The sequence below is a fragment of the Chryseobacterium shigense genome, from assembly GCF_900156575.1.
Classification (GTDB): domain Bacteria; phylum Bacteroidota; class Bacteroidia; order Flavobacteriales; family Weeksellaceae; genus Chryseobacterium; species Chryseobacterium shigense.
Map to the genome: position 1 here is coordinate 403,700 of NZ_FTNY01000001.1, position 115,343 is coordinate 519,042.

Below are 115,343 nucleotides of genomic sequence, written 5' to 3' on the forward strand. Positions count from 1 at the left end.
GAATTATGAGCTGTATATGCAGTTTCTTATTCAGGAATTCATTCCCTATATCCAGAAGATGCACAAAACCCACCGTGTTGCAGTGGCCGGAGCCAGTTTCGGAGGTTACCATGCTGCCAACTTTGCCTTCAGGTTTCCGGATGTGGTTTCGCATTTATTCTGTCTTTCCGGAGCATTCAGCATCAGAAACTTTATGGACGGATATTCGGATGAACTGGTTTACTTTAATTGCCCGAAAGAGTTCGTAAAGAATGATGAAGCCTGGAAATATAAGCATATGCATATTGTCCTGAGTACTTCTGACCAGGATATCTGCAGAGATAAAAACATTGAAATGGCTGAGATCTTAAGCTCGAAAGGGATCGATTTCTGGTATGACGAGAGAAAATGGATCAATCACGACTGGCCCTTATGGAGAATGGTCTTTCCAACTTTTATAGGTGCATTCTTTTCCTGAAAAACAGTACATTTAAGAAGATAAAAAATAATTAATACATCAATATAAAAAACAGAAATTATGGCAAAAAAAGTGGGAATTCTATTTGGTATGGAAGATACATTTCCTTGGGCGTTTATCGACAAGGTGAATGAACTGGGTGGCGGAGAAATCATTGCTGAACCGGTAAACATCGACAAACTAGAACAAGGTGCTGATTACGGCTATGCAGTCATTATCGACAGAATTTCGCAGGATGTTCCTTTTTACAGAGCGTATTTGAAAAATGCAGCACTCAACGGAACTTATGTAATCAATAATCCTTTCTGGTGGAGTGCCGATGAAAAATTTTTCAATAATGCATTAATGTCAAAACTGGGAATTCCGCTTCCTAAAACGGTATTGCTTCCTTCACACGAAAGACCAACAGACACTTCAGAAACATCGTTCAGGAACCTGAAATTTCCTCACGACTGGGAATATATTTTCGATTATGTAGGTTTTCCTGCTTATATGAAACCTCATGACGGTGGCGGCTGGAAAAGCGTATACCGAGTTGAAAATCCGGATGACCTCTGGAATAAGCTAAGCGAAACAGAACAGCTGGTCATGATGGTTCAGGAGGAAATTGTTTTCGATGATTACTACAGGGTTTATTGTCTGGGTAAAAAATACGTTCATATTATGCCTTATGAACCCCGTAATGCCCATCATTTAAGATATGCCACCACGCATCAGACTCAGGGGACAGAGCTGGAAAAACTATTAAAAACGATTCATGATTACACCATCATTATGAATGAAGCCCTTGGTTATGATTTCAATACGGTAGAATTTGCAATCAGAGATGGAATTCCCTATGCTATCGATTTCTGCAATCCGGCTCCTGATGCAGACCGAAATTCTGTAGGCGAGGAAAATTTTGCCTGGATCGTTGAACATTCGGCTAAACTGGCTATTGAAAAAGCTAAAGAATATGTTCCGGGAAAACCTAATATTTCGTGGGGCACCTTCGTAAAAGATTCAGTAAAATAAATATTTAAATAAAAAAACACGAAAAGAAATGCATCAATTTACCATAGGAATCGAAGAAGAATATCAGATTATTGATGTTGAGAGCAGAGACTTAATATCTCATGTTTCGAAAATTATTGAAGGCGGAAAGGCGGTTTTAAGTGAAAATTTAAAACACGAAATGCACGAATCCATGATTGAAATGGAAACGGGCATCTGCCAGAACATTCAGGAAGCGAGAGCTGAACTTACGAATTTAAGAAGGCATTTGATCAATACCGCTCATGAGCAGGGACTCCGGGTTTCCGGAGGCGGAACGCATCCTTTTTCCAACTGGGAACACAATACCATCACCAATGGTGAGCGCTACAACAAGATTGTAGATGATATGGGAGATGTTGCCCGCGGAAATCTTATTTTTGGGCTGCATGTACATATCGGAATTCCCAACCGTGAAGAAGGGGTCAGAATTCAGAATGTCATGCGCTATTTCCTACCTCACGTGTACGCTCTTTCTACCAATTCCCCTTTTTGGATCGGAAGAAATACAGGTTTTAAATCGTACAGACAGGAGATTTTTGTTAAGTTTCCAAGAACAGGGATTCCAAGCTATTTCAATTCATTAGCTGAATTCGACAGCTATGTAGATCTTTTGGTAAAAACGGGAACCATAGATAATGCCAAGAAAATCTGGTGGGATCTGCGGGTACATCCATTCTATCCTACTATAGAGTTCAGAATTTGTGATATGCCTTTGAGAATAGAAGAAACGGTGTGTATGGCTGCCATTATGCAGTGCCTGGTTGCAAAAATTTATAAACTTCACCAGCAAAATCTGAGTTTCAGAAGCTACAGAAGACTGCTGTTAAATGAGAATAAATGGAGAGCTTCCAAAAGCGGCATCGAGGCCCATCTTATCGATTTCGGAAAAGAAGAATCTGTTCCTTATCCCCATCTGTTGAAGGAACTTCTGGAATTCATCGATGATGTTGTAGATGAGCTCGACTGCAGAAAAGAAGTGGAATATGCCTGGACCATTTTAGAAAACGGAACGGGTGCAGACCGTCAGCTTCAGGTATACAAAGAAACCGGAGATCTTACCAAAGTAGTAGATTATATGATCTCTGAAACGGAGTACGGTATCACCCACGGAGAAATGGCTTCATAATATTTTTGGTAACTTTACAAAAAATATGAAGTAGTTATGAAAGATATTCGAATCGCTCTGTTGGATATGAACAACAACCATATCAATCAAGGCTTTAGAAATATTAAAGAAATTTCCGAGGCATTCCAGCAAAGCTCTGAAGAAAATGTGATCATCGAAACATTTGATGTAAGGTTCAAGAATGAAATGCCGAACATTGCCGATTTTGATATTTTTATTTCTTCGGGCGGACCGGGAAATCCACACAGAGAAGGTCTGGAGTGGGAAGACAGGAATGCTGGTTTTCTTGATGCTGTTTTAGAGCACAACCAATATAATGAGGATAAAAAATATCTATTCCTGATTTGTCATTCATTTCAATTGGCAAGTATCCACTGGAAGCTTGGTAATATCTGTAAAAGAAGATCTTATTCTTTTGGGGTAATGCCCGTTCATAAAACAGAAGAGGGAGAACAGGAATTTTTATTCAAAAATCTTCAGGATCCTTTTTATGCCGTAGATTCAAGAGCTTATCAGTTTATTGAACCGGACATGGATCGTTTTGATGAATTAGGAATGAAAATTATGGCCATTGAGAAATCCAGACCGCATATCAATCTGGAGAGAGCCGTAATGGCTGTTCGTTTCTCTGATGAAATCTTCGGGACCCAGTTCCATCCGGAAGCTGATCCGCAAGGCATGATTGAAAACCTGAAAGACGAAAAAAACAAAATGGCAATGATCGAGAATTTCGGAATGGAGAAATATCTTGAAACGGTAGACAGAATCGATGATGAAAACAAGATCATTCTTACGAGATCCCAGATTCTGCCAAGGTTTCTTCAGTCAGCAAAAAAAAACATTTTGAAAGAAAGTGAAGCTTTAGCGTAAACTTTTTATACAATAAATAAGATATTGTATGAACCATAATAAAAACTAAAATCGGGCAATCACTGCTCGATTTTTTAAAATCAAACCACAAAGAAAAAAATATGATCCCAAAATACAGAAAGCAATTCAATCAGGAGTTTTCACAGGAGAAATACGAACAACTGAAAGAGCGTCTCGCTCAGAAAGGAGGTATTGCCCCGGCATTCCGAATTTCAGAAAGTCCCCTTTTTCTTACCCATGAATTTAAGAACAAACTTCTTGACGCCAGCAATAGTATTATTGACCAAATCAAAGGACTTCCTGCTGAAACTCTTTACAAAGCTGTTCCTGAAAACTGCAGGGTTCCCAATGATACCCTTCAGCCCCACTTTTTCACAATAGATTTTGGAATCTGCAGAAGCGAAAACGGAGCCATAGAACCGCAGCTGATCGAACTGCAGGCATTCCCTTCATTATATGCTTTTCAAAAGACTTTTGAAGAAACTTTTTGTGAAGTCTACCCTTTTCTCTCGGAAATCAGAAACACAATGCCTGATGATGAGTTTAAAGATCATTTAAAAAAACTGATCGTGGGCGACGAAAATCCAGAGAATGTCATTCTGCTAGAGATATTTCCGGAAAAACAGAAAACGGCCATAGATTTTGCATTAACAGAAAAATTACTTGGTATAAAAACAGTCTGCCTAACGAAAGTAAAGAAAGAGGGCCGAAAATTATTCTATGAAAAAGATGGACAACTTGTTGAAATCAAAAGAATCTACAATCGTGTGATCTTTGATGAACTGGACCGGATTCCTGATGTAAAAGCCGGATTTGATTTCCGTGAAGATATTGATGTAAAATGGATCACTCATCCTAACTGGTTCTTCAAAATTTCGAAGTTTCTTCTTCCGATGCTGAAACATGAGTTTGTTCCGAAAAGCTATTTCCTGCATGAATTTCCTGAACATGAAAATCTGGAAAACTTTGTATTAAAACCTTTGTTTTCATTTGCGGGCAGCGGAGTCAATTTAAATCCAACAAAAGAAATCACAGAAGCGATCACCGATAAGGAAAATTATATTTTGCAGAGAAAAGTAACTTACGAACCTATTTTTGAAGATAGTAACGGAGAGTTTTCAAAAGCAGAGATCCGCCTGCTGTATGTATGGCACGAAGACGAGGAGCGTCCTATTCTGCTGGAAAATCTTGGAAGAATGACAAAAGCAGCCATGGTGAATGTAGATTTTAACAAGAAAGATGCGATTTGGATCGGAAGTTCTAATGCATTTTTTGGAGATGAATAGATTTTAGAATCAACTCTCATGAAATAATCTTTAACCCCGCATTTCTACTAATTACAGAAAGAAAATAATGACTCTTAAAAATGTTGATGAAACCATTTTTCAGCCACTTGGACTGAAACTTTTAAATGCAGAGGAAGATCGTGAATCCAGAGAATATTCCGGCTGTAGCTTTACTATGAATGGTCTCAATATAAAATTCCGTACCTCGAAAATAACGCCTACCAAAACAGGACAGTTCGTTACAATCTGGAAAAGAAATGCCCAGGGAGAAACAGCTCCGTTTGATTCAGATGATCCTTATGATTTCTACCTGATCTCAGCGTCAAAAGATAAGGAGAAAGGTATTTTTATTTTCCCGAAAGAAATCCTCTTAAAAAAAGGAATCTTGTCTCATGAAAACAAGATGGGAAAAAGAGGAATCAGGGTCTATCCTGGTTGGGATCTTACAGAAAACAAACAGGCTAAAGTCACTCAAAAATGGCAGATGGAGTACTTTTTTGATTTTTCTGAAGGACCAGAATCACATCTCCGGAAAGCTAATCTATTGTTTGATTTGAAATAATCCGCAAGTCTGCATTTTTTTTCATTGAATGCTCCATAAGCAATGTCTATTTTGATTGTTACAATATACTTTTTCTAACATTTTACATTTAAACTAAGACCTACAAAAAAGAACAGCGGCTGAAAATTCAGCCGCTGTATTCATTATTTATCTTCTTATGAATTTTTATCTTCTTCCTGCATCTCTCTTGCCTGATACTCCTGAACAAGGTCTATAGCATTCGAAATAACGTCACTTAAAGCGGTGATAAAAGTCCCGTCTTCAGCCATTCCCATGGCATGTTTAAGGGCTTCTATTTCTTTAGGGATAATCTCATAGCTTACATCTCTTCCTGCTTCATTGATCCCGTCAATGATCAGTCCGTTGATCTCTTCTTCCGTTCTCCCTCTCAGGTGCTTTTCATTTCTGATGATGATGTAGTCAAACATTCTTCCAGCAATTTTCCCGCACTCGCGGATATCACTATCACGTCTGTCGCCCACTCCGGAAATAATGCCTATTTTCTTTGTTGATTCTACGTTTTTAAGATAATCTTCAATGGCCTCGTACCCTGAAGGGTTATGGGCAAAATCAATCAGCACCTTAAAGCTTTTGAATTTAAAAATATTCAGCCTTCCGGGGGTCAGTTGTGCACTTGGGATAAAAGTTCTCAGAGAATTGGAAATATCTTCAATGCCAAAACCATACAGGTAACTGGCTAAACTTGCCGCCAAAACATTTTCGATCATAAATCTCGCCTTGCCCTCCATCGTAATCGGGAAGTCTTTGGCTTTTCCTATTCTGATCTTCCAATCTCCTTTTTTAATGGTTACAAAACCTTCTTCATAGATACAGGTAATTCTTCCTTCTTTGGCAAACTTTACGATATGAGGATTGTTTTCATCCATACTGAAGATAGCGATATTGCTGTCAATATCATTCATGATCTTCATAGAATATTCATTATCAGCATTCAGCACACTCCATCCGCCTTTCTTCACGCTGTCCAGAACCACTCTCTTCACCTTGGTAAGGTCTTTCAGATTATGAATATCATTCATTCCCAAATGATCTTCCTCAATATTGGTCAGGACTCCGATATCACACTGTGAAAAGCCTAAACCTGAACGCAGAATACCTCCTCTGGCCGTTTCAAGAACAGCAAATTCTACCGTAGGATCTTTTAAAACAAATTCAGCAGAAAGCGGTCCTGTAGTATCTCCTTTTGTTAACATGGTATTTTGGATATAAATACCGTCAGAAGTTGTAAAACCTACTCTGTACCCGTTGCTTTTTACAATATGGGAGATCAGTCTCGTTGTTGTTGTTTTGCCATTCGTTCCTGTTACTGCAATAATAGGAATCGTATAGGGTTTTCCGGGAGGATAAAGCATATCCACAACGGGAGCCGCTACATTTCTTGGAAGACCTTCACTTGGTGCCAGGTGCATTCTGAATCCCGGTGCCGCATTTACTTCTATAATGGCAGCTCCACTCTCTTTTAACGGCTGTGTAAGGTTTTCAGCCATAATATCAATACCACAGACATCCAGACCTATAATTTTAGAGACTCTTTCAGCCATTGTGATATTTTCCGGATGCACCATATCTGTTACATCTATGGATGTTCCTCCCGTAGAAAGATTAGCCGTTGACTTCAGATATACTATTTCTCCCTTCTGAGGAACGGTTTCAAGAGTATAATGGAGCTTTTCAAGAAGTTCCATGGTGTCCTTATCCACTTCTATTTCAGTAAGGACATTTTCGTGACCGTATCCTCTTCTCGGATCGCTATTCTCTTTATCTATCAGTTGCTGAAGGCTCATTTCGCCGTCACCTACTACATGAGCAGGAACTCTTCTTGCGGCAGCCACCATTTTATTATTAATGACCAAAACCCTGAAATCATAACCGGTAATGTATTTTTCTACAATTACTTTTCTTGAATATTTCTGGGCATGTTCCAATCCTATTTTTGCAGCTTCCCAATCGTTGACGTTTATAGAAGAACCTTTTCCGTGGTTTCCGTCCAGTGGTTTGAGAACGATAGGATAGCCAATTTTATTGATAACTTCATTTAATCCTTCTTCATCTACGATGAGATCCCCGATAGGAACCGGAATAGCAGCATCGTGAAGCATTTTCTTTGTTAATTCTTTATTACATGCAATATCTACCGCAATTGAACTTGTCTTTCCGGTAATGGTAGCCTGAAAACGCTGTTGATTCACCCCATAACCAAGCTGCACCAGAGAGTTGGTTCCTAATCTTATCCATGGAATCCTTCTGGAAACGGCTTCTTCTACGATGCTTCCTGTAGAAGGGCCCAGACGGACACGTTCTCTGATCTCCTTCAATTTGTGTATACAGGCCTGAATATCATATTCTTTATCTTCAATAAGAGCTTCTGCGATCTTTACGGCTTCTTCAGCAGCATATATTCCGGCATTCTCTTCAATATAATTAAAGACCACATTATATATTCCTGGTGATTTTGTTTCCCTGGTCCTTCCGAAACCTACATCCATCCCTGCCAGCGTTTGTATTTCCAACGCGATGTGCTCGATGACATGTCCCATCCATGTTCCCGTTTCTATCCTATGAAAAAATCCGCCTTCTACTCCTTCCGAGCATCTGTGGCTAAACAGAGACGGAATAAGTTTTTGGATTCTTTCTCTGAAACCGTCGATCTTATTCGTAGGATAATTTTCCATTTCTTCCAGGTCCAATCTCATCTGTATCAGCTTCTTTCTTCTGATACTCCAGATATTTGGGCCGCGTAGTGCCTGTATCTTCTCAATTTTCATAATCTATTTGCATTTTTATCAGTTAACAATAACTCCTTCAAAAATCAAAGATAATGTAAAACCCTAAACGAAACTATACCACATTTAAACATTTCTCAAAAAAGAATTAAAATAAATTAACAATCCTAAAACATTAAAAACCATTTAAATGTGGTATGAATTTCGCTAAATGTCAAATATTTTTTAAATTTGCACACTATGATGAGACCCGTTGGAAAATTAATTATTATCGGAGGCGCTGTAAACAAAGGAAGTTTTGCAGAAACCGATTTCGATCAGAACATTGAAAAAAACCTTAATTTCTTTGAAAGAGGAATCTTGAGAAAGATTATCAATGAATCAAAACATAAGGAAAACTCTGTCATCGAAATTGTGACAACCGCTTCCCAAATCCCTCAAATTGTAGGTACTGAATACAAAAAAGCTTTTGAATTTTTAGGTGCCAAAAATGTAAATATCCTTGACATTCACAACCGTGAAGAGGCCAATTCTGATGCTATGGCAGCAAGAGCTAATGCAGCTGATGTGGTGATGTTCACCGGTGGAGATCAGCTTAGGCTGACTTCTATTCTGGGTGGAACACGATTTCATGATACTATTTTACTGAAATATCAGGAACAGGATTTTATCTATTCCGGAACTTCTGCCGGTGCTGCTGCAGCTTCTGAAAACATGATTTATCAGGGAAGCAGCTCAGAATCTCTTTTAAAAGGAGAAATCAAGACAACTCAGGGACTTGGCCTGATTGATAATGTCATCATTGATACCCATTTTGTGCAGCGAGGCAGAATCGGACGTCTTTTCCAGGCGGTGGTCAACAATCCAAGAACACTAGGCATTGGTTTAGGTGAAGACACCGGACTTTTCATCCACGATGATGTCATGACTGCTGTAGGTTCAGGACTTGTCATTCTGGTAGACGGCAGGTTCATTAAAGATACCAACCTAACGAATATCAATCTCGGAGAACCTATTTCAATTGACAATCTTACCGTACACGTAATGTCTATGAATGACCATTACGATCTTACCACAAAGAAATTAACCATCGAGAATTCTCAGTTTAATCCGATACCGCAGGATAAGTAGTTGTGGGTTTCGTGATGCCGGATTAAGAAATTCGGTTTTAAAACTACGATTTTTACAGGTTGTGATCTATTCCTCTGTCTTGGAGGGAAGCATTTGTCGTGGTCTTAACCGAAAACTTTTGAACAAATACAGAACAATTCATAACGAATAATGAGAGATGGATATCGGGAAAATTCTTATCTTGTCTCCTTATTTTGAAAACAGACACGAGTAATGCTAACGGTAACGAATTTAACAACTGAAGTTACTATGCAACTCAAACCCCAAACCCTTACATTCCTATGAAAATTATCATCCACGGCGGTTTTTTCTCCGAAAGCGATCAAAGCCATGAAGTAAAGACCGCAAAACAAAATTCTTTAAAACATATTACAGAAAAAGCGTTTGAATATCTTCAGACCCACTCTGCTTTTGATACGGTGGCTTATGCCGTTTCTCTTCTGGAAGACGATCCGTTGTATAACGCTGGTATTGGCTCACAGATCCAGAGCGATGGCGTGATTCGTATGAGTGCAGCTATTATGGATGGTACAACACAGAAGCTAAGCGGGGTGATCAACCTTCAGGATGTGAAAAATCCTGTTTTTGTAGCGAAGGAACTGATCAAAGAAGATGACAGGGTGCTTGGCGGAAACGGGGCTAAAATGTATGCATCTGAGCATGGATTTGAAAATTTTTCAACTGAAATCCCTCAAAGAAGAAGCGAATATGAAGCTAAACTTAAGACCGGAGGTAAAGGAACTGTAGGCTGTGTAGCCCTTGATAAGGATGGAAAACTGGCCGTGGCAACATCCACGGGAGGAAAAGGTTTTGAAATTCCGGGAAGAATTTCAGATTCCGCAACGGTAGCCGGAAATTATGCCAATTCTATTTGTGCGGTGAGCTGCACCGGGGTAGGAGAAGATATTGTAAGCAACGCTACTGCCGCAAAGATCGTCACCAGAACTACCGACGGAATGAGCCTTGAGCAGGCTTTTACTAAGACCTTTGAGGAACTTAAAACAATTGACGGCTTCGCAGGGGCTATTGCCATTGATAAAGATGGACATATTTACCATCAGGATTCTTATCCTACGATGGTCTTCGCAAGTTTCGACGGAGAAAATTTTGATATCTTTCAATAATTTTAACATTTATTTATCATATGATTGAATTTTTTGGCACGTATTTTACATATTGATTAGTAACAAATTTTAATACAACATTTAAAAATAGAAATCATGGGAAATAAGACAAAAGGATTATTAGCTTTATTAGGTATTGGTGCAATAGCATTTTGGAAATACAAAAACTCTACTCCTGAAGAGCAGCAGGCTGTAAAGGATAAGATCAATACCGCAAAGGATAATTTAAACAAATGGGGAAATGATGTAAAAAGCAAAGCTAATGATGTTGCTTCCCAGGTTCAGAACAAAGTAGACGAAGCTAAAACAAAAGCTGAAGATTCTTTAAGTTAAGAGCAGATTAGTTTTTTTAACATTCATATATAGAAAGTCATCATAGTCTTAGGATTATGATGACTTTTTTATGGGATCAATAAATGAGAACTTTACTTCTTCTGTCCTCTCAAGCTATAAACCATAGGGATTTTATTACCTAAATGGGCAATTCTCCATTTTCCTTTTTCAAATTCTTCTACATGATTAAAGCACGGATATGGCGACCAGTCAAATTCCTGGAAGATTTCAATTTCTATTGTATGTTTAATCAGATTTTGCAGGACCTCAGCTAAAGAATGGTTCCACATCACATACTCCTGAACAATATCCGCTGATTTATCTGCGTAGGTTCCTTCATAAGTTTCTACGATAGGCTTTTCATTAAAATAATTGTAGGCCACTTTTGTAAAATCATCATCGAACATCCAGACAGCAGGATGAAACTCCGCCATCACCAACTTCCCACCCGGTTTTAGAAAATGATTAATCAATCCCGCCCATTGGTCGAGATCAGGAAGCCAGCCTACTACGCCATAGCTGGTATAGACAATATCAAATTTCTGATTGAGAATATCCGGCAGACTATAGACATCTGAACAAATAAATTTTGTATCAGTCCCGCATTTCTGTGCAAGATCCCGTGCCGCTTCAATGGCTTTATCCGACAAATCTACGCCGGTTACTTCTGCTCCCATTCTAGAGAGCGAAATAGAGTCCTGTCCAAAATGACACTGCAAATGCAGAATACTTTTGCCTCTTATATCTCCCAAAAGGTCAAGTTCTATAGAGTTGAGTGAATTTCTACCCTGTAAAAATTCATCCACGAAATAAAAATCCGACTTCAAATGCGGATCTACTTTGGCATTCCAGGATTTTTTATTGATTTCTAAGTAGTTTTCCATGGTTATGATTGTTTAGGCTAATATAACTAATGTTTTAAATCTCCTGATAGGGATTTACAGAAATTATCCTGGCTCCCGGTAATGCTTTCTCTGGGAATTCGTTTACACCATCCAGAAATACTCCTTCCCTTTCTTTCGTGAGATCGTGGGGTTCAAAACGGTAGGTGTCGGATCGGGCATTGCACATCAATACAGTGGAAGTAAAAATGATGGTTATTTTTTTATTCATTAATTTTTTAAACCTTAGTAAATCATTGGAACTATGGTATGAAATCAAATACCGGGAATAACGATAGAAGTATAATTACTGTAAAGTTCCCATCCTATCGATTGATAGAGCGTTCTCCCCTGCTCTGTTGCTACCAGAAAATTGTTGGAGATATCTTTAGATAAAGCGATCTTTTCAAGTTCCCGCATGAGGAAAGTGGCGAGACCTTTTTTCCGGTGATTTTCTTCTGTTACAATTCGATCATAAACTGCAAGATCATCTACGAGTACAATACGTCCAATAGAAGCCTGTTCACCACTTTCTGTAATGATTTTGATTACTGTTGTAGAATTATATTCTTCGGATTCAATCCGGTATCCTTTACAAAGATCTGTTACAGCATTCTTCATCGGTCCGAAACAGCACATCATATATCCGGGAGGCTGCAATATCCATTTTTCTGAAACCACTTTTGTGACCTCATCCGGAGAAGCGCAGACTTTGAGATAAATCCAGGAATCATCAATCTGGTTGGAAAGCTCAAGAAAATCATTATTAACCTCAGAAAAAACATATCGCATTTTTTGCTTTTCCTCTCCTACTTCTACTTTAAAACCCGATTGATATCTTACGGGAAGTGGAAGTTTTCTGGATAACGACCAGGCCTTGAGCCATTTTTCTACCACCTCATGAGATCCTTTGGTTTTCATGCTTTTTCCGTTTTTTATTTACGAAAGCTGCTCCAGCAGTTTCTTTTTCTGTTCTGCAAATTCTTCTTCGGTCAAAATTCCGTTTTCTCTTAATTGACCTAGTTTTTCAAGCTGTTCAAAAATAAGAGCTGATGCTGCTTCTTTTGTTGGAGCTATTTGTTTCTCAACTTTAACCTGATTATAAATTTTGTTGATAAAACCGTAGAATCTTTCCGCATCCAGCCTGTCACAGAAACATTCGAATTCTACGACTCTGTTTTCGGTATGGATTTTTATCACCGGAGATAAGGGATTGCTTACAAAACTTACTTCGGTAATGGTTTCGTTGGGGTATGAATTTACCTTTACCGGGGCCAACATAGCCTTGGAGACCGAAGCCATTCTTTTTGGGGTTACCAGCAAGATTCCGGCATCTACTGTTTTTAAAAACTGAGCATCGGTAGCCGCAAGAATTACCTCATCTGCAGCAAGTATACGAGGTAGTTCCTTGATTTCTCCTTTTGTGAACATAGAAAGATTGGCACCCACCTGCTCCAGCTGATATTTTATTTCCTTCAGTCTTCTCTTATAAATATCATTGGGCATATTACCCGACTCATTAAATTGAACCAAACTTTCTATCTGAATTTCTTCTGTTTTTTCTTTGGTATTTTCTGTTTCGGGTTCTATTTTCCCTGTTTGAACCAGGCTTTTAATATCATTGATACTGAACGCATTGAGATTGTACAGAAGTTCCTGATGGGTACTGCTTACTTTATCCAGGCATTTATTGCACAGATTGCCACCGTCTGAAAGCTTGTTTTCGCCTAAAAGGGTGTCTATCGACGTTAGTTCAGCGTTGCATAATGCACAGGTATTGCTCATTTTTTTATATTTTAAAGTTTAGCCAGCAATTTTTTCTTTTGCTCTGCAAATTCGTCTTCGGTAAGAATCCCTAATTCCCGAAGTTTTCCCAATTTTTCAAGCTGATCAAAAATGATGGCAGGCGCTTCTTTCTGTTCAGAATTTGAATGAGCAGGCTGAGGTTGCTGTACTGCTTGTTGTTGTTGTTGTTGTTGGATCGTTGCTTGCATCTGCTGAAGCCTGATCTGATCCTCAGAACGGCCTATATAATCCTTTACGGCATCATAGAAGTTTTTTGCCGCACTCTTTATGTACAGCTTAAATTCGGCCGTAAAACCGGGTGTATATACTTTTAGTGTTGAGGACATCAGATGGGTATCGTGTTGTACCGAACTTACTTTGTGCAGCGGAAATTCATTTTCAAAAACACCGCCGAAAAACTTTTTATCAATGAAAATGATTCTTTTCTCTGTTGAAACCACGATTCCTTCCAGATTATTATAAAGATATTTCCCTTCTGCAATCGCAATAAGTTTTTCATTGTCATCCAGAACATTGACCAATTCCTCCACTTCGCTGTCTACAAAAAGGCTGAGTTTGGCACCCGTTGCTACAATTTGATCTTTAATTTCGTCAAGTCTTGAAGGTGCGTCCGGTGTATAGGTAAACTGAATACTTTGAGATGGCGTTTCTACAATCCGGGGTTGGGCGATTTGGATGGTTTGAAATTCTTCAGTTTCAATAGCCATTTCCTGTTCACCGCCTCCGTTCAGTACCATATTTCTGATCTGGACAATGTTATAATTTCCAAGGTCGGATACAAGGTCTTTATTGATATTCGTCGCTTTATTCAGACATTTATTGCAGAGAATCCCTCCATCTGAAAGCTTATTTTCGCCTAAAAGCGTATCCATCGATGTAAGCGGAGTTCCGCATAAAGAACATTCAGTGTTCATCTGGTTTTATGTTTAATAGTTTAATTGATTAATGCTAAACGGTATTAGCATCAACCCAAATTACAAATTTGTGTTGATAATGAAGATAATATTACAATCTTTCCAGTAATTTTTTCTTTTGTAATGAAAATTCTTCCTCTGTTAAGATTCCCCCTTCTCTCAATTTCCCAAGCTGTTCCAATAAAACGAAAACAGATTCTTCATGATCATTCTCTCCTTTTGTGTCATCCTGATTATGGCCAAATATAAAGATATTCACTCTTTTATTAAATTCTGATGCCATCATTTCACCAACTTTTCCAACGCCAAAAACTTTATCTTCCGTATAAACAGAGATCATCTCCTGAGGTTTCAGGTAATTGATTAAGGTAATTTTTTCATAAGGAATTACTTCTATAAAATCTGTTCCGATTCCTTTTAAAATTAACCGTCGATTGGTAGATAGAAAAAAAACGGCATTACCGTCATAAATTCCGTCGATCATATGAATCATATTTTCACTTTCCATCAGAAAATCAGAAAAGTCACTCATTTCTGAATGTGCCCATGAAAAAAGATCGGGATTTATTTTTCTAATCTGATATTCAATATTTTCCATCATTCTTTTTTAGAGCTTCTCCATGAGTTTTTTCTTCTGTGCAAAGAATTCTTCTTCCGTTAAAATTCCACTGTCCTTCAATCTTCCCAACTGTTCCAACTGATCTAATACGGTAGGTTCTGACTGACTTTTAAAGTATTCCTTGGCACCGGCCATCAATTCTCTTACTTTTTCACAAAATAATTCTGCATAATATTTCCCAACGTTATCGATTTCCAGAATATTCTCAGAGATATGAATATCTATAGAGGCCAGCATCAAAGACTTTTCATATTGTATAGAGCTTACTTTATCATAAGAAAAATCTTCTACTTTCAATCCATACATGAATTCTTTATCTACAAAAATCAATCTTCTTTCTGTAGCTACTAAGATAATATGGTGATTGGTCAGTTTATTTCTTCCCTCAATCAGATATACAATTTTTTCATTCTCTGAAAGCACGTCCGGCAGGGCATGAATTTCTTTTCTGGCAAAAATGGTGGGATTGATATCTAATATTTCCAGCTCATCTTTTATTTCGTCTAATCTTGATTTTTCACTCATTATTTGTTTTTATAAATGGTAGATATTACAAATTTAATTTTTTTCTAAAATACGGAAAGCTATAAACCACTATTTTAAAACAAATTATTTAACGCGATGATATCTTATCAAAAAGTAAACAATGTTTTGGATTCAATAAAAATAAAAAGCATTACCTGATCGATAATGCTTTTTGTTTATATTTTTTTTGGATATTATCCTAAAAATTCTTCCAGGGAAAGTGTGTTCTGCTCTCCGGCAGCAAGATCTTTAAAAGTAACCGTTCCGTTTTTAATCTCTTCTTCTCCTAAGAAAACAAGGTTTTTAATTCCTTTCTTTTCTGCATAGGTAAACTGTTTATTCAGTTTTGCATTTTCAGGATAAAGTTCAGCAGAAATTCCTTTTTCTCTTAACTTCATAATCAGTTTTAAAGCTTCTACCATTCCTTCTCCTCCGAAATTAGCAAACAGATATTCTACTTGAGTTGAAGCTTCTTCAGGGAAAAGACTAAGCTCTTCCATCACCAGGTAAACCCTATCCAAACCAAAGGAAACCCCAATTCCCGGAATATTTTTAACTCCGAAAACTTCTGTAAGGTTATCATATCTTCCACCACCTCCAATAGATCCCATGGCTACCTCATCTGCTTTTACTTCGAAAATAGCTCCGGTATAATAATCCAAACCTCTAGCAAGGGTAATATTGAATACAAGATTCTGCATGTCTACCCCAAGATTCATAGATTGAGTCAGAACAAACTCCAGCTCTTCTACTCCTTTCAGTCCTATTTCACTGTCTGCAAACTTCTCTTTTAGCTGCAAAAGATTTTCCAGAGCATCATCTGACTGATTAAATAAAAATTCTAATTTATCTATAGATTCCTGAGAAATTTCTCTTTCAAGCAACTCCTTTACGACTCCATCTTTCCCGATCTTATCGAGCTTGTCCAAAGCCACAGTAAATTCGATCAGTTTATCTGTAATCCCAGCATATTCTGCCAAACCGGAAAGAATCTTTCTGTTGTTCATATGAATGGTAACAGGAATTTTAAGATCTGAGAACGATTTCAGATACAGCTGAACCAAATCCACTTCCTGCAACAGGCTTTCACTTCCTACCACATCGGCATCACACTGGTAAAACTCTCTGAATCTTCCTTTCTGCGGACGGTCTGCTCTCCATACAGGCTGAATCTGATAACGCTTGTATGGAAAGGTAAGCTTTCCATGATTCATCGCTACGAATCTTGCAAAAGGTACGGTAAGGTCATAACGAAGGGCTTTATCAGAAATTTGTGAAATCAGTTTCTGATGGTTTTTATTGTCCCAGTCTTCCTGATTCACTTTTGAGGCGTATTCTCCTGAATTTAAAATTTTAAAGATCAGTCGGTCTCCTTCTTCTCCGTACTTTCCTGTCAAGGTTGAAAGATTTTCAAAGCTTGGTGTCTCCAAAGGTTGAAATCCGAATAATTCGAAATTCTTCTGTAAAATATTGATGATATATTTTCTTCTGGAAACTTCCTGTGCTGTAAAATCTCTCGTTCCTTTTGCTAAACTTGGCTTCATTTTATAATTGATAAATGATATTAATAATTAAACCTACTTAAACTAATCCGAAAATTCAAACCACAAAATACACAAAAGCAAACCACTTAAGTTTCATTGAAGCTGATCATAAAAATGGTTTATAAGAACACTTAAGTTTTTGAAAATCTTTTATTTCTCCCTGACATCATTTTAAATGAGTCAGGAATCAAACTTTAAACATACGTTCTCTAAAGCCTTTTTCTACAATAACTTTTACAGATTGAATAGATAAGCAGTGCAAAAATAAGGAATTGAAAGGACTTTTCCGAAACATAAAAAACTGGAGAAGAAATCGTCTCCAGTTCCCGATGTATTAATCATTATTGCATCTGAAAAATCATACGCTTTCCAGGATCTCCAGAATCTCTTCACCATAATTTTCAATCTTATGTTTTCCGAAACCTTTGATCTCAAGCAGCTCTTCTTTTTTCACAGGCTTGTACTTGGCTACAGACATGAGTTCTTTGTTGCTCGCGATAAAATAAGTGGGGAGATTCTGTTCTTTCGCCTTCTCTGATCTCCAGTATTTCAGGGCATCTAAAATTTTTTCTTCATCGGAGTTTAAAACGTCATTATCTGCAGAGTATTTTACTGCCTTTGGTTCTTTCACTATACTTTTAGCCGTTTTAGGCTCTTCAAAATACAGGACAACAGACCAATAAGATTCATCATTTACAAAAGCGGTTTCCACTTTTATAATTTCATTCACTTCCAGAAAGTGATCAAGTGTTTTTTGATCTTTGTAGAGAAATTCTTCGGGAAGCCTGATTTTAAAAACTCTTATTTTCATCATTTATGCTTTTAGAATTATTTGCCTCCCAAAAGAAGAATTTCATCTACTTTGATCTCTGTAATATATCGTTTCAAACCCTCTTTATCATCATATGACCTATAGGTAAGCTTTCCTTCAATAGCAATTTCTTTTCCTTTGGGTACGAATTTCTGAAGGATCTCAGCTGTTTTTCCAAAAGCAATCAGATTGTGCCATTGTGTTTCTTCTACTTTTTCGCCTTTGGCATTGGTGTAATGATCGCTGGTTGCCAGAGACACACTTGCTTTTACATTTCCGTTTTCGAAGTTTACCGTTTCAACTTCTTTTCCTGTGTAACCAATTAATGTTACTTTGTTTCTTAGTGACATAGCTTTAAAATTTTTAAGATTAATAATTCAGATCAGAGACGTTCACTGTGTTTCTCAAATCTCTGTTGCAAAGATTGTCACGCTGCAGCATCATAATCGGTTATAAACTATTTAAATTCGTTTGTAGTCGTTTGTGGTCGATTAAGATTCTTTTTTAAATTTTTAGACTCTTCGTTAAAGAGGGTAATTGAAATCAATTTCTTTTGATAAAATTCATTTATTTTTAATTGGAAAAAAATTGTGACTATTCTTTAATTCAGAGGTTAAAATTTATGATCAGTTTCCATCGGTTGAAATTTTAAAATGATATGATGATTTTCTTGGATTATTCTTATCACAATATCAGTCAAAAAACATTCAAGAAAAGATCTTCTGTAGAACTTTACCCGTTTTCAAACGGATAATTCCGTACCTTTGAGCAAATATCATCTATGAAAAGGGACATCAATATTTTTGAGTTTCCTCTCAATTTGGGATTAAAGAAAAAAGAGCACGAAATCGAGCCCGGTGTCAGAAAGCTTCCGGACGGGTTCAGAAAATTTGATTTTCACAAAGAAATCAATCCTCAAAATATTTTCAGACTGGATGCACCTGACTATTCGATGGAAATTGATCAGGAATCGGGGGTTTTAAATGCAGAGGGCATTATCGAATATGCCAAGGAACAGGCAGACTTTATTTCAGAAAACCATAAAGAAGACGCTTTCAACATTATACTTGGAGGTGATTGCAGTATCCTGATAGGAACTGCTCTGGCATTAAAAAAGCTTGGAAATTTCGGATTATTCTACCTTGATGGGCATACCGATTTTATTCCCGCTCATCTTTCAGAAACCGCTGCGGCTGCAGGAATGGATCTTGCCATTATTACCGGAACAGGACATGAAAAATTAACCGATATTCAAGGGCTCAAACCCTATTTTTTAGAAGAAAACATCTATTGTGCAGGAAATGCGGAAACTGATGATGATGAATATGTACAGCAGATCATTCATTCTGACATTCATTATTTTGATCTGTACGAGCTTCGAAAAAATGGCTTCGGAAAAACAGCCGGAGATTTTTTAAAAATGGTTTATAGCAAAGCATTGGACGGCTTTTTCATTCATCTTGATGTGGATGTTTTGAGTGATGAACTGATGCCCGCTGTAGACAGCAGAATGGATGACGGAATCGACTATACGAATCTAAGGGAAATCCTGAAACCGCTGGTCCACTCTCCCCTATGCTTCGGAATAGAAATCACGGTGCTAAATCCTGATGATGATAAAGCCGGATCTTATACCCAACCGTTTGTAAAGAATTTAATTCAAATAATAAAAAATAAAGAAGATTAATGAAGAAGACGATCAAAAGAACATTCAGAGTATCAAAATACGTGATCTATAAGGAAACGCTTGTTGACTATAAAGAACATTTCTGGTCATTTCTGGGAGCGTTTGTAGGAATTGGAATCATTGCTTTTATCCAGTCCCATTCTGTATCCGCTACAGAAAATATATTCCTGATCGGGTCTTTCGGAGCCTCCAGTGTTTTGATTTATGGTGCTATCCAGAGCCCTTTGGCACAACCCAGAAATCTTATAGGGGGACACGTTATTTCAGCTATTGTAGGGGTTACCGTGTATAAAATCGTTCCTGATATTATCTGGCTCTCTGCACCGCTGGCCGTAGCCCTTTCTATTGTGATGATGCAGTATACCAAAACACTTCACCCACCCGGAGGAGCCACCGCCCTTATCGCGGTGAGTTCTGCAGGAAAGATTCCAGAGCTGGGATATTGGTACGTTCTTTCTCCTGTATTGTCGGGTTGTATCATTCTTCTGCTTACCGCTTTATTGTTCAACAATTTGACAGCAAACAGGAGCTATCCCAACCACAGCAGATTCAAAAGGTTATTACGGAAAAAACATGAGCATACACACAAAATGAAAAAATAAAACCATGGAATGTCTTGAATGTGGCGAAAAAATTATCGGAAGATCTGATAAAAAGTTCTGCAATGATGCCTGCCGTAATGCCTATAACAATAAGCAGAACAAAGATTCCACCAATCTGATGCGGAATGTGAACAACAAACTCCGTAAAAACTACCGGATCCTGATGGAACTGAATACGGATGGTAAAGCCAAAATTGCAAAATCCCGAATGGATGGCTTGGGTTTTGATTTTGATTACTTCACCCAACTGAAAGTTTATAAAAACGGTTCTGAATATCGGTTTATTTATGATTACGGGTATAAACTTTTAGAAGAAGACTTTGTTCTGATTGTAAGAAATCAGGCTTAATTCTACATCATCCAAAATAAAGTATTATGAAAGAAATTGTTCTGATAACCGGCGGTGGTGGCATGATCGCCCGTACGTTGTCTAAAAAAATAGAAAAAGAATACACCGTAAGATTCCTTACCCGAAAGAAAAAACATGAAAATGATTTTGAATGGGACCTCAAAAAGGGAACAATGGACGAATCTGCGTTGGAGAATGTGTCTCACATCATTCATCTTGCAGGAGCTAATATCTCTGAAAAGCGCTGGACAGATGAGCGAAAAAAAGAGTTAATCTCCAGCCGGGTAGATTCTGCGGAACTTCTTTTGAAAACATTAAGAAAGAAGAATATTAAACTTAAATCATTCATTTCTGCCTCTGGAATCAATTATTATGGCACAGTAACTACCGATAAAATCTATACGGAACAAGATCCTCCCGGAAATGATTTTCTGAGTGAAGTAGTGGTGGTATGGGAAAAAGCAGCTGATGAATTTAAAGAGCAGAATCTTGCCGAAAGAGTGGTAAAAGTAAGGACAGCCGTGGTTCTGTCTAAAGAAGATGGTGCTCTGAAAAAAATGCTACCCACCATACAATACGGAATAGGATCTCCTTTAGGAAGCGGAAAACAATATATGCCATGGATTCACATTGAAGACATCTGCTCGATCTATGCTTCCGCTTTGAAAAACACTCATATGGACGGAGCTTACAATGCGGTCTCTCCACAACACACCACCAATGAAAACCTGACGAAAAAGATGGCCGAAGTTCTAAAGAAACCTTTGTTTATGCCTAATGTGCCATCGTTTGTTCTGAAATTGATTTTTGGAGAACTGGCAGATGCTTTGCTGGAAGGTTCCCGGGCTTCTGCGCAAAAAATTACGGATACCGGATTTCAGTTTCAGTTTCCTGATTTGAAAAAGGCATTGGAAAATTTATTAATTCATCATCAAACAAAATAAAAATCATTCAAAAGATTTTATCAATAAACTATGCAGAATCCTAACATTACTATTCTTACAACAGAAATTTTATCAGACAACTGGTACACCCTCAATAAAGTCACTTACAGCATTGAAAAGAAAGACGGAACCAAGGAAACCCAAAGCAGAGAAGCTTATGACCGCGGAAACGGAGCGGTAATACTGCTTTATAATAAAATGGCAGGAACGGTGATTCTTACCAGACAATTCAGACTCCCGACTTTCATCAATGGAAATACAACAGGAATGCTCATCGAAGCCTGCGCAGGTTTACTGGATAATGATCATCCTGAAGAATGCATCAAAAGAGAAACAGAAGAAGAAACGGGATACAAAATATCGACAGTGGAAAAAGTATTTGAAGCCTATATGTCACCCGGTTCTGTAACGGAGATTCTTCATTTTTTCACGGCTGAATATTCTGCTGAAATGAAAATTGCAGATGGCGGCGGACTGGAAGAAGAAGGTGAACATATTGAAGTTTTGGAACTTCCTTTTGAGCAGGCACTTTCTATGGTAGATACAGGAGAAATCATGGATGCTAAAACCATTATGCTGTTGCAGCATTTACGGATTAAAGGTATTCTATAAAAACAAGATGAGAAAGTTATTACCCACTTTGGCTTTGCTAAGTATGATCTGCTGTCAGGAAAAGCCTCAAAACGAAAAAAAAGTCACCGAAACGGAAACGCAGATTAAAGATGTTTTAAGCAGCTAAAACCAATGAACAGATCTCTTGGGATAAAGATCATCAGGGTACTTTCTATCCTTGCCATTTTGATTTTCAGTATACTGATGCTGAAAACCATCTCCCAATATACAGGTTTTGACAAAAATGTGGGTTTTCTGCTATTTAAACAGAAAGTGGTTCACAATCCATATTGGATGGCTTTTTTTTACATTCATATTTTTTCTGTCACGCTTTGTCTTCTGGCCGGACTGACTCAATTTTCGAATCGGTTTTTATCAGAAAACAGAAAATTGCATCACTGGATAGGGCGCATTTACGTTTACAATATTCTCTTCATTAATGTTCCAGCGTGTTTTGTTCTGGGATTGTTTTCCAATGGTGGACTGATAGGAATTACCGGATTTATTTTACAGGATATTCTTTGGGCCTGCTTCACTATTAAAGCTGTTCTTTTGATTAAAAAAGGAAATAGTACAGGACACAGGAAATACATGATCCTTAGCTATGCCATTACCATTACGGCCATCACTTTCAGAATGATCAAAAATGTGTTCTATCAGGAAAGTGTATATGATTATGAACTATTTTACGGACTGAACGTCTGGGTTTCAATGATGATCAATCTTTCTATAGCATTTTTTATTATACATCAAAAAACATTACCGCTCGAAACTGACAGTATTGATAAAAATAATAAATGAAATGACCAGAAGCAGAGCCAATGAGCCAATGAAGATCAGCGTATTCCATAATGTTTTATACTGAGATTTTAAAGTCCATCTATTAAAATACCTCATAACAAGATATGCTAATGAACCATAGATCAACAAAATAAAAAGATAAAAAAAGATAAGAGAACTCATAGATATTAATTTATATCAAAACTATTATTTTAAAATTAAAAAACAATAAGCAGATCTATAAATAAGGGTAATAAAAAAAGAAAATGGAAATAGAAAACCTAGACCACATCGTCCTCACCGTTGCCAGCATTGATAAAACCGTAGAATTTTACACCTCTATTCTGGGCTTTCAGGGAATCACTTTCGGGGAAGGAAGAAAAGCCCTGACATTCGGGAACCAAAAGATCAATCTGCATCAGAAAGGTCATGAATTTGAACCAAAAGCGGAAAACCCTACCTGCGGCTCCGCAGACCTTTGCTTTATTGCAAAAACGGATATTCAGGAGGTGCTGGAAGAGCTGAAACAGAAAAATATAGAAATTGTCGAGGGAATTGTCGAAAGAACCGGTGCTCTGGGGAAAATAAAATCTGTGTATTTCCGCGATCCGGATATGAACCTCATTGAAGTAAGTCAGTACTCATGATACTAAACCTATCTCAGTCCATTAAGATAAGATAGAAACTCTTTCTAATTCAAATCTAAAATATTAATTTTACAGCTGAATACTAAAAAATATTTTCAAAAAAACATCGCCTGTCCGGATCTATGAAAAAATTACTAATTACCCTTTCACTGGCTCTTTCTGTAACCGTCTGGGGACAGAAAAAAACAACGAAGACCAATACTCTGGTATTGTATACGTACCAAACCTTTAACTGTGAAAATAAAGGATATTTTGATCCCGGAAAATACAAAAAAGAGGAAATAGACGGAGTTAATAAACTTCTCTATCAGTTTAACAGCGGTTTGTTTGACAGCCATAGTGTCTTTAAGCTTTCTGATCTTGACGATGTCCGAAAAAATAAAAACATCTATCTGCAGCAACTGGAAAAGCAATACCAGGAAAAGAAAAAAGAGCTGTACGCTATACAGGTCATCAATCTTCCGGAATGGAAAAAACTTCACCAGGAAACCATTCAGACTTTTGAAAACGAATACCAGCTGAAAAAAGAAGATCTTATCGCCTATTCTGATCCAGCTTCATTGAAAAACAGCAAATATTACACTACCTGCAAAGAATATATCGACGCAGTTTCTTCTCCTGACAAACAAAAAATGTACACCGTCTGGAAAAACTTTGTGGAAGCCAAAAGCAAAGAGAATTCTAATCCGCAATTAGTCATTGATAAATTCAAGGCCCAATTCAACGATCCAAGGAAAGATGATTATGCCCTGATCCAACTGATTGGTTTCGGCTTCTACAACTGTGCCAATGGCAGTTTCAGGCCCGACCCGAATGATGAAGGTACGCTCTATGAAAAATTTGATAAGGTCTTTACAAAACTGAAGGCAGATTGTGATGAGCCGTGATTTTGATTGAAAAATTGAATGATTTAAAAATTTAAAAATTATAAGGGCAGTATTCTTTGGGATCCTGTTTTTTATTTTCTAAATACTCACCCCATGAATATTTTTCACTTCAGCCATCACAAAAGTGCTGTGTGCACTACCGATGGAATCTACTGAGCCCAGTTTATTGAATACAAAATCCTGGTAATGCTTCATATCCCTTACCTGAACTTTGAGCAGAAAATCAAAATCCCCGGAAATATTATAGCATTCGGCAACCTCGTCAATCTGTACAATTTCTTCAACAAATTGATTTCCCACGGAACGGTCATGGATCTTAAGTTTGATCTGGCAAAAAACCGTAAAACCGCGATTCAGTTTTTCTGCTTCCAGAACCGCTGCATAATGTTTGATGTATCCCTCCTGCTCCAGCCTTTTCACCCGCTCGAAAACAGGTGATGGTGAAAGATTAATCTCTTTGGCAAGCTCCTTTACGGTAAGTTTCGCATTCTTTTGGAGGATTCTTAGCAGCTGAAGATCCTTTTCGTCAAGTCTTTCCACAGAATAATATTCTTTTTAGGGTTATTTTTTTCAAATGTACAGAATATATGACTTTAAAATAAAATTAAAACAGGATTATATTCTTAATTTAAGGCATTAAACCAATCAATTCACTTTAATCAATACCTTTACTCCAGATTTTGTTCTTTAACATTCTTCATCAAACAGAAGAGGTTTTACTTAAGGTAGATTAATAGGGAATCGTGTGAGAATCACGAGCTGTCGCGCAACTGTAAGTAGCATACCAAAGGTTTTTGTCCAAGAATATCCACTGTGCAAGCGGGAAGGATGATAAAAACCGTTACAAGTCAGGAGACCTGCCTATTCTGAATGGACAATGCTTTCGCGGTTTGAAGCTTTATAAGTCATACAGATGATACTTTTTGAACGTATTGGATCGTTCACTTTTAACCCCATTAAAAAGATCCATCCTATTGTTAATGGGAAAACTACGTCCTCACGGTATCTGCTCTATTTCTAAAAACTACTTTATCCGGCGGCATTGCGAAGCATTCTAAAAGAACTTTACCATTATTATTTAATTAAAAAGTTGAAAAGAAAATGCAAACACACCTACTTGGCTATCCGCGTATTGGTAGCAACAGAGAACTGAAAAAAGCCTGCGAAAATTATTGGTCCGGCAAAATCGTTTTAGACGAATTGCTTGAAGTTGGTAAAACTATTGTACACAGCAACTGGACCCTGCAAAAGGAAGCTGGAATAGATCTTATTCCCTGTAACGATTTTTCGTACTACGACCAGGTTTTGGATATGACCTTAACGGTGGGAGCCATTCCCGAACGTTATCAGGAAATTGCTTTAAAAAAATCTGACCCTGATCTCTACTTTGCTATGGCAAGAGGCTTTCAGAAAGATGGTTTGGATATTACCGCGATGGAAATGACGAAGTGGTTTGACACCAATTATCACTATATAGTCCCTGAATTTCAGAAAAATCAGGAATTCAGATTATTTTCCAATAAAATCATTCAGGAATTCATCAGTGCCCAACAAGCCGGAATCAATGCAAAACCTGTCATTATCGGTTTGCTGACTTATTTATTATTAGGAAAAGAAAAAGAAGAAGGCTTCGATAAGCTGGATTTAGCTCAAAACTTACTTCCGGTGTATATTCAGATTTTAACAGAACTGGAAAATCACGGTGCGGAATATATTCAGTTTGATGAGCCTTTCCTGGCATTGGATTTAAATGAAAAAGCAAAGGAAACCTATCTGTTTATTTATACTGAAATCAGGAAACAATTTCCCAATTTAAAGTTCATTGTAGCCTCATATTTTGATGGATTAAAAGATAATCTTTCACTGGCAGCTTCACTTCCGGTGGATGTCTTACACATTGATCTGGTTCGAGCTCCCGGACAGCTGGATGAGGTTTTACAGGCTATCCCGCAAACAATGAGCGTTTCTTTAGGCATTGTAGACGGAAGAAACATCTGGAAAAACGATTTTGAAAGGTCATTACAATTTATAGAAAAAGCAATCCATACTATCGGTTCAGAGAGAGTTTTCATTGCTCCCTCATGTTCCCTTCTCCACTCTCCTTTCGATCTGGATTCAGAAAAAAATGAAGATATTCTATCACCTGAGATCAAACAGTGGCTGGCTTTTGCCAAACAAAAAGTCTATGAAATTGTTGTCTTAAAAAAACTGGCTTCAGGAAATGCAGATTATCAGGCTTTACAGCAATATGCCGAGAATAAAAAAGCCATCGATACCCGTAAGACATCAACACTGATCCACAATCAGAAGGTAAAAGACCGGGTAGAGTTAACCACTGAAGATGATGCGAAAAGAAACAGCCCGTTCAGTACACGGAAAGAAGAGCAGCAAAAAGTTCTGCAACTTCCTTTGTTTCCAACGACCACCATCGGGTCTTTTCCTCAAACTAAAGAGGTAAGAACCTGGAGATCAAAATTCAAAAAAGGAGAACTGACTGCCGCACAATACGATGATCTGCTAAAGAAGGAAACGGAAAGAACGATCCGCTGGCAGGAAGAAATAGGAATCGATGTATTGGTTCATGGAGAATTTGAACGAAATGATATGGTGGAATACTTTGGCGAGCAGCTTGACGGGTTTGCCTTTACTCAAAACGGTTGGGTCCAAAGCTACGGAAGCCGCTGCGTAAAACCTCCGGTCATCTATGGTGACGTACACAGACCTCATCCGATGACGGTTTACTGGTCTCAGTATGCGCAGTCTCTCACCCAAAAATGGGTAAAAGGAATGCTGACGGGACCTGTAACCATTTTGCAATGGTCTTTCGTCCGTGATGATCAACCCCGATCGGTCACCTGTAAACAAATTGCTCTTGCAATCCGCGATGAGGTCAACGATTTAGAAAAGGCAGGCATCAGAATTATTCAGATTGACGAACCAGCCATCAGGGAAGGACTTCCTCTCAGAAAATCCGAATGGCAGCAATACCTTGAATGGGCTGTAGAAGCGTTCAGAATTTCAGCTTCGGGTGTGGAAGATACGACACAGATTCATACGCATATGTGCTATTCTGAATTCAACGATATCATTCAGAATATTGCAGATATGGATGCTGATGTGATTACGATCGAATGTTCCAGAAGCCAGATGGAGTTGCTTCAGGCTTTTGCAGATTTCAAATATCCGAATGAGATCGGTCCGGGAGTGTATGATATTCACTCACCAAGAGTTCCTTCCAAAGAGGAAATGATTCACCTGTTGAAAAAGGCACAGGCCGTCATTCCGGCACAACAGCTTTGGGTCAATCCTGATTGTGGATTGAAAACCCGGCATTGGGATGAAACGGAAAAGGCTTTGATTGCCATGGTGGAAGCCTCGAAAGATGCTGCCTCCGCCTATGCCAGACAGGAAAATCTGAACAATCATTGATTATTTTTTCTAAGCAGGAGTTTTTACTTCTGCTTTTTTTATTTTAATCTAAGCCGGTTCATCGGTTCAATCTGTGTAAGTTTTTTAACGCAAAGGCTTAAAAGTAACTCTGTTGATTTTCAGGAAAGCAAAGAAAAGATCAATTTTTGAAATGGGATTGATAAAGCGGATAAGATTTCTATTCCAATTCCAGGGGATTTTCATATTTCAGGTTTTCTTCTCTTTCTTTTTCTCTTTGCCTTAGCATTTCCTGTCCTTTCAGGATGGTGGTTCCATAGCTTGCAAAGACGGCAGCTGCGTTTGCATCTGCATTTCGTAATGCCTGCTTAAGTTTAGGCTGTGTGGTTTCTATGGCTTCAGTATATCTGTTTTTCTTTATATTGATAAATTTTCCCTTCAATTTGGAATCAGAGACAGATTTCACAAGCTCAAAACTGTAATCACCCTGATCATCTTTTATTTCAATGATTAAACCAGGTAATCCGCTAAATTTATAAGGACCATAGGGCAAAGGAATTTCTGGGGCATACCAGGCAATCCAATGTCTTCCTTTAAAGGTAATTTCTGCCTTTTTACAATGAAATGTATTGATTACCTTGGTTTCATCTATAAGGTTCCAATTCTTTATGACCGGTTGTTTATAGGTAAGTAAAGCCATTCCTACTGATCTGAAGTACTGTATATTTTCATTTGATTGTATTATGGTAAAGGATAGATCTGTTTTGGGGATCACGACTCCTTCTTTATAACTGAGCGTTATACTTCCATTGGAATGATTAGTCGTTGTTCTTGAATTCTCCATTACAGAATCTCCTTTCAGCGATATTGTACTCGCAAAAAATGCACGATTATCAGCTATTTGTAATGAAAAAAGCTCTTCATGTCTATTATCCGTTCGTTGATCAAATTTAGCTTTTAATTGATAGGTGAAATCACCTCGTAAAGGATCTCCACTATGTGATTGAGCATAAAATAAAATACCAAAAAAGAATAGTAATAATTGAAGGATTTTTTTAGGATAATACATAGAACATTTAAAATTGAGCCATAAATACATCTAATTAATTCAAATGAAAGGGATTTTTTTATTATGTTAATTTATTTAATAACAGACACTTACACCAAAAACAAAAGCTCTATTTTTTTAAATTAAAAACTAATAAGCTTAGATTTTTTTACTGTAATTGGTGCTAAATAATGAATATTAAGAAATCAATTCAACATAAGTAATTTTTCAGCTATACTTAGCATCTTTATATATCTTTGATACAGAAACGGAAAGCGCACCAGAATTCTGATGCGCTTTTAAAATTTATTATCAACGGGAAATTATTTCCCCGGTTTATTCTGCTTCTCACTAAGCCTGCTGACTTCTTCTTTGAGCAAGGCAATATACTCCTGCAAATTCTTAATTAAAGAAATGCTGAGTTCATTATTAAAAGTATGAACATTTGATCCTGCACCAGGGCTGTCATTAAATGTAGAATTGTTATTATTAACAATCATCACCCCTTCTTCCTCTTCATAGATTTCCTCTAGCGGAACCTCCAGAAAAGCAGCAATTTTGTCCCATTCCCTTTGTACAATTTTCACATCACCACTTTCTTTTCTGCTATAGTTGGAGACATCTGTTGCAATGATATCAGCAATCTGTTGATGAGTATATCCTTTTTTCTTTCGTACTGTACGTAATTTTTCTTTTTGCATGATTTGCTTTTTTACAAATATAAAAAAAAATAAGAACGAATAAATCATCTGTTATTCGTATTTTAAGGATGCTGAGTTCAGAATCGCAACAAGAACTGAAGGACATTTTTATTGTTTTTTCACCTGAATAAATTCCCTTGAAGAGATGATTTCAGGAGGAAGCCTTGTCAAGGTTTAAAACCTTGACAAGGCTAACGGCTTATTCCTTTGGTAAAAAACCAAAAACACAGTGTATTTTATTTATTTCTTAAACTTGAAATAAATTAATACTGAATAACTTACAATTTTCAAATTAAAAAGCTTAATTTTGCACCCCGAAATAAGGATCATACATATGAAAAGAGTTGGTGAACACAGAAAGCTTCTTGGAGTTGATAAAACTGTCACTTTAAAGGAATTAAAAACAATTTACAGAAATACGATGAAAGATTCGCATCCTGATAAATTTGCCAATGACGAAGCCGGAAAGCTGGAAGCAGAAGAAAAAAGCAAGGCCGTGATTGAAGCCTACCATTTTTTGGTAAGCATCAACGAGGAAACGCAGGAAAAATATAAAGAAGAATACACGGAGACGATCACAAAATCTAATATTCAGGATTTCTATCTTGAGAAAGCAGTATTGAAGGTTCAGCATCTGAACGGAAATATGTATGAATATATTGGTGTTCCAAGAAATACCTATATCAAAATGGTGAATTCTGATTCTCCAAGCCGTTTTGCAAGAAGACACATTTACGGAAGTTTTATCTACAGAAAAGCTGGTGAAGCTATGGCAGACTAATTTTCTGTATACTCCATAATAAGCAAAGGCTTTCGGTTCATTCTGGAAGCTTTTTTTTATGACTGAACTTTAATTTTGCGGCTTCATTGTAACGCAAAGAGCTCAAAGTTTTTTCTAAAATGAATGGAATATATTTTTGCTCGCAAGGGCGTTTCACTCAGCAAAATCACAGTCAATTTATCAACCAGACCATTTTATCAAAACAGTTCTCGGATCAATTTGAAATGACAGATTGAACGGAAAATATTTTATTAAATGTAAAACCAAAAAGCGCATCAGAAATCTGATGCGCTTTGGGTTAATTAAAGGTTGTTATATTAGTCTACGTGTTTCGGAGTATATCCGTCTTCACTTAGTTCTTTATGTTCATATTCAGCTTTCATTTCAGCATCGTAGTCTACTTTTTCACCTTTGCCCATTCTTCTCAGAATAGAATCAAATAATGAATACACTACCGGTACAATGATCAACGTCAGGAATAATGATGAAGTCAAACCACCGATGATTACCCAAGCCAATCCGTTGTTCATTTCTGCTCCTGCTCCTTTTGCAATCGCAATCGGGATCATACCGAAGATCATGGCAATCGTGGTCATCAGGATCGGACGAAGACGTGCATGGTTGGCCTGAATCAAAGCATCATGCGTATTGGCACCGGCTTCTTTTCTCATATTCGCAAAGTCGACAATCATAATCGCGTTCTTCGCGACCAGACCAATCAACATGATCATCCCCAGCATCGTAAAGATGTTCAATGAATTTCCTGTGATGGCAAGAATGACCATTACTCCGATCAATGCCAGAGGAATGGAGAACAATACCACAAACGGATAGACAAATGAATCATACAGTGAAACCATTACGAGGTAAACCAATACAATAGCGGCCATCAATGCAATTCCTAAAGTACCGAAACCTTCGGTCTGGTTTTCCATATCACCACTCCAGATATAGCTTACACCCGCTGGTTTAGTCTTCGCGTTATCCATGAACTGAGCTGCCCATTCGTTGGCAACGTCTCCTACAGGACGACCTACTACTTTAGATTTTACCTTTACAGAAGGGGATTTGTCTCTACGTTCCAATAAACTTGGTCCGGAACCCATTTTCACCTCTGCAAACTGGCTTAGTCTGATCTGTTCTCCCTGAGGGTTTGTAAACATCAGGTTTCTTACATCATCAATCGACTGTCTGTTCGCATCTCCAAAACGGATGTTGATATCATATTCGTATTCTCCGGCTCTGAATTTTCCGTCTGTATTTCCACTGAATGCAGTCTGCATCGTTTGTCCTACACTGGAAAGATTCAAGCCTAAAGACGCCATTTTATCTCGGTCTATATTCACCTGAACTTCAGGGTTTCCAGAGTCTGTTGATAATTCAGCATCTACAGATCCGGGTACTTTTTTAAGCAGTTCAAGAATTCTGTTCGCTTCTTTATTGGCTGTTTCGTTATCCTGAGCTGTCACCACCATTTCAATCGGCGCATTATCTGCTCCCATTAATCCGATCGGTGCGGTTTTAAACTCAACACCTGTGAATTTTTCTTCTAAAGCTCTCTTGATTTTCGCAGATTTGATATCTGTACTTTCGTTACGCTCAGATTTATCAACCAAAATCACTTGAATCTCTGATTGGTACAATGTAGCCTGTGCCCCACCAAAACCTGATGACTGCTGACCCACCGTGGTGATCATATCCACTACATCTTTATCATTTCTAAGGTATTTTTCAACCGCTAAAGTCACCTGATTGGTTTTTTCTACCGAAGCATCTTTTGGTAATTCCATCTGAACAAGGAACTGTCCTCTGTCCATTTTAGGGAAGAATTCACCCCCGATAAATCCAAAAGCCACCAACATAAATGAAGAAATCAGGATAATGAATGTTACAATCACCGTCATCACTCTTCTTAACGTAGATTTCAATGCCCACTCCAGAATTCCTGTGATCCAGTGCGTGAATTTTTCCAACTGCTTTTCAAACCAAAGGATAAATTTCTCAAAAGGATTTTTACCAGTCAAATGAACCAGTTTACCATATCTTGAAGATAACCAAGGAATGATGGTAAATGAAGCTAATAACGAGAATAATGTCGCAATAACCACCGTGACACAGAACTGCGCCAGGATATCAGATACCAACCCCGAACTCATCGCAATCGGTAAGAATACCACCACGATTACCAGGGTAATTGCCGTTACGGTAAATCCAATCTCTGAAGCACCATCGTAAGCTGCACGAATTCTGCTTTTCCCCATCTCCATGTGACGGTAAACGTTCTCCAAAACCACAATCGCATCATCCACAAGGATACCCACTACCAATGAAAGTCCTAGTAAACTCATCAGGTTTAAGGTATAGCCCATCAGATACATTCCGATCACCGTTGCAATCAATGACATCGGAATAGATACCATTACAATAAATGCGTTTCTGATGTTGTGAAGGAACAATAACATGACTACTGCTACCAGGATAATTGCTAAGAATAAATCGAAGATCACGTGGTCTGCCGCTTCAAGCGTAAAGTCTGTGGTATCATCTACAATATTGATCTTAATTCCCTGAGTTTTATAGTTGTCCTGAACATTGGCAATTGTTTTCTGAATCGCTTCTGAAACCGAAACTGCATTGGCATCAGACTGTTTCTTAACCTGAAGTAAAATCGTTGAATTCTGGTTGTATCTCGCTACTTTTTCAACATCTTTTTGGGTATCGAAAACCGTTGCAATATCAGACAAACGAACCTGAGCTCCATTTTTATTGGAAACCACAAGGCTGTTCATTTCAGCTACACTTTTGTATTTTCCTGAAAGTCTGATCGTAGATCTTGACGTTCTTGTTTTCAAAGCTCCCGTCGGGAAATCTAAATTTGAAGAAAGAATGGCCTGCTGCACATCCGCGATGGCAATACCGTACCCCTGCATTTTCTTTTCATCCAGACTTACCTGAATTTCTCTCTCCTGCCCTCCTACAAGATCCACCTGAGCAACCCCGTTGACACGGGAAAAAATAGGTTCAATCTTTTTATCTAAAAGGTCATACAGGTCTTTATTATTCAATTTATCACTGGAAATACTCAACGTCATGATCGGAAGATCATCCAGTGAGAACTTCTGCAGTGAAGGCGGATCTGCGTCGTCCGGAAGATCTGCCAGAATAGCGTTTACCTTTCTCTGTGCATCATTCAAAGCATAGTTTACATCGGCACCGGTATTCAGCTGAACCATGATCACCGATAAACTTTCGTAAGAGGAAGATTCTACTTTTTTTACGTTTTCCAGTGAACCTACGGCATCTTCAATCTTTCGGGTGACCGAAGTTTCCACCTCTGCAGGCGAAGCTCCCGGATATACCGTAGAAATGGTTACCATATTGGTTTCAAACTTCGGAATCAACTCGTACCCCATCATGGAGTAACTTAATAAACCACCCAACGTCAGTATCGTAAACAATACGATAACCAGGGACGGCCTTTTAATGGATATTTCTGCTAACTTCATCTTATCTTACTTTACGATATTGATTTTCGAACCGTTATCAAGGTTGATCTGTCCGCTGGTAATTACCTGTTCGCCGCCATTCAGTCCGCTTAGGATCTGAACTTTATCTCCGTATACTTTCCCGGTTTGTACTTTGATCAGTTTAGCCGTTCCGTTGCTTACGATAAACAATTGTCCTGAACTTACTCCATTGACGAAAGCTTCCGCAGGAACGGTCAGCATATTTTGAGTTTCAGCACCGTGATTGGTTTTGAATAGAGCCGTTGCATACATCCCCGCTTTTAAGTTTCCTTTATTCTGAACTTCAATTTCAACAGGGAAATTTAGAGAGGCATCACTTTTAGGAGCAATAAATGTAATTCTACCGCTGAAAGAATCTTCCGGTAAAACATTAACGTTAATAGGAACTTCCTGACCCAATGCAATCCTTCCCACCTGGCTTTCGTCTACCAGTACAGACAATTTAAGGCTGTTGATATTAACGATTTCAAACATCGAAGTTCCGATGGAAACCACCGTTCCCGGCTCAACCATTTTTTTGTTGATGGTTCCACTGATTCCGGCACGGATACTTGCATCATTTACTCTTACTCCCTGTGCTCTCACCGCTGCCTGTGCATTTTTCAACTGCAATCTTGAATTGTCAACCTGCTGCTTGGTAACTCCTCCTGTTTTAAAGGCATTTTCGTAACGCTGATTGTCGATAATGGCATTCTGCAGGTTATTTTGAGCCTGCGCTACATCTACTTCAATAGCATCTTTTTTAATGGTGGCCAAAGTTTGTCCGGCAGAAACTCTTGATCCTTCTTTTACCAGAACATTCACAATACGTCCTGCGATTTCAGAAGACTGGTTCATTTCCTGCTTGGGAATAAAAGTTCCGTTCGCTGAGTAATCAGTATCGATATTTTCTCTTGAAACCGTTACCACATTCACGTTGATCTTATCAACCTGCTTGGCCACTTCTTTTACTTCTTTGGTTTGTTTCTCTTTATTATCTGCAATCTTGTAAGCCGCTAAACCGACTAAGACCGCTGCTACGATGATATATATTAAAGTTTTTTTCATTTTAGTTTATTATAAGTTTTGTAGTGTGTTCAGTTCTCCTTTAGCTTTTATCAATTTGATCTCGGCCTGTTTGTAATCCAGCAATGCGTTTGAATAGTTTTGTTTTGCCTGCGTTAAAGCATTTTCAGAATCCAGCACCTCAGTCAATGTTGCTAAACCGTATTGGTAATTGGACTGTGTATTTTTCTGAACTCTTTCCGCAAGATCAACGTTATCTTTCATGCTCTGGATATTGATAATGGCATTTTCCATATTGGCAATGGCATTTTTATGATCCAGATCCAAAGTCAGCTGTGTATTCTGGATATCCTGATCAAGGTCCTGAATATCAATTTCTGCCTGCTGAATTTTAGCTTTTGTAGCACCCCCGGTAAAAATAGGAACATTGATGTTCAAACCTACTGCAGAATAGTCGCTCCAAAGAACTCCGTTATTAAGGCCATTCGTTAAAGGAAATTTCTTCCCCATACCAGCCCATCCATAGTTTGCGGTAAGACTCACAGTGGGATAAAGATAGGCTTCCGTGGCTTTTTTGTTAAACTGAAGAAGCTCTCTGTTCTTATTCAAAACTTTGATTTCCGTACGGTTATCAAGATTTAAAGTGCTTGCAATCAACTCCGGCTTTGGCTCAATCGTTTTTTCTTCAAGCTCGATCTCGGTGCCGATAGGAACCCCCATGTAGAACTTCAGAGCATTTTTTGAAAGCTCAACAGAATTGATTAATTGTTGCTTGTTTGAACCGATATTGGTCAACTGAACGTTGGTACGGTCAAGGTCAATCGCTTTTGCCAGACCATTATCCACTAAGCTTTTAATAACGTTTCTTACTTTTTCGGTATTTGTATAGCTCGCTTCTACCGTTTTCAAATTTTCTACCTGTACAAATACCTGATAATAAGCGGTTGCTACATTTTCAATGATCTGTTCATTCGTCAGCTGAGCATTCAGAACATAGAATTCTCTTGTAGATTTTGCCGCTTTAAGACCTGTAAAAACTCTCTGGTCAAATAAAGCCTGCTGAAGCTGTACAGAAGCGGTAGAACTCCAGGGTTGTCCCAGCTGAGCTCTGATTCTTTCTCCGCCAAATTCAAGCAAAGATTCCTGAATCACCGGATTATAGGTTAAACCTGCCGTCGCACTGATCTGAGGTAAAGCTCCTGCTCTGGCCTCGTCAATTTTATATTCAGCTTTTTTGATCTGTAACGCCGCCTTTTTGGCTTCTGCTTTATTCTGCAGTGCCTGCTTGATGGCTTCCTGTAAAGAAACCTGCTGCTGGGCAGATACGGATGAAAAACCGAAAATCATAAATGCTGCAGCTATCCCAATTTTTAGCTTTGTAGCAGTTATACGTTTTCTTTTCATAATAGTATACTTCGTTTATTTTTTTAATGTAATTTTCTCGTCAATGTTTTTGTTTCTAAAGGACGTATCATTTCATAAAATACTTTAACATTTTTTAATTTTTAAAAAGCATATTGATAATGATCTCCTTTCTTTCTGAAATAATCTTGTCATATTCCTCATCACTGATCATGAGATTCTCCATAAACAACGGTCTGATGGCACTCGGGAATACGAGCAGAGAAACCATATTCAGGATAAACTGTACCGGAGCCATTTTTTCTATATTTCCGAGTTCCATCTCTTTTTCAATATCTTTATAAAGAGTTTCGAGGACATCTTCTTCGATTTCTCTCTGATGACAATTTCCTTTATTGATCTGTGAAACAATGTAGGTTTCCAGATAAGGATACTGAAGGCTGGTCGAAAGACTACCTTCTACAAATTTGCTGATCTTTACTTTGAAAGGAAGATCTGCATTCTGAATGATCTTGGATTTTTCCTGTTCCACCCTTTGAGCTTCATCGAAAATGATCTGAATCAGATTATCTCTCGAACGGAAATAATAGTTGATCAATGTTCTGTTCACTCCGGCTTCATCGGCAATCTCCTGGGTAGTAGCATCAAACTTCCCCTTCACAAAGAATAAATTCTTCGCTGTCTCCTTGATCAATTCCTGTGTTTGGTCTTTTTTCGCTTGATTTGACATTATTGTTAAACAATTTTGTGCAAATGTAAATCAAATTCTGTTTTTGACAAAATTGTTAAACAAAATAATTAAACATAATTGTTATGATTTGCATCATGTTTTTCGATGTTCAGTTTGAGATTATTACTATTTAATCTTTGACGGAAAGGGCATTTTTATATCTTTGCCGCAAAAAAAATTTAATAACTGATGCGAAAAATTTTATTTCTGTTCATGGTGCTTCACTGTGCGCTTTATTATTCTCAAAACAAACCTCAGAACACCTACTACTTCTACGAAAATAAAGGACAGATCACTGATCAGGAAGGAAAAAGCAATAAGGCTGTAAAATATTTGTACCATACCTCCGGACTAAATGTCCAGCTAAGAGCCAATGGTTTTTCTTATGATATTTATGAAACGAAGAAAACCCCCAACCTCAATTCTTCAAAATATCTTAAAAATGAAGTTCTTGATTCCAGACCTTATCCTCTGGATGAATTTAATGATGAAAAGCTTTTTCATAGAATTGACATAGAGCTGATCAATTCGAATAAAAACACCTCCATTGTAGCAGAGGGAAAATCTCCGGATTATGATAATTATTATAATCTCCGGGAAAAGCCTGAAGGCATCACCAATATTCACCGCTATCAAAAAATCATTTATAAGAATATATATCCCCATATTGATATGGTCTTTTTTAAACCGGGGGATACTTTAAAACCTATTGAATATAACTTCATCATTCATCCCGGCGGAAAAATATCCGATATAAAAATGAAATGTAACGGTGCTGCAACATCTATTAAAGATGGTAAGCTTGCCATGAATGTTCGTTTCGGGGATGTGCATGAAAACATTCCCAACAGCTGGATTCTCAGCGATAAAAAAGAAAATATTGAGGTGTCATTTAAAGATTTGGGAGATCAGACTTTTGGATTTAATTCACCTGTAGATTCTTCAAACAAAACGATTATAATTGATCCTGTTCCTACGAGAGTTTGGGGAAGTTATGCAGGTGGTTATGGAGAAGACTACGGAAAGATCAAAACCGATGTACAGAGTACAGCTTACCTGATTGGAACAACGTCAAGTACCACCAATTTTGCAACTTCCGGGACTTATCAGCAAAATATTGCTGGAAATTTTGATGCTTATATTATAAAGCTGACTAAAACCGGACAAAGACTCTGGGGAACGTATTACGGATCAGGAATGGCGGATATTTTTGAAGATGTAGATTTCGACGAAAATTTCAATGTTTTTGCAGGAGGTACAGTTCAGAGAGGGCAAAATAATAAAAATATTGTTCTGGTAAAATTCAGCAATACCGGAGGTTTACTTTTTCAAAAAGAATTTGTGTCAAGTAGAGAAGATAAACTTTATACTGTATCTTATAATCAAAATCATGTATATCTTGGGGGACATGCTTTTAGTTCAGACTTCCCTACTGTCAATGCCCTACAGCCAACAAAAGCTACTGCATCAGGCATGTCGGATGGAATTTTAGCATCTTTAAACTCAACCAATGGAAATGTAGATTGGGCCACTTATTTTGGAGGATCAGACTCTTCAACTTCTATTTTTCAAATATTTTCGTCAGTAAATGATCTGGAAATTGTTGGAGCTACACAATCTGTAAATATTCCAATGATCAATCCTTTTCAAGCCGTAAAAGCAGGAATTACTGATGGGATCTATTTACAACTTTCTAAATCTGGAAATACACTTATAAGGTCCAGCTATTATGGTGAAGTAGGACAAGATGTGATACGACAGGCCAGAATTATTAATAATACACTAATACTTGCCGGAGAATACACCATCCCTGCTGCATCAGGCGGTATCATAAACAAACCAGGAGTCTGGAGGGTAAATCTGACAAGTAATATTATAACGAAGAGTTATTTCGATTTCAATCCAGGTGGTCAGTTATTTGCTTATACTGATGTCTCAGGAAATGTTTTCTTCACGGGACTTCATTTACAAAATTTTGGACAAGCAGATATTTCAACTCCCGGAGCTTATATGGGAATTCCTGCCATGTATATTGCTACCTTTTTAATTAAATACAATCAAAATGATATAAAAGAATGGGGAACATATTATACAGGAAATGGAGCTACTCAGCTTGGCGAAATTACAAAAGATAATGAAGGTTCTATTTATTTAACAGGAATGTCAAGCGGGAATACGGCAGGTATTTCAACACCAGGAACATTTCAGCAGCAACCTGGAGGTGGAAATGATATTTTTATTGCAAAATTTCAGGACTGTACCTCTACAGCTATTGTTACCTCCAACTCTCCTGTCTGCACCAATTCAACAGTCCAATTAAGCGCAACAGGTGGCACAACCTACAACTGGTCCGGACCCAACGGGTTCACATCAAGTCTGCAAAACCCCACCATTCCCAATGCAACAACAATTCATTCGGGAATTTATACCTGCCAGGTTTCAGGTTCCGGAGCTTGTGATGGTAGTTTTACTGTAAATGTCGTAGTGGGAGATATCCTGGCTCCTGTTCCGGATATTGCAAGCTTACCCACTATCACAGGCGATTGTCATACCATGATTACCATTTTGCCAACTGCAACAGACAACTGTGCAGGACTAATAACAGCTACAACACCGGATCCGCTCTCTTATTCCATTCCTGGAACCTATACCATTCATTGGAATTATAATGACGGAAACGGAAATATCTCTACACAAAATCAAACAGTCACTGTAAATCCTGTTCAGACTCCTGTAGCAAATACTTCTCAAACCTTCTGTGAAACCGGCAATCCGAAGATTTCTGATCTTCAGGTAACAGGGCAGAATATCAAATGGTATGATGCTGCGGGAAATATTTTACCGGCCACTACTCCGCTTATTAACGGACAGATGTATCATGTATCTCAAACCATCAACGGATGTGAAAGTGGTAAAATAGCGGTTCAGGTCACCATTAAAAGCACCCCAAAACCTACTGCGAACACAACCCAGGATTTTTGTGCATCAGCAACTCCTACTCTAGCTAATCTGACTATTACAGGTACCTCTGTTATCTTTTATAATGCTTCAGGAAGTATTCTTCCCATAACTACAGCTCTTGTTAATGGACAGACGTATTATGCAACCCAAACGCTCAATGGATGTGAATCTGAAAAGCTGGCTATATCTGTAACTCTTTCAACCAATAATGTTCCGGCAAGCAATCAAACCATAGTCTTTTGTAACAGTACCACAGCCAATACAATGAGTGTTGATCTTCATTCTTACGAAAGCAGTATGATCAGCAATCCCGGAAACTATATTTTTACCTATACAGATACTACAGGAAATGCCATTACCAATCTCACCAACTATATTTTAAATACAGGAACAACAGTCATCATTGTGAAGGTGACTACTATTGACGGATGTTTTACTACGGTAAGACTAACCTTAACCCTTAATCCGAAACCTTTCATTGAGCTGCCGGAAAAAATAGATTTCTGTCAGGGGAAGACCGTTACACTTGATGCAGGACAGGGCTTTACGACCTATCTTTGGAGCACAGGAGCAACTGCCCGAACAATTACAGTTTCTTCTCCTGGCACCTACTCTGTAACCGTGAAGAATGTTTTTGGGTGTGAAAATACGAGGACTATTCAGGTAACGTACTCTGTTCTGGCCACAATTGTAGCAGTGAACATCAATAGTAATACCGCTACCGTTATTCTTTCTGAAGCAGGAAACTATGAATATTCTTTAGATCATTTTACATGGCAGGACTCCAATATATTTACGCATTTAAATACAGGAGAATATACGGTTTATGTAAGAACAAAATCAGGCTGTATTATAGGACAGAAGAAATTCTCAATATTTAACATTCAAAATGCAGTGACCCCCAATGGTGATGGAAACAATGATGCCTGGAAAATCGCCGGACTGGAAAATTATCCGGGAACTGAAATATACGTGTATGACAGAAAAGGATTTGTTATTTTAAAAGAAATCATAACCAACAAACCATTTGTATGGGACGGGAAATACCATCAGCAGCTTGTCGCTACAGGAAACTATTGGTATACGATCAAAGTTTCAGACGGAAGAACCTATAGCGGCTGGCTTCTGGTAAAGAACAGAGATTAAAAACAAAAACGAGCAGAAAATTCTGCTCGTTTTTTACTTTATACTAATTTTATTTTATCGTCCATAATTTCAACGATCTTATCTTTGTAAAGTCCGCCAAGGGCCTTTTTAAAATTCTTTTTGCTCATCTGAAGCTCATCTTTGATCTCCTCAGGGGTAGATTTGTCTGATAGAAAAAGAAGTCCGTAGTTCTCTTCCAGTTTGTCAAGAATTTTTTGCTTGAATTCATCTACATTTTCAAAACCTTCAGGCTGTAAAGAGATATCAATTTTACCGTCTTCACGGATTGCTTTAATATAACCACCTTCTTCGGACAGCGGATACAATTTTTTGAACACATCGGATGTATAGATAAGCCCGATGTATTTTTTATTGATGATCACATTCCAGCCCAATTCACTTTCATTCATGATAATCAGGTCTACTTTTTCTCCTTTTTCAAAAGGAAGGTCCTGATACTGCGGATTTCTTTTGAATTTTGTAGTTCCTGTAATCAGTCCCAGGGTTTCCTCTACATAAAGATAAACCAAATATCTTTTTCCTTCAAGAATTTTTGACTTCTGCTGTTTGTAGGGGATAAAAAGGTCTTTGATAATTCCCCAGTCCATAAATGCACCGCTCGGAAGACTCTGTACACAGCCCATCACCGCATACTCCCCTACTTCAGCCAATGGTATTTCAGTGGTTGCCTTTAATTTTCCGTCATCCTGATAGACAAAAACTTCAACATCATCGTCAATTTCTTTGTCATCGCTGGTGAAAACCTTAGGTAAAAAAGCTTTTTCACCTGATTCATCCACCAGGATCCATCCTGAATGATTTTTTTCTGAAATTTTTAAAGTCTGGGTTTTTCCGAGTTGCATTGAATATAAAATTAGCCACAAAGGTACGGAAAATTGAAGATTTTAAAACTACATATCCCATTTTACTCCAAATCATCCTATTGTTCTGTTTTAAAACCGCGGATAAAACCTTATCTATCATTAAAAAATTACTGAATCTAGGCATCAGCTTATCTTTTATCTTCTGTACACATCACTGTTATTGAGTAATACTGAAATGGGTCTGTATATCTTGTAATTTCAAATATATTTTTCCTAATAAATCCTCAGATAGATGATGAAGGTTAAAGTGATTTTTCAATGCAAGAGTTAATTGATCCTGATCTGTCATTTCAGAGCTTTCTTTTCTTCCGTCATTCCATCGGATCGTCAGTGTCCTGTTAAAAAGAGCATATCTCGCCTCTTCATCTACCCGTGTAATCATTAGAGATTGATTAAACACAGAATGCGGACCGGTCGCAACATACCAGTTGGCCATTTCCAGATCTGAGAATTCGACTTCTTCCAGAGAAAATTTGTAAATAGGCAGCCATTCGTCTTTTAAAACTTCCAGTCTGTAAAAACCTTCTGTATCTACGAGGCGAAATAAACCGTTGGGAGTTTCCTGTTCAATACCTGTTTTCAATACAATGGGGGAAGTAAGGGTCATAGATCCAAAACCCACATCTACCAGATACTTTATCCCTTCTATATCTGTACTGAGCATCATATGGGAACGGGCGGTTCCGGTTCCGTCTTTGCTGCCCCAGACTACCCTTGCAAGATGCATTTTAATCGTAAAACCAAGACTTTCCAAAACATTTTTAAACAATGAGTTCTGTTCATAGCAATATCCTCCACGCTGACGTGATACTAATTTATTGAAAATAGCATCCGGCTGTAATGACGGCGTTTGTCCCGTAAAAGGATCTATATTTTCAAATGGGATATGTTTAGGATGACCTTGATGAAGTGTTTTCAACAGTTTTAATGTTCCGCCATTCACATCTGTATTTTCAATTCCAATTCGTTTAAGGTATACTTTCAATTCCTGATTTTCCATAATGATGACCTTTTCAATGTATTCTTATTCAAATATCGGGATTATTCATATTTGAAAACAGTTTAAAAAAGAGAAAAATAAGAACGGATCACTCATTTCCTATGTTCATAAAAAAAGAGAAGCAAAATGCTTCTCTTTATTCTTTAAATATTTGAATTTTTAAATCTTTCAATCAAAAATTACATATGGATCGATCTCTTACCTGTTGCATCCAATGCAGCTTCTTTAATCGCTTCAGCATAGGTTGGGTGAGCGTGAGAACTCCTTGCAATATCTTCAGCACTTGCACGGAATTCCATAGCAATGACACCTTCTGCGATAAGGTCAGCAGCTCTGGCTCCGATGATATGCATTCCTAAAACTTCATCCGTTTTTTCGTCTGCAATGATCTTCACAAGACCATCGATATCACCACTTGCACGGCTTCTACCTAATGCTCTCATTGGGAAAGAACCTACTTTGTAAGCGACTCCTTCTTCTTTCAGCTGTTCTTCAGTTTTACCTACTCCAGCTACTTCAGGCCAGGTATATACCACACCAGGAATCAGATTGTAGTTGATATGAGGTTTTTGTCCTGCTAATTGCTCTGCAACCAAAACTCCTTCTTCTTCAGCTTTATGAGCAAGCATGGCTCCTTTGATAACATCACCGATCGCGTAGATGTTGGCCACATTAGTCTGTAAATGGTCGTTTGTTTTTACTCTTCCTCTTTCGTCAAGTTCTACTCCTGCTTTCTCAAGAGCAAGACCGTCTGTATAAGGTTTTCTTCCTACAGAAACTAAACAGTAATCTCCTTCTACCGTTACCTCTTCTCCTTTCTTATCTTTAGCTGTGATCTTTACAGTATCTCCATTTCTTTCAACCGCAGAAACCGCAGTAGAAAGCATAAACTTCATTCCCTGCTTTTTAAGAACTTTAGTCAATTCTTTACTTAAAGCTCCGTCCATTCCAGGGATAATTTTATCCATGAATTCAACAACCGTTACCTGAGCGCCTAATCTTAAGTATACGGAACCTAATTCAAGACCGATAACCCCTCCTCCGATTACCACCAGATGCTTAGGGATTTCTTTAAGGTTTAAGGCTTCTGTAGACGTGATCACTCTTTCTTTGTCAAGTGAGATGAAAGGAAGTGAAGATGGCTTAGAACCTGTTGCGATGATTGTATATTTTGATTCGATCGTTTCAGAAGAACCGTCATTTTTAGTTACTTTGATCTGAGTAGCAGATTCAAAACTTCCAAGACCTTCAAAAACAGTGATTTTATTTTTGTCCATCAAAAAATTGATCCCCTTGGTGGTCTGTTCTACGACTTCGTTTTTACGTTCAACCATTCTTGCGATATCAGCCTGTGGCTCATTGATGATAATTCCGTGACCTGCGAAATTGTGTTTCGCATTTTCGAAATGCTCAGAGCTGTCTAAAAGCGCTTTTGACGGAATACATCCAACGTTAAGACAAGTTCCGCCTAAAGTTGAATATTTTTCAATAATTGCTGTTTTGAAACCTAACTGAGCTGCACGGATCGCAGCTACATAACCTCCAGGACCAGAACCGATTACGGTAACATCGAATTGACTCATGTTATTATATGAATTTGTTTGTTATTATCTTACTTAATTATCACAAATTTACTGATTAATTGCCACACCCCCAAGTGAGTTTTGTCAAGTTTACGGATGAATTTGAGATTTAAAAAAAATCGTGATTATCTGTTGGCACCGATCCATATAATTACAGTAAGACAAAACAAAGGAATGGCAATGTTTATCAATCCTACAATTATAAATCCTATTGCCGCCACAAGTACAATCGTACCTATTATATATAGAATGATGCTAATGATAGAACGGTATTTATTTTTTTCTTTCAGCGTTTTTTGTTGATCAGCATAGATGTCTTTCATGACCTCATCTACATCTTCCTGACGATACCCCTCTTGAATGATGAGTCGGTAGATGTATTTTTCATTATAATTTGCGGCAAGATAACTTCTGTACTTATTGTATATTTCTTTTTTTAATTCGCTGGTCATGGTTTAAAAATTTCAATCATTTTTATTCATTTTTAATCTTAGTTTTTAATATAAAATTAATGCTGAAAATGATGAATAGGTCTTATCTCCTCCTCTCTATCTTTACTTCATAACAGAACTTATGCATCTACTTTCATTTTTCCGCTTCCCAATATTCCGGTACTTTCAAAAAATGAACCCCCATACACATACCATTCAAGGCTTTCCAGGTAGTCAACCGCATTTTCAGGGGTAATTTGTAAGCGGTCTTTTTTAGAAACGATTCCTTTGTACCACCTTCCCGATTTAGAATAATGTTCAAATTCAACAAAATAACGAATCCATATTCTTTGACAAAGTTTGCACTGTTCAATGGTTACTTCTGCATATCTTCCGTTAGTATGATCTATTCCTAATTCAGAACTTCTGTATTCAGTATAGTCCGAAGTCGGTTTTTCACAAGCACAGCCAATTTTGGGAATTTTATTCATTGATGAATATTGATTTTAAATAAATTAATGAGGGGTCAAATGTAAAAAAAATTACTGAAAAACCGATCAAGCCGTTTTCTGTTGTCCTTTAATCTGTAAATAAATTTTAATATTAAAAAATACCATCACAAACGTCATGAATAATGAGGGTAGTATTTGACTGTAGGGCTTATGATCCGGCAGAATGGTTCCGATAAAAGCAGAAAGCAATGCACCCAAAGCACTGATCATCTTGCTTGAATGCTCATACCTCCATAACCGGCCATATGCGGACTTAGGAATAGCATAACGGAAAATATCATAGGTGATGACGAGTAACAGATAGCCTACTCCGGAATAAATGACAACAGGATTCCAGTAAAAACCAATCGATTTGAGATAATACATAAAAACAAATGCCGTACTCAGAGCCAAAAACATAGCGATGAGATCTTGAGCATAAAAACGGTTTGATTTTTCTTTTAAAATTCTGAATCCGGAATAGGTATTATATCCTGCCAAAACAGTGATAAGAAGGAGAAACAGGTTTCTTTTAAATACAATAACGCCAAAGATGCCTGTAGTGACCACCACCATCATACACAATATGAAAAAAGATCCGAGTTTTCGATGAAGAGATGTTCCTTTAGCTTTTAAAAGAATTAATAAACCAATGATCAAGGCTAGACTCCCGCTGATAACGTGAACAGCAATATTGGCTGAATGAAGAAATGTATCCATATTTTTTTTGAGAGCAAAAATCACATCAATACAACTACGGATCGTCCTAAACTATCGGTTAGGACTCTTTTGTTGGTAATCCGGATTTCTTATATTCGGACGGTGTCATTCCGGTTTCCTCTTTAAAGATTTTATTAAAGGTAGATTTGGAGTTGAATCCTGATTCAAAAGCGATTCCAAGAATCGAAAATTTACTGAATTGAGGATCTTTCAGTTTTTTCTTCACTTCCTCTACCCTGTACGAATTGACCAACTGATAAAAATTCGTATTCAGATTCTGATTGATGACCTGCGATAGCTGGTGGGTAGACACTTCCAATTGCTGAGATAGTTTTAAAAGACTTAAATCTTCATCCAGATACGGTTGGTCCGTTATCATCAATTCCAGTAATTTCATGGAAATATCATGCGATACATTACCAGCATTCACGGGAGAGGCTTTTTCTTTATCATTTTGATCAGGAGCAACCCATACCCCATGGGGAGAAAAAATCAGTCGCTGTCTTAAACTGAAAAAGACGATACAGAATAAATAAATACTTTGTACTGCGGCCACTATTCTAAAAGTTCCGCTTAAAGATAAATTTTCGGCCCTTGAGCTGAATGTGATAATACAAAATACAACCAAAAACAGCACAATCAAAGAAACAAAAATGTATTTCAGCCAGTTAAGACTGATCTTTTCCAAAGCAGAATAATATTCCGGAAGCAGTCTCTGATATTTTTTTAATGCCGAAAAACATAAGATGATATACAGAACTGGCAGTGCAGCCATCGGATAAGTCAAAAAATTCATGACTTCCATCTGCTTTCCATTTATAAAATAAGGAATATTGTTTTTGAAACCAATCTTTTGATACAATGCAGAAGTCAAAATAAAAACAACATTATAAAAGATATAAAAAAGAGAATGTCTGATGAGATATTTTGAGCGCAGTTCCGTATTAAAGGTTATAGAAATAACATACAGATAAAGCATCGCCATGCTCAGCACAGGAATGGTGAAACCAAAGCTCTGAAGATATTCAGGAAGAACAGAAGGAAACAGATAATAGATAAGGCCTGAGCAACAAACCGTCATCCAGATCATTAAATAATACTCCGAATGTCGGTTTTCATTTTTAGATAAAAGAAGCAATGTACATAATAGGGCCGCAGCAATTCCGGAAAAAACAATACATTCAATGATCATAGACTGCCAAAAGATAAGTTGATGTCTACAGGAAGAGGTTATTTTCCGACCAGGTCGATCAGAACCTTTTCATATTTATCGAGAATGATATTCTTTGAGAATCTCGATCTGATCGAGTTTTTTATGGCATCCCGGTTATGATTTTCCTGAAGCACATTCATCACCCTTTGGGAAAAATTGTCATAATTTTCAATATCCGCAACTTCCCCGTTCACCTGATGCTGAATGATCTCATTGATTCCTCCGGGACAATTATTGGCCAGGGAATAGGTTCCGCAGGCTCCGGCTTCCAAAAGAACATTAGGAAAACCTTCATATCTTGAGGAAAGGATAAAAAGATCGGCAAATTTCAGAAACTGGTAAGGATTATCCTGCCTGCCATGAAAAATGACATTTTTCAATCCAAGAAAATCCTTCATCTGAAGCAGTACATCTTTGTCTTTACCGTCTCCCAGGATGTGAAGCAGAATATTTTCGTTTTTAAGCCTTGAAAAAACTTTCAGCAGGTTATCAAATCCTTTTCTGCCTGATAAATTTCCAATGGCGACTACATTTTTATAATTGTATTTAAAGCCTTCCGGTTTCACAGAACCTTCCAGTTTTTCGTTGATAAAATCAAAATCTACCGGATTGTTTATTTTAACGATTTTCTTTTTCTTAATATTAAAATGATCAACCAGATCATGCATCATATCATCGCTTTGGGCAATGATTTTCTGATAATTATTGTAAAAATTATAGAAGAATTTAATCTCTTTTCTGGTTACATGTTGGGATACTACATTGGTTTCGCGGGCGATAAACTTTGTTCGTGGAAAAAGTTTAATAAACATAGCCAGATAGGCATTAACCTCCCCAAAACCTGAAAATACAATATCCGGTTTTCTGCGGTAAATCTCCCCCAAAATAGGCTTCAGGGAATGCCTGATTCTTTCGGTATTGATATCTATGATTTCAACGTCTTTTTTAAGAAAATTAAGGTATCCTCCCTGTTTGCGGAGAAGCAGGATTTTCGGTTCAAAACGGTCTCTGGAAAGATGGTTGGCAATGGTGGTAACAATTCTTTCTGCACCACCGGTTTCCAGATCCGGCAGAATAAATATGACAGAAATTTTTTTCATCAGTGTAAAGTTAGTAAAAAGTTTTATTAACCTTTAATTTTAAGTTTTCAAACACGGGAATAATTTCGCTGATATTGTCAACGCTGATAAAAGCATACTCATCTTCATTGAAATTCATCCCCTTTGTCTTAAAAAAAGAAAAAGGCTCATCATTTTTACCAAAAATAGTCTCAGGTTCACCAAAAATAATATTTCCAAAAAATTGATTATTCATTTCAATATTGACCTGATCTATTTCTGCAAGTTTTTTTTCTTTAATAATTTCTTTGGTCAACTTTTCAGCAACAATAATTCTTTCATTAGTAATGAGATAATAATTATCTCTCAAATCAAAATACCTTAAAACCCATCTAAAAAAAGCAAAATACAGTCCTGCACCAAAAAATATGATGGCAAAAAAGAAAAAGAAGGAAGTCATATTAATAAGAAGAATGGAAGATACTCCCAGATAAAAAAAAGAAAATATAACTCTTATTTTTTCAGTCATATTAAAAAAGAAACTCTTCTTTGGAAGAATTTCTTTTAAAATTATTTCGTTATCATGTAATTCCATCCTTAATTGGCTACATCACTGATGAATTTTATTCTCAGCATTCTGACTTCTTCATCAGAAAGTTCATCTCCAAATTCATCGAGAAGCACTTTCATACTATCGCTTTCAGATTCGGTCATGAATTCCATAAAACCATCTACAATATCTTCATCAAAATTATCTTCAATATAATAATCAATGTTCAGCTTGGTACCCTGATAAACAATGCTTTCCATTTCTTTCAGAAGCTCAGTCATAGAAAGGTTTTTGGCTCTTGCAATATCTTCAAGGTCAATCTTTTTGTCCGTGCTCTGGATAATGAAAACCTTATGGCTGGATTTGTTGGCCACCTGTTTCAGCACCATATCCTGAGTACGTTCTATATTGTTTTCTTCAACGTAAGCTTTGATAAAGTCTGCGAATTCTTTACCATATTTTTTGGCTTTTCCTTCTCCTACTCCATAGATTTTAGCAATTTCATCCACCGAAACCGGGTATTGAACGGTCATGTCTTCCAAACTTGGATCCATGAATACTGTATAAGGAGGAATTCCATATTTTTTGGCTACTTTTTTTCTTAAGTCTTTGAGCTGGCTAAACAGATTCTGATCCAGACCACTGCTGGCCTGCATTTGTACCTGTTCACTTTCTGCTTTGGTCTGGCTGAGGTCAAATTCTCTGTCTTCAGCGATCAGGAAAGGTACTTTAGATTCCAAGTTCAAGAAATTCCTGGCCTTTTCAGACATTTTTAAAACGCCATAGGTCTCAATATCTTTTTGCAGAAAGCCCTGAACTGTAGCCTGTCTCAAGATCGTTTTCCAGTAATTGTCTTTTTCTGCTTTTCCAAAACCAAAATAGGAAGTCTGTTCCAGTTTATATGATTTTGTGACTGCATTTTCTTTCCCGACAATGACCGAGATCAGATCTTTAGACTTGAACTTTTCTCCTGTATCTCTAATCAATTCCAGGGTTCTTGTAAGATCTGCTGTCGCCTCTTTCAATTTTGGGGGATCAGAGGAATTATCGCACATATCGGCTCCATCTCCTTTCACCGGATCAAAATTTTCCCCGAAATAACAAAGAATGTACTGTCTTCTGCTCATGGAAGTTTCAGCATAGCCTACCACTTCATTCAGAAGCTGTAGTCCGATTTCTCTTTCCGAAACAGGTTTCTGGGCCAGGAATTTTTCCAGCTTTTCAATATCCTTAGGATCGTAAAATGCCAGACAATATCCTTCACCACCATCTCTTCCTGCTCTTCCCGTTTCCTGGTAATAGCTTTCAAGAGATTTGGGAAAATCATAATGAATCACAAAACGGACATCCGGCTTATCGATTCCCATTCCAAATGCAATGGTCGCTACAATGACATCCACTTCTTCCATCAGGAATTTATCCTGATTGGCTACCCTTACTTTCTGGTCGAGACCTGCGTGATAAGGAAGCGCATTGATTCCGTTGACCTGCAACAGCTGGGCAAACTCTTCCACTTTTCTCCTGCTCAGACAGTAGATAATCCCGGATTTCCCTTTGTGATGATTGATAAATCTCACAATTTCTTTGTCTACATTGACTTTTGGGCGTACTTCGTAATAGAGATTGGGGCGGTTGAAACTTTCTTTAAAAACCAGCGCATCGGTCATTCCCAAAGTTTTCTGGATATCATCCTGAACTTTGGGTGTTGCAGTAGCTGTCAAAGCAATCACCGGAACATCGGCAATCCTGTCAATAATAGACTTCAGATTCCGGTACTCCGGTCTGAAATCATGTCCCCATTCTGAAATACAGTGCGCTTCGTCAATAGCCACGAAAGAAATCTTCACTTCTCTCAGGAAATCCAGATAATCATCTTTAATCAATGATTCCGGAGCTACGTACAAAAGTTTGGTCTTGCCGCCTTTGATGTCGTCAAAGACCTGTTTTGTCTGTGTCTTGTTTAATGATGAATTTAAAACGTGTGCCACCCCGTCATCAGATGATAGGCCATTCACGGCATCTACCTGATTCTTCATTAACGCTATTAAGGGCGAAACTACTATTGCCGTACCTTCTGAAATAAGTGCCGGAAGTTGGTAGCATAATGACTTACCCCCTCCTGTTGGCATTAATACAAATATATCCTTCCCACTGAGTAGGTTTTCAATGATTTGTTCCTGCTGGCCTTTAAATGTAGAAAACCCGAAATACTTTTTCAATTCGCCTGATAAATTGGCTTTTTTTGCGCTCATCTAATTTTCTATTGCTAAATTTGCATCCAACCCAAAGTTATAAAAATTCTGCTTAAAATAAAAGCGAACGAATTTATAAAAAATAAAACTTATATTAAATATTCTTTTTTAAATATAACGTTTTTCAATGGATTTTTTGTATACCTTATACTAATTAAATGGAAAGAACCGACATTATTTCAATTGCCAAAAGCACTTTAGAAATAGAAATTGCAGAACTTGAAAAATTAAAGAACAGAATCGATGAGGATTTTGCCAAAGCAGTAGAGGTTATTCATTCGGCAAAAGGGAAGTTAATTGTTGTAGGAATCGGGAAATCTGCCCATGTAGGCAACAAAATAGTGGCTACTTTAAATTCCACTGGTACCCCGTCACAATTTCTTCATGCTTCGGAAGCCATTCACGGAGATCTTGGAGTCATTCAGAAGCAGGATGTCGTTTTATGCATCTCCAATTCCGGAAACTCTCCTGAAATTGCCAATCTGGTTCCTTATTTAAAGGACTACTCTTCGGCTCTTATAGGAATGACCGGTAACAAAACCAGCAAACTTGCCGAATTTTCCGAAGTGGTTCTGGATACGCACGTAGATGTGGAAGCCTGCCCGAACAAACTGGCTCCTACAAGTTCTACCACGATCCAAATGGCCCTTGGAGATGCCCTGGCTGTTGCTTTAATGGAGCTTAATGATTTCAGAGAGAATGATTTTGCCAAATTCCATCCCGGTGGAAGTTTGGGGAAGAATCTTGTTTCAAAAGTAGATCAGTTCTTGTCTCCGCAGAAACCTCAGGTGGATGAGCATGCTCCGGTAAGGGATGTAATTATTTCCATTAGCGCTTCAAGTCACGGAATTACAGTGGTTACGGATGAGGATAAGATCATCGGAGTGATTACAGACGGAGATTTGAGAAGAATGTTGATGAAAGGAGATGACATCACTAAGGTACAGGCTAAAGACATCATGTCTGCCAATCCTAAAACCATTGAAAGCCATACCCTGGCAAAAGAGGCTCTGAAAATTCTTAAAGAAAACAATATCGGTCAGCTGATTGTTACAGAAAACGGAAAATATTCCGGAATCATAGATCTTCATACGTTGTTAGACGAAGGAATCAATTAGATCTGTTCAACATTATTTTCACTGATCATCATCAATCAGCAGGCGGTATTCATCAAAATACCGCCTGTTTTTTTCTGGAAATCAAACATAAAGACATTTCCTTTATAAACTTGGTCAAAATCCTTTCCAATAATTCTGAATACTGATTATTATTTCATAATTTCGCAAACTTAAACAGCTTCACTCTGACGAGTTTACTATTTTAGATAGACTGTAGTATATGGACGAAAAAAAAGAAATGTCCTTTTTAGGACATATTGGAGAATTAAGAGGTCATCTTGTTCGCTCAATTATTGCAATTATAGTTGTTGCTTTTGCCGTAGGATTCAATATCAACTGGATCATGGACCATATCTTTTTTGGCCCTACACGAAATGATTTTCCCACTTTCCGAGTAGTGAATCATTTTTCAAGATTGCTTTTAGGAGAAGACAGCATTCATCTTCCCAAAGAGTTTCCGGTTCGTGTACAGAGGCTTTATCAGCAGTTTAATGTGATGATGGCTGTTTCTGTTTTCGGAGGTATTGTAGGCGCTTTTCCTTATATTGTGTGGGAATTGTGGCGATTTATTGGCCCAGCTCTTCATCCAAAGGAGAGAAAAAACTCTATCTTTATTATCAATGCGGTATGGATTCTTTTCATGACCGGAGTTTTATGCGGTTATTTCCTGATCCTTCCATTTGCCGTTAATTTCGGTGTAATTTTCAAAATTTCAGATATTATCATCCCGCTTTATGACCTAAGCGATTATACGACTCTATTTTTACAGGTTATTTTAGGCATGGGAATTATTTTCCTGTTCCCGATTCTTATATATTTTCTTACCAGTATAGGTATTCTGACGCCTATGTTTATGAAGACTTACCGTCGTCATGCAATTGTTTTGATTATGGTTGTGGCTGCTATCATTACGCCTGCCGATGTATTAAGTATGATCATGGCTGCTTTTCCACTGCTTATTCTGTATGAATTCAGCATCATCATGTGCTCTTTCACTTACAAAAAAGTACAGAGAAATGCTGCCAATCTTCCGGTAGTTCAGAAATAAGAGAACAAAAAGGGAAATAACTGACTAGGATTCATTAGCGTTTCCGGTTATTTCTCTATGTGAAAACCTCATAACCATTGCCTGACTTTTCTATCCTTTAGAAGATAAGGATTGACATGAGGTTAAAATAAAAACCTGTCTAGAAGTATGTCCCGATGAGCTATACTGATGGAGTTATTTTTGAACATGGTCCGGTTCATCTTTATAAAAACTCAAACATTCCAATAGTATAAAAACATCAGTTTCAGTGAATCACATCCATAATCAGACTTTCACTGACAAAAACACATACAATAAAAAATACTAAAAAATCAAACTAACACCCTAAAAAAATCTTCTTTTTCATTAAAAAATACAATATAATTTTCTATTTAACAACAAATTAAGGATTGTATTAAAGTTAATTTATTTTATATTTGCTTTCACGAAATAAATAATATTATGAAAAAGAGAATTATTCTTGCGTGTGCTTTGGCTTCAAGCTTTATAGGCCTGCATGCACAGAACTGGGAGCCTGTCTCTCAAAAAGTAGCTCCGATAAGGAAGGAAGTCAATGTATTGTATGCGTACAAGGTAGACTTAAACTCTTTGAGAGGTCTTTTAAAAAATGCTCCTGAAGCAGGACAAGGCGGCAGCCCGGTGGTTATTTCTTTACCTACAACCAATGGAAAAGTGGAAAGATTCTACGTATACAGCTCGCCTGTTGTGGAGAAATCCATGGCAGACCGTTATGAACTGGGAGCTTATTCAGGGGTTGGTATAGACAATCCTCATAAGCAAATCAGATTCAGTACAGCTCCAAATGATTTCCAGTCGATGATTTTTGATGCAGTGACCGGGAAATATGAATTTATTGAGCCTATCAATAAAGAAAAGGATGTCTATGGAGTATTTTTAAAATCCAATAAACCGCAAGGCGGAAATCCTTTTGAATGCAGCACATTCGAACCTGAGCAATCGAAAAAGGAAATGAGTAAGCTTCTTCAGTCTAAAAATGTTTTAAACTCAGGAAATACTCATAAAAGCACTGATCAGAAATACAGAACCTACCGATTAGCCATCTCTGTTAATGCAGAATATACGCAGTTAGCCGGAGGTGTTGCAGGGGCAGCAGTCCGCATTAATGCAACAATGGCGAGGGTAAATGGGGTATTCGAAAAAGATTTCGGTATCCACATGAATGTTCTGGATCTTCCTCAGCTTATCTTTACAGACCCTGCTACCGATCCTTATTCTAATGTCATTCAAAATACAAATGGGAGCTACAGTGCTCCGGGAGCATGGAATCTTCAGGTACAGCAGACGATTACTGCTGCTATAGGAAATGCGGGTTATGATATCGGCCATTTCTTCGGACACAGAGGCGGTGGTGGAAGCGCAGGCCGTGTAGGAAATGTTTGTATCAACCCTGCAAGTAATAATGATGCGACTTCAAAAGGAGCAGGAATTACCTCTCCTCTTATCGTAGATCAGCCGTTTGGAGATACTTATGATATCGATTTCGTAGCCCATGAAATAGGTCATCAGTTTGGAGGTGCCCACACGATGTCTCTTGCTTTACATGGAGCCCATATGGAACCTGGATCAGGATCCACGATTATGGGATATGCGGGTATTACCAATGCCAATGTTCAGATGAATTCTGACGCTTATTTCCATACCAAAAATATTGAGGAAGTACAGGCGTATGTGAATTCTAAAGAATGTGGAACCATCACGACCATTACCAATAATACCCCTCCTACTATTCAGCCGCTTGCCAACAAAGCAGTACCCAAAGGAACTGCATTTGCCTTAACCGCTTCTGCTGCTGACGCACAAAATGATCCGATGACGTATACATGGGAACAATACGATCTTGCGACCACAACTTTCGGACCCGTAAGTGCAACCCGTAAAAACGGAGCCAACTTCAGATCTCTGATGCCTACAGTATCTCCGACTAGATATTTCCCTCTTCTGACAACAGTTCTGAACGGTTCTGTTTCAAATATTACAGGTTGGGAAACGGTTTCTACTGTGCCAAGAGGGATGAGATTTAAAGTAACGGTAAGAGATAACAATCCTGACATTACAAAACAACAGACTCAAAGCGAAAGAATAAATCTGGAAATAGGAAATGACGGACCATTCAAAGTTACTTCAACGACTGTTTATAATAATACAGCCGGAGCTATTACCTGGGATGTTGTAAATACCAATAACAGTACTTATAATGTACAAAATGTAAAAATTGATTATACGACAGATAACGGAGCAACATGGACTGTAGTGACGCCTTCTACTCCGAATGACGGAGCTGAGCCATTTACATTCTCCTCTCTTGCCACCGGTTCTGCCGTGAAGATCAGAGTAAGCGCTATCGATAATGTATTTTATGCTATCGGAAATGCTACGGTAAGTGCCAGTGCCGGAGCTTGCTCTATTGCTGAACCTACAGGAATAGCGGTTTCAGGAATCACAATGTCTTCCGCAAACATTAACTGGGCTGCGCTTCAGGGAGGACAGTATACTCTAAGATACAGAAAGGCAGGTGCTACTGCATGGACTTCTGCAACAATGAATGCCAACTCATCTTTTGTATCAGGACTTGAAAACAGTACCCAATATGAATATCAGATCGCTAATATTTGCGGATCTGCAACAGGAACCTTCTCTCCGGTAAGTAATTTTACGACATTAGGCTATACCCTATGTACCAACAATACCGCCAGTCCAGCAGATGAATTTATATCAAATGTTACGGTAACTCCTTCAGGAGGAACTGCAATGTCCAATACAAGTGTAGGTTCAGCATATACAAGTTATGCTGCAGATCCTGCAAAATTAATCACCCTTACCCAGGGCGCTTCCGGTAATACATTAAGCATTACTAAAGGATGGACAGCTGGTACGTATAACGAAGGGGTTACGGCATGGATTGATTTTAACAGAGACGGAAACTTCTCTGATTCTGAGATAGTGTATACCAGCGCACCAAGTGCTATCACGCCTGTTTCAGGAACATTCTCTGTACCAGCAAATGCTTATTCAGGGACTTCCAATACAACCATGAGAGTGGTATTAACCTATGAAGACCAGCCAACCAGCGGATGTTCTAATTTCCAATATGGAGAAATTGAAGATTATGCAGTAAAAATTCTTCCTCAGGCTTTAGGCACCAGCGATGTGGTTAAAGACAATGACGGAGTACAGATTTACCCTAATCCGGCGTATGATGTTCTGAATGTGACTCATATTTCTTCTAAGGCACAGTTCAGCATTTTCAACATGGCAGGACAGGCTGTAATGAACGGTACTGTGGTGAATCAGAAAATCCCTGTATCAAAACTGACTCCGGGAGTATTTGTCATTACGATTGAAGATAAAGGAATCGTTTCAAAACTGAAATTCATTAAGAAATAAACCTTTTATTTTATACGATCACAGCCCGGTTTCAACCGGGCTTTTTTTGTGCGATAGTCTGATCGTGAATGATCTTTTAGTCTTCCTTCGTGTATTTTATATTTTTTTTAGTGAACGCTGCATTGTGCGATTAATTTTTCTATTTTTGAAAGAATTTAATTTAATTTTAAATGAAAAAGCTGACCTATACACTTTTATTTGCTTCGGGCCTGGTCTTCGGACAGTTCTTTGAAAAAGACAAGGTTTTTACAAAACAGGATACTTTGAAAGGTTCTGACACTCCATTCAGAAATTTTTGGGATGTCAAAAAATATGATCTTTCGGTAGAACCTGATTTTAAACAGAAAAGTATTAAGGGCTATAACAAGATCAGCTTTGAAATTACGAAAGACATTACAGATCCTGTTTTTCAGATTGATCTGCAAAAGCCGATGAAGGCTGATAAAATAGAAGCTGATTTTCCGGTTGCCCATTACAAGCAGGAGGATGACTTCATCTGGGTGACGGCAAAAAAGAAATTCAAAAAAGGAGAAAAATATACGATTAATGTCACCTATTCCGGAACACCTTTAATCGCAAAAAATGCACCCTGGGACGGAGGCTGGGTCTTCACTAAAGATGAAAAAGGAAATCCGTGGATGAGTGTTGCCGATGAAGGAATCGGAGCGTCCATCTGGCTGCCCACAAAAGATATATGGAGCGATGAACCTGAAAACGGGATCGTGATGAAGATCATTACTCCGAACGACCTTGTAGGCGTAGGAAACGGAAGACTGACCGATAAAAAAACGGAAGGCGGAAAAACAACGTATACATGGGAAGTAAAAAATGCGATTAACGCCTACTCCATCATTCCTAATATTGGTAAGTATGTGAATTTTAAAGATACTTTTGATGGGGAAAAGGGAAAACTTGACCTTGATTACTGGGTCCTGGACTATAACCTTAAAAAAGCAAAAAAACAGTTTCAACAGGTAAAACCCATGCTTTCTGCATTTGAGTACTGGTTCGGACCGTATCCTTTCTATGAAGATTCTTACAAACTGGTGGATTCTCCGTATCTGGGAATGGAACACCAGAGTAACGTGGCGTACGGAAATGGCTACACGAATGGTTACCGTGGTTCAGATCTTTCGGGAACGGGGGTAGGTCTTCATTGGGATTATATCATTATTCACGAAAGCGGACACGAATGGTTTGCCAATAATATTACCGCAAAAGATCAGGCTGATATGTGGATTCATGAAAGTTTCACCATGTATTCCGAAGTGCTTTTCACAGAAAAATATATGGATAAAAAGTCTGCTGACCTGTATGCCATGGGAATCCGCGGAAATATTCAGAACGACGTTCATATCATTGGAAAATACGGGGTAAGAAACGAAGGCAGCGGTGATATGTATCCCAAAGGCGCCAGCATGCTTCACACAATAAGACAGGTGATCAACAATGATGAAAAATTCAGACAGATTTTAAGAGGGCTGAATAAAGATTTCTATCATCAGACGGTAACAACCCGACAGATTGAAGAGTATATGTCCTCAAAATCAGGAATTGATTTATCTAGTATTTTTAATCAGTATTTAAGAACGGTAAAAATTCCTACCCTGGAATATTCTCAAAACGGAGATTCTTTAAAATTCCGATACACTGATGGTATTAAAGATCTTAAACTACCCATCATTATAAACGGCGATCAGACCATTCATCCTACGGAAAGCTGGCAGACTGTAAAACTTAAGAAAAATACTCCCGTAGCATTTAATACAAACTATTATATCAATTATAAAAAGGTTCAGTAAAGCTAAAAGGCAAATTCGTTATCCACGGATTTGCCTTTTTTATTTCGCTTCAGGAGCTGACAAGAATCGCTCTTCATACAGGAAAATCATTAAATCAATAATTTTATCTTATCAATTTTAAGAAAAGTTTAATAGTCCCTTCCGTAACAAATTGTTCAAAAAAACTACTATTTAACTATAATATTTAAACCTAATGAGAAAAACAGCAGTCACCCTGGGTCTTTTCGCCGCTTTTCTGGCCAATGCCCAATCTATAAAAACGACGATAGATCTTGTGAATGTAAAAGACGACAAGGTAGCCGTTACGATGGAGTTTCCAAAAATGAAATCCGGAGACATTAAATTTCATTTTCCTAAAACGGTTCCGGGCACTTATTCTGTAGATGACTACGGAAGATTTGTGGAAGGAATCAAGTTTTTCGACAATAAAGGAAGAGAACTCAAATACACCAAAGTTAATGACAATACGTATTCATTAAAAAACGCTAAAGATTTAACCAGGATCACGTATCTGGTGAATGACAGTTTTGATGATGAAATGGATAATTCAAAGCATAAAGCGGTGTTTTCTCCTTCTGGAACTGATATTGAGGAAGGGAAAGTTTATATGGTCAATACCCACGGTTTCGTTGGATATATTGACAATATGCAGGATGTTCCTTATCAGCTGATCATTCAGAAACCTGCTGGATTCTATGGCACAACAGCTTTGGTAGATCAGGATCAATCTGATGCTACCGATACTTTTACCCTGGCTAATTATGCTAAAGTAACCGATTCTCCGCTGATGTACACGAAACCTGATTATATCACCTTCAATGCAGGAGGAATGGATCTGGTATTAGGTGTTTATTCTCCAACCGGAAAGTACAAAGCAGCCGATTTTAAAGACAATCTTGAAAAAATGGTATTGGCCCAGAAGAAATTTCTTGGCGACATGAATACCAATAAAAAATATGCGATCATGCTGTATCTTTCGGGAGGTGACGGACCGCAAATTAAAGGTTTCGGAGCTTTGGAACACCATGAGTCAACCAGTGTGGTGCTTCCTGAAATGATGCCTAAAGAAGCGATTGACAAAACCATTACAGATGTGGTTTCTCACGAATTCTTCCATACAGTGAATCCTTTGAAAACGCATTCGGAAGAGATCCATTATTTTGATTATGCAGATCCTAAAATGTCTCAGCATCTTTGGATGTATGAAGGCGGAACGGAATATTTTGCCAATCTATTCCAGATTCAGGAAGGCCTGATCAATAAGGATGAATTCCTTCAAAGAATCAATGAGAAGATCACGAATTCGAAGAATTACGATGATACCATGCCGTTTACGGTGATGAGTAAAAATATCCTGAAAGACGAGTACAAAGATCAGTACAGAAACGTTTACGAAAAAGGAACATTGCTGGCGATGTGTCTGGATATTGAGCTGAGAAAGCTTTCTAATGGTGAAATGGGATACCGTGATATGATCAGAAAGCTGTCCCAGAGATTCGGAGAAAATAAACCATTCAAGGATGATAAACTGATCGATGAACTGGTAACGGTAACCGGCTATCCTCAGATAAAAGATTTTTATAACAAATATATTGCAGGAAACCAGCCAACCCCTTATGCGGAATATCTGAATATTGTAGGTGTAGAAGCAAAAAAGAAAGATACACCTCCCCTTTTCTGGTTCATCAAAGATCCCAACCAAACGGGTTATAACGATAAGAATAATACTTTTATCTTTGATGAAAGCTCTGCCTTGTCTCCTTTTTCAAAAAGCATAGGATTTAAAATCACAGACGAAATTGTGGCTCTGGATGGTAAAACTATCAATGTTCAGAATATGCAGGATTTTATCAATTATGCTAAATCAGTTAAAGAAGGCCAGAATGTTACAGTTACCGTTTTAAGAAAAAATGGGGACAAAACGGACAAAATAGATCTTAAAGGAAAAGCTGTTCTGGATAAAATGACGATAGAAAGCTTACAGTACAAAGCTAATCCGACCCCGGCAGAACAAAAACTGCAGGATCAGTGGCTGACTGGGAAGAAATAGTGAATAGTAATACATCATACGAAAGCGGAGAAATTCTCCGCTTTTTTTGATTTTATAATGAATTAGAATTCCATACAGTACAAGTTGTAGATCGTGAGATTGCTTCGCTGTGTTTGTAATGAATAACGAATTTTTTTATGCTTTTTTAATGGTTATTCTGAATGTCGTTCCCTTTCCTACTTCGGTCTGGGAGATTTTAATATCACCGTTATGATACTCGTGAACGACTCTTCTTGCCAGGGAAAGTCCTAATCCCCATCCTCTTTTTTTGGTGGAATACCCTGGTTTAAAGGCATTTCTGGCTTGTTGCTTGGTCATTCCGCTGCCGGTATCTTTCACTTCGATCAGAATATTCTTATTTCTCTCGAAAACAGACATTTGAAGTGATCCTTCTCCCTTCATGGCATCTACTGCATTCTTAACCAGATTTTCTATTACCCAGCTCATCAGAATCTTATTGTGCGGCACTAAGACGGTATAGGTTGGAAGATGCAGGCTGAAATCTATTTTCTTTGAGATCCTCGTTTTCAAATAATCATAATTCTGTACAATAGTTTCGTTGAAATTCAGATCATTGAGCTCAGGAACAGATCCTATTTTTGAAAAACGTTCGGAAATCGTCCTCAGTCTTTCGATGTCTTTTTCAATTTCGTAGACGCCTTCAGATTCCGGGGTTTCCAGCTTCATGATCTCCATCCATCCAATCATGGAAGATAAGGGAGTACCGATCTGATGGGCCGTTTCTTTAGCCAATCCGGCCCACAGATAACCTTCATCTGTTTTCTTGATGGTTCTTAGAAACCAAAATATAAAGAGGAGATAAGAAAGGATAAAAAGTCCCAAAAAATAAGGGTAATAGCGTAAATTATTCAGCAGTTTTGAATTGTCATAAAAAACAAGCTGTTTAGCCCCTTTGGAGATCTCTATTTCAAATGGATCATAATTATTTTCCATTTTTGAAATAAGCTTTTTGAGTTCTTCAGGATTATCCAGTATTTCTTTGGGAATATTTCGGGAGCTTCCGTCAAAAATAAACGGATTTCTGTTTTCATCCGTTAAGATAGAAGGAATCTGGTCATTTTCGGTAAGAATGGCAAAAAGAAGTTCCTGAGTTTCGGAGCTTTTCTGCTGGTTATCCTGTAAAATCTTTAGTGCGGTAGCAAATACTTTAATTCTTTCCGCCTCTTTTTCCCTTAAACTTTTAATCAGAATATTGGATGACACAATGAGTGCTATCACAATGACGGTAAGCAGGGTAAAAACAAACCAGTTATTTATTCTCGACAGAAAAGGGCGGTTCTTCATTCAGTTTTTATTTTAAGACATTCAGAATTTTCTGCAGTTCTGTACTTCCGCTTCCCTGATAGTTGTTAATAATGATTGAAAATACATATTTTTTTCCATCTTTCGCGGTATGGTATCCTGCAAAAGATTTGGTATCTCTCATGGTTCCGCTTTTCATCTTCATGCCGTTATCCTGAACAGGAAAACCGTCATAATAAGCATCAAACCAACCTTGTTTTTTCGCATACAGAAGGGCCTGAACTTCGGCTTTGGCAGCCACATAATTTTGAGGAGAAAGTCCGCTTCCATCAGCAAAATTGATCATATTCGAGTTGATTCCTTTTGATTTCCAGAAATCTTTCAAATAAGAAACACCACTTTTAAAACTGGAATTTCCTTTCTTTTCATTTCCTAAAGTTTTGATCAGAGTTTCTCCGTAAAGATTAACACTTTTCCTCAGAAACCAGTACACAATTTTATCCAGAGTTGGTGACTGGTACGTAAGAATTACATTTTTCGGAGCTGCCGGCACCTGCTTTCCTTCTAATTCAAGCTGTGAGCTGGTGACTGTTTTTCCTGAGATTTCAATCCCGGATTCTTTCAGCCATTGCTGAGCTTCAGTACCCAACTGCAGCGGTGGATTGGGCAAAGCACCGGAAACCGTTACTGTTTTTCCCGCCGGAAGCGTTCCGTTGATCAAGGCTACTTCAGAATGCGGAGCCGTAAAAATAAGGCTCTGATCAGAATTGCCTCCTGTTTTAAGGTCGTTCAGCCATTTGAGATTTTCAATGGGATAAGAAAAGCCTTTAAATTCTGTTCCGTTCATATTGATATCAAACTGGTTTTCTCTCCAATTGATTCCCCACACTCCTGCTCCATAATAATTCCCAAGATCATCCCATGGCCATCCTCCCGGAATGGTCTGATGGTCAAAATAAGAATCGTCAATTACCAGATTCCCTGAAATCTTTTTAATTCCGGAGTTTTTGAGAGCTTCCATCAGCTTCTTCCTGAAACTTTCGGGTTTATAGGCATCATAACGCCAGCTTCCCAATGTGGGATCTCCGTTTGAAGTGATGATCAGATCTCCGTTCAGCACTCCTGAAGACAAATTCCCGGAATAGCCGGCTGTTGTTTTAAAGGTATAATCTTTCCCTAAGGTTTCCAGGGCAGCTCCTGCAGTAAAAATTTTCTGGGTTGAAGCTGTAGAAAGACCTTTGCTTCCCTGATATTCGTAAATAAATGCTCCGTTTTCATCGGTAACATAAAAGGATAAACCGGATGAAACAGCCCCTGAAGAATCCATAAGATCTTTGGTCGCTTTATCCAGTTTCTGCGCCATATTCTGGGCAGAGAATATCTGAACCGACAGTATAAAAACTGTAAGTGTTTTTTTCATTGACATGTTTTTTATAGATCCAGACTTGACCAATAGACTTCGACTTCGTTTAGCAGAGCCTCCTGACTATTGAATGATCTACAGTTCCCATCCTAAGAGCACTGCATCAGGTCACGATTCAATTTCTGATCAAATATAATAAAAATAAGAGCTTATTTTAGTGATTTATAAGGTGCTTCCCGCTTCTACTTCATAAGGTTCTCTATCTTTTTCAAAGATTCTTGTGAGCTCACTACCTTCTACGGTAATCGTATCTCCGATTCTTCTGATCCAGTTTCCTTCACGGAGACCAATTACTTTCATGTCGTTCTGCGTCAGAAATTCTCTGATTCTGGTTTCTCTGGTTTCCCCATTGTGTTTCAAATCCGGATTGGGATCAAGATAATGCGGATTAAGATTGAAAGGAACAAGTCCCATGCATTCGAAACTTGGCGGATACATGATAGGCATATCATTCGTCGTCTTCATATTCTGCCCCCCGATATTGCTTCCTGCGCTGCATCCTAAATAGGCTTTTCCGGCTTCAACGTTTTCTTTGAGTACAGACATCAGCCCTTCTTCATGTAATGTTTTAACCAATAAAAATGTATTTCCACCTCCTGTAAAGTATCCTTTGGCATTATTCAACGCTTCGCCTTTATCTTCAAATTCATGAAGACCCTTTACTTTAATATTGATGGTTTCAAAAAAGGAACGGGCTTTTGCGGTATACTCGTCATGAGAAATTCCGCCGGGTCTGGCAAAAGGAATGAAAATGATTTCATCAATTCCATTATATAGTTGTATTAATTCTTCTCTTAAGTATTCCAGATATTCCCCGCCGAAAAGCGTGGAAGTAGATGCTAATATGATATTCATACAGGAAAATTATATTGATTTAAAAAAAACTGAATGACAAAGATAAAGTCAAACAGTAACGAATCAAAAATTAAGCTAAAAAAAAACGGATATCCGTTAATATTTTCTAAAAAAACTTAAAGCTTCTAAAATTTGAGTCTTTATGGAATTATAATTGAACTTTAGACTATAGAATTTTAAAAATGTAAGATTATGAAAATGACTAAAATTAATATCAAAAATCTTTTTGTAGGATTAATACTTGTAGGAAGTGCAGGTTTTGTTAACGCACAGACTACTCAGACAGATAGCGCAAACACAACAGTTACAACCGCTCAGGCAGGAAGTAACCCAACCATAGATGGCCTTAAAAAACAAATAGAGGCCAATCCAAAGGATACGGAAGCATTAGCAAAACTTGCAGCAGCCTATCAGGATGCTTCAGACTGGACGAATGCAGTGGATACCTGGAAAAAAATATCTGTTTTATTACCGGACTGGGCTCCGTCTTATTACAGCCAGGCGTATGCTTACCAATCGGCCAAGGATGATGCCAATGCAAAACTTGCTTATGAAAAGTATATTGCAACTGTAAAACCGGAGGAGGTAGAACAGAATAAGAAGAATTTGGCTTACGCTTACTTCTATGTTGCCTTCGCAGAACAGCAAAGTGATCCGAATAAAGCCAAAGAACATATCGCCAAATCTATACAGTATGATCCGACCAATCAGGACGCTGTAAAATTGAGTAAAGCTCTAAATTCATAATAAAGAAGACAAAATCCGGAAATTTTCCGGATTTTTTTTATGTGATTCAGTGTAGGCTGATTTCTAATCGATTCTCTTCCCAAAAAAATCTGTTTCTCCGTGAAGGTGCTTCATAATTTTTTCCACATTTCTTTCGATACCGGCCTCTGTTTTCAGATTATTGATGTACCGGATGAGTTCATGTTTTCTTGATGGAGTCAGGTTTTCAAAATTCTTCAATGCGACGGGACTGGCTTTAATCGCTTGATCCAGTTTCGGATGAATGGAAATACTTCGATCTGAATCATCATATTCTATAGAAACCTCAATGATCTCTCCTATTCTTTTGGGTGAATTTTTCAGCATCAACAAATTGACATACAGTCTCCATTCCCCTAAATACTTCATCAGGTTCTGCTTAAATTCCTGTCCATTGACGGTTCCTTTTACAGATACAGGACTTTTGTCTTTGCCTGCAGCCTTGAAAATATCGTTCAGGATTTCATCAGGAACGAAAACAAAAGGATTAATGCCTATCAATTCCAGTACGGCTGTAAAACTGTTGTTTTTCATGGGTAACAAATATAATATTTTATAGTGAACAATGAAGCTGGGGTGTATATGGGTAATTTTCTTGTAAAAAGTCACTAAGTAATCAACCGGCACATTTTCACACGACACCCTCTATCCTCTATCCTCTATCCTCTATCCTCTATCCTCTATCCTCTATCCTCTATCCTCTATCCAAAATTAAAATTTTCCACTCACAAAGGGAATCGTTATCTTTGCATTAATAAATCTATCAAACAAATGAAATTTTTTATTGACACAGCTAATTTAGAGCAAATTAAAGAAGCAAAAGACCTTGGAATTTTAGATGGTGTAACGACCAACCCTTCATTAATGGCAAAAGAAGGAATTCAGGGGAGTGAGGCGATCAAGAACCATTATAAAACAATTTGTGAGCTTGTAGACGGAGATATTTCTGCTGAAGTACTTTCTACGACTTACGAAGAAATGATCAAAGAAGGTGAAGAATTAGCAGCGATCCATCCGAATATCGTGGTTAAGATTCCCATGATTAAAGACGGAATCAAAGCATTAAAATATTTCTCTGATAAAGGAATCAGAACGAACTGTACATTGATTTTCTCTGTGGGACAGGCTCTTTTAGCCGCTAAAGCAGGGGCTACGTACGTGTCTCCTTTCCTGGGAAGATTAGATGATATTTCTACAGACGGACTTCACCTGATCGAGGAGATCAGATTGGTTTTCGACAATTATATGTATGATACTGAGATCCTGGCTGCCTCTATCCGTCATTCTATGCACATCATCGACTGTGCTAAAATCGGAGCAGATGTCATTACGTCTCCACTTCCTCCGATCTTGAGTTTATTAAAGCATCCTTTAACAGACAGCGGATTGGCTCAGTTTATTTCAGATTCTCAGAAATTAGCTTAATTATCAACAGCTATTTTAGATATAAAATCCCGAAACTTTCGTTTCGGGATTTCTTTTAGTTTAAAAGATCCTGTTCTACAGGATTGTTTTTTCTTTTGATCTTATCCATCTGGCAGAAAAAAATATTTTCTTCATTGTTATCAATGATCTATTAATTTCTAATCAATATTTTTAATAACCTTACAGGGATTCCCCACCGCAACGCTATTCTCAGGAACATCTTTGGTCACCACACTTCCAGCTCCTATCACGGCATTGTTTCCAATGGAAACTCCGGGCAAAACCACTACATTTCCTCCCAGCCATACGCTATCTCCAACGGTGATCGGACGGGCATATTCCAAACCTTCGTTTCTCTGTTTCGCATCCAGCGGGTGTCCGGCGGTGTAAAAACTGCAATTGGGGCCGATAAAAACGTTATCTCCGAACTTCACTTTTGCACAGTCTAGAATAGTCAGATTATGATTGGCATAAAAATTTTCACCCGTCTCAATATTATAGCCGTAATCACACCAAAAGGAAGGTTCAATACAGATATGGTCTTTTGCCTTTCCAATAATTTTTTTAATCAACGCATTTCTGTTTTCACTATCAGAATTTTTAAGTTGATTGTACTCCAGGCAGAGATCTTTGCAGGCTATACGTTCATTGATCAGCTCTTTGTCATAGTTGGCATCGTATAAGAGCCCGGCGGCGCATTTTTCTTTTTCTGTCATCCTATTTAAAATTAAAGCTTTAAAATTATGACAATAAAAGGAAAAACAGGATAGTCATTAATAACCATCCTGTTCTCTATTAAAAATTATGTCAACTACTTCGTCATATCCGGTTCGATCGGGTTGTTGTTTTTCTGAAGAGTTTCTTTCGTTCTTTTCTCCATTTCTTTGAACACCTGATTAGGGTCTGAAAGCTCCTTCCCGTCTGCTGTTTTCATTTTAAATGCGAACTTTGTATTGGAATCGCCTCCGTTTCTCATCATCATTTCTCTCATATTTTTGGTAGGGTCGTTCACGTAGGATTTCCATACTTTCTTGTATTGGTCTTTAGTGATTTCAAGCTCTTTTCCACCGATTCCTAATATTCTGACATTGTCCGGCAGCTGGGTTTCATTTTCTGGTGAAGGACTTTCTAAGGTCTTATTTCCTATTAAAGTCATGATATGTGAGCCTGTTGCGTCCTCCATCTTTACAATTAATCCCGGAAGACCATAGAATTTATACGGTCCGTCCTGAAAAGGAATCTCTGATGTAAACCATGCAGTCCATTCCCTTCCGCCATAGCTTGTTATTGCTTTTTGGGTATTGTACTCCCCAATCTTCTGTTTGTCCGGAAGAATTTTCCATTCCGGCTTCTGATCTTCTTTTATTTTATACTGATCTGTGCTGACACTTGTAAAAAGATAGGTCTTAAAATCAGGATAATCTTTAGTTACTTTGTAAGAAACCTGGCCCGGTTTATCTCTTCTGTTCACACTGATGCTTCCGCTGCCAGACTTAATTTGCTTTTCCAGCTCGGCCCTGGAAGTGGAATCGGCAACAAATTTGTCGCGGCTATAGTAAGCAGATCCTTTTTTATTAATATCCAGAAGCATCATTTCCTTTTTCACCTCTTCCTTGTTATTGGAATCCGGAATAAACTTGTATTCATAAAAAAATCTGTTGGTCTGGGCTCCGGCTGCTATTCCCAGAAGTAAAAAGAATAAAATTTTAATTTTCATAATCTGATTTTTAATAATAAAAAAAGCTTTGCCAATCTATAACTGACAAAGCTTAATGGTACTTATTTCTTTGTCTGAATTCTCATTTCACTTCGTTTAGCATTCAGTCCGTCTTCTTTATTAATGGTAATGCTTGAAATGTTTTCAGGCTTAAATGCTTCAAATTCACTTTTGCTTACCTCTTTTCCATCTATAAAAACCTGGGTATCATCCCAGCCATTCATTTTAAGCTTCTTCACTCCATTTAACGAAAGGGTCCCGTTAGCATCTTTTTTGATATAATCCGCTTCCAGCTCCATCATTCTTGGCTTTCCTACGGATCTATCTGAATTGGTATTTTTATACATATATATCCTGGATCCACCATTCAGAGAAAGCTTTCTCGTGGCTTCCAATCTGATTTTTTCACCTGCTATTCTTGCTTTTTCACCTTCAAGTCTGGCTCTTTCGCCTACTATTCTGGCTTGCTCACCGGCCACTCTTGCCATTTCACCTTGCAGTCTTCCTATCTCACCTGCTTTCATGGCTTCTATTCTGGCTTTTTCTCCGGCTATCCTTGCTTTTTCGCCTAATTTTATAGCTTCAGCTCTGGCTTTTTCAGCTTGTTTTCTGGCGGCCTTTCCAGCTTTCATTGCTTTTCTGGTCTCTTTTTCAGTTTCGGGAGTCCAGTTTTGATACCCGCCATCATTGAAACGTAATACCCTTACTCCATTGGCGTTTGGTGGTGTAGATGGCAGGCCTTGCGGAAAATCCATATTCAGACTGGACAGATCCGGAATTTCCATCCCGAGGGTTTCCAAAACTTTGGTTTTGTTCTTCCATTCATCAGATTTGAAAAAGTCATTCATCTTTTTGGCTTCTGATCCTGAAAAAGCCAGAGCCATTTTGAAATCATCCGAATGGGCTACTCTTCCCAATTCTCCGGAAAGTTCACCAATCTCCTCAAGATTCCTCTGAAATTCTTTACTTTCAGGTTTTAGGGTTTTTAAAACTTTGCTTTTTTCTTCAATCTTTTTTCCAAGTTCCGTCATTTTCTTGTCATTGGAAGATTCTTTGAAAAATCCAGGCTTCAGTGTTTCTGCTTTTTCTGTTTTTTGAGGTCTTAGGGTATCTTTTTTGATTTGAGAAACGGCTTCCTCAATCGCTATATTCGTTTCTTTAATTTCTTTGTTCTTCGCATTGACCATATAGGCAAAAGCTACTGAAAATAAAACCGGTAAGGCAAAAATTCTTCGCGCATATCCGAATTTGGTTTGTGGTTTTTGTAACATTTTGAGTCGTTTTTTTAGATTTGAACTTAAAAACGGACTGGTGGCAGGCAACTGTGTTCCGGAAAAGTAGCTTGCTAAAAGCATCTGCGCAAATGCTTTGGTGTCCGATTGTTTGACGGCTTTTTTATCCGCCAGGTATTCGTGGATCAGACTGATCTCTTTTTTAATGATGTGAAAAAATGGATTGAACCAGAAAACAGAGGTAATGATCTCAATCAATATTTTATCGAAAGAATGCTTCTGCTGAATGTGAACCATTTCATGTTTCAAAATCTGTTCTCCTATCTCAGAATTCAAGGTGATGGTATTCTTCCAGAAAAGATTTCTAAAATATGAAAACGGGGCTTCGGTCAAGTCTGTACGGTAAAAATTGATCCCGTCAAAACTTTCTTTCTGAAACTGTTTTTTAAGCCGCTGGATCTTAAAGATCCCTATAATCAGCTTCCCTAAAAAATAGAGAGAAACCAGTCCCAGAGCTGAAAAAATAATTCTAAAATAAATGTGGCCATTGTTTATATTTTTTTCTGTATTAAAATTCTGTATCTTATCCAGAAGCCTATAGACATCACTATTGACTTCTATCGTAAAATCATCTACCCTGATCAGGGGCAGCAGCAGCGATATCATCATCGCACCCAGGAGATAAAACCTGTTATAGTGATGAAATGTCTTGTCTTTTAAAGACAACTTATAGTATAAAAACATTACACCGGAGCTTAATATTACTTTTCCAAAGTACAGAAGTAGAGTTTCCATGGTCTGTTAGTTTTTCTTTTTGAGTTCGTTCAAAAGCATTTCAAGGTCTTCTACGGTCATCTCATTCTTTTCCACAAGAAAGGAAACCGCACTTTTGTAGGACCCTTTAAAATAATTTTTCACCAGACTTTTCATTGTTTTCCCGGAATACTGTTCTTTGGTAACCAATGGGAAATATTCATGCTGTCTTCCGTATAGATGATAGTCTACAAATTCTTTATCCTTTAATACCTTTAGAATTGTAGAAACGGTATTGGTATGCGGTTTTGGTTCGGGAAAAAGATCCAGAACGTCTTTCAGAAATCCTTTTTCAAGTTTCCATAAATACTGCATCACCTGTTCTTCTGCTTTGGTCAAATTCTGAATTTTCATATCCTTTTCATTTATCATTATAGTGATATACTATTTGTCATCGATTTCTATATCACTAAGAAATTAGTTATACAAATGTAGAAATAAAATTAACTCAAACAACTAATTTTATAGTGATAAGCAAAAATTATCATTAACTATCTGAAAATCAATTTAATAAATTTCATTGAAATATATTAAATTTCTAATACCTCACCTAATTGTCTGTTTAATTGATAGAAAAAACTCGTATAGTATGATTAATTTGCACTAAAAAAAGGTAAAGTATATCTATTTTTCATTTTTGCAGTCAAAAACTGTATCTGTCTAAATAATGAAAACTGTATCTGCGTGCTTTGTTTGTGTTTGCTGAAATTTGTATATATTGAAGCTTAATGTGAGCACCAATGTTGGCTTTGTAAAGCGGAAACAGATCAACTGACTCAATCCATATAAATAAAAAACATAAGAATGAAAATCGCATTAGTAGGTTACAAGAAACAGGAAAAGTTTGCCCAAGGGGTTACCAACGACGAAGACGCTGACCTTTTAAATTATTTAACGGAAAAAGGATTGAATGTTGTTCCGGCCATCTGGAATGATGATCGTACAAACTGGAGTACTTTTAATGTGGCGATCATTAAATCTCCCTGGGACTATCACAATCATCTAGCGGAGTTTTTGGATTGGCTCAATAAACTGGAAAAATTAAAGGTCAGGGTGTTCAATCCTGCGGAAATCATCCAATGGAACAGTAATAAAAAATATCTGAGAGACCTTGCCCAAAATGGACTTCCCGTCATCGAGTCGGAATACCTTGATCAAGGTTCTTCCTTTGATGATCGGTTCTTTGACTTGTTCGGCACCGATCAACTGGTGGTGAAACCATGTGTCAGTGCAGGCGCTCAAAATACCTTAACGGTTAATAAAAACAACCTGAAAGAACGTACAGAAGAAATTGAACAACTCTTACAATCAGAAGATTATATTGTACAGCCTTTTGTAGAAGAAATAAAAAACGGAGAATGGTCATTTTTGTTCTTCAATGGTCAATACAGTCATTGTTCATTAAAAAAACCTAAAAAAGACGATTTCAGAGTACAGCACTATCACGGCGGCACGATCAGCTATCCGACTCCTGACCCTATTCACATAGAGCAGGCAGAAATTTACCTGAAGAGCCTGCCGCAAGCTACATTATATGCCCGGGTGGACGGAGTACTTGTCAACAATTCATTTCAATTGATGGAACTTGAACTGATAGAACCTTATTTATTTCTAAACGGTGACAAAAATTTATTGGAAAATTATTACCAGGCATTAATGGCTTTGATTTCATCGACAGATGGAGTTTGATGACAAAGAGCTGCAAGGCTAATCATCAATTTGGTTTCAATACAATAAGAGGAAGAAAATAGTGGTTTAATAAAAGACAATTATGAAATTTACAGATACAGTGACTACTTCATTCTGCAAGTAATTTAATTTAAAAATTGCATTAATAAAGACCTTCTCATCACCATTTATACAATAATGAACAAATTACATTGTTGATTTGTTAAAATTTATTAAATAAAATTAAAATGAAGTTGTTTAAAGTGGGAAAATATATTTATTTTAGTGCTTTAAAAATTTCTCATGAAAAGATATAATTTACTGATTGTACTATTACTGCTTATTTTTAACGTGACTACGGCTCAAAAGAAAAATTCTCCGGCTGCAGATCTCAGTATCTTAAAGGAAACCAAAACCAAGATTGAAAACACGGTTCCTCTTGTGATCAAGCATCTTCAGACTATCGCTGATAAGGAAGGTGACAATACCATCGTGACCAATGGAAAAGCTGGTTTAGGAAAAGAATATGGCATTCTGGAGTCTGAGTGGTTCCTGTACAGAAATAATATGAAGAACTGTATTCTGAACAATTCTTCCAAAAAAGCTAAAAAATGTATGGAATACCATACGCAATACCTGAGAAATACATTCATCAACTATGGTAACTATATCTCAAACCTGACAAGAAAGAACGGATATCTTGGCGTAGAAGGGGATACAAAATTCGATTTTAAACCGATTGACCTTACGACCAAACTAAGTGAAGCTTACTTCAATGCTAATGACGCCGCAGGAAGAATGAAAGGCGATCAGAAAAAAGACTTTTTAGGACAGACAATGTCTGATGACAACAAATTGACTCCTTTTAGTCAGCTAGCTCAATAATATTAACCTTACCATCTATACTTAATCCCGCTTTTTTAAAGTGGGATTTTTGTTTACAGAGCTTTTATTGTTAATTAAAAAAAGAGAACTACAACTGCAGTTCTCTTTATCGTCAGAATATTCACTTTTTCATCTTTATCCTGATGAAAAATTTATCAATAGATGAGTTGAAAAAACGATCTCCGCCGGGAAAGCTATTATCAATTTAATCATAAAAACATTCCGGAAAAAGTAGAAAATGAGGCGGAGATCATTAAACATAAATATGCTCTACAAAACAGTTTCCTGATTATAAAAGCACTACAAAAGTAAGCTTCAGACCTGTACTGCTAAAAAAAATCGTGTAGAATTTAGTTGCTCCCTTTGTAGAAGTAATACTACTTTTGAGACAATAGAATCATCAGACGATAAAATCTGCTGAAAAAAGGGAACTCTATTGGCAGACTACTCTGTAAAAACAGATAAAAAAACGCCATCCCTTCTATCTTTGTCTTCTGAAATTTTACTTCCACCAATGGTAATAATTGTGCAAATCATCATGCTCAAAACCACATCTCGGATAAAGGGTATTTCCAATATCATTGGTTTTCTCCGTTTCAAGCATCAGTCCACAGGCACCTGTTTCTTCACACCACTTTTTGCTTCGGTCTATCAGTCCAACAGACAATCCCTTTCCTCTGTAATCCGGATGAACAAACAGATCGCTCAAAAGCCACTGTTTCTGTAGTTTTGTGTAATGAAAAAGTTGATACAACTGGACAAAACCCACTGCTTTTCCGTCTGTAATGGCAAGAAATATGTCTGATTCATGGTTAAGGAATCTTTCTTTAAGGAACGCTTTTCCTTTTTCCAGATCAGATTCCTGACGGTAAAAAATACGGTATAAATTGAAAAGCTCTGCGGTTTCATTAAGGTCTTCAAGACCTGCCTTTTTAATGGTGTAATTCATTTCTGTAATTATTTTTTATTGACAGAGCAAAAGTATTTTTAAATAGGACTACTTTTGTACTCCAGATATTAAACATCTGATAGTCCAGTATGCTTCCATTTGAACATGTCATTATTATTAATAAAGAAAACAGTACAGCGATATACAGGCAGATTGCTGTTTCAATCATTAACGCGATAAGAGCAGGAACATTAAAACCCGGATCCATTCTTCCGGGAACACGTGAACTGTCTAAAACATTAGGAATACACCGCAAAACTGTAGTTGCAGCCTACGATGAATTATATGCACAAAACTGGATCGTTATCTTTCCAAGAAAATACACTGCCGTATCTGACCATCTTCCTCTTCTAAAACCTCAAAAGTGGAATACCACCAATGTCCTTCCTTCCTATAAAAACAGTTTCAGCCTTCCGTTCAGAAGCATTGATGTAAAGAAAGGCAAATCTGGAATATCTGTAGTACCTGAGCTTATCATTGATGACGGTCATCCTGACGTCAGAATTTCGCCTATCGATGAGCTCCTGAAAACCTATCGGTCTTATACTTCCAAAAGGCATACGATTAAAAATGCCAATATGGGAACAGAACAGGGTACCTTACGTTTAAGGGAAGAGCTTGCGCAATATCTTTCCGAAACCAGAGGCCTCAATATCGGCACAGAAAATCTTCTGATCACTCATGGTGCCCAGATGAGCATCTATCTTACCGCACAGCTTATTCTTGGTCCTCACTCAACGGTCATCGTAGGAACCCCCAATTATCCGGCGGCTAATGCAGCATTTGAACAGACCGGAGCAGCGGTTCTTGAAGTTCCTGTAGATAAAAACGGTATGAATACCAAAGCTATTGAAAGACTATGCAGAACAAAAAAGATTGATGCTGTTTATGTGATTCCCCATCATCATTATCCTACCACCGTCACACTCAGCGCGGGCAGGAGAATGGAGCTCCTGGAACTTTCCAAAACGTATTCTTTCGCGATCATCGAAGATGATTATGACTATGATTACCATTATACTTCTTCTCCATATCTACCTCTGGCAAGCAGCGGTCATAACGGAAATATAATTTATACCGGATCTTTCTCCAAAATTTTAGATCCTTCATTAAGGATTGGTTTTATGGTTGCCCCCGGTAATTTTATTGATCAATGTACTGCATTAAGAAAAATTATTGATGTAGGAGGCGACGGCTATATGCAGAATGCCTTAGCTTTTCTGATTAAAGAAGGTGAACTGAAACGACATCTCAAAAAAGCAAAAAAGATCTATCACCAGCGAAGAGACTTTCTGAACATTCTGCTAAAAGACAGATTAAGTCCTTATATTTCTTATGTTCTTCCTTCTGGAGGAATGGCAATGTGGATTACATTGGTACCCGAATATCCGGTTCGCCATTTGATCAACCTTCCTCAACTTCAAATTTTACGTGTTGATGAAGAGCTTAATGCGTTCAGGTTTGGCTTTGCTTCAATGGATGAAAAGGAACTGGAAACAACAGTCGATTTTCTGCAAAAAGCATTGAGTTCCTTCTAAAAAGATTTTCAATATCAGAAAATTGATCTGAAAAATACCGCCTGTTTCAGATTTTATAAATGAATGCAAATTGAGATCTTGATGCTATGGAAAAGCATATTGAAATAACTGATCATGTCTTAAAAAGTAAAATCAGGAAGAAGGAAATTAATCTCGGTGGGAATCAGAGATTGAAAATTTACGGATTACTTTCCTGTTCTTCCGGCAAAAGAATGAAAAAAGAAAACAGGATCTTCTTTATATCTGAAAACGAAGCATTGGAAAATAATTACCGTCCCTGTGCACATGGCATGAAGGCATACTTTTCACTGACTAGCCTGATCACAAATGTATCAACCCAAATTTGAAATAGGAACCTACTTGTGTCAAACTTCATTATCCTGGAATGGAATAATACGGCTCGCAGTCACTTTCTGTTGCTGCTTTATCCATAAACTCAATTCATTAGAATTATGGAATCCTGTAGTCATGGTACCGTTTTTTTTTACCATTGTACAATCAAAAGAATTGGTAGGGATGAAGTAAAGCATGTGTAGTCTTAATATGATGTTTCTCTATCAATATTTCACAAGATAAAATTTTGACTAGACATATCATGTAGCCTTCAGCTCCAAAAATAGACCATCGCAAAAAAGAGAAAGGGGGGATCTCTTGAAGAAGATAATACCTGGGGAACTCGAAGAATTAATTAAAATAAAAAGGTTGCTATTTTAACATAATAAAAAAGTTATAAGAACTTCTAATTCCCGTAATCGGGAATAAAAAACAAGTTATATATTTGTTTCAGATTGCAATCACAAAAATCACAAAAAATAACAATTGAATATTATGAAAAAAATTATTCTTGCATTAGCATTAATGACAATGCCAACAGTTACAGTTTTAGCGAATAACGTAAATCCTCAACCGTTTTTTAAAGCACCAGTTGTAAACTCTCACAGAAGTCTATCAAAAGTCCCTAATTACATATCATATGCTAATAGTATTTCTTCTGTTACAGATGCTGAAAATTTTAAGTTATCTTGCAGAAAATTTACTATTGAGGTTAGCATAGGTATTGTTTCTGTCTCTACAGACGTTACTGTATGCATTGAGCCCAATGGATATGGAGGTTGGCAAGGTACTATTTCGAAGGCAGGTAATGATTCAACAGATCTTACTGAGGTTATTAATAGACTTAAAGCAAAATGTAACGAAAAAGAGATTAATCAAGTACAAATTTTGAGTCCAAATGCGCAAACATTTGATGACGGACTAACATTGGTAATTGATAGTGGAACCTATAGTGTTCTAGAACAAGATGGAAGAAACTATGTTGCTCTAACATTATCAAAAAAATAAATAAAAATATTTTAAGAATCTCAAAAGCAAAGTTCTTTTGAGATTTTTTTAATGAATAAATGTAATTTTGTATAAAAAAGTAATAAATGAATAGAAAGATTATCATTTTTGGGCTAGCCTTTGTAAGCCTATTATTACTCTTATTCATACTGCTTAGAAATCCTGAAGTACTTAAAAATCTAAAAATCAGAACAACTGAACAAGTAAAGGAAGAAGAAAAGAAATATGCTTTCAAAAACAGTCCTTTTTACAAAGAATATTATACAAGTGATCAACTGATTGTTTTAAATTTATGGGCTACCTGGTGTGAACCTTGCTTAACCGAAATTCCAATACTAAATAAAGTTAAAAATCATTATTCAAATCAGAATAAAATTGTATTTTTATCACTATCATTAGATGATGATTCAGCTAAGTTAAAATCATTTCTTAAATCTAATAGATTTCAATTCCAGGATATTACATTAAAAAATTTCCAACACAGGAAATCACTTACAGATTATTTAAATGGAAATAAAACCTATGAAAATTCTTTCATCAAAATTAGGTCAAACGTATTGCCAACCACTTATATTTTAAGAGATCAAAAAATAATAAATGTTTATACAGCAATTGATAGCAATAAAATTTATAGAAATATAGACTCCATAATCACAGTTGCCAAACAATAATTATTTAAACTAGATAAAATGGCTTCCTGATTTAGGAAGTTATTTTTTTAGTCCCCAAATATAAATAACAAAAAAAAGAAGCAATAATTATATTGCTTCTTTCGTTCTAGTAGCGGGAACCGGACTCGAACCGATGACCTTCGGGTTATGAGCCCGACGAGCTACCTACTGCTCCATCCCGCGGTGTATCTTTAGAGTGCTTACCGAAAGCACTTAACTTAGTAGCGGGAACCGGACTCGAACCGATGACCTTCGGGTTATGAGCCCGACGAGCTACCTACTGCTCCATCCCGCGGTGTATTTTTAGAGTGCTTACCGAAAGCACTTACTTAGTAGCGGGAACCGGACTCGAACCGATGACCTTCGGGTTATGAGCCCGACGAGCTACCTACTGCTCCATCCCGCGGTGTATTTTTAGAGTGCTTACCGAAAGCACTTAACTTAGTAGCGGGAACCGGACTCGAACCGATGACCTTCGGGTTATGAGCCCGACGAGCTACCTACTGCTCCATCCCGCGATATTGGATTGCAAAGATACGTCTATTTTTTAAAAATCCTAATTTTTCTTTTAAATAAAGGACTTTTATGAAAACTATTTTATTATTTGTATCTTTGTTCTATGGCAAAAATACTGAAAATTTACCCTGACAACCCGCAGGAAAATCTTGTGAATGAGGTTATTAAAACCCTAAAAAACGGCGGACTGATTATCTATCCTTCAGACACCATCTATGCCTTAGGATGTAATATTTTTGACATAAAAGCCATGGAAAAGCTCGCCCAGATTAAAAAAGTAAAACTGGAAAAGTCTAAATTCTCGATTATTTGTAATGACCTGAGTCATCTTTCAGATTTTACAAGGCCTATTGATACTTCTGTTTTCAGATTTCTGAAAAGCCATCTTCCGGGGCCGTTCACCTTTATTCTTGATGCCAATAAAAGCCTTCCTTTAGCCTATAAAAATCATAAAACAATCGGTATCCGTGTTCCTGATCATCCTATCCCACAGCTTATCGTGGAAAAACTGGGTCACCCGATCGCTTCAACGTCTATTAAAGATGATGACGAAATCATTGAATATTCTACAGATCCGGAACTGATCGCAGAAAAATATGGCCATCTGGTAGATATTGTTATTGATTCGGGATACGGAGATAATGTAGCATCTACTATTGTGGATCTTACTTCCGGAGAACCGGAGATCATCCGTCAGGGAAAAGGAATTGTGTAATTACCTGTAAATTGTTGAAGGCCATTTTTGGATTATGAGTTTGAACGGAAAATATGCTTTGGGAATTTTTTTCACCTTTGTTCTTTTAGCCGCTGTGATGCTTTATGTTTTTCCGCTTATTTATATGATCACGGGAATAAAAACATTAACACCAGTCAATTTTTTCTACACCAGGATTGCGCTCTGGACTGTTCTTGGACTGATTTTTCTTTATAATCTTTTCATCGAAAAAAACAATTTTCTGATCTGGAAAGAGAAGAAATATCCTGTCCTTTTTTATATCAAAGCTATAGTTGCTCTGTATTTTATTTGTGCTTTCGGGGGTGCTTTCATCAATCTTATTGTTCAGCTTTTAACTCAGGAAGGAATGAGCAAAAAACTGGCTCAGATTTCTTCTGTTTTTAAGAATAACTATGCGTTGATTATCTTTATCTGCTTTACTGCAGGAGCCGTAGAAGAACTTCTGATGCGGGGATATATTCAGCCAAGAATTGAAAAAATATACAATAACCCTTCTGTTGGCATTATTGTTTCTGCTGCATTATTCGGGATTCTGCACAGCACTTACGGAACGATTGGGCAGGTTTTAGTACCTTTCTTTATTGGAGCTGTTTTTGCTTTATTTTATAAAAAATATTCTAATATTAAAATTCTGATCCTCTGTCATTTTACGTACGACTTTGTATCGATGATGATCATGAATTTTATTGACATTAAACATTTATCTGCATTCTAACATTATGAAAATTATAACTTCTCCAGCGAAACTGATGAACGTTGAGAATTCAACAGACCTACTGAGATCCAGCACTCCTAAATTCATCGAAGAAGCGGCATTGATACAATCTCATTTAAAACATAAATCGCCAAAATACCTTTCCGAGCTGATGGAGATATCACCCAAACTGGCTGACGAAAACTGGGAAAGAAACCAAAAATGGAAAGAGAAACCTACCGCAAAAGAATCAGCACCTGCCATGTTCGCTTTTACAGGGGAGGTATACAGAGGACTGGACGCTAAAACTCTGGATAAAAATGCTGTAGACTACTTACAGAAAAACTACAGAATACTTTCAGGATTGTATGGATTGCTGAAACCATCAGACAAAGTAATGCTCTACAGGATGGAAATGGGTCGTCCTTTTGAATTCGATCAATACAAGAATCTCTATGAATTCTGGAGAGAAAAGATCACAGAACAGCTGAACTTAGAAATGAAAAAAGGGGAAATTCTTCTTCATCTGGCCAGCAACGAGTACGGAAAGGTGATCGACAGAAAGAAATTAAACCACACGGTTATTGATTTTGATTTTTATGAATGGAAAGAAGGAAAACTAAAAACCATCGTGGTTTATACCAAGCATGCAAGAGGTCTTGTGGTAAGATTTTGTGCTGAAACCAACGCCAAAACCTTAGATGATGTAAAAGCATTCAACTATGACGGCTACGTGATCGATGAAGAAAAATCTACAGACACCAAACTGGTTTTTACAAGGTAAATGACAATATCAGAATTTAAAAAATATTTCAAAACAGAACTTTCCGCAGTCTACAATGATACGGAAAGCGCTTTTTTGGCTGCCGTTTTTACAGAAAAGATCGTCGGCATCGATTCATTTCATCAAAGAAGGTTATCCGGTCAGGAACTTCTTCTGGATGATGAGAAGCAGCTTTTACAGGTGATTTCCGATTTAAAAACCGGAAGACCTTATCAGCAGATCCTGGGAGAAACCGAGTTTTACGGAATGTCGTTTTTTGTTGACGAAAATGTCCTGATTCCCCGTCCTGAGACCGAGGAATTGCTTGAAATCGCCATTCATAAAATTCACGGTTTGGAAATAGATGTTGAGGGATTAAAGATTCTGGACATCGGTACCGGAAGTGGCGTGATTCCACTGGTTTTAAAAAAGCATTTTCCCGGCGCTGACATTTCATCCATTGACTTTTCTGAAAAAGCTTTGGAAACAGCTAAGCGAAACGCAGAACATCATCAGCTGGAGATCAGTTTCATTCATGGAGATTATCTTAATTTTGAGCTATCAGAAAGCTATGATGTTATTATTTCCAATCCACCTTATATAGGCATTGAAGAAGAAATTGAAATCGCTGATTCTGTTAAGGAATTTGAACCCAAAATGGCTCTTTTCTCCCCTGTTCAGGATGCGCTGATCTTCTACCGGAAGATTGCCGGGGATTCTAAAAAGTATTTGAAAGATAGCGGACTTTTATTTTTGGAAATTAATCAGAAACTCGGCCCCGAAACCCTTGACTTATACAGTGACTATTTTTCTGAAGTGCAACTCATCAGAGATTTATCTGAAAACGACCGCTTTATTGTTGGAAAGAAATAAGGAATTTAATGTTAATTGAAACATTACACAGATATCCCTATTCAAAATGGGTTATGCGTTAATTTTGGTAATGTGGTCAAAAATAGTTGGTGTTTTTTATAAAAATAATTCGTAATATTTTGCAGTTGATTGGAAGAGGAAATGAGCAATGCTGTATACAATAGTTTAGAAGGATGGTTTTTACCATCCTTTTTTTCATGTAGTATTGGAAGAGCATTATGGCTAAAAAAACCTTCATCTTTTTTGGTTTTTGTAAAAAAGATACCATTGTATAAACTTTTTTCTTCGGCTTTTAGTAAGTCCTCAATGGAATGTTAAGACTCCCTTTTAGATGTCCGAAAAAAAGACTCTATTCCATTCGTTGTTTTAGGGATTTATGATTTTGCAGGAAAGTAAACAGATTTGGTAAGGCCTTTCTGATAACAGAAAAACATCTTCTCACCATTTTGTGAGTGTACCAGTATCTTCCTTTTTCCAGGCTGTATTCATTGGAAAAATAAGCACCATCAATCAGCAGATCAACCTACTTACTCCGGCTGCAAGTTAGTTTTTAACGCTATGATAATCAAGCCTATATGACTTCAACAAATAAAAAATAGTAAGGGAATTTTATTTGTTGAAAGTAGTAAAACAGAGCAAATCAATTTGGGAGAACTATTGGAAGATGAATTGAATATTTTTTCAAAAGATCTCCCCTCAAGAGAGTTATTTTTGGATTTTTAATAGAAAAATAACTAACATATTAAAAAAAATATTAATAATTCATCAAACATATAAATATTTAAACTAAAATATGTTAATTAAATTAAAAGCAACGAATAAATTACAATTAATCATCTGAAAAATGAGTAATTAAAATATTTTATTTGTAAATTTGCAAAAAACACAAAGGAATATGAATCTTACTTATGTAGCTTACAAAGCGACTTAAATCAATTTTCTTTTTCGACTATTTCAGATAAGACATAAAATGCTCTTCTTATTAGGGGTATACATGTTATATCTGTTATTGGCTTAGGAACAAAGGTCTCCTTATACCATTGCTTGAATACAACAACTCATGATTTAAATGGATTGTTGATGGTACTTATTTCTTTACTAGAATTAGGGCGTCTTTGAATACCTTTTAATAAAAAACATAAAAACAAAAAATACACAAATAAAAAAATTATTAAGTACATTATGATCAAAAAATTATTTCTACCAATCGTTTTCGTAAGTTCCTTTTCATTTGCTCAGATTGGGATCAATACTTCCACACCTGACTCAAGCGCTGCGCTGGATATTTATAGTCAAAGCAGAGGTATGTTGATACCAAGGCTTACCACTGCAAAGAGAGATGCTATTTCCAATCCCGCCACCTCACTTCTTATTTATGATACTGATAAAAAATGTTTAAGCCAGAATATTGGTACCCCTACGAAACCTGACTGGCTATGTATCAGTGGTAGTGCTGTAAAAATGTTTTACATGCCTAGTGTTTCATTTGATACTTCCAGCAATGCCACTGGCCGAACTAAAGATTTGTATACATTGTATAAAACTCAGTTCGGATCTCCAAAAGCAAAGAGCACCAGTGCACCTGATGCGATTCCTTTTTTTCCATCAAGTAAAGATCTTTACTATTATGTGACTGATGCTGACTCTAATGTATTCAGCAATATTTCTATTTCTGATGATGGCGTAATGAAATACGATGTAAAAGCAGCAGCTACAGACTGTTCTTTTATTAATATTGTTTTTGTTGTTAAATAATTGAGTTATGATAAAAAGTACCTCAATTGTACAAAGCAAAAGATTTTTGCTTATTTTTTCATTGTTTATTTTCTTCCAAAATATTCAGGCGCAGAATGAACAGGGAACCGGCTATCCGTATTTTATCAACTTTACTCAGGGATTACAACCTCAGGAAGCCTACAAGGTATCTAACAGCGGTGTCCAGAATGATGCTACTTTTACCACCCAAGGATTACGAATGACCCGAAATGTTAATAGTATTTCAGGCGGGGTTATCCTTGCTGATAAAATATTCAAAAGTGATCAGGGAATTAAATTCGAATTTGAATTTGCAATTTATGGAGGAGATACTAACGGAGGAGATGGCATTTCTATCTTTTTAGTAGACGGATCTATTCCTAAAGAACAGCTCAATATCGGATACGCTGGAGGAGGATTAGGATATAGTTTTGTTCGTGGAAGTGAGTCTACGGAAGGACTGAGAGGAGCATATCTGGGAATAGGTCTAGATGAATTTGGAAATTTCAGAGCAACCTTTAACCAGGGTGAAAGGGTTAGAAATGGAATTTTTGGTGTAACATTACCTAATACGCGAAGCAATATTTCTTTAAGAGGTAAACGCGGAAATCAGTATCTGTCGGCATCTGAACCTGCGGGATACAATGGTTATCCACTACTTTATAGTACGGCTACCGATGTTTCCCCTTCCAGCAACAATAGATCCATTTATCTGGATACACAAACCGGAAAATTTATTGGCATTAAAAATCCGGATCTTCAGCAATTCAACATTGAGAGTGGCGGAACTACGATTCCCCTAAATGAAAATGACGTAAGATTCCGTAAAGCATTTGTCACATTAATACCCAATCCTTCCGGTGGTTATAATATAACCCTGGAAATACAGCACGGGAATGTGAAAGAAAAAGTTATTGATAATTATTATTATCCTACTTCTCTGAAATATACAGAGAATACAATATCCTCCAGTACGGTAAGAACTCTGGATACGTCACCCCCTTCTACTTTCAGAATTGGTTTTGCTGCTTCTACCGGAGCTGCTAAAAATATACATTTATTGAAAAACTTAGGAGTTACCAGACCTTATGCTGCTGAAGTTACAGATGATCTATTTGAAGGATGTCCAGGGATAAAATCTACGTATTTCCCTTTACTTAATGATGAAGCTTATTCTTCCGCAAGTGGTCAAAACCCACCAACCCTTTCATACAACAACCTTGATTTTAGTTCATTCCGTTTTTTAGATATCAATGGTAATGTGATTCCGAATATCACAGGTGGAGTTTATACCAGCAGTCAGGGTACCTGGACCTATTCATCCACTACAGCAGCGCTTTCTTTCAGGCCCGCGACTGGATTTACAGGAGTTGCCCAAATACAATATGATATTAAAGGTGGCGGAAGCAATGGTACTGAAGCTCCTTACAATAAGGAAGAATACAGATCAATGCCAGCGTTGATACAGGTTAATATTTCAAGCGCAAATAACTGCAGCAAAGCCTGCGTTATTTCCAACAAGAATGTTACTCAGAAAATATCAAAATAATTTGATAAAAACCAGCTTTAAAAGCTGGTTTTTTCATTTTAACGGAATAAAAATCAATGTTTATTTTTTTTTTAGTAAAATACTGAACAGCCACTTCAATCGCCTTATCAACAAGCAGATATCTTATTTCTAATTCTTTTATTGATTCCCGGTTTGAAGTAATAATGATTGATTTCAGAAATTACCTTTCCTGTTTACCTCTAAAAGACTGGATCATTTCATTAGAGAAAGCAAAACCAATGAACGCCAGATTAATACGACGATGAAACCGTTTAATTCTGATGTGCTCATTGGTTTTGATATTTATAATAGAATAGTTTTTATCCTATTCTCTTCCTGATAAAAATTTCGTAGCCCAGATAGATCAGCGGAAGCGACATTACTCCTAAATAGACCGCATTATGCATGGCGATATCAGGTGCGGTGGCTACGGCATAAATCAGCCCCAGAAAAGCCCCTCCAAGGTGGGCGGCATGTCCTATATTATCGTGTTGTTTCGGGTTCAGCATCATATAGACAGAGTATCCGAAATACAGCAGTCCGAAAAGATATCCCGGCACAGGAATCGGAATAAAAAAGATGTAAATTCCGATCTGAGGATTCATAGCGATTGACGCAAACAATATCCCTGAAACGCCTCCACTTGCTCCTACAGCAGAATACCAGGGTTGCTTCTGGTAAATGTACAGGGACAGGAAATTCCCCAGCAATATAGATCCGAGATAGACAATCGCAAAACCTAAGTTTCCGAATGCCTGAATCACTATAGGACCAAAGAAATACAGCGTCAACATATTAAACACCAGATGCATGATGTCAGCATGCAGAAACCCTGATGAAAGAAGACGGATGTACTCTTTCCTGTTCAGAATAGATCCTACACTGAATTTATATTTCTCAGTAATACCAGGATTGTTGAAGGCAACAAAACTGATAATAGCTGTAATGATAATACATAATATTAGAATATTCATAAGTTTAATTCTTAATTTTCAGGTTCATCGCTTTCAAAAAGATCTCCGATCACCGTACGGTCATCATCCACAATACCGTCTCCGGTTTCCGGCTCTTCATATACTTCAGGTTCCTCTTCCACCGGCTCAGGAATGCTGATATTGATGGTTTTTACTTTAAATTTTGTAAACTGATTTCCAATGGCTTTTATTCCTTTTACGGTAATAAATTCATCCAGATGTATGATTTCAGCATCACGGTCTTTTCCTTTATCTTTAGCAAAAATAATCTCTGCTGACGCTCCGTTTGCCACAATCACATTTTCAATGAATGATTTCGGATGTTCTGATGGCATAAAGGTCTGCAGATTCACCGTATTTTCCAAAAGGAACCTTTTGATAAAATACATATCTTTTTCACCGTCGTAGTAGATACAAGTTACAGGCTGCTGTGGTTTCCATTTTTCCAGAACCAGATATTCGTCATCAAAACGGTTCCCCAGATCGAAGGAAACCAGCTTTACTTCGCCGTTGGTATTAATGGTCAGAATTCTGTCATCTCCTTTAAAGCTTCCCAAGAGAGTTCCTCTGGCATCGGCATTCAGTCTTCTTACCGTATCATCGAACCAGATTTTTCTGGGAGCCAGGGTAGAAACGCCTTCTTCCTTCATGTCTACCTTTTTCACTGAATATTTGGTCACCAGATTTCCTTTAGAATCTCTTCCTTTGATCGCGAGATCAGAGAAATCGATCTCCATTTTGTTTTTTCTGATTCTAGGATTCGGTTTTAAAAGTACCGTAACGGTTTCTGCTTCTCCGTTGGGATTCGCCGAAAAATACAGTACTTCCGATCCTTTTTTGTCAGAAGCCAGCGGATAATCTGTGTTTCTGGTCACCGCTGTTACAGAAAAACGCTTCATATAATAAGGTCCTTCCCGGCCTTCGCGATAGATCATGTTATAGACTGTCCTTTTGTCGTTCTTCTTCCATATCGCAACGCTCAGCAGATCTTTTCCAACAAAGATTTTGGCATCTACTTTTACGACCTTCATGGTTCCGTCTTTTCTGAATATAATGATATCATCAATATCCGAGCAGTCAAACAGATACTGATCTTTTTTCAGGGATGTTCCGATAAAGCCTTCTTCAAAGTTGGCATAGAATTTCTCATTCGCCACTGCCACTTTGGTTGCATCGATGGTATCAAAAATTCTAAGCTCGGTCTTTCTTTCCTTATCTTTTCCGTATTTCTTCTGAATATTTAAATAATAATCAATTGCATACGCAATCAGATTCGCAAGGTTGTATTTTACCTGCTCTATTTTGCCTTCAAGGGCTGCTATATTTTCTTTAAATTTATCTAAATCGAATCTTGAAATTCTCTTGATTCTGATCTCGGTAAGTTTTAAGATATCTTCTTCCGTTACTGCTCTCAGAAGATGTTTCGTATGAGGCTTTAATCCTTTATCAATGGTTTTAATGACCTCATCCCAGGTTTTCACTTCTTCAATATCATGATAGATCCTGTTTTCTATAAAGATTCTTTCCAGTGAAGAAAAATGCCAGTTTTCCTGAAGCTCATGAAGTTCTATTTCCAACTCTTTTTTAAGAAGGGAAACCGTGTGTTCCGTATTCATTTTCAGAATATCGGAAACGTTCATAAACATCGGCTTGTCTCCCACGATCACACATGCATTCGGAGAAATGGTAACCTGACAGTCTGTAAAGGCATAGAGTGCGTCGATGGTTTTATCCGGTGACACATCATTGTGAAGATGGATCAGGATTTCTACCTTGTCAGAAGTATTATCTTCAATCTTTTTGATCTTGATCTTTCCTTTTTCGTTGGCCTTCAGGATAGAATCGATCAGGTCGCTTGTTGTTTTTGAGAAAGGAAGTTCAGAGATCACCAGCATATGTTTGTCGGTATGGGTAATTCTGGCTCTCGCCCTCACCTTACCTCCTCTGTGTCCGTCATTGTATTCTGAAACATCCAGATAACCTGCCGTTAAAAAATCAGGAAATAATTCAAATTTCTTTCCTTTCAGATGAGCAACGGAGGCATTGATCAGTTCATTGAAGTTATGCGGGAGAATTTTAGTAGAAAGTCCCACCCCAATTCCTTCTACTCCCTGAGCAAGAAGCAACGGAAATTTTACGGGAAGGTCTATCGGCTCATTATTTCTTCCGTCATAAGATTTTGCCCATTCTGTAGTTTTCGGATTAAATACTACTTCCAGTGCAAAAGGAGTCAGTCTGGCTTCAATATATCTTGCCGCTGCGGCAGAATCTCCTGTATAAATATTTCCCCAGTTTCCCTGAGTGTCTATCAAGAGTTCTTTCTGGCCGATCTGTACCATCGCATCAGTAATGGAAGCATCCCCGTGAGGGTGATACTTCATGGTATTTCCTACGATGTTGGCTACTTTGTTGTAACGGCCATCTTCCAGTTCCCGCATAGAGTGCATGATCCTTCTCTGAACAGGCTTGAGCCCATCATAGACGGAAGGAATCGCTCTATCCAGAATTACGTAGGAAGCATAGTCCAGAAACCAGTCTTTATAAAGTCCTGAGACTTTTTTCAAGCTCTCACCTTCGTGCGAGTTTTCTTCTGTCGTCATCTGTTGTTAATCGTTTTTTCTCTTCATTAGCTTTCACTACTTTATTCAGAGAGATTTTTAAATCGTTTACTTCTTTTTGGCTCAAATAGGAAATCTCGTATTTGAGTATGGTAGACCCACTATTTTTACTTGAGATGTTAATATATAACCTTTTGATAAAGAAAATCCTTACAATCTCGTACCGGATCAGTTTATACTTGGGAAATTCGTCGTGAAGAGGTTTATCCATGAAAGGGATGATGTTCCTGTTCTTAAAGTTCAATGCTTCGCCGTCACTGTCATACTCAAAGATCTGCCTGCCATTGAGGTGAAAAATCACCAGCAGCAAGATCGGAACAATAAGAAGTATATAACTTTCTTCTCCTACCGCATGAAATCTGTACTCGTTCAGTAAAAATGCAGCAATTCCAAATATGACCAGCATCAGCAGCAACGTGTGTGCAAAATTATAAACTGAAGCTTTATTGCGGTTGCTAAGTCTCATCTATGGTTTTTAAGTTTATTAGTTTAATATATTTAGTCAGCAGATTGATCCAGCACTTCTTTTTTATCAATATCCGTATCTTCCACTACGAGATTTTCAAGGATAAATAACTGCCTGTCCGGCGTATTTTTTCCCATATAAAATTCCAGCAACTGATCTATTGTCTGGTCTTTACCAATTACAACAGGTTCCAGACGGATGTCTTTTCCAATGAAATGTTTGAATTCATCCGGAGAAATCTCTCCCAGCCCTTTAAATCGGGTGATTTCAGGATTTTTACCCAGTTCATTCAGCGCTTTGATTCTTTCCATTTCTGAGTAGCAATATCTTGTTTCTTTTTTATTCCTTACCCTGAACAACGGGGTCTGAAGAATATAAAGGTGTCCATTCTTGATCAGATCAGGAAAGAACTGAAGGAAGAAGGTAATCATCAGCAAACGGATGTGCATCCCATCCACATCGGCATCGGTAGAGATAATGACCTGATTGTACCTTAAGTCCTCAAGACTTTCTTCGATATTTAAAGCGGCCTGCAGAAGGTTGAATTCTTCATTTTCGTAGACTACTTTTTTGGTCAGCCCATAGCAATTCAGTGGTTTTCCTTTCAGTGAAAACACAGCCTGTGTTTCTACATCTCTGGATTTTGTGATGGACCCTGATGCAGAATCTCCCTCGGTAATGAAGATCTGGGTCTCCCCTTTTCTTTCGTTTTTCTGATCGTTATAATGCTGTCTGCAGTCCCGTAGTTTTTTGTTGTGCAAAGAGACTTTCTTGGCTCTTTCCCTTGCCAGTTTCTGGATTCCTGAAAGCTCTTTTCTTTCTCTTTCGGAGATCAGGATCTTTCTTTGGATGGCTTCTGCAATTTCAGGATTTTTATGAAGAAAATTATCCAGTTTGCTTTTCAGAAAATCAATGATAAACGTTCTCACGGTAGGTCCGTTCGGTCCCATATCATTAGAACCCAGTTTTGTTTTGGTCTGGGACTCAAATACGGGCTCTTCCACATTGATAGAGATCGCTGCAATAATAGACTTTCGGATGTCTGAGGCATCAAAATTTTTATTGAAAAATTCACGGATTGTCTTTACATAGGCTTCACGGAAAGCATTAAGGTGCGTTCCTCCCTGCGTGGTATTCTGCCCGTTCACGAACGAGAAATACGTTTCTGTCTGCGATTTGTCTGAATGGGTGATCGCTAATTCTATATCGGTATCTTTCAGGTGGACGATAGAATAGAGAATTTCGTTTTCCATTTCTTCTTCCAGAAGATCTTTCAGACCATTTTCAGAATAATAGGTCTCCCCGTTGAACAAAATTTTCAATCCCGGATTCAGATAAGCGTAATTACGCAGCATCTTTTCTATATATTCTTTTCTGTATTTGAAATGCAGGAAAATCTCCCCATCAGGAATGAAGGAAATTTCAGTACCGTTCCGGTCAGAAGTATCTTTTTCATCATAGTTTTCTGTGATGATTCCTCTGGAGAACTCTGCCATCTTCATTTTTCCTTCCCGGAAGGATCTTACCCGGAAATATTCAGAAAGTGCATTAACGGCTTTGGTACCTACCCCATTCAATCCCACAGATTTCTTGAAGGCTTTACTGTCATATTTTCCCCCCGTATTCATTTTAGAAACGGCATCTACTACCTTTCCCAACGGGATTCCACGACCAAAGTCACGGATACTGACTTTACCGTCGTCCACTTTTATTTCAATTCTTTTCCCTGATCTCATCCTGAACTCATCGATTGAGTTGTCCAGAATTTCTTTCAGCAGAATGTAAATACCGTCGTCCGCAGAGGAGCCGTCTCCGAGCTTCCCGATGTACATTCCGGGGCGCAGACGGATGTGTTCCTGCCAGTCGAGGGTTCTGATATTATCTTCGGAGTAGATTGGATTTATTTCTTGTGACATATATGATTTCAGCAAACATACAAAAGTACGAAATTGTACAAAAATATCCGAATTTTTTCATTTCGATTTTTGCCAACATTTAATACTAACCATTGCATTATTATCAATCAAATTATATATTTACAGTATTATTCAATATGATGTGAAAAAAATAATCCTTTTCTATTCACTTACATTTATTTTGTCATCCTCATCATTAATTTTTGCGCAAATTCCCGGAATGGTCAATTATAATGAAGAGGATGGCCTGAATAATTCATATACCTACTCCCTGAACCAGGATCAAAATGGATTTCTCTGGATAGGAAGCGACAATGGAATGTTCCGGTTTGACGGAAAGGAATTTAAACATTTCAACAATAAACAAGGGCTGAAAAACATTGAAGCACTGGCAGGTATTCCTTTATCCAACGGAGAAATTTTCGTGGCTCCTTTCCTGAATGATTTTGCCTACCTGAAAAACGGAAGAATCATCAATTCATATTCTAACAGCGAACTGAAGAAAATGCAGTTCAGCTATAATCCTGATTTTTATATAGATGGCAGTTCTATTTATCTTTTTTCCGGCTATAACCCCACCCATATTTATAAGTACCAGAATGGAATGGTGAGCAGTATGCCTGTTTCTATCAATGCCAGTCCGAAAGATCCCTATTATGCTTTCGGTCTCAGCATGACTGATCAAATATTATATCTGTCCCGTCAGGAAAAGAAAGAAAACATTCAGGCTTATGATGTGGTGACCCGACAGAAGACAGCCTGCAATATTTCAGCAGATAAAAACACCTCCATTGTCAGAAAGGGGGATATTTTTATTTTCAGAAACAACAGGACTATTGATGTTTATAAGCTCTACAATAAATTTTACTTTAAAAAAATCAAGAGCTACACTGCAAAGGAAAACATCCACCGAATCGTCGTTGATCATACCTTTCGGTTGTGGCTGTGTCTCGAAGAAGGTGGTACGCTGTACTTTAAAGAGTCTCTACTGGATGACAGCAAACTTTCCGAACCTGCCAAAATGATGGAAAGCTATATCATCAATGATATTTTGGTGGATAAAGACAATAACACGTGGTTTTCTACCCGGAACAACGGGCTATTTTTCATTGCAGACCGTTATTTTAGAAACTACATTCACCTTCCGATCAAAAATAATTCATCCAATATCAAGGCCATTGCCAAAAATGACTGCGGCATTTTCCTGGGCTACAATGAAGCTAAGAGCGGAATCTACCGCAATGGAAAAGTAACCGATATCGTTTTTGAAAAAAACATTAAAATAGAGCATAAAGCCATATTTTCAGAAGGAAATACAGTCATATTTGGGCTCAGCAGAAGCCTCTTACAGTACAATCCCCAGATTAAAGAAAAACGTTTCTTGAGGGATTTTCTTTTGAAAAATATGGTTCCGTATACTCCCGGATCCATTCTTCTCTGTACTTCAGACGGCCTCATCGCTTACCATTATCAGACCGGTAAATATACTGAAGTGCTCAGCAAAGAGAGATTGTACACCGCTCTTCCGTACGCAGCAGACAGTCTGTTTGCGGGAGGTTTCAAGGATCTTTATAAAGTGAATACAGTCACACAAAAGAAAATCTTATTTCTGGAGGGTTTTTATTTTACAGACCTCAAAAAGCTGGCAAATAACTTATATGTTGGCGCTACCAATGTAAAGGGGATCGTTTTGTTCAATAACTCTAAAGTTATCAAAACAATCTCAGAAAGCAGCGGTTTGGTGAGCGACCAGATCAAAAAAATAGAAATTGAAAATAAAAATGTATTCTGGGCCTGTAGCAACTACGGATTAAGCAGAATAGAGCTTAAGGCTTCTGAGGTAAAGATTAATAATTTTACCCAAACAGACGGTTTGCCCTCCAACTCTGTAGCAGGATGTGTCCTGTCCGGTGATACCATTTTCGCAGCAACTTCAAAAGGTCTTGGGGTTCTTTCGATCAGGAATCTGATGAGTCAGAAAAAATTCATCAATAAAAAAGTGATCATCAATTCCATTATTATCGGAGGAAAGGAAATTTTTGATACCGACCTGCCATTAACTGCTCAAACGCCTGATAACAATATCACCTTCCATCTCAGTTTTCCGGATTTTACTTCCCAGGGGAAAATTGGCTACCGTTATAAAATTGAGGGGCTCAATGAAGAATGGCAAACCAGCAATTCACAGAAGATCAGCATCTACTCTGTTCCCCCAGGAAACTATACTTTTAAGGTTTTCGGGATTGGGTATAACGGAAAACGTTCTGATGCTTCTACAACGCTGCATTTTGAAATTCTTCCCAAATTCTGGCAGACCTGGTGGTTCAAAGTGATCATGCTGCTGCTGGGTGCTGCTCTGTTGTTTATTTTGATCACGCTGTATTTTCAGAAAAAAAGAAATAAAAAACTGGAAATGCTGTATTATGATAAGAAGATTGCCGAACTGGAACTGCAGGCGATTAAAGCACAGATCAATCCCCATTTCATCTATAACTGCCTTAATTCTATACAATTTTTGCTGTACAAAAAGGATTATCAGGAAACAGAAAATTATCTGGAAATATTTGCTCAGATGATCCGAAAAACGCTTTATTATTCTGAGAAAACGTTCATGCCGATCAAGGAAGAAAAAGAATATCTTTCCCTGTATCTTGACATGGAAAAACTGAGGTTAAAAAATCTTTTTAATTATTCTATCATCCTCTCTGAAGATGTCAATGAAAACTGGGTAATCCCTTCCCTGCTCATCCAGCCTTTTGTGGAAAATTCTATAAAGCACGGAATGACAGGCCTGAAAGAAAGAAAAGGAAATATTCTGGTGTCATTTGAGCATACGGGAACTTCTCTTTGTGTCACTATTGAGGACAATGGAATGGGAATAGGCTCCGGACCAAAGAAAAAAAAGGATTCTTTCGGAGTAAAATTATCTCAGAAAAGGATTGAAACATTCAGACAGCTTTTTGATACTCACATCATTCTTGAGATCCATGATCTTACTGAAAAAGAGCAAAGACCGGGAACCCGGATCAAACTTTATATACAACCTTATGAAAACCAAAACACAAGTATGCATCATTGACGATGAACAGGACGGAAGAGATTATATCGCTCTTCTGCTGACCAATGAATTTCCTGAGATCCAAATGGCATTTCAGGCATCGAGCGTGGAAGAAGCCTACCGGTATCTTTCTAAAAGTTCGCCGGACATTATTTTTCTGGATGTACAGCTGCAGGACGGTACTGCTTTTGATCTTCTGTCGAAGTTCAGAGAAATAGATTCCCGGATCATCTTTATTACAGCCTATGAAAATTTTGCCATCCAGGCGATCAAAAACAGTGCGGCAGATTACTTACTAAAGCCTATCCGGAAGATCGATTTTATTATGGCAGTCAATAAAGTACTGGAAAACATGAAAAAAAGTAAAAACACCTCCAGTATTTCCCTGAGCGAGAATAAGATCAGTCTTCCTACTCTTCAGGGATTCAGATTAACAAATATCAGCGACATCATTCGTTGTGAAGCAGATTCCAGCTACACCACTTTTTATCTTGCCGATAAAACGAAGATTATTGTTTCCAGAACACTGCATGATTTTGAAGAACACCTAACGAGATACAATTTTTTCAGAATCCATCACAAACACCTGATCAATCTTTTTCACCTTAAGGAATATATTAAGGGGAAAGGCGGACAGGTCGTGATGGCAGATCAGTCTGTTTTGGATGTTTCCGTACGCAAAAAGAATGATTTCTTACATAAAATTGAAAATTTAGAATAAAATCAAGTATTCAGAATTTTGTGTTTTCTTTTTATTTCTGTTCCAGTTGTACTATCATCTTTTTAAGCATCACCTGGACAATTAACTGATGGAAAGGACGTACGGGCAGGAAATATAATATTCCCATCCAATTATGGTATTTTACAGCAGTTGAAATCGTTAAATAGTTTTCTCCTGTATTTTGCTTTGCTTTATCATAAAGGATAGAGACTCTGAAATCGAGATGTTGATCATTCTCGCCCATAATCATTTCATTGTCGGTCTTATCAAATATTTTGAAAATTCCCACCTGTTGTCCCACTTCAAGTTTTAGATCTCCGGGATCCTGTATTTTGCTGCGATCTGTTCCGGTTTTCAGTCCAAACATTTTAACAATGCTGTTTCTGAGGGAGAACATTTTCTTTCCCCATTGAGGAGTGCTGGAGAAAAAAGCCTTGCCTATTTCTGTGGTAGTGATGTTTCGTTTTGTATTGCGTACAGGTCCCCTAAAACTATCTGTATAATCAAATATTACTTTTTCTCTGGACAGAGCCGATTCATGGGGAATTTCAGTTTTTTTAATCTTCATGGTACTGGTTTTAAGGTCATTTAGTCTTTGTTCTGACAAATGTAAGCGGCTTTGGGAATAAAAGAAGTGACCCATCTCAGCTTTCCGTTAAAATATATTGGAAATGGGGTGTCCATCAGATCGCGAAATGCTACACTTAACTTCAATTTAATAACACTTACTAGAAAATTGGCTACACTTAACAATTCACATTATCGGGAGTTTTAAAACCTCCTAAATTTATTCAAAAATTAAATATAGCGGATTATCAATGAAATACGATTTGAAATAAAATTCAAAAAATAAACCAACCATAAAACTATACCATATGAAACTTAAAAACATGGCTATCTTAGGTTTGTCTGCAGGTCTTTTCCTTTTATCAGGCTGTCGTGACAACAATGAACAACTTGAAGAATCAGCAGCAGCCCAAACTGCTTCTTTGAGCAAATTTGAACCCTCCAACCTCCCTCCGGCTCCACCCGAAATAAGGGAAGAATTTGCTCAGGACGGCATTGACATTGATAGGGTAAGAGTAGAATATTTCTCTGACGGACAGCCGGTAGATATGATTGATGATCTGGAAAATAAATTTCCGGTAGCATCTCTTGTGAAAAATCCAGCTGACCAGTCTGCACTGATCACGGTAAGAACTTTTTCGAACGAAGAAAAATATCTTCAGTATGGAGACCAAAATGGTCTGAAATTCCGTGAAACAAAGGCATTTAATGAATCTATACAGAAGTATGCCGAAATTAATGGTCTGGTTCAAATGGCCGAAGCCGGAGAACAACTGCCGGATACGTATTACGCTTTTGAAAATCAGCAGTATCAGACTTATTTTGGAGCTTTAAGTCCGGGATGGCTTCGGGTTTATGACGATATTATTCCTTATGGCTCCAACAAATATGTTATGTCTCCGGTCGTTCCCACGCTGGGATTCTGGTTCTTTGACAATTGGAATAATAAAATCGGATGCTACAAAAGACAGCATATCTATATGGTGGAGCATCTTTATGATAAAAAGTTTTTCAAAAAACATTTGGTTTCTCTCGCAGGATGGGGCAGTTCAACCGTTATGTTCTGGGGAATTCTTGGCTACGTGAACAACAAAGTAGAATCTATGATCCTCTTTTAAATAGAACACAAATAAATATAGGGTCGTTTCAAAAGAAACGGCCTTTTTTTATTGGAGCCTGTTTCAGGATTGCAAAAAATGGATTAAATTCGGTTACCTAAAACAGATCTTCATGATACAACTTCCTTTGTCTAAACTTTCTAATGTGGGAACTACCATTTTCAGCCAGATGACGCAGCTCGCCAATGAAAATGAAGCGATCAATCTTTCTCAGGGCTTTCCGGACTTCATGCCGGACTCAGAACTGCTGGATCATGTAGATTATTTCATCAAAAAAGGGTTTAATCAATATGCTCCATTGGGAGGCATGATGCCATTGAAGGAAGAGATCGCCAGAAAAATCGAGAACAGCCACCACGCCATCTATCATCCTGATTCCGAAATAACAGTGACGGCAGGAGGAACCCAAGCCATTTTCACCGCAATTGCGACCTTTGTGAAAAAAGATGATGAAGTCATTATTTTTGAACCTGCTTATGACTGTTATGAACCTACTGTAGAACTTTTCGGAGGTATTGTGAAGCGTTTTGAAATGAAAGCTCCGGACTACGAAATCGATTGGAATGCGGTAAAAGATCTGGTAAGTGATAGAACAAAAATGATTATTATCAACAATCCGAACAACCCTTCAGGAAAGATATTGAAGGAGAAAGATCTGCAGGAACTGGTGGAGATTGTAAAGAATACTTCCATTCTGATTTTAAGTGATGAAGTCTATGAAAATATTGTTTTTGACGGGAAAAAGCATGTAAGCATCTGTCAATATCCTGAACTTAAAGAAAGAAGCCTTCTTGTGGCCTCATTCGGGAAACTCTTCCATGTCACGGGCTGGAAAACAGGCTATTGTGCAGCGCCTAAAAATCTTACCGATGAATTCAGAAAAGTGCATCAGTTCAATGTTTTCTGTGTCAACACACCTATTCAGCTGGCGCTGGCGGAATACATGAAAAATGATGATCATTACAATCATTTGAATACTTTTTTTCAGGAAAAGAGAGACTTTCTGAGAAAAGGACTTGAGGGAACATCTTTCGGCCTTCTGGATTGTGAAGGAACCTATTTTCAGGCTCTGACTTATGATAAAATTTCTGATAAAAACGATTTTGATTTTGCTTCCGAGCTGACGATCAGTCATAAAGTGGCCAGTGTTCCTTTTTCATCGTTCTATAAAAATAAAAGGAATGATCATGTCATCAGACTGTGTTTTGCAAAAAAACAGGAAACTTTGGAAAGAGCAATAGACCATCTTTCCCAACTCTAAATTTTATATAAGGGGAGAAAGCAATCTGGCCAGATGTTCAAAGAAGACTTTGTGTTTTGGCCTTTTCCTCCATGAATCAAGGTGAACTTCCTCGCAGTCATTCATATCTTCATGAAACAGGTCCTGAAGCTTTCCGTTAATCTTTTGGTCGAAAACCAAAGCATTGACCTCAAAATTCAGTTCCTGACTTCTGACATCCATATTGGCAGTTCCTACAGAGGAAAAAATATCATCGATAAGCATTGTTTTGGCATGAATAAATCCTTTTTTGTAAAAGAAAACCCTCACTTTGTTCTCCAGAAGTTCCTCGTAATAAGAATAAGCAGCTGCATTCACCACAACTGAATCACCTGACTTGGGAACCATGAGCCTCACATCTACTCCGGAAAGTGCCGCCTGTTTAATGGCGTTTAATACCGTTTCCACCGGGATGAAGTAAGGAGTAACGATATAGATTCTTTTTTTGGCAGAAAGTATGGCAGATGTTGTACTCAGCATAATAGAAGGCTTGGTATCCGGTCCGCTGGCTGCCGTTTGGATAAGGGAACTTCCTCCCACATTGTTTTTGCTAAAATAAAGTTGGGAGATCTCAGGGATCTTTTCGGTTGCAAAGATCCAGTTGCTGAAAAATAAAAACTGAAAATAAAAGGCGGCTTCTCCTTTCATATACAGATGAACATCTCTCCAATACTGCTTGGGATTAGGATTAATATATTTATCCGAAACATTGATTCCGCCTGTAAAAACTTCAGCTCCGTCTATAATAATAATTTTTCGGTGATCCCTGTAATTGACTCTGTTGGCCAGAAGTCTGAAGGTAATTTTATTAACGGGAGATACTTCTATTCCGGCATCTTTAAGTCTTCGCAAGAGTTTCTTTCCAATTTTCCCACTACCCATGTCATCGTATAGAAAACGGACTTTCACGCCTTGTCCTGCCTTTTTAACAAGTAAATCGGCGAGCCTGTTCCCTATTGAATCATTATCATAAATATAATATTCAAGATGGATATGATGAACTGCTTTTTCAAGAACCTCAAAAACTTTTTCAAATTTCCTTTCTCCATTCACGAGTATTTCTGCATAATTCCCCTGAGATAAAGGGGAGTGACCAGCATGATAAAGAAAATTAACGGTGGTCAGAAATTGATCCATCTCCTCGTGATGATTTTCCAGTGTTTTATGATGGGTTTCGTGGATGTAGGTGCTTACAGCTTGATAGATCTGCTCGTTTCGCTCTATTTTAAAGGTGTAAAACTTATTTTTCCTGTAGTTGACCCCAAAAACAAAATAGATGATAATTCCCACCACCGGAAGAAAGATGATCAGCATAAGATACGCAAGTGTCTTACTTGTATTCCTGGTATCCATGATAATTTTACCTGCCAGAAAAATAATTCCGATCAGATAAAGGCCTTCAAGTCCCAGAAGAATGTACGGGAAATGATCGAAAAATTCTTTAAGCATATTTTGGAACTTTGTGGATATTAAAGGTAAGTAAAAAGAGAAAAAATATGGGTTTAAATGATAAAAAAAGACAACCAGTCCTATTTTAGAACCGGCTGTAAGTTTTAACTGTTTATTAAATAGAGATTGCTTTGCTGCTTTGCAACAACATGAGATTATTCTTTCTATAAAAACATTCCTCCGGAAGCTTCTATTCTCTGACCGTTGATCCAGCCTGCATCATCCGTACAAAGGAACGCAACCACCCCACCGATATCATCCGGAAGTCCGGCTCTTCCTAGGGCTGTCATACTGGAAATCATTGAATTTACATTTTGGTCGTCCCGGGTTCTTCCCCCTCCGAAATCGGTTTCTATAGCTCCCGGAGCGATCACATTGGCTTTGATCTTACGGGTTCCTAATTCTTTTGCCATGTATTTTGTCAGCATTTCCACACCCGCTTTCATAGAACCGTAGACCGATGATCCCGGAAGGGCAAATCTTGCAAGTCCTGATGAAATATTAATGATTCCGCCTCCATCATTGATGAAAGGAATCATTTTCTGAGTCAGAAAGAAAACTCCTTTGAGGTGTACATTCACCATATCATCAAACTGTTCTTCCGTAGTTTCTGTAATAGGAGAATATAGCGCTGTTCCTGCATTATTAACCAGAAAATCAATCGTTGAGCTTCCTGTTTCCGCTTCAAGATGATCGGTAATATTTTTTACAAATGCATCAAAGCTTTTTACCTCTCTGGTATCCAGCTGGAATGCTGCTGCTTTCTGACCAATAGCTTTTATTTCATTCACTACAGCATCAGCTTCTTCTCTGCTGTTTTTATAGGTGATTATAACATCTAGTCCTTTTTGAGCGATTTTAAGAGCTGCATTTTTCCCAAGTCCGCGGCTTCCACCGGTTACGAGTGCAATTTTTGTTTTTGTATTCATCTTTTTATATTGTTTATGATCAATAATTAATGGTACAAAGTTGGAAAATTTTACGGAAGACAGGGTTGCCTGAATCAATCTGAAATTTGCAAAATTCAAATCATGAGCGAAATTCCATTGGGGTAAATGATGTTTTTCTTTTAAAAAAGTTGGAAAAGTGAGCCAATTCTTCAAAGCCCAATGCATAGGAAATTTCTGACACATTCCATTTGGTTTGCCGGAGAAGGATCTTTGCTTCCTGAATCATCCGGTCCGCAATACATTCTGTCGTTGTTTTTCCGGTACTTTCCTTTATTTTTTTATTTAAATAATTCACGTGTACAGCGAGCCTGTCTGCGTAGTCTTTTGCTGTTTTCAACTGCAATCTCTGGTCTGAAGACTCTATTGGAAACTGTCTTTCCAGAAGCTCTATAAACAATGAAACAACCCTCAGCGAAGCATCGTTTGAGGCAGAAAGTTTGGCGGCAGGCTGAAGTTTCTGTCCGTAGTGAATCAGTTCCAGAACATAGTTCCGGATGAGATCATATTTGAAAACATAATCGGAAGCTATTTCCTTTTTTATTTTGGTGAAAAGAGCTTCTATCTCATCTGCCAGCTCATCTTCAATTTCAAACAACGGAACATTTCCGGGCTGAAACAGGGGTAATTCTTCCAAGGAGAACTGCGATTGTGCTTTTATGAAAAAGTCTTCCGTAAATACACAGAAACTTCCCGACTGATCCGGATCCTCGGGCACCCAGTGATAGGGAACTTTCGGAGTGGCAAATAATAACGCATTTTTCTTAATCGCGATAATCTTGTCTGCATATTCTGCCCTGTTTCGCCCTCTGATCAAACTGATCTTATAGTATTTTCTTCTGTTGTAGGGCATTTCCGAAGTGGCTTTTGCCCTTTCGATAGTTTGTCTGATATCGAATACATTAAAATGTCCGATCTCTTTATGGAGTCCTTCAGGAAAAATAGCTTCAAGGTCTTTTCCCAGCTTGGCAGTCATCTCTCTGTAAAAATCTTCCAGGGATGTATGTGCGATCTTTTCCATAACTGACGGTTTGTAAAATTCAAATATACAAAGTTGACGGGATATGAAATTTAAAAACATAAAAATTTTAAAATGAGATCATGTAGCTATTTTTTATACCTTAGTTCAAATCAACAATATGATATTATTATGAAAAATCAAACTTTAGAAAAAGGAAAAAAATTAAACAAGAGAGCACTGAGAAGTATTACCGGAGGATTAATGATGTGTCTAGATCCCAAAACCAATCAGTGCCGGGTTTTTTCGAAAGGCTGCGCAGACCCTCAATGTCGCCCTTCTTTACTGGATTAAATCCTGAAACAAAACACCATTCCTGACCGGAGTGGTTTTTTATGAATATCTTAATGTAATCATGATTAAGCTCCCATTAAATCACCATTCGGCTTACTTATTTAAATATTTATCATGATATTGTGATATAATATCAATTATTTTTTCTATTTTAGTTAAATCTAATACACTAAAAATCAAAACAATGAAAAATCAAGATTTACCAAAAGGAAAAAAACTGAACAAAAAGCAATTAAGAAGTATCACCGGAGGATTGATGGACTGTATTGATCCGATGACCGGAGGTTGCAGAAAAGTATCAATAGGGTGTGCTCAATTGCAGTGCAGACCCACAATAGATCCTTTATAAAAAAATATATAAGCTGTTCAGTTAATGAATGGCTTTTGTTTTTTAAGTCATCGAATATAATTTAATCTATTATTTCTTCATCAGATGATACGCTGATGTTTTCTTCATCTTCGTTTTCGACTAACTCATTAAAATCAAAACAATGAAAAATATACTTTTAGAAAGCGCTAAAAAGCTTAGCAAGAAAGAGCTCAAAAGGATTGCAGGCGGCAAACTCTACTGTCTGAGACCGAATCCTTGCATGGAACCCTGCGAACAGGCTCCTACCCCGACCTGTACCTTAATTTCTGTCAGCTGCGTAGAAATAGAATGCAGACCACAATAATTCATCATACTATAAAAAACTAATTAACAACAAGTAAAACTCAAAATCATGAACACAATAATATTACAAAGTGCAAAAAAACTTAGCAAAAAAGAGCTTAAAACGATTGCAGGCGGTAAACTTGACTGTCTGAGATCAAACCCTTGTATGGAACCTTGTGAACAGATTCCTCCCGGGACCTGCACGCGGATTTCCATCAACTGTGCCCAAAAAGAATGCAGACCACAGGTTATAGATCCATCCATCGATTAACTTTTACTACAGAAAACCGTAGAATTGAATTCAACAAACCAAAAATCAAACCTTATGAAAAATCAAAATTTAAACAACGGAAAAAAATTGAACAAAAGAGAATTAAGAACAATTGTTGGCGGAAAGGAAATGTGCATTGATCCAGCTACAGGAGAATGCAGAAAATACGGAAGAACATGCGCAGAACAGCAGTGCCAGCTGATTATTATAGATCCTATCGAAAGAATGTTCTAGAATAAGAAATATTTTAAAAGAAATATTCCATACGGAGTCGTTCTTTAAAGCAAAAAGCGCTCCCACAATGTATTGTGGATGCGCTTTTCTATTATATAACTAACTTTAATATCTTCTTATACATTGAATCTAAAGTGCATGATGTCACCATCCTGAACGATATATTCTTTACCTTCTACCGAAAGCTTTCCGGCTTCTTTGATTTTCACTTCAGAACCATACGTTACATAATCATCAAATTTGATTACTTCTGCACGGATGAACCCTTTTTCGAAATCTGTATGGATTACTCCTGCTGCCTGAGGCGCGGTCCATCCCTGTCCGATAGTCCAGGCTCTCACTTCTTTCACACCAGCAGTAAAGTAAGTCTGAAGCTTTAATAAGTCGTATGCTTTTCTGATCAAACGGTTTACTCCAGGTTCTTCAAGGCCAAGCTCGTCAAGGAAGATCTCTCTTTCTTCAAACGTTTCAAGCTCATTGATATCTGCCTCGATTTGTGCTGCCAATACCACTACTTCTGCTCCTTCATTTTTAGCCATCGTTTCGATCTTTTCTATCCATTCGTTTCCGTTTTTGATAGAGTTTTCGTCTACGTTGCATACATATAAAACCGGCTTTTTGGTTAAAAGCTGGATATCATCAATGATCGACTGTGTCATATCATTCACAGGAAATTCTCTTGCATTTTTTCCATCTTCAATAAACTTCTCCAGGTTTTGAAGAGTCTCATAAACAAGGATATCGTCTTTCTTTCCGGATTTGATGAATTTTTTAGCTTTTTCAATGGCTTTTCCTACGGTTTCAAGGTCTTTCAACTGTAGCTCGATATCGATGATTTCTTTATCTCTCATCGGATCTACTGAACCTTCAACGTGGATGATATTCCCATTGTCAAAACATCTTAAAACGTGGATAATAGCCTCACATTCGCGGATATTGGCCAGGAACTGATTTCCCAGTCCTTCTCCTTTGCTCGCGCCCTTTACAAGACCTGCAATGTCAACGATTTCAACAACAGCCGGCAATACTCTTTCAGGATTAACTAATTTCTCCAGCTCAAATAATCTCTGATCCGGTACTGATACCGTTCCTAAGTTCGGTTCTATGGTACAGAAAGGATAGTTGGCAGATTGTGCTTTAGCATTGCTTAAGCAGTTAAAAAGAGTTGATTTACCTACATTCGGAAGGCCTACAATTCCACATTTCATATTGTAAAATTCAAAGTTTAATGTTCAATGATATTGTTTCTGGGTTCAAGGTCTTGTCTTTAAAGTTTGTCTTTTAATAACTGGAGACCATTGAACTTTCAGCCTGCAAAGGTAGTGATTTTAAAGGGAGATTCATAATAAAAAAATCTGCCGGAATTCTGACAGATTTTTAATCAATTTTTGTTCACCAATCGGTTTTATGGATTTTCTCCGGTAGCTTCCTGAGCCAGCGGAACATCATTGGGTGTATTTTGTAATGTTTTATCTAAAGTAAATAAAGATTCATCGGTTGCTCTGTCACCTCCTGCAATTTTCAATTTATCGATCAGGCTGGCCGCCAGCGTTTCTTCTTCGATCTGTTCCTGAACAAACCACTGCATAAAATTCCAGGTTGCCCAGTCCTTTTCTTCGAGTGAAAGGTCTACAATTTTGTAAATCGCTGTGGTATTATCTACTTCATGTTTAAAAACTCCATCAAAACACTCGGTTAGTGATTGAGGATCGGCAGGTGGAGCAGGAATGGCATCAACCTTTGGTTTTCCACCTCTGTTCAATACGTATTCCATGAATTTGATGGAATGATTTCTTTCTTCCTGCGAATGTCTGTAAAGGAAATTGGCAATTCCCTGATATCCTTTGTCATCTGCCCATATTCCATACGATAGAAAAATATGTGATGCGTGAATCTCTTTGTTCATCTGATCACTTAATGCTTTTTCAATAGTCGCGGAAAGTCTGTTGGTATTCATAATGCTATATTTTTGTGATTATGGGAATAATGATGCAAAAATGGTTCCGAGAAGAATATTAATTTTAATTAAAACATTAAAACACCTTTACAATTCACTGAAATACATTGATTTAAACTTATAATTTATAGTTATTCTAAAATAAAAACAAGGCAAATGATGACAATTATTCATACTTTAGAATAGCATTAACCATCAAAACTATAACCATGAAAAATTTCAAAAAGTTAAACCGCGTCGAGCTAAAAACTATTTCAGGAGGTGGATTACTTGATCCTGTGTGCAAACTTATTTGTACCCTGGCAGATTCTGGACTTCTCAATCTTACGGATGTTCAGGTACTTTTATGCCCTGATCTGGATTGTTTAAATTTGTAAAGACTGATTCTCTTTTAACGATCTTAAAGAAAAACAAAAATAAAACCAGCTCTTTTGAACTGGTTTTGTTATTTTCCTTATTACAAAAAGGATTAAATATTATAATGAAAAAAAATACCATTATGATGATAGATTCTTCATTCGTCTTTCATTTTATTTTACTTTCCTGGCTGTATAATCACTTTCATTTCCCAGTCGGTCAATGGCTTTTATGGCAACAGCGTTTAATTTTCTACCGTCTTTATTTTTTGGAATTTCTTTTGAAAGAGTATCTAATGTAAGGATTTCGGTTTCCCACACTCCGTTGTATTGGGTAAAAAGCACCCACTGGAAAACATCTCCTATATTTTTAGTGCTCCAGCTGGTTTTTACAGCGTTCCCATTATCAGCAACAAATATGGTAGGCGTCTGTAATGGAACTGATTTAATCCAAGGTGTTTTCGGAACCAGTGCCTTATCTTTATAGGGTCCGTTTTTCAAAACAGGAAGCATATTAGGATTTTTCGTCAGTCCGGCAATACTCCAATGAATTTCTCCGGCATCATTCTTTAAGATCTGCCTTGAAATGTCAATCTGATTTTTAATTTCGATCGGACGGTCGGATACTTTGATCTCAACGGTGTTAAGCCCCGGCCACAAATGACGGTTCATGGTATTTTCAGATTTCCACCAATTCAATAACGCTTCAAAGCCCTGCCCTTTTGAATCGATAGGCCAATAAAGCTGTGGCGAGAAATAATCTACCCAACCTTTATTTAGCCATAATTTAGCATCAGCATACAGTTCATCATATTGAGATGATCCCACGATTCCAGCAGGATATCCTGGTTTCCAGATCCCAAACGGACTGATCCCGAATTTTACATAATTTTTCTCTGCGTGAATCTCTTTATAAATTCTTTCAACAAATCTGTTGACGTTATCTCTTCTCCAGTCGGCTCTCGTTAATGTTCCACCATTTCTTAAATATTCATTCCAGCTTGCATTATCAGGAAAATCGGCTCCCCTGTTATAAGTAGCATAAGGATAGAAATAGTCGTCAAAATGCACGGCATCTATATCATATCTTTTCACAATATCTTTAACGACATTGGAAACATGGCCCTGGGTTTTTGGGTTGGCCGGATCGAACCAATACATTCCATTCTTTAGTTTAATCACAATGTCGGAAAGCTTGCTGGCCATAGACAGGCTGTTTACAGCTCCACCGTTCGAGTGATGAGCGCGGTAAGGATTTAACCATACATGAAGCTCTAAACCTCTCTTATGGGCTTCCTCAATCCAAAACTGAAGAGGATCATAATTCGGATAAGGTGCCGCTCCCGTTTGTCCGGTCAGAAAGTATGACCATGGCTCTATATTGCTTGTGTAGAGCGCATCTGCAGACGGTCTGATCTGGAAGATGGCGGCGTTGAAGTTATTGTCTTTCAGCATATCGAGCATGCTGATGGCTTCTGCTTTTTGCTGGTCAACCGTTAAATTATTTCTTGATGGCCAGTTGATATTGGCTACACTGGCAATCCAGGCTGCACGGAATTCTCTTTTAACTTCCGGGAGTGTAGTTCTAAAGTTTTCCTCAACAGTACTACTTGGAATTAATACAACAGAATCTGTAGATTTAGAAATATCTTTAACAGATTTAGCCGGATTTTTAACAACATTGGAGGTGTTTTTCTGTGTGGAACATGAGCTACTAAATAATGTAGCAATTCCCAAAAGACAGATCAGTTTTATGTTGATTATTTTCATAGTTACAAAAATAGCCTAAATTTTTAAAAACCATCCCTAGAAATTCCATATAACAACTAAAAGGTTTTTCCTCATTATTCTTTCTTATTTTTTAATATAAAATAAATTTCCCACTAAAAATAAGTGGGAAATATTTACAATGTTTGTTAAAAAAGAGTTTTTTAATAATTCTTACTTATACTTAATAGCCTTATCTAATTCAATAGGATTATAATTAGTCCTTATCAGATCTTGATAATCTTTTTTAATACTTTTTAATCCTTCTACACTACTTATTTGTTTATCAAAAATAGTTAATCCCCAAGTCCCTTCTTTCATCGTATAAAATTCACTATACGGATTATTATAATTATTTATTAATAAATTCTGATACTGTTTTAAAGTAATTATTATTGGATTTACCCCGAGATTTGATTCAACAATATTGGCAGTATCATATCCTGATACAACTTTATCAATAGAAATTAATTTGTAACTAAAATTATATTTAAAATCTGTGACTTCAAATATTAATCCTGGTAATCCCCTGAATTTATATGGTCCTTCAGGAATTGGTATTTCTGAAGAGAACCAAGCTTCCCATTTCCTTCCACCCCATTTGGCCTCAGCTTTTTGTAATTTGTAATGATTTGAGAATTTAGTTTGAGATAATATTTTCCACTTGATATCATCAGCAGAAGGGTAATTATAATATTTGTCTTCTAAACTCACGAAGTTTTCATTATTAAAAGAACCTATTTTTCTTTTTATTACTTGCTGTATGGGAAAAGCATAAGAAATTATAGCTCCTCCTTTCACCAAAGAATCCAGTTTAATTAATTTCTTGTAATAAAACCTTGAATAATCCTTCTGCAAATCAAGAACCATTTCGATACTATCACTACCTTCTTTCAGTGAGTCTGTTTTATAACTGAAATTATAAATCACCCTATACTCTTGAGAATAAGAATATTGAATTAAAAAAAGAAAAAAAATAAAGTATTTAAACATTAGTAGATTACTATTCTAACATAATGCACGTGCCATGCTCAACGCTTTTGGACAATCCCCATTTGGATCTGTATAACAAGATTGGCTTCCTTGTCTGTTAGAACAAGATACACACTGCTTACAGCCACTACCTCCGCCATCACTACCTTCACAGCAAGCTTCATCAAGATCTCCTCCTGTACCAGTAATGTTTTTTAATTGAATTCTCGAAATTTTTTTTAAATTTTTCATATTTGTAACAAATTTTAGGATTAGATTACAAATATATAAACTATTTTAACTTAAGCAAACAATTTAACAACTAAATTAACTAATAGCTAGCATAAGCATTTATTTTAAAAAATATAAATTACCTATGATTAAGGTGTTAAATAAAAAAAAATCACCATATTATCATTAAAAATAAAAATCATTCTTAGAAATCAATTAAATCATGCACAATATAAATTTTATTTTTTTTAAGATAAAAAAAGCCCCGAAAAATTCGAGGCTTTTCTATGATATAAGAATTTCTTAAGCTTTCGCTGATCTTTCTACTCTTTTTCTTTCTTCTTCAGAAAGGATTTTCTTTCTCATACGGATAAAGTTTGGAGTTACCTCGATCGCTTCATCACCCTGAATATATTCCATACATTCTTCAAGAGAGAATAAGATTTTTGGAGCAACACCGGTATCTTTATCTTTACCTGAAGCACGCATGTTGTTCAATTGTTTTGCTTCAACGATGTTGATGACCAAGTCACCAGGCTTGTTTTGCTCACCGATGATCATACCTCCGTAAATTTCCTCACCCGGATCTACATAGAACTTACCTCTATCCTGTAGTTTAGCGATAGAATATTCTGTAGCCGGCCCTTGAGTTTTGCTCACCAATACTCCATTACTTCTTCCAGGAATAGTCCCTTTGAAAGGCTTATATTCTGTGAAACGGTGTGCCATAATAGCCTCACCAGCAGTGGCAGTCAACATTTGAGAACGCAATCCGATCAAACCTCTTGAAGGAATTTCGAATTCCATGTGCTGCATCTCTCCTTTAGTTTCCATTACGTGAAGATCACCTTTTCTCTGAGTAGCTAAGTCGATCACTCTAGAAGCATATTCGTCCGGAACATCTACTACCAAAGATTCATAAGGCTCACATTTTTCACCATTAATTTCTCTTAGGATCACCTGTGGCTGACCAATTGTCATTTCATATCCTTCTCTTCTCATTGTTTCAATCAAAACAGACAGGTGAAGAATACCTCTACCGAATACTAAGAAAGTGTTGGCATCATCAGTTTGTTCAACTCTTAGTGCAAGGTTTTTCTCTAATTCTTTAGTTAATCTTTCTTTCAGGTGGTTTGAAGTTACATATTTACCATCTTTACCAAAGAAAGGTGAATTGTTGATAGAGAACGTCATGTTCAACGTAGGCTCATCAATTGCAGTTCTTGGCAATGGTTCAGGAGTTTCAAGATCTACGAATGAATCACCGATCTGGAACGCGTCGAAACCAACAACAGCACAGATATCTCCTGCTTTTACTTCTGACACTTTTTTCTTCCCTAATCCTTCAAAGACGTACAATTCTTTTACTTTTCCTTTCAGGATTTTACCGTCTGCCTGAGCTAACCCGATCCACTGAGCTTCTTTGATCTCTCCTCTGATTACTTTTCCGATGGCAATTCTTCCTAAGAAAGAAGAGAAGTCAAGAGAAACAATCTGCATCTGTAAGCTTCCTTCTGCCACTTTCGGTTCAGGAACATACTGTAAGATACCATCTAATAATGGGAAAATATCTTCTGTTTGCTCTAATGAAGTGTTGAACCAACCTTGCTTAGAAGAACCGTAGAATGTTGGGAAATCCAACTGCTCTTCAGTCGCTTCAAGGGCAAAGAACAAATCAAATACTTTGTCATGAACTTCTTCAGGACGACAGTTTGGTTTATCTACTTTGTTGATTACTACCAATGGTCTAAGTCCTAATTCAAGAGCTTTCTGAAGTACAAATCTTGTTTGAGGCATTGGCCCTTCAAAGGCATCTACCAACAAAATTACTCCGTCCGCCATTTTTAAAACTCTCTCTACTTCCCCACCAAAATCGGCGTGACCAGGAGTATCGATTACGTTAATTTTAACGTCTTTATAAGTAACAGAAATATTTTTAGATAGAATGGTAATACCTCTTTCTCTTTCAAGATCGTTATTATCCATTATTAATTCTCCACTTTCCTGATTTTCTCTGAAAATGTTTGTAGCATGAATAATCTTGTCAACCAAAGTCGTCTTCCCGTGGTCAACGTGTGCGATAATCGCAATATTTCTAATGTTTTGCATGAATGATTTTTACGGGTGCAAAAATAGTGATTTCCAATGAATAATAAGCAAGAATATATATTAATTAACAAATTCATAATGAGAAATTTAAGTAAAGTCATCAAAAAAACCAGATAAAATAACATACGTCAAGTTCTGTCGTTACCCGCATTTATCTTTGCTTCAGTAGTTTTCCTGCAGGAAACAAAATTTATTAACATCAAAAAACAAAAAAATGACAACAATCGAATTAAATGATCAGTATACCGGAGAATGGACTGTTTTTCAAGAAGAGGTATATAAGTATGATGATATCAATCCTTTTACTTCACCAGTACCGATCACAGCGAGTGATTGTGATGATATTATTTATAAGCAGGTAAACAATAAATTTTATCGTAGAGTATTGATTGATGATACGGTAAACGTTAAGTGGTTTGGTGCAACAGGAGAAGGATTAGCCAGTGTTGATGACAGTATGGCGGTACAAAAAGCATGTGGAGTAAAAAAGAACATCTATTTTCCTGCCGGCATTTACCGTATTAATATTAATGTAGAACATAAAGCTAAAATTTTTGGTGCGGGCAGTGGGGCTACTTTTTTGAGACCTTATAATGAAGACAAACCCATTATGATCTTAAGCAAAAACCTGGATCCATTCTGGCAATATGCAACAATAGTTGAAGAATTAACATTTTTAGGAGAAGATCAAAAAGGATGCGGAGTCAGTATGGCAAAAGCTAAGACGTCAGAATATGAGGCCAACGATGAAAATAATAGTAACATTACTTTCAGAAATGTAGATTTTAAAAAATTGAATAAAGGCCTGCAGTGCCTGTTCGGCAATATTGGGATTGATTTTTATTCTGTAGGAATACATGATAACAAATATGGAATGTACTTTCTTGATAATAAATTTGGTAATGATTCCCAAACTATGCATGCAGGAAATAAATATTTCTATAGCGGTGAAATTTCTAAAAATGAAGTGGGCATTTATATTCATAATACAACTCAGGGATTTGGTGCGGTTACGTTTAACAATGTGATATTTGAGTTTAATTACATCAATACGTATGTTTACAATGACAATAACTCTATCATTCCAATTGTTATTGATTCGTGCTGGAATGAAGCGTCTGGAAGTTCAACCTATTCTAATCCCGTGACTATTGATACCTGGTCCGGTACAACAAAAGGCGAAAAGATGATTCCTCCCCATACTCATATATTTGAAGGAAAAAGCTTTACCTGCAACGTTTACAATTCATGGATTTCTGATTATTATATCAACGGGGATAATATAATTGTGAAAGCAACCAACTGCTATACGGAATGTAGCCAAGGTGTAGGGGCTGCGCAGTCAAGTGCTGTTGGCAATAACAGCTATCTGATACTTTATCGTCCCATCACCATATTTGGTCTTCCTACAGGAAATAATGTCATTATGGCAGATAGTTATGATTACAACAGACAACTATATATCAACAGTGACACCAACGCTTCTCTTATAAGACCTGCTATCAGTACAGCAAGATTTAACAAAGTTACAGACATCAAAAACAAGATAAAATCTGTAACAATGGAAACTGAAGAAACTCTAACGGGATCTTTCCCACCCATACAAGGAACTCTTGTAAATGATGCATTAATTTTTGGGTCTTCCAACAAGTTTAACATCCCTTTCCCTACTCTTCCTTCGGGTGGAGATCCAAACTATGAAATAAAATATATGGGATTACAAAACAGTGTAGTGAGTACAAATAACAGTGCTGGTGGTTGGTATGTGATCACCTTTGATGTAAAAGTAAATTCAGGAGATCCTATATTGTTCTTATGGGACAGAAATCAATATCAGGTCATGCAGTATCAACCTACCGTCAAAAATAAATGGCAGACAGTAGTGTGTTATGCGGTTGCAGATCCCAATAATCCAAACTTAGAATTCTTTCTGGATGTTTCTGCTTTCGCCCCGGTTGAATTACAGTTATCAGCCTATCAGGTAGTAAAATTTGACCACTCTATTGAAGCAAAGGCCTTCCTTGAAAGCAAAGTATATGCTTTATAAGCATTATTAAACTCCCTTTCGGGAGTTTTTTATCTTAAATATATGAAACATTAAAATAACAATAGATCAGAAACACTTGAACCAAAACCACTCCAACATATTTCAGCAAAAAAGATTTTTTAGCAACTTTATGCCTGAAAATAAGCATTCCTAAAAGCGCACCTCCGGTTCCTCCAATACCTGCCAATCCTAAAAGTGTGGTTTCCGAAATCCTTCTCTTATGTTGAATGGAAAGTCTTTTGTCCCAGCCAAAAATAACGAAGGTGAAAAGGTTTATGATAAGTAAAATATAGATCATTGATGCAAAAATAGTGAATTGGTTACCCGTTTACAATACCTTAATTTTCATAAAAAAAGCTGCTTTCATAAGAAAACAGCTCTCTGTATTTGTATCTAACAATTATTTTTTAGCTTTAACGTCAACAGCGATTTCGATATCCTTGCTGATCATCCATTCTGCTGGATCCGTTTCTGAAGTACCAAACTTGATCCCCCAATCGGCTCTGTTTACTGTAAATTTAGCCTGAACTGAAGCTGAAGTATCTGTAACATCTACTTTAGCAGGGAAAGTTACATTCATTGTTTTTCCTGATAATGTAAGATTTCCGCTTACTGTTTTATTAGCTCCTGCAACAGCATCTTTAGGCGCATCTTTCAAATCTGTAACACTTGTAATTTTGAAATCTGAAGTTGGATTCTTTGCAGTGTCAAAGAAATCAGGATTTTTAAGGTGAGCCTCTAAATCTCCGGGCTTTTTATCTTTTTCGGTTACTGAAGCCGGATCTACTTTGATAGAATTCATATCAATCACGAAGTTTCCTGCTGAAAGCTGACCGCCTTCAACGCTTAAATCTCCTGATTTTACGTTAAGTGTTCCCCAACGAGGAGCCATTCCACCTTTGTGAAAAGCCTTCCAGTTTACTACAGAAGCAGCAACATCCACTGGCAATACTTCACCTTTACTTTCAGCTACTGTCTGCTCCGTAGCTGTAGATGCAGTTCCTGCTGATTTGTCTTTATTACATGATGCTGCAAGCAATCCTACTCCTACTAATGCAATTACACTAAGTTTTTTCATATTATTTATTGTTTTAAAAAATTTAATTAAAATACTAAATTTCAGGATTCAAAAATATAAAAACCTCACCAATTATCACCTTACCATACATCAAGAAATAGAATTTTTCATATTTTCCTTCCGTTATACAATATGAAATATTGAGAAAAAAGAAAATCTATAGCATTTCAATCCTCTCTAAAATTGCGTATTTTAGCTATTTGCATCTATCATAGCTCTACGGTTAATCAAATAAATTTAGGTGCAGAGTAAGAGTGATATTTATTTTGAATTGCTTTCCAAAATTATTATCTTAGTGATTAGTCACAGCTTATGTTCAGTATTTATGTTCAGTATTTATGTTGTGAATTGCTTTCAAAAATTATTATCTTCGTGATTAGTCACAGCTGCCCGTCAATAGTATTCGGTAGTCTACCGGTTGTGAATTGCTTTCAAAAATTATTATCTTCGTGATTAGTCACAGCTAAAACGTGTCTTCATAATTAAACTCTATAGTTGTGAATTGCTTTCAAAAATTATTATCTTCGTGATTAGTCACAGCTATTGGAGTTGCTGATTTGCTTATATTATTGTTGTGAATTGCTTTCAAAAATTATTATCTTCGTGATTAGTCACAGCCGGCCGTCAAAGTTTGAAAAGTACTTAATAGTTGTGAATTGCTTTCAAAAATTATTATCTTCGTGATTAGTCACAGCTATGTTGAGTAGATCAGGATATACTTTAGGGTTGTGAATTGCTTTCAAAAATTATTATCTTCGTGATTAGTCACAGCATACAATAAATTAACAATTGAAGAATTTTTGTTGTGAATTGCTTTCAAAAATTATTATCTTCGTGATTAGTCACAGCACTATTGTGGAGGGTGAATTTGATTGCATGGTTGTGAATTGCTTTCAAAAATTATTATCTTCGTGATTAGTCACAGCAAACATCTGAAAGAAATTCAAAACTTTCTTGTTGTGAATTGCTTTCAAAAATTATTATCTTCGTGATTAGTCACAGCTTTACCATTTTCTTCCAGCCAGTCCAAGCCGTTGTGAATTGCTTTCAAAAATTATTATCTTCGTGATTAGTCACAGCTCACACTCCGCCAGGTTCTCCGGCATGTAGGTTGTGAATTGCTTTCAAAAATTATTATCTTCGTGATTAGTCACAGCTTTACCATTTTCTTCCAGCCAGTCCAAGCCGTTGTGAATTGCTTTCAAAAATTATTATCTTCGTGATTAGTCACAGCTCACACTCCGCCAGGTTCTCCGGCATGTAGGTTGTGAATTGCTTTCAAAAATTATTATCTTCGTGATTAGTCACAGCTTAGTTTTCTAATTGAACATCGATGATTTTGTTGTGAATTGCTTTCAAAAATTATTATCTTCGTGATTAGTCACAGCGTGGAATGATTAAATCCAAATCCATCAGACGTTGTGAATTGCTTTCAAAAATTATTATCTTCGTGATTAGTCACAGCAGACGGGTAGCAAGCAAGGCTTAGTGGTGCGTTGTGAATTGCTTTCAAAAATTATTATCTTCGTGATTAGTCACAGCTTTGCCTGCGATGAACCGGTGCAGACTTACGTTGTGAATTGCTTTCAAAAATTATTATCTTCGTGATTAGTCACAGCTTCGGGCTGCTGACTCACTTATACGTTGCTGTTGTGAATTGCTTTCAAAAATTATTATCTTCGTGATTAGTCACAGCCCTCGACCAAACAATCATAAAAGCTATTAAGTTGTGAATTGCTTTCAAAAATTATTATCTTCGTGATTAGTCACAGCCGATATTTTGGAATTCTGGCCAAAAGTAATGTTGTGAATTGCTTTCAAAAATTATTATCTTCGTGATTAGTCACAGCAGGCATTCCTAACAACTCAGTTGTAGGAACGTTGTGAATTGCTTTCAAAAATTATTATCTTCGTGATTAGTCACAGCTACGAAAACTGGGCCCGCTTTATAGATAACGTTGTGAATTGCTTTCAAAAATTATTATCTTCGTGATTAGTCACAGCCGGTTGATTCACACCCACAATTAAAAAACTGTTGTGAATTGCTTTCAAAAATTATTATCTTCGTGATTAGTCACAGCAGTTAATCAAAGAATTTAACAATCAAACCGGTTGTGAATTGCTTTCAAAAATTATTATCTTCGTGATTAGTCACAGCTCCTGAAGGTATTATCCAGATCAGGGAAATGTTGTGAATTGCTTTCAAAAATTATTATCTTCGTGATTAGTCACAGCTTTGACAAATTATCTGGCACACGATGGAAAGTTGTGAATTGCTTTCAAAAATTATTATCTTCGTGATTAGTCACAGCCCAGCGCAAATGAAAGCTTTCTTCCAACGTGTTGTGAATTGCTTTCAAAAATTATTATCTTCGTGATTAGTCACAGCTGGAGACTGAATTAAAGCCAAATATCTTTAGTTGTGAATTGCTTTCAAAAATTATTATCTTCGTGATTAGTCACAGCAAGATTTGCACCTCTAAGATTTGCACCTCTGTTGTGAATTGCTTTCAAAAATTATTATCTTCGTGATTAGTCACAGCCTCAAAAAACAATCTACTGAAAATCAGCAGATTGTTTTTGTTTTTAGGATTTAAAATTTAGAATAATTCAAGCTGTTGGAAGGTTGGAGGCGGTTCTTCTTTATTTCTGGCAAAGAAAATCTCAATATCGCCAAATTGTTTATCCGTAATACACATAATTGCCACTTTTCCTGCTTTTGGCAACATGAATTTTACTCTTTTAATATGAACCTCAGCATTTTCACGACTTGGACAATGGCGGACATACATCGAAAACTGAAACAATGTAAATCCATCATCGATTAAAGCCTTACGAAAGCGATTCGCATCCTTCATATTAGCTTTAGTCTCGGTCGGTAAATCATACAATACTAAAACCCACATAATTCGGTAAGCATTAAACCTTTCGGCGTTCATATCAGTTCAGGATAAGAGATTAATCGCTTTTCTCCTGTGTAACATCTATAAAGCGAAGTTACAGTTGTTTTTACAGCCACCAATAATGGTCTTATTTTGTCATCAATCTTCACATCTTTCGTTGCAATTTGAAGAATATGCGCTTTGAACTCTTTATTTAATTCTTCTGTTTCAGGATTTGTTTGAAGCCATTGCATCACTAATACATCAACAAATGGGCGATAAGGTTCCATCAAATCATCAGCAAGACAGTAAGGATTATATTTATTTTTATGAAAAATTCCGAGAACAGGCAGTAAACCTGTTTCAACTATTGCTCTTGCTACAATACTTCTCAACACT

General features: G+C 37.3%; 105 protein-coding genes, 4 tRNA genes, 1 CRISPR repeat array and 1 riboswitch (2 of these 111 running past the window's edge). Of the genes, 49 read left to right on the forward strand and 60 right to left on the reverse strand.

Going from position 1 to position 115,343, the window contains the following annotated elements; genetic code table 11:
- The 6 genes from BW964_RS01945 to BW964_RS01970 form a co-directional block, all read left to right on the forward strand.
- Nucleotides 1-457: the 3' portion of an alpha/beta hydrolase-fold protein gene (locus tag BW964_RS01945; RefSeq protein WP_076504251.1), read on the forward strand. It extends 257 nt beyond the left edge of the window; the window shows 457 of its 714 coding nt (coding positions 258-714); its start codon lies off the left edge, out of view; it ends in the stop codon at nucleotides 455-457.
- 60 nt (nucleotides 458-517) lie between these two features.
- Entirely contained in the window at nucleotides 518-1,471 is a 954-nt protein-coding gene (locus BW964_RS01950) for an ATP-grasp domain-containing protein (RefSeq protein WP_076504253.1), read from the forward strand.
- A 28-nt stretch (nucleotides 1,472-1,499) separates the two neighbouring features.
- The gene (locus BW964_RS01955) at nucleotides 1,500-2,618 is read left to right on the forward strand and encodes a carboxylate-amine ligase (RefSeq protein ID WP_073336265.1); all 1,119 of its coding nucleotides are present in this window, start codon (nucleotides 1,500-1,502) and stop codon (nucleotides 2,616-2,618) included.
- A 36-nt stretch (nucleotides 2,619-2,654) separates the two neighbouring features.
- Complete coding sequence (locus tag BW964_RS01960) at nucleotides 2,655-3,488, forward strand: type 1 glutamine amidotransferase (protein WP_076504254.1); 834 nt, start codon at nucleotides 2,655-2,657, stop codon at nucleotides 3,486-3,488.
- Between the two features lie 101 nt (nucleotides 3,489-3,589).
- Nucleotides 3,590-4,774, forward strand: a complete 1,185-nt coding sequence (locus BW964_RS01965; protein WP_076504256.1) for a hypothetical protein — start codon at nucleotides 3,590-3,592, stop codon at nucleotides 4,772-4,774.
- A 67-nt stretch (nucleotides 4,775-4,841) separates the two neighbouring features.
- A complete protein-coding gene (locus tag BW964_RS01970; RefSeq protein WP_076504257.1) occupies nucleotides 4,842-5,336 on the forward strand; it encodes a MepB family protein in 495 nt (164 codons plus the stop codon).
- A gap of 155 nt (nucleotides 5,337-5,491) precedes the next feature.
- Here the strand turns inward: BW964_RS01970 and cphA are convergent, their stop codons facing one another.
- Nucleotides 5,492-8,122 (reverse strand): cyanophycin synthetase, encoded by a 2,631-nt coding sequence (gene cphA / locus BW964_RS01975; protein ID WP_076504259.1) that lies wholly within the window; start codon nucleotides 8,120-8,122, stop codon nucleotides 5,492-5,494.
- Nucleotides 8,123-8,320: 198 nt separating this feature from the next.
- On the opposite strand from cphA, the gene BW964_RS01980 reads away from it, so the two are divergent.
- The 3 genes from BW964_RS01980 (at nucleotide 8,321) to BW964_RS01990 (ending at nucleotide 10,668) form a co-directional block, all read left to right on the forward strand.
- Nucleotides 8,321-9,211 (forward strand): cyanophycinase, encoded by an 891-nt coding sequence (locus tag BW964_RS01980; RefSeq protein WP_394332549.1) that lies wholly within the window; start codon nucleotides 8,321-8,323, stop codon nucleotides 9,209-9,211.
- Nucleotides 9,212-9,492: 281 nt separating this feature from the next.
- Complete coding sequence (locus tag BW964_RS01985) at nucleotides 9,493-10,335, forward strand: isoaspartyl peptidase/L-asparaginase (protein WP_076504260.1); 843 nt, start codon at nucleotides 9,493-9,495, stop codon at nucleotides 10,333-10,335.
- A 96-nt stretch (nucleotides 10,336-10,431) separates the two neighbouring features.
- Entirely contained in the window at nucleotides 10,432-10,668 is a 237-nt protein-coding gene (locus BW964_RS01990; protein WP_076504262.1) for a YtxH domain-containing protein, read from the forward strand.
- A 92-nt stretch (nucleotides 10,669-10,760) separates the two neighbouring features.
- Here BW964_RS01990 and BW964_RS01995 read toward each other — a convergent pair whose 3' ends face one another.
- The 10 genes from BW964_RS01995 to BW964_RS02040 form a co-directional block, all read right to left on the reverse strand.
- Entirely contained in the window at nucleotides 10,761-11,552 is a 792-nt protein-coding gene (locus BW964_RS01995; protein ID WP_076504263.1) for a class I SAM-dependent methyltransferase, read from the reverse strand.
- Nucleotides 11,553-11,586: 34 nt separating this feature from the next.
- Nucleotides 11,587-11,781 carry a hypothetical protein gene (locus BW964_RS02000; protein ID WP_076504265.1) on the reverse strand — a complete coding sequence of 65 codons (195 nt, stop codon included), beginning with the start codon at nucleotides 11,779-11,781 and terminating at the stop codon, nucleotides 11,587-11,589.
- 44 nt (nucleotides 11,782-11,825) lie between these two features.
- Nucleotides 11,826-12,470 (reverse strand): GNAT family N-acetyltransferase, encoded by a 645-nt coding sequence (locus BW964_RS02005; protein ID WP_076504266.1) that lies wholly within the window; start codon nucleotides 12,468-12,470, stop codon nucleotides 11,826-11,828.
- Nucleotides 12,471-12,488: 18 nt separating this feature from the next.
- Complete coding sequence (locus BW964_RS02010) at nucleotides 12,489-13,334, reverse strand: SHOCT domain-containing protein (protein ID WP_076504268.1); 846 nt, start codon at nucleotides 13,332-13,334, stop codon at nucleotides 12,489-12,491.
- A gap of 11 nt (nucleotides 13,335-13,345) precedes the next feature.
- Complete coding sequence (locus tag BW964_RS02015; RefSeq protein WP_076504270.1) at nucleotides 13,346-14,269, reverse strand: PH domain-containing protein; 924 nt, start codon at nucleotides 14,267-14,269, stop codon at nucleotides 13,346-13,348.
- A 91-nt stretch (nucleotides 14,270-14,360) separates the two neighbouring features.
- The gene (locus BW964_RS02020) at nucleotides 14,361-14,870 is read right to left on the reverse strand and encodes an SHOCT domain-containing protein (protein WP_076504271.1); all 510 of its coding nucleotides are present in this window, start codon (nucleotides 14,868-14,870) and stop codon (nucleotides 14,361-14,363) included.
- 6 nt (nucleotides 14,871-14,876) lie between these two features.
- Nucleotides 14,877-15,413 carry a PH domain-containing protein gene (locus BW964_RS02025; protein ID WP_076504273.1) on the reverse strand — a complete coding sequence of 179 codons (537 nt, stop codon included), beginning with the start codon at nucleotides 15,411-15,413 and terminating at the stop codon, nucleotides 14,877-14,879.
- 194 nt (nucleotides 15,414-15,607) lie between these two features.
- On the reverse strand, nucleotides 15,608-16,957 hold the full coding sequence (gene hisS, locus BW964_RS02030) for a histidine--tRNA ligase (RefSeq protein WP_076504274.1): 1,350 nt from the start codon (nucleotides 16,955-16,957) through the stop codon (nucleotides 15,608-15,610).
- Between the two features lie 358 nt (nucleotides 16,958-17,315).
- A complete protein-coding gene (locus BW964_RS02035; RefSeq protein WP_228432103.1) occupies nucleotides 17,316-17,771 on the reverse strand; it encodes an HRDC domain-containing protein in 456 nt (151 codons plus the stop codon).
- Between the two features lie 14 nt (nucleotides 17,772-17,785).
- Nucleotides 17,786-18,118, reverse strand: coding sequence for a single-stranded DNA-binding protein (locus BW964_RS02040; protein WP_076504276.1), 333 nt, complete (start codon nucleotides 18,116-18,118; stop codon nucleotides 17,786-17,788).
- Nucleotides 18,119-18,549: 431 nt separating this feature from the next.
- On the opposite strand from BW964_RS02040, the gene BW964_RS02045 reads away from it, so the two are divergent.
- The 8 genes from BW964_RS02045 to BW964_RS02080 all read left to right on the forward strand — a co-directional run bounded on the left by BW964_RS02045 (nucleotide 18,550) and on the right by BW964_RS02080 (nucleotide 24,276).
- Nucleotides 18,550-19,455, forward strand: coding sequence for an arginase family protein (locus BW964_RS02045; protein ID WP_076504278.1), 906 nt, complete (start codon nucleotides 18,550-18,552; stop codon nucleotides 19,453-19,455).
- Nucleotides 19,455-20,057 (forward strand): HPP family protein, encoded by a 603-nt coding sequence (locus BW964_RS02050; RefSeq protein WP_076504279.1) that lies wholly within the window; start codon nucleotides 19,455-19,457, stop codon nucleotides 20,055-20,057. Before BW964_RS02045 ends, BW964_RS02050 begins: the two co-directional genes overlap by 1 nt.
- A gap of 4 nt (nucleotides 20,058-20,061) precedes the next feature.
- On the forward strand, nucleotides 20,062-20,406 hold the full coding sequence (locus BW964_RS02055) for a hypothetical protein (protein ID WP_076504281.1): 345 nt from the start codon (nucleotides 20,062-20,064) through the stop codon (nucleotides 20,404-20,406).
- Nucleotides 20,407-20,432: 26 nt separating this feature from the next.
- Entirely contained in the window at nucleotides 20,433-21,350 is a 918-nt protein-coding gene (locus BW964_RS02060) for a TIGR01777 family oxidoreductase (protein WP_076504282.1), read from the forward strand.
- 30 nt (nucleotides 21,351-21,380) lie between these two features.
- On the forward strand, nucleotides 21,381-21,962 hold the full coding sequence (nudK, locus tag BW964_RS02065; protein WP_076504284.1) for a GDP-mannose pyrophosphatase NudK: 582 nt from the start codon (nucleotides 21,381-21,383) through the stop codon (nucleotides 21,960-21,962).
- Nucleotides 21,963-22,094: 132 nt separating this feature from the next.
- Entirely contained in the window at nucleotides 22,095-22,763 is a 669-nt protein-coding gene (locus BW964_RS02070) for a DUF2306 domain-containing protein (RefSeq protein ID WP_076504285.1), read from the forward strand.
- A gap of 245 nt (nucleotides 22,764-23,008) precedes the next feature.
- Complete coding sequence (locus BW964_RS02075; RefSeq protein WP_076504287.1) at nucleotides 23,009-23,389, forward strand: VOC family protein; 381 nt, start codon at nucleotides 23,009-23,011, stop codon at nucleotides 23,387-23,389.
- Between the two features lie 122 nt (nucleotides 23,390-23,511).
- Nucleotides 23,512-24,276, forward strand: coding sequence for a hypothetical protein (locus BW964_RS02080; RefSeq protein WP_076504288.1), 765 nt, complete (start codon nucleotides 23,512-23,514; stop codon nucleotides 24,274-24,276).
- A gap of 78 nt (nucleotides 24,277-24,354) precedes the next feature.
- Here the strand turns inward: BW964_RS02080 and BW964_RS02085 are convergent, their stop codons facing one another.
- On the reverse strand, nucleotides 24,355-24,816 hold the full coding sequence (locus BW964_RS02085) for an Lrp/AsnC family transcriptional regulator (RefSeq protein WP_076504290.1): 462 nt from the start codon (nucleotides 24,814-24,816) through the stop codon (nucleotides 24,355-24,357).
- Nucleotides 24,817-24,970: 154 nt separating this feature from the next.
- A riboswitch (cobalamin riboswitch) is annotated at nucleotides 24,971-25,155 on the forward strand.
- A gap of 222 nt (nucleotides 25,156-25,377) precedes the next feature.
- Here BW964_RS02085 and metE point away from each other — a divergent pair.
- Nucleotides 25,378-27,705, forward strand: coding sequence for a 5-methyltetrahydropteroyltriglutamate--homocysteine S-methyltransferase (metE, locus tag BW964_RS02090; protein ID WP_076504291.1), 2,328 nt, complete (start codon nucleotides 25,378-25,380; stop codon nucleotides 27,703-27,705).
- A gap of 178 nt (nucleotides 27,706-27,883) precedes the next feature.
- Here the strand turns inward: metE and BW964_RS02095 are convergent, their stop codons facing one another.
- Together BW964_RS02095 and BW964_RS02100 are read right to left on the reverse strand one after the other, a co-directional pair.
- Nucleotides 27,884-28,732, reverse strand: a complete 849-nt coding sequence (locus BW964_RS02095) for a GLPGLI family protein (protein ID WP_076504293.1) — start codon at nucleotides 28,730-28,732, stop codon at nucleotides 27,884-27,886.
- 302 nt (nucleotides 28,733-29,034) lie between these two features.
- Complete coding sequence (locus BW964_RS02100; RefSeq protein ID WP_076504294.1) at nucleotides 29,035-29,412, reverse strand: helix-turn-helix domain-containing protein; 378 nt, start codon at nucleotides 29,410-29,412, stop codon at nucleotides 29,035-29,037.
- 334 nt (nucleotides 29,413-29,746) lie between these two features.
- On the opposite strand from BW964_RS02100, the gene BW964_RS02105 reads away from it, so the two are divergent.
- Nucleotides 29,747-30,193: a KTSC domain-containing protein gene (locus tag BW964_RS02105; protein ID WP_073332254.1), complete on the forward strand. Its 447-nt coding sequence runs from the start codon at nucleotides 29,747-29,749 to the stop codon at nucleotides 30,191-30,193.
- 317 nt (nucleotides 30,194-30,510) lie between these two features.
- Here the strand turns inward: BW964_RS02105 and BW964_RS02110 are convergent, their stop codons facing one another.
- The 4 genes from BW964_RS02110 to BW964_RS02125 form a co-directional block, all read right to left on the reverse strand.
- On the reverse strand, nucleotides 30,511-33,699 hold the full coding sequence (locus BW964_RS02110; RefSeq protein ID WP_076504296.1) for an efflux RND transporter permease subunit: 3,189 nt from the start codon (nucleotides 33,697-33,699) through the stop codon (nucleotides 30,511-30,513).
- 6 nt (nucleotides 33,700-33,705) lie between these two features.
- The gene (locus BW964_RS02115) at nucleotides 33,706-34,767 is read right to left on the reverse strand and encodes an efflux RND transporter periplasmic adaptor subunit (protein WP_076504297.1); all 1,062 of its coding nucleotides are present in this window, start codon (nucleotides 34,765-34,767) and stop codon (nucleotides 33,706-33,708) included.
- 9 nt (nucleotides 34,768-34,776) lie between these two features.
- Nucleotides 34,777-36,129 (reverse strand): TolC family protein, encoded by a 1,353-nt coding sequence (locus tag BW964_RS02120; protein WP_076504300.1) that lies wholly within the window; start codon nucleotides 36,127-36,129, stop codon nucleotides 34,777-34,779.
- 94 nt (nucleotides 36,130-36,223) lie between these two features.
- Nucleotides 36,224-36,817 (reverse strand): TetR/AcrR family transcriptional regulator, encoded by a 594-nt coding sequence (locus BW964_RS02125; protein ID WP_076504301.1) that lies wholly within the window; start codon nucleotides 36,815-36,817, stop codon nucleotides 36,224-36,226.
- A gap of 189 nt (nucleotides 36,818-37,006) precedes the next feature.
- Between BW964_RS02125 and BW964_RS02130 the strand changes: the two genes are divergently transcribed.
- On the forward strand, nucleotides 37,007-40,924 hold the full coding sequence (locus tag BW964_RS02130) for a DUF7948 domain-containing protein (RefSeq protein WP_076504303.1): 3,918 nt from the start codon (nucleotides 37,007-37,009) through the stop codon (nucleotides 40,922-40,924).
- 38 nt (nucleotides 40,925-40,962) lie between these two features.
- Here the strand turns inward: BW964_RS02130 and BW964_RS02135 are convergent, their stop codons facing one another.
- From BW964_RS02135 to recQ, 10 genes are all read right to left on the reverse strand, one after another.
- On the reverse strand, nucleotides 40,963-41,787 hold the full coding sequence (locus BW964_RS02135) for a CvfB family protein (protein WP_076504305.1): 825 nt from the start codon (nucleotides 41,785-41,787) through the stop codon (nucleotides 40,963-40,965).
- 178 nt (nucleotides 41,788-41,965) lie between these two features.
- Nucleotides 41,966-42,808, reverse strand: a complete 843-nt coding sequence (locus BW964_RS02140; RefSeq protein ID WP_076504307.1) for an arylamine N-acetyltransferase family protein — start codon at nucleotides 42,806-42,808, stop codon at nucleotides 41,966-41,968.
- Between the two features lie 179 nt (nucleotides 42,809-42,987).
- Complete coding sequence (gene lpdA / locus BW964_RS02145; RefSeq protein WP_076504309.1) at nucleotides 42,988-44,391, reverse strand: dihydrolipoyl dehydrogenase; 1,404 nt, start codon at nucleotides 44,389-44,391, stop codon at nucleotides 42,988-42,990.
- A 125-nt stretch (nucleotides 44,392-44,516) separates the two neighbouring features.
- Nucleotides 44,517-44,843, reverse strand: a complete 327-nt coding sequence (locus BW964_RS02150; RefSeq protein WP_076504311.1) for a hypothetical protein — start codon at nucleotides 44,841-44,843, stop codon at nucleotides 44,517-44,519.
- A gap of 119 nt (nucleotides 44,844-44,962) precedes the next feature.
- Nucleotides 44,963-45,313, reverse strand: a complete 351-nt coding sequence (locus BW964_RS02155) for a hypothetical protein (protein WP_076504313.1) — start codon at nucleotides 45,311-45,313, stop codon at nucleotides 44,963-44,965.
- A 66-nt stretch (nucleotides 45,314-45,379) separates the two neighbouring features.
- Nucleotides 45,380-46,033 (reverse strand): hypothetical protein, encoded by a 654-nt coding sequence (locus BW964_RS02160; RefSeq protein WP_076504315.1) that lies wholly within the window; start codon nucleotides 46,031-46,033, stop codon nucleotides 45,380-45,382.
- Nucleotides 46,034-46,091: 58 nt separating this feature from the next.
- A complete protein-coding gene (locus BW964_RS02165) occupies nucleotides 46,092-47,225 on the reverse strand; it encodes a helix-turn-helix domain-containing protein (protein ID WP_076504317.1) in 1,134 nt (377 codons plus the stop codon).
- Nucleotides 47,226-47,263: 38 nt separating this feature from the next.
- Nucleotides 47,264-48,346 carry a glycosyltransferase gene (locus tag BW964_RS02170; protein ID WP_076504318.1) on the reverse strand — a complete coding sequence of 361 codons (1,083 nt, stop codon included), beginning with the start codon at nucleotides 48,344-48,346 and terminating at the stop codon, nucleotides 47,264-47,266.
- Between the two features lie 10 nt (nucleotides 48,347-48,356).
- Nucleotides 48,357-48,899, reverse strand: coding sequence for a hypothetical protein (locus tag BW964_RS02175; RefSeq protein ID WP_076504321.1), 543 nt, complete (start codon nucleotides 48,897-48,899; stop codon nucleotides 48,357-48,359).
- Between the two features lie 2 nt (nucleotides 48,900-48,901).
- Nucleotides 48,902-51,106 carry a DNA helicase RecQ gene (gene recQ, locus BW964_RS02180; RefSeq protein WP_076504322.1) on the reverse strand — a complete coding sequence of 735 codons (2,205 nt, stop codon included), beginning with the start codon at nucleotides 51,104-51,106 and terminating at the stop codon, nucleotides 48,902-48,904.
- Between the two features lie 158 nt (nucleotides 51,107-51,264).
- Here recQ and BW964_RS02185 point away from each other — a divergent pair, with 158 nt between their 5' ends.
- From BW964_RS02185 to BW964_RS02205, 5 genes are all read left to right on the forward strand, one after another.
- Nucleotides 51,265-52,224 (forward strand): KpsF/GutQ family sugar-phosphate isomerase, encoded by a 960-nt coding sequence (locus BW964_RS02185; protein WP_076504324.1) that lies wholly within the window; start codon nucleotides 51,265-51,267, stop codon nucleotides 52,222-52,224.
- Between the two features lie 220 nt (nucleotides 52,225-52,444).
- Nucleotides 52,445-53,272 carry a twin-arginine translocase subunit TatC gene (tatC, locus tag BW964_RS02190; RefSeq protein ID WP_076504325.1) on the forward strand — a complete coding sequence of 276 codons (828 nt, stop codon included), beginning with the start codon at nucleotides 52,445-52,447 and terminating at the stop codon, nucleotides 53,270-53,272.
- Between the two features lie 441 nt (nucleotides 53,273-53,713).
- Nucleotides 53,714-56,677, forward strand: coding sequence for a reprolysin-like metallopeptidase (locus BW964_RS02195; RefSeq protein ID WP_076504327.1), 2,964 nt, complete (start codon nucleotides 53,714-53,716; stop codon nucleotides 56,675-56,677).
- Nucleotides 56,678-56,847: 170 nt separating this feature from the next.
- Nucleotides 56,848-58,479 (forward strand): M1 family metallopeptidase, encoded by a 1,632-nt coding sequence (locus BW964_RS02200; RefSeq protein ID WP_076504328.1) that lies wholly within the window; start codon nucleotides 56,848-56,850, stop codon nucleotides 58,477-58,479.
- A 193-nt stretch (nucleotides 58,480-58,672) separates the two neighbouring features.
- On the forward strand, nucleotides 58,673-60,529 hold the full coding sequence (locus BW964_RS02205) for a M61 family metallopeptidase (RefSeq protein ID WP_076504330.1): 1,857 nt from the start codon (nucleotides 58,673-58,675) through the stop codon (nucleotides 60,527-60,529).
- Nucleotides 60,530-60,664: 135 nt separating this feature from the next.
- Here BW964_RS02205 and BW964_RS02210 read toward each other — a convergent pair whose 3' ends face one another.
- From BW964_RS02210 to pepE, 3 genes are all read right to left on the reverse strand, one after another.
- A complete protein-coding gene (locus BW964_RS02210; protein WP_076504331.1) occupies nucleotides 60,665-61,834 on the reverse strand; it encodes a sensor histidine kinase in 1,170 nt (389 codons plus the stop codon).
- Nucleotides 61,835-61,841: 7 nt separating this feature from the next.
- Nucleotides 61,842-63,212, reverse strand: a complete 1,371-nt coding sequence (gene dacB, locus BW964_RS02215) for a D-alanyl-D-alanine carboxypeptidase/D-alanyl-D-alanine endopeptidase (protein WP_076504333.1) — start codon at nucleotides 63,210-63,212, stop codon at nucleotides 61,842-61,844.
- Between the two features lie 165 nt (nucleotides 63,213-63,377).
- Entirely contained in the window at nucleotides 63,378-64,070 is a 693-nt protein-coding gene (gene pepE / locus BW964_RS02220) for a dipeptidase PepE (RefSeq protein ID WP_076504334.1), read from the reverse strand.
- Between the two features lie 192 nt (nucleotides 64,071-64,262).
- Here pepE and BW964_RS02225 point away from each other — a divergent pair, with 192 nt between their 5' ends.
- A complete protein-coding gene (locus BW964_RS02225) occupies nucleotides 64,263-64,817 on the forward strand; it encodes a tetratricopeptide repeat protein (RefSeq protein ID WP_076504336.1) in 555 nt (184 codons plus the stop codon).
- Nucleotides 64,818-64,880: 63 nt separating this feature from the next.
- Here BW964_RS02225 and BW964_RS02230 read toward each other — a convergent pair whose 3' ends face one another.
- A complete protein-coding gene (locus tag BW964_RS02230; RefSeq protein WP_084175515.1) occupies nucleotides 64,881-65,369 on the reverse strand; it encodes a YdeI/OmpD-associated family protein in 489 nt (162 codons plus the stop codon).
- A 237-nt stretch (nucleotides 65,370-65,606) separates the two neighbouring features.
- Here BW964_RS02230 and fsa point away from each other — a divergent pair, with 237 nt between their 5' ends.
- On the forward strand, nucleotides 65,607-66,260 hold the full coding sequence (gene fsa / locus BW964_RS02235) for a fructose-6-phosphate aldolase (RefSeq protein WP_073332353.1): 654 nt from the start codon (nucleotides 65,607-65,609) through the stop codon (nucleotides 66,258-66,260).
- A gap of 158 nt (nucleotides 66,261-66,418) precedes the next feature.
- Here fsa and BW964_RS02240 read toward each other — a convergent pair whose 3' ends face one another.
- From BW964_RS02240 to BW964_RS02255, 4 genes are all read right to left on the reverse strand, one after another.
- The gene (locus tag BW964_RS02240) at nucleotides 66,419-66,976 is read right to left on the reverse strand and encodes a sugar O-acetyltransferase (RefSeq protein ID WP_076504339.1); all 558 of its coding nucleotides are present in this window, start codon (nucleotides 66,974-66,976) and stop codon (nucleotides 66,419-66,421) included.
- A 95-nt stretch (nucleotides 66,977-67,071) separates the two neighbouring features.
- The gene (locus BW964_RS02245) at nucleotides 67,072-67,977 is read right to left on the reverse strand and encodes a GLPGLI family protein (protein ID WP_076504340.1); all 906 of its coding nucleotides are present in this window, start codon (nucleotides 67,975-67,977) and stop codon (nucleotides 67,072-67,074) included.
- Nucleotides 67,978-68,039: 62 nt separating this feature from the next.
- On the reverse strand, nucleotides 68,040-70,004 hold the full coding sequence (locus BW964_RS02250) for a M56 family metallopeptidase (RefSeq protein WP_076504342.1): 1,965 nt from the start codon (nucleotides 70,002-70,004) through the stop codon (nucleotides 68,040-68,042).
- A gap of 6 nt (nucleotides 70,005-70,010) precedes the next feature.
- Nucleotides 70,011-70,376: a BlaI/MecI/CopY family transcriptional regulator gene (locus BW964_RS02255; RefSeq protein ID WP_076505399.1), complete on the reverse strand. Its 366-nt coding sequence runs from the start codon at nucleotides 70,374-70,376 to the stop codon at nucleotides 70,011-70,013.
- A gap of 450 nt (nucleotides 70,377-70,826) precedes the next feature.
- On the opposite strand from BW964_RS02255, the gene BW964_RS02260 reads away from it, so the two are divergent.
- Together BW964_RS02260 and BW964_RS02265 are read left to right on the forward strand one after the other, a co-directional pair.
- Nucleotides 70,827-71,711, forward strand: a complete 885-nt coding sequence (locus BW964_RS02260; protein WP_076504344.1) for an ATP-grasp domain-containing protein — start codon at nucleotides 70,827-70,829, stop codon at nucleotides 71,709-71,711.
- 282 nt (nucleotides 71,712-71,993) lie between these two features.
- Complete coding sequence (locus BW964_RS02265; RefSeq protein ID WP_076504345.1) at nucleotides 71,994-72,575, forward strand: hypothetical protein; 582 nt, start codon at nucleotides 71,994-71,996, stop codon at nucleotides 72,573-72,575.
- 502 nt (nucleotides 72,576-73,077) lie between these two features.
- On the opposite strand, the gene BW964_RS02270 is transcribed toward BW964_RS02265, so the two are convergent.
- On the reverse strand, nucleotides 73,078-73,524 hold the full coding sequence (locus tag BW964_RS02270) for a GNAT family N-acetyltransferase (protein WP_076504347.1): 447 nt from the start codon (nucleotides 73,522-73,524) through the stop codon (nucleotides 73,078-73,080).
- A gap of 89 nt (nucleotides 73,525-73,613) precedes the next feature.
- Here BW964_RS02270 and BW964_RS02275 point away from each other — a divergent pair, with 89 nt between their 5' ends.
- Both BW964_RS02275 and BW964_RS02280 read left to right on the forward strand, forming a co-directional pair.
- Nucleotides 73,614-75,062: an aminotransferase-like domain-containing protein gene (locus BW964_RS02275; protein ID WP_076504348.1), complete on the forward strand. Its 1,449-nt coding sequence runs from the start codon at nucleotides 73,614-73,616 to the stop codon at nucleotides 75,060-75,062.
- Nucleotides 75,063-75,148: 86 nt separating this feature from the next.
- Nucleotides 75,149-75,409, forward strand: a complete 261-nt coding sequence (locus BW964_RS02280) for an Ada metal-binding domain-containing protein (protein ID WP_076504350.1) — start codon at nucleotides 75,149-75,151, stop codon at nucleotides 75,407-75,409.
- A gap of 18 nt (nucleotides 75,410-75,427) precedes the next feature.
- Here the strand turns inward: BW964_RS02280 and BW964_RS22435 are convergent, their stop codons facing one another.
- Nucleotides 75,428-75,592 carry a hypothetical protein gene (locus tag BW964_RS22435; RefSeq protein WP_165789200.1) on the reverse strand — a complete coding sequence of 55 codons (165 nt, stop codon included), beginning with the start codon at nucleotides 75,590-75,592 and terminating at the stop codon, nucleotides 75,428-75,430.
- A 298-nt stretch (nucleotides 75,593-75,890) separates the two neighbouring features.
- Between BW964_RS22435 and BW964_RS02285 the strand changes: the two genes are divergently transcribed.
- Nucleotides 75,891-76,403: a hypothetical protein gene (locus BW964_RS02285; RefSeq protein ID WP_076504351.1), complete on the forward strand. Its 513-nt coding sequence runs from the start codon at nucleotides 75,891-75,893 to the stop codon at nucleotides 76,401-76,403.
- An 86-nt stretch (nucleotides 76,404-76,489) separates the two neighbouring features.
- Complete coding sequence (locus BW964_RS02290) at nucleotides 76,490-77,074, forward strand: TlpA family protein disulfide reductase (protein ID WP_076504353.1); 585 nt, start codon at nucleotides 76,490-76,492, stop codon at nucleotides 77,072-77,074.
- 110 nt (nucleotides 77,075-77,184) lie between these two features.
- On the opposite strand, the gene BW964_RS02295 is transcribed toward BW964_RS02290, so the two are convergent.
- From BW964_RS02295 to BW964_RS02310, 4 genes are all read right to left on the reverse strand, one after another.
- Nucleotides 77,185-77,257 (reverse strand) — tRNA-Met (locus tag BW964_RS02295).
- A gap of 39 nt (nucleotides 77,258-77,296) precedes the next feature.
- Nucleotides 77,297-77,369: transfer RNA gene (locus BW964_RS02300), tRNA-Met, on the reverse strand.
- A 38-nt stretch (nucleotides 77,370-77,407) separates the two neighbouring features.
- A tRNA-Met gene (locus BW964_RS02305) sits at nucleotides 77,408-77,480 on the reverse strand.
- Nucleotides 77,481-77,519: 39 nt separating this feature from the next.
- Nucleotides 77,520-77,592 (reverse strand) — tRNA-Met (locus tag BW964_RS02310).
- A 101-nt stretch (nucleotides 77,593-77,693) separates the two neighbouring features.
- On the opposite strand from BW964_RS02310, the gene BW964_RS02315 reads away from it, so the two are divergent.
- The 6 genes from BW964_RS02315 (at nucleotide 77,694) to BW964_RS02345 (ending at nucleotide 83,960) form a co-directional block, all read left to right on the forward strand.
- The gene (locus BW964_RS02315) at nucleotides 77,694-78,305 is read left to right on the forward strand and encodes an L-threonylcarbamoyladenylate synthase (RefSeq protein ID WP_076504354.1); all 612 of its coding nucleotides are present in this window, start codon (nucleotides 77,694-77,696) and stop codon (nucleotides 78,303-78,305) included.
- 34 nt (nucleotides 78,306-78,339) lie between these two features.
- Nucleotides 78,340-79,041, forward strand: a complete 702-nt coding sequence (locus tag BW964_RS02320) for a CPBP family intramembrane glutamic endopeptidase (RefSeq protein ID WP_076504355.1) — start codon at nucleotides 78,340-78,342, stop codon at nucleotides 79,039-79,041.
- A 4-nt stretch (nucleotides 79,042-79,045) separates the two neighbouring features.
- Complete coding sequence (gene yaaA / locus BW964_RS02325) at nucleotides 79,046-79,804, forward strand: peroxide stress protein YaaA (protein WP_076505401.1); 759 nt, start codon at nucleotides 79,046-79,048, stop codon at nucleotides 79,802-79,804.
- Complete coding sequence (gene prmC / locus BW964_RS02330; protein WP_076504366.1) at nucleotides 79,805-80,656, forward strand: peptide chain release factor N(5)-glutamine methyltransferase; 852 nt, start codon at nucleotides 79,805-79,807, stop codon at nucleotides 80,654-80,656.
- A 1,182-nt stretch (nucleotides 80,657-81,838) separates the two neighbouring features.
- The gene (locus BW964_RS02340; protein WP_076504368.1) at nucleotides 81,839-82,411 is read left to right on the forward strand and encodes a hypothetical protein; all 573 of its coding nucleotides are present in this window, start codon (nucleotides 81,839-81,841) and stop codon (nucleotides 82,409-82,411) included.
- 7 nt (nucleotides 82,412-82,418) lie between these two features.
- On the forward strand, nucleotides 82,419-83,960 hold the full coding sequence (locus BW964_RS02345; protein ID WP_076504370.1) for an L-type lectin family protein: 1,542 nt from the start codon (nucleotides 82,419-82,421) through the stop codon (nucleotides 83,958-83,960).
- A 320-nt stretch (nucleotides 83,961-84,280) separates the two neighbouring features.
- Here BW964_RS02345 and BW964_RS02350 read toward each other — a convergent pair whose 3' ends face one another.
- From BW964_RS02350 to BW964_RS02365, 4 genes are read right to left on the reverse strand one after another with little or no spacing between them, the layout of a single operon-like run.
- On the reverse strand, nucleotides 84,281-84,934 hold the full coding sequence (locus tag BW964_RS02350; RefSeq protein WP_076504371.1) for a rhomboid family intramembrane serine protease: 654 nt from the start codon (nucleotides 84,932-84,934) through the stop codon (nucleotides 84,281-84,283).
- Between the two features lie 11 nt (nucleotides 84,935-84,945).
- Entirely contained in the window at nucleotides 84,946-87,534 is a 2,589-nt protein-coding gene (locus BW964_RS02355; protein WP_076504373.1) for a DNA gyrase/topoisomerase IV subunit A, read from the reverse strand.
- Nucleotides 87,503-88,018: a hypothetical protein gene (locus BW964_RS02360; protein ID WP_076504374.1), complete on the reverse strand. Its 516-nt coding sequence runs from the start codon at nucleotides 88,016-88,018 to the stop codon at nucleotides 87,503-87,505. Before BW964_RS02360 ends, BW964_RS02355 begins: the two co-directional genes overlap by 32 nt.
- A gap of 32 nt (nucleotides 88,019-88,050) precedes the next feature.
- Nucleotides 88,051-89,934, reverse strand: a complete 1,884-nt coding sequence (locus BW964_RS02365; RefSeq protein WP_076504376.1) for a DNA topoisomerase IV subunit B — start codon at nucleotides 89,932-89,934, stop codon at nucleotides 88,051-88,053.
- Between the two features lie 220 nt (nucleotides 89,935-90,154).
- On the opposite strand from BW964_RS02365, the gene BW964_RS02370 reads away from it, so the two are divergent.
- Both BW964_RS02370 and BW964_RS02375 read left to right on the forward strand, forming a co-directional pair.
- Nucleotides 90,155-93,013: a sensor histidine kinase gene (locus tag BW964_RS02370; RefSeq protein ID WP_076504377.1), complete on the forward strand. Its 2,859-nt coding sequence runs from the start codon at nucleotides 90,155-90,157 to the stop codon at nucleotides 93,011-93,013.
- Nucleotides 92,982-93,713 carry a LytR/AlgR family response regulator transcription factor gene (locus BW964_RS02375; RefSeq protein ID WP_076504379.1) on the forward strand — a complete coding sequence of 244 codons (732 nt, stop codon included), beginning with the start codon at nucleotides 92,982-92,984 and terminating at the stop codon, nucleotides 93,711-93,713. Before BW964_RS02370 ends, BW964_RS02375 begins: the two co-directional genes overlap by 32 nt.
- 31 nt (nucleotides 93,714-93,744) lie before the next feature.
- On the opposite strand, the gene BW964_RS02380 is transcribed toward BW964_RS02375, so the two are convergent.
- On the reverse strand, nucleotides 93,745-94,281 hold the full coding sequence (locus tag BW964_RS02380; protein WP_076505403.1) for a DUF2867 domain-containing protein: 537 nt from the start codon (nucleotides 94,279-94,281) through the stop codon (nucleotides 93,745-93,747).
- Between the two features lie 307 nt (nucleotides 94,282-94,588).
- Here BW964_RS02380 and BW964_RS02385 point away from each other — a divergent pair, with 307 nt between their 5' ends.
- Together BW964_RS02385 and BW964_RS02390 are read left to right on the forward strand one after the other, a co-directional pair.
- Entirely contained in the window at nucleotides 94,589-95,398 is an 810-nt protein-coding gene (locus BW964_RS02385; RefSeq protein WP_076504380.1) for a hypothetical protein, read from the forward strand.
- Nucleotides 95,399-95,510: 112 nt separating this feature from the next.
- Nucleotides 95,511-96,659 carry a methionine aminotransferase gene (locus BW964_RS02390; RefSeq protein WP_076504382.1) on the forward strand — a complete coding sequence of 383 codons (1,149 nt, stop codon included), beginning with the start codon at nucleotides 95,511-95,513 and terminating at the stop codon, nucleotides 96,657-96,659.
- A gap of 3 nt (nucleotides 96,660-96,662) precedes the next feature.
- On the opposite strand, the gene cls is transcribed toward BW964_RS02390, so the two are convergent.
- The 3 genes from cls to BW964_RS02405 all read right to left on the reverse strand — a co-directional run bounded on the left by cls (nucleotide 96,663) and on the right by BW964_RS02405 (nucleotide 100,094).
- Complete coding sequence (gene cls / locus BW964_RS02395) at nucleotides 96,663-98,126, reverse strand: cardiolipin synthase (RefSeq protein ID WP_076504383.1); 1,464 nt, start codon at nucleotides 98,124-98,126, stop codon at nucleotides 96,663-96,665.
- A 164-nt stretch (nucleotides 98,127-98,290) separates the two neighbouring features.
- Nucleotides 98,291-99,055 carry an SDR family NAD(P)-dependent oxidoreductase gene (locus tag BW964_RS02400; protein WP_076505405.1) on the reverse strand — a complete coding sequence of 255 codons (765 nt, stop codon included), beginning with the start codon at nucleotides 99,053-99,055 and terminating at the stop codon, nucleotides 98,291-98,293.
- Nucleotides 99,056-99,155: 100 nt separating this feature from the next.
- Complete coding sequence (locus BW964_RS02405; RefSeq protein ID WP_076504385.1) at nucleotides 99,156-100,094, reverse strand: helix-turn-helix domain-containing protein; 939 nt, start codon at nucleotides 100,092-100,094, stop codon at nucleotides 99,156-99,158.
- A 475-nt stretch (nucleotides 100,095-100,569) separates the two neighbouring features.
- Here BW964_RS02405 and BW964_RS22285 point away from each other — a divergent pair, with 475 nt between their 5' ends.
- The 4 genes from BW964_RS22285 (at nucleotide 100,570) to BW964_RS02410 (ending at nucleotide 101,545) form a co-directional block, all read left to right on the forward strand.
- Entirely contained in the window at nucleotides 100,570-100,734 is a 165-nt protein-coding gene (locus BW964_RS22285) for a bacteriocin (RefSeq protein WP_123911971.1), read from the forward strand.
- A 142-nt stretch (nucleotides 100,735-100,876) separates the two neighbouring features.
- Nucleotides 100,877-101,059: a hypothetical protein gene (locus BW964_RS22290; protein WP_123911970.1), complete on the forward strand. Its 183-nt coding sequence runs from the start codon at nucleotides 100,877-100,879 to the stop codon at nucleotides 101,057-101,059.
- A gap of 48 nt (nucleotides 101,060-101,107) precedes the next feature.
- A complete protein-coding gene (locus BW964_RS22295; RefSeq protein ID WP_104669450.1) occupies nucleotides 101,108-101,311 on the forward strand; it encodes a bacteriocin in 204 nt (67 codons plus the stop codon).
- A gap of 54 nt (nucleotides 101,312-101,365) precedes the next feature.
- Nucleotides 101,366-101,545, forward strand: a complete 180-nt coding sequence (locus BW964_RS02410) for a hypothetical protein (RefSeq protein ID WP_076504386.1) — start codon at nucleotides 101,366-101,368, stop codon at nucleotides 101,543-101,545.
- 116 nt (nucleotides 101,546-101,661) lie between these two features.
- On the opposite strand, the gene ychF is transcribed toward BW964_RS02410, so the two are convergent.
- Nucleotides 101,662-102,753 carry a redox-regulated ATPase YchF gene (gene ychF / locus BW964_RS02415; protein WP_076504387.1) on the reverse strand — a complete coding sequence of 364 codons (1,092 nt, stop codon included), beginning with the start codon at nucleotides 102,751-102,753 and terminating at the stop codon, nucleotides 101,662-101,664.
- A 197-nt stretch (nucleotides 102,754-102,950) separates the two neighbouring features.
- Complete coding sequence (locus BW964_RS02420; protein ID WP_076504389.1) at nucleotides 102,951-103,502, reverse strand: ferritin; 552 nt, start codon at nucleotides 103,500-103,502, stop codon at nucleotides 102,951-102,953.
- Between the two features lie 209 nt (nucleotides 103,503-103,711).
- Between BW964_RS02420 and BW964_RS22920 the strand changes: the two genes are divergently transcribed.
- Nucleotides 103,712-103,879, forward strand: a complete 168-nt coding sequence (locus BW964_RS22920; RefSeq protein ID WP_164466213.1) for a bacteriocin-like protein — start codon at nucleotides 103,712-103,714, stop codon at nucleotides 103,877-103,879.
- A 153-nt stretch (nucleotides 103,880-104,032) separates the two neighbouring features.
- Here the strand turns inward: BW964_RS22920 and BW964_RS02425 are convergent, their stop codons facing one another.
- From BW964_RS02425 to typA, 4 genes are all read right to left on the reverse strand, one after another.
- A complete protein-coding gene (locus BW964_RS02425) occupies nucleotides 104,033-105,628 on the reverse strand; it encodes a glycoside hydrolase family 10-like protein (RefSeq protein WP_076504390.1) in 1,596 nt (531 codons plus the stop codon).
- 171 nt (nucleotides 105,629-105,799) lie between these two features.
- Nucleotides 105,800-106,618, reverse strand: a complete 819-nt coding sequence (locus BW964_RS02430; RefSeq protein ID WP_076504392.1) for a GLPGLI family protein — start codon at nucleotides 106,616-106,618, stop codon at nucleotides 105,800-105,802.
- Between the two features lie 15 nt (nucleotides 106,619-106,633).
- The gene (locus tag BW964_RS02435) at nucleotides 106,634-106,849 is read right to left on the reverse strand and encodes a bacteriocin-like protein (RefSeq protein ID WP_076504393.1); all 216 of its coding nucleotides are present in this window, start codon (nucleotides 106,847-106,849) and stop codon (nucleotides 106,634-106,636) included.
- Nucleotides 106,850-107,131: 282 nt separating this feature from the next.
- Nucleotides 107,132-108,937 carry a translational GTPase TypA gene (gene typA / locus BW964_RS02440; RefSeq protein ID WP_076504395.1) on the reverse strand — a complete coding sequence of 602 codons (1,806 nt, stop codon included), beginning with the start codon at nucleotides 108,935-108,937 and terminating at the stop codon, nucleotides 107,132-107,134.
- 214 nt (nucleotides 108,938-109,151) lie between these two features.
- Here typA and BW964_RS02445 point away from each other — a divergent pair, with 214 nt between their 5' ends.
- The gene (locus BW964_RS02445) at nucleotides 109,152-110,984 is read left to right on the forward strand and encodes a hypothetical protein (RefSeq protein ID WP_076504396.1); all 1,833 of its coding nucleotides are present in this window, start codon (nucleotides 109,152-109,154) and stop codon (nucleotides 110,982-110,984) included.
- Between the two features lie 34 nt (nucleotides 110,985-111,018).
- Here BW964_RS02445 and BW964_RS02450 read toward each other — a convergent pair whose 3' ends face one another.
- The 4 genes from BW964_RS02450 to cas1 form a co-directional block, all read right to left on the reverse strand.
- On the reverse strand, nucleotides 111,019-111,282 hold the full coding sequence (locus BW964_RS02450; RefSeq protein ID WP_076504398.1) for a DUF1294 domain-containing protein: 264 nt from the start codon (nucleotides 111,280-111,282) through the stop codon (nucleotides 111,019-111,021).
- A gap of 102 nt (nucleotides 111,283-111,384) precedes the next feature.
- Nucleotides 111,385-112,062 (reverse strand): YceI family protein, encoded by a 678-nt coding sequence (locus BW964_RS02455; protein WP_076504400.1) that lies wholly within the window; start codon nucleotides 112,060-112,062, stop codon nucleotides 111,385-111,387.
- A 263-nt stretch (nucleotides 112,063-112,325) separates the two neighbouring features.
- Nucleotides 112,326-114,605: a CRISPR direct-repeat array (repeat unit 47 nt; unit sequence GTTGTGAATTGCTTTCAAAAATTATTATCTTCGTGATTAGTCACAGC).
- Between the two features lie 57 nt (nucleotides 114,606-114,662).
- On the reverse strand, nucleotides 114,663-115,001 hold the full coding sequence (gene cas2 / locus BW964_RS02460) for a CRISPR-associated endonuclease Cas2 (protein ID WP_007842732.1): 339 nt from the start codon (nucleotides 114,999-115,001) through the stop codon (nucleotides 114,663-114,665).
- Nucleotides 114,998-115,343: the final stretch of a type II CRISPR-associated endonuclease Cas1 gene (gene cas1 / locus BW964_RS02465; RefSeq protein ID WP_076504402.1), read on the reverse strand. Its footprint extends 548 nt past the window's final position; the window shows 346 of its 894 coding nt (coding positions 549-894); its start codon lies off the right edge, out of view — the gene reads right to left on this strand; the stop codon is at nucleotides 114,998-115,000. The genes cas2 and cas1 overlap by 4 nt, the downstream gene beginning before the upstream one ends.

Bases quoted from the DNA above. Each gene is read 5' to 3' on its own strand.
- BW964_RS01950 (WP_076504253.1), top strand. From the start codon at position 518: ATGGCAAAAAAAGTGGGAATTCTATTTGGTATGGAAGATACATTTCCT.
- BW964_RS01955 (WP_073336265.1), top strand. From the start codon at position 1,500: ATGCATCAATTTACCATAGGAATCGAAGAAGAATATCAGATTATTGAT.
- BW964_RS01960 (WP_076504254.1), top strand. From the start codon at position 2,655: ATGAAAGATATTCGAATCGCTCTGTTGGATATGAACAACAACCATATC.
- BW964_RS01965 (WP_076504256.1), top strand. From the start codon at position 3,590: ATGATCCCAAAATACAGAAAGCAATTCAATCAGGAGTTTTCACAGGAG.
- BW964_RS01970 (WP_076504257.1), top strand. From the start codon at position 4,842: ATGACTCTTAAAAATGTTGATGAAACCATTTTTCAGCCACTTGGACTG.
- cphA (WP_076504259.1), bottom strand. From the start codon at position 8,122: ATGAAAATTGAGAAGATACAGGCACTACGCGGCCCAAATATCTGGAGT.
- BW964_RS01980 (WP_394332549.1), top strand. From the start codon at position 8,321: ATGATGAGACCCGTTGGAAAATTAATTATTATCGGAGGCGCTGTAAAC.
- BW964_RS01985 (WP_076504260.1), top strand. From the start codon at position 9,493: ATGAAAATTATCATCCACGGCGGTTTTTTCTCCGAAAGCGATCAAAGC.
- BW964_RS01990 (WP_076504262.1), top strand. From the start codon at position 10,432: ATGGGAAATAAGACAAAAGGATTATTAGCTTTATTAGGTATTGGTGCA.
- BW964_RS01995 (WP_076504263.1), bottom strand. From the start codon at position 11,552: ATGGAAAACTACTTAGAAATCAATAAAAAATCCTGGAATGCCAAAGTA.
- BW964_RS02000 (WP_076504265.1), bottom strand. From the start codon at position 11,781: ATGAATAAAAAAATAACCATCATTTTTACTTCCACTGTATTGATGTGC.
- BW964_RS02005 (WP_076504266.1), bottom strand. From the start codon at position 12,470: ATGAAAACCAAAGGATCTCATGAGGTGGTAGAAAAATGGCTCAAGGCC.
- BW964_RS02010 (WP_076504268.1), bottom strand. From the start codon at position 13,334: ATGAGCAATACCTGTGCATTATGCAACGCTGAACTAACGTCGATAGAC.
- BW964_RS02015 (WP_076504270.1), bottom strand. From the start codon at position 14,269: ATGAACACTGAATGTTCTTTATGCGGAACTCCGCTTACATCGATGGAT.
- BW964_RS02020 (WP_076504271.1), bottom strand. From the start codon at position 14,870: ATGATGGAAAATATTGAATATCAGATTAGAAAAATAAATCCCGATCTT.
- BW964_RS02025 (WP_076504273.1), bottom strand. From the start codon at position 15,413: ATGAGTGAAAAATCAAGATTAGACGAAATAAAAGATGAGCTGGAAATA.
- hisS (WP_076504274.1), bottom strand. From the start codon at position 16,957: ATGAAGCCAAGTTTAGCAAAAGGAACGAGAGATTTTACAGCACAGGAA.
- BW964_RS02035 (WP_228432103.1), bottom strand. From the start codon at position 17,771: ATGATGAAAATAAGAGTTTTTAAAATCAGGCTTCCCGAAGAATTTCTC.
- BW964_RS02040 (WP_076504276.1), bottom strand. From the start codon at position 18,118: ATGTCACTAAGAAACAAAGTAACATTAATTGGTTACACAGGAAAAGAA.
- BW964_RS02045 (WP_076504278.1), top strand. From the start codon at position 18,550: ATGAAAAGGGACATCAATATTTTTGAGTTTCCTCTCAATTTGGGATTA.
- BW964_RS02050 (WP_076504279.1), top strand. From the start codon at position 19,455: ATGAAGAAGACGATCAAAAGAACATTCAGAGTATCAAAATACGTGATC.
- BW964_RS02055 (WP_076504281.1), top strand. From the start codon at position 20,062: ATGGAATGTCTTGAATGTGGCGAAAAAATTATCGGAAGATCTGATAAA.
- BW964_RS02060 (WP_076504282.1), top strand. From the start codon at position 20,433: ATGAAAGAAATTGTTCTGATAACCGGCGGTGGTGGCATGATCGCCCGT.
- nudK (WP_076504284.1), top strand. From the start codon at position 21,381: ATGCAGAATCCTAACATTACTATTCTTACAACAGAAATTTTATCAGAC.
- BW964_RS02070 (WP_076504285.1), top strand. From the start codon at position 22,095: ATGAACAGATCTCTTGGGATAAAGATCATCAGGGTACTTTCTATCCTT.
- BW964_RS02075 (WP_076504287.1), top strand. From the start codon at position 23,009: ATGGAAATAGAAAACCTAGACCACATCGTCCTCACCGTTGCCAGCATT.
- BW964_RS02080 (WP_076504288.1), top strand. From the start codon at position 23,512: ATGAAAAAATTACTAATTACCCTTTCACTGGCTCTTTCTGTAACCGTC.
- metE (WP_076504291.1), top strand. From the start codon at position 25,378: ATGCAAACACACCTACTTGGCTATCCGCGTATTGGTAGCAACAGAGAA.
- BW964_RS02095 (WP_076504293.1), bottom strand. From the start codon at position 28,732: ATGTATTATCCTAAAAAAATCCTTCAATTATTACTATTCTTTTTTGGT.
- BW964_RS02100 (WP_076504294.1), bottom strand. From the start codon at position 29,412: ATGCAAAAAGAAAAATTACGTACAGTACGAAAGAAAAAAGGATATACT.
- BW964_RS02105 (WP_073332254.1), top strand. From the start codon at position 29,747: ATGAAAAGAGTTGGTGAACACAGAAAGCTTCTTGGAGTTGATAAAACT.
- BW964_RS02110 (WP_076504296.1), bottom strand. From the start codon at position 33,699: ATGAAGTTAGCAGAAATATCCATTAAAAGGCCGTCCCTGGTTATCGTA.
- BW964_RS02115 (WP_076504297.1), bottom strand. From the start codon at position 34,767: ATGAAAAAAACTTTAATATATATCATCGTAGCAGCGGTCTTAGTCGGT.
- BW964_RS02120 (WP_076504300.1), bottom strand. From the start codon at position 36,129: ATGAAAAGAAAACGTATAACTGCTACAAAGCTAAAAATTGGGATAGCT.
- BW964_RS02125 (WP_076504301.1), bottom strand. From the start codon at position 36,817: ATGTCAAATCAAGCGAAAAAAGACCAAACACAGGAATTGATCAAGGAG.
- BW964_RS02130 (WP_076504303.1), top strand. From the start codon at position 37,007: ATGCGAAAAATTTTATTTCTGTTCATGGTGCTTCACTGTGCGCTTTAT.
- BW964_RS02135 (WP_076504305.1), bottom strand. From the start codon at position 41,787: ATGCAACTCGGAAAAACCCAGACTTTAAAAATTTCAGAAAAAAATCAT.
- BW964_RS02140 (WP_076504307.1), bottom strand. From the start codon at position 42,808: ATGGAAAATCAGGAATTGAAAGTATACCTTAAACGAATTGGAATTGAA.
- lpdA (WP_076504309.1), bottom strand. From the start codon at position 44,391: ATGAGTCAATTCGATGTTACCGTAATCGGTTCTGGTCCTGGAGGTTAT.
- BW964_RS02150 (WP_076504311.1), bottom strand. From the start codon at position 44,843: ATGACCAGCGAATTAAAAAAAGAAATATACAATAAGTACAGAAGTTAT.
- BW964_RS02155 (WP_076504313.1), bottom strand. From the start codon at position 45,313: ATGAATAAAATTCCCAAAATTGGCTGTGCTTGTGAAAAACCGACTTCG.
- BW964_RS02160 (WP_076504315.1), bottom strand. From the start codon at position 46,033: ATGGATACATTTCTTCATTCAGCCAATATTGCTGTTCACGTTATCAGC.
- BW964_RS02165 (WP_076504317.1), bottom strand. From the start codon at position 47,225: ATGATCATTGAATGTATTGTTTTTTCCGGAATTGCTGCGGCCCTATTA.
- BW964_RS02170 (WP_076504318.1), bottom strand. From the start codon at position 48,346: ATGAAAAAAATTTCTGTCATATTTATTCTGCCGGATCTGGAAACCGGT.
- BW964_RS02175 (WP_076504321.1), bottom strand. From the start codon at position 48,899: ATGGAATTACATGATAACGAAATAATTTTAAAAGAAATTCTTCCAAAG.
- recQ (WP_076504322.1), bottom strand. From the start codon at position 51,106: ATGAGCGCAAAAAAAGCCAATTTATCAGGCGAATTGAAAAAGTATTTC.
- BW964_RS02185 (WP_076504324.1), top strand. From the start codon at position 51,265: ATGGAAAGAACCGACATTATTTCAATTGCCAAAAGCACTTTAGAAATA.
- tatC (WP_076504325.1), top strand. From the start codon at position 52,445: ATGGACGAAAAAAAAGAAATGTCCTTTTTAGGACATATTGGAGAATTA.
- BW964_RS02195 (WP_076504327.1), top strand. From the start codon at position 53,714: ATGAAAAAGAGAATTATTCTTGCGTGTGCTTTGGCTTCAAGCTTTATA.
- BW964_RS02200 (WP_076504328.1), top strand. From the start codon at position 56,848: ATGAAAAAGCTGACCTATACACTTTTATTTGCTTCGGGCCTGGTCTTC.
- BW964_RS02205 (WP_076504330.1), top strand. From the start codon at position 58,673: ATGAGAAAAACAGCAGTCACCCTGGGTCTTTTCGCCGCTTTTCTGGCC.
- BW964_RS02210 (WP_076504331.1), bottom strand. From the start codon at position 61,834: ATGAAGAACCGCCCTTTTCTGTCGAGAATAAATAACTGGTTTGTTTTT.
- dacB (WP_076504333.1), bottom strand. From the start codon at position 63,212: ATGAAAAAAACACTTACAGTTTTTATACTGTCGGTTCAGATATTCTCT.
- pepE (WP_076504334.1), bottom strand. From the start codon at position 64,070: ATGAATATCATATTAGCATCTACTTCCACGCTTTTCGGCGGGGAATAT.
- BW964_RS02225 (WP_076504336.1), top strand. From the start codon at position 64,263: ATGAAAATGACTAAAATTAATATCAAAAATCTTTTTGTAGGATTAATA.
- BW964_RS02230 (WP_084175515.1), bottom strand. From the start codon at position 65,369: ATGAAAAACAACAGTTTTACAGCCGTACTGGAATTGATAGGCATTAAT.
- fsa (WP_073332353.1), top strand. From the start codon at position 65,607: ATGAAATTTTTTATTGACACAGCTAATTTAGAGCAAATTAAAGAAGCA.
- BW964_RS02240 (WP_076504339.1), bottom strand. From the start codon at position 66,976: ATGACAGAAAAAGAAAAATGCGCCGCCGGGCTCTTATACGATGCCAAC.
- BW964_RS02245 (WP_076504340.1), bottom strand. From the start codon at position 67,977: ATGAAAATTAAAATTTTATTCTTTTTACTTCTGGGAATAGCAGCCGGA.
- BW964_RS02250 (WP_076504342.1), bottom strand. From the start codon at position 70,004: ATGGAAACTCTACTTCTGTACTTTGGAAAAGTAATATTAAGCTCCGGT.
- BW964_RS02255 (WP_076505399.1), bottom strand. From the start codon at position 70,376: ATGAAAATTCAGAATTTGACCAAAGCAGAAGAACAGGTGATGCAGTAT.
- BW964_RS02260 (WP_076504344.1), top strand. From the start codon at position 70,827: ATGAAAATCGCATTAGTAGGTTACAAGAAACAGGAAAAGTTTGCCCAA.
- BW964_RS02265 (WP_076504345.1), top strand. From the start codon at position 71,994: ATGAAAAGATATAATTTACTGATTGTACTATTACTGCTTATTTTTAAC.
- BW964_RS02270 (WP_076504347.1), bottom strand. From the start codon at position 73,524: ATGAATTACACCATTAAAAAGGCAGGTCTTGAAGACCTTAATGAAACC.
- BW964_RS02275 (WP_076504348.1), top strand. From the start codon at position 73,614: ATGCTTCCATTTGAACATGTCATTATTATTAATAAAGAAAACAGTACA.
- BW964_RS02280 (WP_076504350.1), top strand. From the start codon at position 75,149: ATGGAAAAGCATATTGAAATAACTGATCATGTCTTAAAAAGTAAAATC.
- BW964_RS22435 (WP_165789200.1), bottom strand. From the start codon at position 75,592: ATGCTTTACTTCATCCCTACCAATTCTTTTGATTGTACAATGGTAAAA.
- BW964_RS02285 (WP_076504351.1), top strand. From the start codon at position 75,891: ATGAAAAAAATTATTCTTGCATTAGCATTAATGACAATGCCAACAGTT.
- BW964_RS02290 (WP_076504353.1), top strand. From the start codon at position 76,490: ATGAATAGAAAGATTATCATTTTTGGGCTAGCCTTTGTAAGCCTATTA.
- BW964_RS02315 (WP_076504354.1), top strand. From the start codon at position 77,694: ATGGCAAAAATACTGAAAATTTACCCTGACAACCCGCAGGAAAATCTT.
- BW964_RS02320 (WP_076504355.1), top strand. From the start codon at position 78,340: ATGAGTTTGAACGGAAAATATGCTTTGGGAATTTTTTTCACCTTTGTT.
- yaaA (WP_076505401.1), top strand. From the start codon at position 79,046: ATGAAAATTATAACTTCTCCAGCGAAACTGATGAACGTTGAGAATTCA.
- prmC (WP_076504366.1), top strand. From the start codon at position 79,805: ATGACAATATCAGAATTTAAAAAATATTTCAAAACAGAACTTTCCGCA.
- BW964_RS02340 (WP_076504368.1), top strand. From the start codon at position 81,839: ATGATCAAAAAATTATTTCTACCAATCGTTTTCGTAAGTTCCTTTTCA.
- BW964_RS02345 (WP_076504370.1), top strand. From the start codon at position 82,419: ATGATAAAAAGTACCTCAATTGTACAAAGCAAAAGATTTTTGCTTATT.
- BW964_RS02350 (WP_076504371.1), bottom strand. From the start codon at position 84,934: ATGAATATTCTAATATTATGTATTATCATTACAGCTATTATCAGTTTT.
- BW964_RS02355 (WP_076504373.1), bottom strand. From the start codon at position 87,534: ATGACGACAGAAGAAAACTCGCACGAAGGTGAGAGCTTGAAAAAAGTC.
- BW964_RS02360 (WP_076504374.1), bottom strand. From the start codon at position 88,018: ATGAGACTTAGCAACCGCAATAAAGCTTCAGTTTATAATTTTGCACAC.
- BW964_RS02365 (WP_076504376.1), bottom strand. From the start codon at position 89,934: ATGTCACAAGAAATAAATCCAATCTACTCCGAAGATAATATCAGAACC.
- BW964_RS02370 (WP_076504377.1), top strand. From the start codon at position 90,155: ATGGTCAATTATAATGAAGAGGATGGCCTGAATAATTCATATACCTAC.
- BW964_RS02375 (WP_076504379.1), top strand. From the start codon at position 92,982: ATGAAAACCAAAACACAAGTATGCATCATTGACGATGAACAGGACGGA.
- BW964_RS02380 (WP_076505403.1), bottom strand. From the start codon at position 94,281: ATGAAGATTAAAAAAACTGAAATTCCCCATGAATCGGCTCTGTCCAGA.
- BW964_RS02385 (WP_076504380.1), top strand. From the start codon at position 94,589: ATGAAACTTAAAAACATGGCTATCTTAGGTTTGTCTGCAGGTCTTTTC.
- BW964_RS02390 (WP_076504382.1), top strand. From the start codon at position 95,511: ATGATACAACTTCCTTTGTCTAAACTTTCTAATGTGGGAACTACCATT.
- cls (WP_076504383.1), bottom strand. From the start codon at position 98,126: ATGCTTAAAGAATTTTTCGATCATTTCCCGTACATTCTTCTGGGACTT.
- BW964_RS02400 (WP_076505405.1), bottom strand. From the start codon at position 99,055: ATGAATACAAAAACAAAAATTGCACTCGTAACCGGTGGAAGCCGCGGA.
- BW964_RS02405 (WP_076504385.1), bottom strand. From the start codon at position 100,094: ATGGAAAAGATCGCACATACATCCCTGGAAGATTTTTACAGAGAGATG.
- BW964_RS22285 (WP_123911971.1), top strand. From the start codon at position 100,570: ATGAAAAATCAAGATTTACCAAAAGGAAAAAAACTGAACAAAAAGCAA.
- BW964_RS22290 (WP_123911970.1), top strand. From the start codon at position 100,877: ATGAAAAATATACTTTTAGAAAGCGCTAAAAAGCTTAGCAAGAAAGAG.
- BW964_RS22295 (WP_104669450.1), top strand. From the start codon at position 101,108: ATGAACACAATAATATTACAAAGTGCAAAAAAACTTAGCAAAAAAGAG.
- BW964_RS02410 (WP_076504386.1), top strand. From the start codon at position 101,366: ATGAAAAATCAAAATTTAAACAACGGAAAAAAATTGAACAAAAGAGAA.
- ychF (WP_076504387.1), bottom strand. From the start codon at position 102,753: ATGAAATGTGGAATTGTAGGCCTTCCGAATGTAGGTAAATCAACTCTT.
- BW964_RS02420 (WP_076504389.1), bottom strand. From the start codon at position 103,502: ATGAATACCAACAGACTTTCCGCGACTATTGAAAAAGCATTAAGTGAT.
- BW964_RS22920 (WP_164466213.1), top strand. From the start codon at position 103,712: ATGAAAAATTTCAAAAAGTTAAACCGCGTCGAGCTAAAAACTATTTCA.
- BW964_RS02425 (WP_076504390.1), bottom strand. From the start codon at position 105,628: ATGAAAATAATCAACATAAAACTGATCTGTCTTTTGGGAATTGCTACA.
- BW964_RS02430 (WP_076504392.1), bottom strand. From the start codon at position 106,618: ATGTTTAAATACTTTATTTTTTTTCTTTTTTTAATTCAATATTCTTAT.
- BW964_RS02435 (WP_076504393.1), bottom strand. From the start codon at position 106,849: ATGAAAAATTTAAAAAAAATTTCGAGAATTCAATTAAAAAACATTACT.
- typA (WP_076504395.1), bottom strand. From the start codon at position 108,937: ATGCAAAACATTAGAAATATTGCGATTATCGCACACGTTGACCACGGG.
- BW964_RS02445 (WP_076504396.1), top strand. From the start codon at position 109,152: ATGACAACAATCGAATTAAATGATCAGTATACCGGAGAATGGACTGTT.
- BW964_RS02450 (WP_076504398.1), bottom strand. From the start codon at position 111,282: ATGATCTATATTTTACTTATCATAAACCTTTTCACCTTCGTTATTTTT.
- BW964_RS02455 (WP_076504400.1), bottom strand. From the start codon at position 112,062: ATGAAAAAACTTAGTGTAATTGCATTAGTAGGAGTAGGATTGCTTGCA.
- cas2 (WP_007842732.1), bottom strand. From the start codon at position 115,001: ATGAACGCCGAAAGGTTTAATGCTTACCGAATTATGTGGGTTTTAGTA.